We start from the raw sequence: 115,343 nt of genomic DNA on the forward strand, positions 1-115,343 counted from the left end.
GCCAGGGCGCCCGTGAGCACGAAGGTCTTGCCGGCCAAAGGCAGTTCTTCCGGTTTTCTCGGCGTGATGTCAGGCCAGTGCACCCCCGCCTCGCGCAGACGGCGGATCACCTCGCGATTGTGTTTCTGGGCAAAGAACTGGCGGATGCTGGCCGCCACCGCCGGCCCCACGTCGGGCACCGCCATCAGGTCTTCCTCGCTGGCCGCCATGAGCGCTTCCAGGCTGCCGAAATGCTCGGCCAGGGTCTGGGCGGTGACCTCGCCCACGTCGTGGATGCCGAGGGCGTAGAGGAATCGCGGCAACGTGGTGGCCTTGCTCTTCTCGAGCTGGGCCAGGAGGTTGTCGGCCGACTTGGGGCCCATGCGCTCGAGGGCCACGAGCTGTTCCTTCGTCAGCTGGTAGAGATCGGCGGGGTCCTTGACCAGCCCCTTGTCCACCAGTTGATCGATGAGCTTGGTGCCCAGGCCTTCGATGTCCATGGCCCGGCGCGAGGCGAAGTGCTCCAGCGCCCGCTTGCGCTGGGCCGGGCAGTACAGGCCGCCGGTGCAGTAGGTCACGGCCTCCCCCGGGGGGCGATAGGTGGGCGAGCCGCACACCGGGCACTTGTCGGGCAGATGGAACTTGCGCAGCCGGCCCCGGCGGCGGGACTTGACTACGCTGACAATCTGCGGAATCACGTCGCCGGCGCGGCGCACCACCACGTAGTCGCCGATCCGCACGTCGAGGCGATCGATCTCGTCCTGGTTGAACAGCGAGGCGGAAGTCACCGTCACCCCGCCGATGCGCACCGGCTCGAGCTTGGCCACCGGCGTGAGGGCGCCGGTACGCCCCACCTGCACCTCGATGTCGACCACCTTCGTGATCTCTTCGTGGGCCGGAAACTTGTGGGCCAGCGCCCAGCGCGGGGCGCGCGCCACGTAGCCCAGGCGCTCCTGCCAGTCGAGCCGATCCACCTTGTAGACCACACCGTCGATCTCGTAGGGCAGACTTTCGCGCTTTTCCAGCATGGCCCGGTGATAGGCCAGACAGCCGTCGATGCCCTCGACCACCTTGCCTTCGCGGTTGATGGGCACGCCCCACTCGCGCAGGCGCTGCAATATCCGGCTGTGCCGATCCGGGAGTTCCCCCCCTTCCACCTTGCCGAGGCCGTAGGCGAAGAAGGTCAGGGGCCGGCTGGCCGTCACGCGCGGGTCGAGTTGGCGCAGGGAGCCGGCGGCGGCGTTGCGGGGATTGGCAAAGGTCTTCTCGCCCTTGCGCCGCTGCTCGGCGTTGAGTTTCTCGAAGCCTGCCTTGGTCATGATCACCTCGCCGCGCACCTCCAGCACCGGCGGCCAGCCCTCGCCCCGCAGATGCAGGGGAATGGCCTTGATGGTACGCACGTTGGCGGTCACGTCCTCGCCGCGATAACCGTCACCGCGGGTGGCGCCCTGCACCAGACGGCCGTCCCGGTACAGCAGGCTGATGGCCAGGCCGTCGAGTTTCGGCTCCACGGCATAGTCGATCACCGCCACGCCCAGCAGCTCCCGGGCGCGGCGATCGAACTCGATCGCTTCTTCGTCGGAAAAGGCGTTGTTGAGCGAGAGCATGGGCACCTCGTGGCGCACCTCGCCAAACGCCTTGAGCGGTTCGGCCCCGACCCGCTGGGTGGGGGAATCGGGGGTGATCAGTTCGGGATAGCGGGCCTCGAGTTCCTGCAGCTCGCGCAGCAGGCGGTCGTATTCGGCGTCGCTGATTTCGGGCTGGTCGAGCACATAGTAGAGATAGTTGTGGTGCTCGATCTCCTTGCGCAGCGCTTCCACGCGCTGTTTGACCTCGGCCGGTACGCTCATGAACCCGGGCTCCGGTGCTGGCGCAGGTTGGCCATTTTCTGACGGAAGCGGAAACTTTCGATGCTTTCCTTCAGGTGGCCGATGGTCTGCAGGGTGAGCACCGAACGGGATTCGTCGCACAGCTCGCCATCGAGCCGTTCGGCCAGGGCCCGGCCGAGCTGCAGCACCCTGTCGAAGGCGGCCCGCCCTTCCAGCGGCCCCGGCAGTTGCATGAACAGGGACAGGCCCGGCGTTTCCAGCTCGGCCATGTGCTCGATGTCGAAGCGCCCCGGCTCCACCGTGTTGGCCACGCTGCACAGGGGCCGGCTCTGTGCCGCCCCCTCGGGCCGATAGTGGAAGATGTTCATCTCGCCGAACACGAAACCGGTCTCGCGCAGGGCATTGAGAATGTCGAGGCCGTGAAAGCGCTGCGGGGCGCGGGCCATGACGTTGAGGGCGATGATCAGCACTTCGCCGTCGAGGGGATCGGCGTCGGGAATGGCGCTGATGGGGCCGATCCCGTCCACGTCCGGCTCGTCGGCATCGGCGGCGCGCAGGCCGAGCGATTCCGTGTCCTCGAGCGGGGCCGAGAGGTGCTCCATCTCGTCCGGGGCCGACGGCTCACGGCGCCGGGCCAGCCAGTCCTTGATGCGCGACAGGATCATGGGTATGCGATTCTCGCTCCGGTAATGCAGAACCAGCCCGCCGATCAGCAGCAGGCCCAGCACCAGCAGGATGACACGCAGCTCGTCCATGCCGTCTCGCCTCCCGGTCGGTATTTATGCATGGTCGAATATCCAATCCGTCTCAGATACATCCTTGATGCCGGAGAGGTGTTTCGTGACCGTCGACCGCAGGAATGCGATCGTCGAGCCTACAGGGATGTATACACGGTGTGTCACGCAACGCCTCTCCGGCATCAAGGGCTTTGTGCCTACCCGAACAGGCTGCCATTCAGCATGGCTCCCAGCGCAATAGATCAGACCGCCGCCATCTCCACGGCTTCGTCGATGTCCACCGCCACCATGCGGGAGACGCCCGGTTCGTGCATGGTGACGCCGATCAGGTGTTCGGCGATCTCCATGGTGATCTTGTTGTGGGTGATGAAGATGAACTGGGTGCGATCCGACATTTCCTTCACCATGTCACAGAAGCGACCCACGTTGGCATCGTCCAGCGGCGCGTCCACCTCGTCGAGCATGCAGAAGGGCGCCGGATTCAGCTCGAAGATGGCAAACACCAGGGCCACGGCGGTCAGCGCCTTCTCGCCGCCCGAAAGCAGGTGGATGGTGCTGTTGCGCTTGCCCGGCGGGCGGGCCATCACGGTCACGCCGGTGTCCAGCAACTCGTCGCCGGTCAGCTCCAGGTAGGCGTGGCCGCCGCCGAACAGGCGGGGGAAGAGGCGCTTGAGCCCGGCGTTGACCTTGTCGTAGGTCTCCTTGAAACGGGTCCGGGTCTCGCGGTCGATCTTGGCGATGGCCGCCTCCAGGGTGGCCAGGGCCTCGGTGAGATCGGCGTGCTGGGCGTCGAGATATTCCTTGCGTTCCGACTGCTGCTCGTATTCCTCGATGGCGGCCAGGTTGATGGGGCCGAGACGGGCGATACGGCCTTCCAGTTCCGTCACGCGCCGCTGCCAGTCGTTCTCGTTGGCCGCTTCCGGCATCTCCTCGAGCAGGGTCTTGAGTTCGTAATCGGATTCGCGGATCTGCTCTTCGAGGGTCTGGCGGCGGACCTTGAGTTCCTGCTGCTGGAGGCGGATGTGCTCCAGTTTCTCGCGCACCTCCTGCACATCCTGCTCGGCCCGGGCGCGCGATTCGTCGAGCTGGCGCATGTCGTGCTCGATGGTCTGCAGGCCCTGGCGGGCCTCGGCCAGTTCGGCCTCCACCTGCACCCGCTGCGCGAGCAGGGTTTCGAGTTCCTGTTCCATTTCGGCCAGCGGGGCTTCGCTGTCGGCCAGCGCCTTTTCCAGTTCCTGGCGGCGCCGATCTTCCTGTTCGAGGCGGGATTCGAGGCGTTGCAGGGCCTGACGGGTGGACTGCAGTTCAGTCTCGAGGGTCTGGGCCTGGAGAGCGATCTCCTGGGCACGGGTGCGCGCTTCCTGGGCCCGCCCCCGGGCCACGTCCAGGGCCTCCCGCAGGCTGTCGCGGCGGGCGCCGAGGGCCTGCCGCTGCTGTTCCAGATCGCCCATGCGGCTCACCGCCTCCTCGAGGGTGCGGCGGGCGGCCTGCAGGGCGTCGTTGTCGGCTTCCATCTGGCCGCGCAGCTCGTGCAGCTCGCGCTCGAGCTTCTCGTGCCGGGCACGGGCCTGCTCGAGCTGGCTCTGACGGTGCTGCAGGCGCGACTGGGCCTCGGCATGGGCGCGGTTGGCCTGGTTGTAGGCCGCCTGCACGCTGTCGCGCTCCATCTCCAGCTCCTGCAGGCGGGTGCGCTCGCTTTCCAGCTGTTCCTGGGCCTGCATGGCCTGGTGCGAGAGACTTTCGATCTCGGCCGAAAGGGTCTTGAGTTCCTGCTCGCGCAGGAGGATCCCGGCCCGGGCATCGCTGTCCCGCACCACCCGCAGCCAGTTGGGGCCGAGCCAGATCCCGTCGCGGGTCACCACCGATTCATCGGCGGCCAGTTGCGGCCGCAGGGCCAGGGCCGCCGGCAGGCTGTCGGCCACGTAAATGCCGCCGATCAGGCTGGCGAGGGGCCAGGGCGCGCGCACCTTGTCGGTCAGGCGCGGGGCCTTGTCGTGGCCGGAGGCCGCCTGCACCGTGGCGTGGGTGTCGAAGAGGCTCAGCAGCCCTTCGTCGAACTCGCCCAGCACGCCGGCCAGGGGCTCCACGCCCTCCACGCACACGGCCTCCAGGTGATGGCCCAGCACGCATTCGGCCGCCTGCTCCCAGCCGCTTTCCACCTCGAGTTCCTCGGCCAGGCGCGGGGCATCCTGCAGGTGCTCCCGGCTGAGCCACTGGCTCACGGCGCCCTGCTCCTTGCCCAGGGCGGCCTGCTGGAGGGCCTCCAGCGAGGCACTGCGACCGCGCAGATCCTGCAGGCGGCTGCGCAATTCGTCGAGCTGCTGGCTGCGCTGGTGAGTCGCTTCGCGCAGTTCGCGGATCCGGGCCTGATGGGTCTCCAGGGCCTGCTGGGCCTGGGCCACCTGCTGTTCGGTGTCGGCCAGCCGTTGCGTGAGTTCGCCGATTTCCCGCTCGAGATGCTCGGGAGAGGATTCGGCCAGCTCCTGCTGCAGCTTCTCGCCCCGCTGCTGGAGCTGTTCCAGGCGCTGTTCCAGGTGCTGGATGCGGGTGCGTTCCACCTCCGCCTGGCGGGCCGGCTCGGATGCCTGCTGGTTGAAGGCGTCCCACTCGGTCTGCCAGGCGGCCATGGCCGCCTCGGCCTCGGCCAGCGCCTCGCCGGCGGCGGTCTCCAGTTGCCGGCTGTTCTCCAGCTCGGGCTGCAGGGCCTTGAGCCGGGTCTCCAGCTCCTCGATGCGCTGCAGATCGGCTTGCAGATGGCGGCGGGTTTCGGCGCCGTCCTTCTCGAGCTGTTCCAGATCGGTGCGCTGCTGGGCGCGCCGCTCGCGAGCGTGCTGGATGGACTGCTCGAGGCGGGCGATGTCGGCACCCACGCTGTAATAGCGGCTCTGCACCGCATTGTGCCGGTCATGGGCCTCGGCCTGGGCCGCGCGCTGTTTCTCGATGTCGGTTTCCAGCGCGCGGACCCGCGCCATGGCCTCTTCCAGCGCCGTTTCCTGCTCCCGCAGAGCGCTGTCCTCCTGGCGCGCCTGGGCGTCCAGCTCGCGCCAGCGCAGGGCCTGGAGCTGGGCCCGTACCAGCCGCTCTTCGGCCTTGAGCGTCTTGTAGCGCTCGGCGGTGGCGGCCTGGCGCTTGAGGCGGGCGAGCTGCTTGTCCAGCTCGTCACGCAGATCGTTGAGCCGTTCCAGGTTCTCGCGGGTGTGGCGCATGCGGTTCTCGGTCTCGCGCCGCCGCTCCTTGTACTTGGAGATGCCGGCCGCTTCCTCGAGGAAGGTGCGCAATTCCTCGGGCTTGGCCTCGATGATCCGGGAGATGGTGCCCTGCTCGATGATGGAGTAGCTGCGCGGGCCGAGGCCGGTGCCGAGGAAAATGTCGGTGATGTCGCGCCGCCGGCAGCGGGTGCCGTTGAGGTGATAGACCGACTGGCCGTCCCGGCTCACCGTGCGCTTGATGGAAATCTCGTTGTAGTTGGCGTACTGCCCGCCCAGGGAACCGTCGCTGTTGTCGAACACCAGTTCGATGCTGGCCTGGCCCACCGGCTTGCGCGCCGAGGAGCCGTTGAAGATCACGTCGGCCATGGAGTCGCCGCGCAGGTGCTTGGCCGAGGACTCCCCCATCACCCAGCGCACCGCGTCGATGATGTTGGACTTGCCGCAGCCGTTCGGCCCCACGATACCGATCAGATTGCCCGGCATGGGGATGGTGGTGGGATCGACGAAGGACTTGAATCCGGCGAGTTTGAGCTTGGTCAGTCGCATCCGGGCAAGATACAGGATCCGGGGCGCCAGCCACAAGATTGACAAGTATGCGGGGACGAGGGCCGGATGGCGAGGGACGAGGAAAGACGGGGCTTTCCACTGCATCGCCCTTTCGCATCCCGTGAACGGCATCACAAATCCTCCTCCCGCGCGCCTCGCCCCCAACCCTCGCCACCGTGCCTGAAGTCGGCTATCATCCGCGCCATGCCGACCCAGCCCACCAAGGAACTCGAAACCTTCGACAACCCGATGCCGGAGCGGGACTACACCATCCGCATCGAGGTGCCGGAGTTCACCTGCCTGTGCCCCAAGACCGGGCAACCCGATTTCGCCACCCTGCACATCGAATACGTGCCCGACCGCAAGTGCGTGGAACTCAAGTCGCTGAAGCTCTACGTCTGGTCCTACCGCGACGAGGGGGCCTTCCACGAGAAGGTCACCAACACCATCCTCGACGATCTGGTGGCGGCCACCGCCCCCCGCTTCATGCGCCTGACGGCGAAGTTCAACGTGCGCGGCGGGATCTACACCACCGTGGTGGCCGAACACCGCCAGAGCGGCTGGCAGCCCCCCGAGCCCGTCACCCTGCCATAGATTCAGCACCCAAACCGGTCGGTGCCATCCTCCTCGTCCCCCGTCCCGCATTCCCCGCCCCTGTTCCTGGGCATCGACGTGGGCACCTCGGGGGTGCGCCTGATGCTGCGCGCCGCCGACGATGCGTTGATCGCCAGCGTGCACGAGCCCCTGCCGCCGGGGCGCCGCCGGGGACCGGCCTCGGAACAGGATCCGGAACACTGGTGGCGGGCGCTGGTGACGGCCTTCCGCCGCCTGCCGCCCGCGCCACGGGCCCGGATCGCCGCGCTGGCCATCGACGGCACTTCGGGCACGGTACTGCTGACCGATGCCGCGGGCCGTCCCCTGCATCCGGCCCTGATGTACGACGATGCCCGCGCGCAGGAGGAGGCCGAAGCCCTGCGCGCCGTGGCGCCCGCCGACAGCCCGGCCCGCGGCCCCGCCACGGGGCTGGCGCGTCTGCTGTGGCTGGCGAAGCAACCCTTCGCCCGGCACGCCCGTCATGCCCTGCATCAGGCCGACTGGCTGCTCGGCCGCCTTGCCGGCCGCTTCGGTGACACGGATCCCAACAACGTCCTCAAGACCGGCTACGACCCGCTCGCCCGGCGCTGGCCCGCCTGGCTGGAGAAAACCGATCTGCCGCCGGAATGGCTGCCCCGGGTACACCCGGCCGGCACCCCCCTGGCCCGGATCGCGCCGGTGATGGCGGCGGAACTGGGCCTGCCCGAATCCACCCTGCTGGTGGCCGGCACCACCGACAGCACCGCAGCCTTCCTGGCCACCGGCGCCCGCGAGCCCGGCGAGGCGGTCACCTGCCTGGGCTCCACCCTGGTGCTCAAGGTCCTCTGCGCACGGCCGGTGGCGGCACCCGAATACGGGATCTACAGCCAGCCGCTGGGCGAGCGCTGGCTGGCCGGGGGCGCCTCCAACTGCGGCGGCGCGGTGCTGCGCCGCTTCTTCAGCGACGCCCGCCTGCGCGAACTGGAACCGCGCCTGTGCCCGGAACGGCCCACCGGATTGCAGTACACTCCCCTGGCGGGGATCGGCGAACGCTTTCCGGTCAACGATCCCACCCTGGCGCCGGTGCTCGAGCCCCGGCCCGACGACGACGCCGTCTTCCTTCAGGGCCTGCTGGAGAGCCTGGCGGAAGTGGAACGGGAGGGCTACCGGCGGCTGGCCGCCTGCGGCGCGCCCTGGCCGGCGTCGATCCGCACCACCGGCGGCGGGGCCGGCAACCGGGCCTGGACGGCTATCCGCGCCGCGCGCCTTGGCGTGCCACTGCTGCCCGCCGAACAGACCGAGGCGGCCTGGGGCGCAGCGTGGCTCGCCCGCGAGGGATGGCAACGCAAAGGAGAACGAGAGGCATGAACAACCCTACCCCCAGCAACAACCCCGTCACCGGCGCCGGTTACTTCCTGCGCGGCCTGACACTCATCGGCCAGCCCCGCATCCGGCGCTTCGTGATCCTGCCGCTTGGCATCAACATCCTGATCTTCGCTGGCCTCATCTGGCTGGCCTGGGGCCAGTTCGGGCAGTTCATGGACTGGCTGATGCCCAGCCTGCCCGAGTGGCTGGCCTGGCTCTCCTGGCTGCTGTGGCTGGTGTTCGGCCTGATGGCCTTCATCGTGATCTTCTTCGCCTTCAGCCTCCTGGCCAACCTGGTGGGCGCGCCCTTCAACGGCTACCTGGCCGCGGCGGTGGAACGCCACCTCAGCGGCGAAAACCCGCCCGGCTCCGCTCGCCCCTTCCTGCAGGAATTCACCCTGGCGCTGCTCGGCGAGCTGCGCAAGATCGGCTATTTCCTGCTCTTCGCCATCCCCCTGCTGATCCTCAACTTCATCCCGGTCCTGAACCTGGCGGCGCCCGTCCTCTGGGCCCTGTTCGGCGCCTGGATGCTGAGCCTGGAATACCTCGACTACCCTCTCGGCAACCACGGCCTCACCTTCCCCGAAATCCGCCAGCGGCTGCGTCGCCAGCGCTTCCTCAGCCTCGGCTTCGGCGCCGCCGTGATGCTCGCCACCCTGATCCCGGTCTTCAACTTCCTGATCATGCCGGTCGCCGTGGCCGGCGCCACCGCCCTGCGCGTGGAGCGCATGCCGCTGGATGGTTGAACCCTTGCCAATGCATTGCTGCCAATAACGCAGAGGGTGCAGAGACGCAGAGTTCGCAGAGGATGGCCAGGCGAGAATCGGACTGACGCCCGGAGTGATGGGTTACCGAAACAAATCCTCTCGGCGTTCTCTGCGTCTCTGCGCCCTCTGCGTTACTTCCACCTACCCCACGAAAGAGGCAATTCGCCGCACCCCTTCCTCGAGCCGTTCCAGCGAGGTGGTGTAAGCGAAGCGCAGGTGACGTTCGGGGTGGTTGTGGCCGAAATCGAGGCCGGGGGTGACGGCCACGCCGGTTTCCTCGAGCAGGGCTTCGGCGAAGGCCAGGCTGTCGTCGGTGAAGCGGCGGCAGTCGGCGTAGAGGTAGAAGGCGCCCTGGGGCGTGACGGGAATGGTGAAGCCCAGTTCCCGCAGGGCCGGCAGCAGATAGTCGCGGCGAGCGCGGAAGGCCTCGCGGCGCGCCTCGAGCACCGGGCGGGTGGTGGGGCCCAGCGCGGCCAGGGCGGCGTACTGGCCGGGCGTGGGCGCGGCCAGGAAGAGATTCTGGGCCAGCTTGTCGAGGTCATCCACGTCCTCGGCGGGCGCCACCAGCCAGCCCACGCGCCAGCCGGTGAGGCCGAAATACTTGGAGAAGCTGTTGATGACGATCACTTCGTCGGAGACGGCCAGGGCCGTCTGCGCCGGGGCGCCGTAGACCAACCCGTGGTAGATCTCGTCCACGATCAGCACCCCGCCCCGCTCGCGCACCACGGCATGGATGGCCGCCAGCTCGTCCGCCGGCAGCAGCGTGCCGGTGGGATTGGCCGGCGAGGCGACCAGCACCGCGCGGGTCTCCGGCGACCAGTGTTCGGCCACCTGGCGGGCGGTGAGCTGGTAACCGCTCTCCGGGCCCACCGGCACCGCCTGGCTGCGCCCTTCCAGAAACCGCACGAAATTGCGGTTGCAGGGGTAGCCGGGATCGGCCATCAGCACCGACTGGCCGGGATCGAGCAGGACGCCGAGGATCAGCAGCAGGGCGCCGGAGGCGCCGGGCGTCACCACCACCCTCCCGGGATCGATTTCCAGACCGTATTCGTGCCGGTAGTGATTGGCGATGGCCTGGCGCAGGGCCGGCATGCCGGTGGCCGGCGTGTAGTGCATGCGTCCGCCGGAAATGGCCACCTGGACCGCCTGGATCACCGGCTCGGGGGTGGGAAAATCGGGTTCGCCGATTTCCATGTGCACGATGTCCCGGCCGGCGGCCTCCAGTTCCCGGGCCCGGGCCAGCAGGGCCATCACCCGAAAGGGCTCGATCCCGGCGATGCGCGCGGCCCGGCGGCTCATGACGCGGCGGCGTGCAGGCGATGCAGATCGTCCACGGACAGATACCCCTTGTCGCCCAGGGCGGTTTCCGGGCCGGCCAGGATCCGGGCCGGCTGATCGGGCTCGCCGAACTGATCGAGCACCAGCAGGGCATCACCGAAATCGTGATGCCGGGTATAGTCGTTGATGGTCACCACGGTGGGCAGGCCGGCACCCACCGACGCCCGGATGCCGTTGCCCGAATCCTCGAAGGCCAGCGCGGCCGCAGGTTCCAGGTTCATCTGTTCCAGCGCCCAGACGAAGATGTCCGGCGCCGGTTTCTTGGCCGGCACGATGTCGCCGGCGGCGATCACCTCGAACCAGTCCAGGGCTTCCTCACCGAGCGTATGGGCAAGCAGGGCCTCCACGTTGGCCGGGGTGGTGGTGGTGGCGATGGCCAGGCGCAGGCCGGCCTCCCGGGCCTCGCGCAGCAGGCGCTCGACACCGGGCCGCAGCGGGATCTGCCCTTCGGCCAGCAGGCGGGTGTAGTGGTCGGTCTTGGCCCGGTGCAGGTTGGCGATGAAATCGTCCAGATCCGCCGGCCGGGCGAACGCCGTGTGGAATTCGTCCAGAAAATGGCGGATCCGCTCCTTGCCGCCGGTCACCGCCAGCAGTTTCTCGTACAAATCCGCATCCCACTCCCAGTCGAGGCCGGCGTCGCGGAAGGCCCGGTTGAAGGCCACCCGGTGGCCGTCCCGCTCCGTATCGGCCAGCGTGCCGTCCACGTCGAACAACAGGGCCTGCAAGGTATTCTCTGCCATGGGCATCATCTCCAGTACAGCATCAACAAAGTCCGCTAGGATACCGCAGCACGGTCTCCGGTTCCCGGTTCAGACGGTGATCCGGCCGATTCGTTCCCCCCGGCCGATTTGCCTTGTCCCCGCGATTCTGGTATTAAAGCGCGTTATTTTGATCAAGGACCGTATTGATGCCCGCAAAGAAAAAATCCGCCGCCAAGAAGAAGGCGGCCAAGAAGGCCCCAGCAAAGAAGAAGCCGGCCGCCAAGAAGACTTCGGCCAAGAAGGCCACGGCCGCCAAAAAGAAACCGGCGGCCAAAAAAGCGGTGAAGAAGACCGCCACCAAGAAGAGCACGAGCAAGAAAACCGTGGCCAGAAAGGCCCCGGCCAAAAAAGCCGCTACCAAAAAGACGGCGGCGAAGAAAACCGCCGCCAAGAAGCCGAGCGCCCGCAAGAGCACGGCGCGCAAGTCGGCCCTGCACGGCGTGAGCCTCTTCACCCCCTACAAGGAAAAGCGGGGCGAGGAGTACATGAGCGATGCCATGCTCGAGCACTTCCGCAAGATCCTGCTCGACTGGAAACGGGAGCTGATGGAGGAAGTGGATCGCACCGTGCATCACATGCAGGACGAGGCCGCCAACTTCCCCGATCCCAACGATCGCGCCACCCAGGAATCGGAATTCACCATGGAACTGCGCACCCGGGACCGGGAGCGCAAGCTGATCAAGAAGATCGACGAAGCCCTGAACAAGATCGATACCGGCGAGTACGGCTACTGCGAGCAGTGCGGCGTGGAAATCGGCATCCGGCGCCTGGAGGCCAGGCCCACCGCCACCCTGTGCATCGACTGCAAGAGCCTGGACGAAATCCGCGAAAAGACTCGCGCCTGACAGGCCGTTTCAGGCGGGTTTCAGGGCCCGCTCCCCACGGCGCCGGTCCACCTGGATCCGCAGGCGGTTGCTCTCGGCGAAGTCCATGATGAAATCATAGGCCGCGGGGTTGCTGTCCCTGAGCCCCCGGGCCACCACCAGGCACTTCTCGCCGTCGATGATGCAGGGCTGAACGCTGTCGGCATAGCGCAGGCGATGATCCTCGCCGAAACTGGCCAGGGTGGAGGAAATGCGCTCGATCCAGTCGCTCGGCCGCAACCGGCCCCCGTCCTCGCGGGTGCCATGGATGACCACACGCCCCTCTTCTGTCATGATGGACTCCCGGTTCGCTACCGGTGAAAGGCCGGCTCCTGTTCCTATCCTTCGGCCCATCGCCTGCAAGCTTTAGCAGGCTGTTGAAAAACGCCGTTTTTCGACAGCCTGTGTGCGATGCATGGAGGCATCGCCATTTTCAATGACACCAAGTCATTGAAAATGTGAGGGAACGGGAAACCGCGTTTTCCGTTGCCGAGTTGAAAAAGCCCATGGATGGGCTTTTTCAACAGCCTGTTGGAAGGCTGTTAGCCCGCAATCGCCATGAACGTCATCGATGCCATCACCCAGCGTCATTCGGTACGCGCCTATCTCGACCGGCCCGTGCCCGCGGAGCGCATCCGGGCCATACTCGATGCGGCCCGCCACGCCCCCTCCGGCGTCAACACCCAGCCCTGGAACGTGGCCGTGGTCACGGGCGAGACCAAACGCCGTCTCGGCGAGGCCCTCATCGCCGCGCGCGAGGCCGGCCAGGCCGAGAATCCCGACTACCCCTACTATCCCGACGCCTGGCGCGAACCCTGGGCCGCCCGCCGCAAGGCCTGCGGCCTGGCCCTGTACCGGGCCCTCGGCATCGGCCGTGGCGATGCCGAGGGGCGCAAGGCGGCCTGGTATCGCAACTACCGCTTTTTCGATGCCCCCGTGGGGCTGATCTTTCACATGGATCGGGGTTTTCGCACCGGCAGCTTCCTGGACATGGGCATGTTCATGGAAAACGTGATGCTGGCGGCGCTCGAACACGATCTCGGCACCTGTCCCCAGGCCTCGCTGGCCGAATACCCGGACATCGTGCGCGACGTCCTGGGCCTGCCTGCCGAGCAGATGATCGTCTGCGGCATGGCCCTCGGCCATCCGGATCCGGACGCCCCCGTGAATCGCTACCGCCTCGAACGCGAACCCGTGGACGCCTTCACCACCTGGCATGACTGACGCGCAACCGCCTGCCGGCTACCGGGGCCGTTTCGCCCCCTCGCCCACCGGGCCCCTGCATTTCGGCTCGCTGATCGCCGCCCTGGGCAGCTACCTGCAGGCCCGCCGCCAGGGCGGGGAATGGTGGCTGCGCATTGAGGACATCGATCCGCCCCGCGAGGCGCCCGGCGCCCGCGACGCCATCCTGGCCAGTCTGGAGGCCCACGGCCTGCACTGGGACGGCCCGGTGCAGTACCAGTCTCAGCGGCTCGAGCGCTACGCACAACGCCTGGAACGGCTGGCCGCGGAAGGCCGTCTCTACGCCTGCGAATGCAGCCGCAAACGGATCGCCGAGCACGGCGAGCGCCGGGGCGGCGCCCTGCACTATCCCGGCTGGTGCCGGGAGCGGCATCTGCCCTTCGCCCCCGGCCGCGCCCGGCGCCTGGACACCCGCGGGCTGGTGATCGCCTTCGAGGATGCCATCCAGGGCCCGCAACGCATGATCCCGGCCGAGGAAGGCGGCGATTTCGTCCTGCAACGGGCCGACGGGCTCTATTCCTACCAGCTGGCGGTGGCGGTGGACGACGCCGAACAGGGCATGACGGAAGTGGTGCGCGGCAGCGATCTGCTCGCCTCCACGCCCCGGCAAATCGCCGTCCAGCGGCTGCTGGGGCTGCCGATCCCCGCCTATGCCCACCTGCCGGTGGCGGTGGATGCCGGCGGGCGCAAGCTCAGTAAGCAGAACCGGGCGCCGGCCCTCGACGACCGCCGCGCGGGGGAAAACCTGTGGCGGGCGCTGCGCTTCCTCGGCCAGGCCCCACCGACCGAACTGCGCCGGGCCCCGCCGGCCACGGTCCTCGACTGGGGGCGGGAACACTGGTCCCTCAAGAAGGTCCCCCGCACGGCCGCTATGGAAGTGTCAGCGGATGCCCCGCCGCGAGGGGAATGATAGGATGCGCCCCATGGAAACCGGAACGCGCCCCTATCTCGAGGCCTTTCGCGGCAGTTTCACCGGCATGCTGCGCTGGCCGCAGCTCGATGCCCTGTGGCAGACGCTGCGTCAGCAGGAAGACAAGCAATGGTACATCTACGCCGTGGGCGAGCCGCCGCCGGAGCGCCCCGCCAGCCGGGAACAGCTGGAGACCTTCCTCCGGGAAATCGATGCGCTGTTGCGCAAGGAACATGACGAGGACTACTGTGGCATCGTCTATGCCGACAATCCGGCCGATCCGGCCTTCATCAAGATCTACGATCCCAACAATCTCGGCGTGGTCTGCGGCTTCAGCGAGAACCCGCCCCTGCCGGGCTGGATTCTCTCCCTGGCCCCGCCGGTGGATCTGCCCGCCGCCCTGCCCCCGCCCGGCAACCGCCGGCGCTGGTGGCAGCGCCTGTTCGGGGGACGCTGAAGCGCCATGACGGACACCGGCATGAAGAAGGAATCGACCCCGGCCACCCAATCGGTCGTCGACAACTACGAAAAATACCTGCTGCACGGCCGCGGCGCCATCATCCAGAAGCTGCGCCAGCTGGAGAAGGCGCGCAGCCTCCTCACCGCCCACTTCGGCGGGGGGCGCCACTCGCTGCTGACCCAGGTCGTGGAAGTGATGCCCGACAAGGAAGTGGTGGTGCTCGACTATGGCGCCGACGAGAAGCTCAACCGCAAGATCCTCGAAGCCGACCGCATCGTGTTCAAGGCCCAGCACGAGGGCATCACCGCCCAGTTCACGGTGGACCGCCTCCAGCGCGCCCGTCGCCACGGCAAGACGGCCTTTGCCTGCCCCCTGCCCGACTCCCTGCTGTGGGTGGAGCGCCGCGAGTTCTACCGGGTCCGGGTACCGCTGGGCGATCCGGTGTATTGCGAAATCCCCCGGGGTGACGACGAACCGCTGCGCCTGCGGATCATCGACATCAGCGTGGCTGGCGTGGGCCTGCACGATCCCGAATGCCGGCTCGAGGCGGCGATCGAACAACCCCTGCCGGGCTGCCGGCTGCTGCTCGGCGAACACGGCACCGCCCTGGTCTCGCTCGTGGTGCGCAATTTCATTCCCGACAACCCCGACGACGAGAACGGCGGCCGGCGTGTCGGCTGCCAGATCGAAAACCTCGCCATGGACATGAACACCATCATCCAGCGCTACATCCACGCCGTGGAAGCGCTGCGCCGCCGGGTGGACGACTGATCCCATCGCCCCGCCACCGGCAAGCGGTTGGGAAACCGGTTTTGCCGCCGTGGAGGAAGTGCTTGCGGTCGACAGAGGCATGGGGAAAAATAACTTCGCTGGCCACTCGCCACTACCCATGTCTCGCACGGGATATTAAACGTCTCGAAATTGTGCTGACACAAACGGCACCGGTGTGGGGCGAAGGTAGGCCGGCTCAAGCGCAGCGGAGCCGGCAAAAATCGTGTCATCCCGACATGGCGGCTCCGCGACGCTTGAGCCGCCCTACGGACGGGAAGTAAAACCATTTTGAGGTGATTACTAAACCAGGAGTCCACCATGTCCGAGGAAAAAGTCTACCCCGTCCCCCCCGAGTTCGCGAAACAGGCCCACATCGACGAAGCGCAATACTTCGAGATGTATCAGCGCTCACTCGACGATCCGGAAGGCTTCTGGGCCGAACAGGCCAAGGCCTTCGTCACCTGGTTCAAGCCCTGGGACAAGGTACTCGACTGGAGTTACGCCAAGGACGATCTCCACATCAGGTGGTTCGAAGGCGGCAAGCTGAACGTGGCCTACAACTGCATCGACCGCCATCTCGAGACCCGCGGCGATCAGGTGGCCATCATCTGGGAAGGTGACGATCCGGCCGACGACCAGAAAATCACCTACCGCGAACTGCACGAGCACGTCTCGAAGCTGGCCAACGTGCTCAAGAGCCGGGGCGTGAAGAAGGGCGACCGGGTCTGCATCTACATGCCCATGATCCCCGAGGCGGCCTACGCCATGCTGGCCTGCGCGCGGATCGGCGCGGTGCACTCGGTGGTGTTCGGCGGCTTCTCGGCCGAATCGCTGAAGGATCGCATCCTCGACTCGGACTGCCATGTGGTGATCACCGCCGACGAGGGCGTGCGCGGCGGCAGGAAGATCCCCCTCAAGAAGAGCACCGACGAGGCGGTGAGCCACTGCCCCAACGTGCACACGGTGCTCACCGTCCGGCGCACCGGCGGTGACATCGACTGGCATCCCGAACGGGACGTGTGGTACCACGAAGCCATGGCCGAAGCCTCGGCCGACTGCCCGCCGGAAGAGATGGACGCCGAGGATCCCCTGTTCATCCTCTACACCTCCGGCTCCACCGGCAAGCCCAAGGGCGTGCTGCACACCACCGGCGGCTACCTGCTCTACGTGGCCATCACCACCAAGTACACCTTCGACATCCACGAAGGCGACATCTACTGGTGTACCGCCGACGTGGGCTGGATCACCGGTCACAGCTACCTGGTCTACGGCCCGCTGGCCATCGGCAGCACCACCCTGGCCTTCGAAGGCGTGCCCACCTGGCCCGATGCCTCCCGCTTCTGGCAGGTGGTGGACAAGCACCAGGTCAACATCTTCTATACCGCCCCCACCGCCATCCGCGCCCTGATGCGCGAGGGCGATGAACCGGTGAAAAAGACCTCCCGCCAGAGCCTGCGGGTGCTCGGTACCGTGGGCGAGCCCATCAACCCCGAGGCCTGGGAGTGGTACTATCACGTGGTTGGCGAAGGGCGCTGCCCCATCGTCGACACCTGGTGGCAGACCGAAACCGGCGGTCACCTGATCACGCCCCTGCCCGGCGCGACTCCGCTCAAGCCCGGCTCCGCCACCCGTCCCTTCTTCGGCATCGAACCGGCCATCATGGACGGCGACGGCAAGCCCCTCGAAGGCGAGGCCGAAGGCGCCCTGGTCATGTGCCGGCCCTGGCCCAGCCAGATGCGCACCGTCTATGGCGACCACCAGCGTTTCGTCGACACCTACTTCTCGGCCTATCCCGGCTACTATTTCACCGGCGACGGCGCCCGGCGCGACAAGGACGGCTACTACTGGATCACCGGCCGCATGGACGACGTGCTCAACGTCTCCGGCCACCGCATGGGCACCGCGGAAGTGGAAAGCGCCCTGGTGTTGCACGACGCCGTGGCCGAGGCCGCCGTGGTCGGCTTCCCCCACGACATCAAGGGCCAGGGGATCTATGCCTACGTCACCCTGGTCAAGGGCGTGGAACCGAGCGATGCACTGCGCAAGGAACTGATCGACCTGGTGGCGAAGGAAATCGGCCCCATCGCCAAGCCCGACGTCATCCAGTGGGCCCCCGGCCTGCCCAAGACCCGCTCAGGCAAGATCATGCGCCGCATCCTGCGCAAGATCGCCGCCAACGAACTCGACAACCTCGGTGACACCTCGACCCTGGCCGATCCGGAAGTGGTGGAGGATCTGATCCGCAACCGGGCCAACAAGTAGGGACCAGGTACGAGGGACGAGTGGCGAGGGAACCGCCACATCATCCCCGTCGCGAGAAGTTCGGGCAAGGGAATGCCTGCGGCCGCAGCGAACCGGATGGCGCACAGCGGAATCCGGGCTACAAACCGCTGCGTTGGATATCCGCTGTCATTAGACAAGTCGGTAGGTCGGGCTTCAGCCCGACAACGGACGTGCCATATTCCGGTTGGCTAAATCGAAGTTCCAAATATCAGACCATAGTGCATTGTGGGCACTGAGCCCAGCGGGCCAGGGGGGCGGTATTGGAGCATGATGACCTGCATGACCGGTCTGGTATTTGGAACTTCGATTTAGTCGGGCTGAAGCCCGACCTACTCCTGATCTGATATTGAAAATCTCTGCGCCCTTTGCGCCTTCGCGCCTTTGCGTTGAATCCACGGCCCCTACATGCTCAGGTATTTCAACCGCTGGTTGATCCGATCCTGCCAGCCGGTGCCGTCGGTGAGGTCGTAGATCCGGCGCAGGATTTCCCGTTCGCCGGGGTAGTAGGTATGGGTGATGTAGAACTCGTGGGCCTTGGCGTTCTTGTCGAACTGCAGTTTGCCGGCGATGCGGAAGGAGCCCACGTATTGCAGGGCGCCGGGCTTGACGGTGATCACGGTCATGTAGGGGCTGATGTTCTTGGCCGAGAGCCGGAAGTTGTGGAACTCGGACAGGCCCTTGCGGGCGGTGAAACCGGCCAGGTAGTACTTGCCGGGCTTGAGGTTCACGGCCACGAAGTCGCCATTGGGATAAACCTGCACCTTGGGCGGCACCACGAAGGGCGGCAGGTAGAACTTGCCGTATTCGTGCAGCACCACCTTGGTGATCATCACGTCGGCCCGGATGCTGCCGAAGATCATGCCGTTGGCCGGATCCTCGATGTCCAGGGGCGGGGCCGGAACCTGGGCACAGCCCGGCAGCAGAAGGCTGCCGGCCAGCAGCAGGTGAGCCAGGGTCTTGCGCATGGTGCTTCTCTCCGGTGAATGCTCACCGGGGAGGGATTCAGGAATCATGCCAGCACGGGCGCTGCCGGTTCTCCGCTTGCCCCCCGCCCCACGAGGGACGCAGGCCATTGATTTTCCACAAGATACCCGACCCGCTGCGAGACACCCGGCGGGCCGGGCGGCAAGGGCTTGCCGCCGGCGCGGCTCAGTTGCTGCCGATGCTCTGACCGGTGACGGTGATGGCCTGCCCGCTGATGTTCACGGCCTTGCCGCTGATCACCAGATCGCCGCCGCGGCTGATCTCGATGGCGGCGCCGGCCTGGCCGATGTGGAGGGTGCCCCCGCCCTCTCCCCTGACGGTGATGGCCTTGGCCGCCGACAGCTCGATGGCACCGCTCACGGCGTTCACTTCCAGATCCTCGTTGCGGATGGTCATGGAAAGGGTTTCGCCCACGTCGAGGATCATGTCGTCGCCGGCCTCGATGCTCGCGTCTTCCTCCTCGGCCTGGAAGCGCAGGTTGTCACCGGCCTTGAGCAGCAGATCGGTGGCGGCCTGGAGTTCGATTTCGGCCTGCTTGGTCATGAGCTGCTGGCGGTTTTCCACCGTCACGAGGTGATCGGCGCCCACCTGCACCTGCTGGCTGTCACCGCATTCGAGGATCATGCTCCTGGCGGCATAGGCTTCCATCTCGCCTTCTTCCGTGGCCAGACGCACGCGGTGGCCTTCGGCGTTGGCGTCCAGGGTGAGAATGTTCTTGCGATCGCGGGTGTGCAGTTCGATCTTCTCCTGGCCCTTGCGATCGTCCATCAGCAGTTCGTTGCCGCCCCAGGTGCGCAGCCGGTTCTCGCTGGCATTGGCCGAGGTCACGGGCGAGACGGCCTCGGCGGTGGGAATGGCACCCATGATGAAGGGCCGATCGATGTCGCCGTTGACGCAGCCCACCACCACCTCGGTGCCGGCATGCAGCGGAAAGTGCATGCCCCAGTCCCTGCCGCCGTAGGGCTGCATCATGCGCACCGGGTGGCTCGCTTCGCCTGCCGGGGTCTCGGACAGATCGAAGGGCAGGCGGATGCGGTAACGGCCCAGTTCGTCCAGGTAGGCGTATTCGCCGCCGGTGGATTCGATGCGCGCGGTGATCACGCCCTGGATCCGCCGTGGCGAACGGGGCGGAAGGCGAAACGGCACGCCGGCGCGGATCAGCAGGGCCTTGTTGCGGTAGGTCATGCCTTCCGGCGCCGTGCCCATGGCGAAGGCATGCCGCTGTTCACCCCGGTGATCCACGTCCACCACCAGGTAATCGCCGTTGAGCGCGGCGTCGGGATGGCCGTCGAGGGTGAAACGGTAACCGGGCGCGAGCCCGCGGCAGTCGGTCTCGAGGATGACGGTCTCCCGCTGCCAGTCCTCGGCCTCCTGGGCCACGCGGCAGATCCGCTCCCCTTCCTGCGTGGTCTTGAAGTTGGCACCATAGGTGTAGCAGTCGCCATGGCCGGGGATGGGGGTGGCGTTGGCGGCCCGGCTCTGCAGGTTCGCCTCCGGGGTGCGGTAGTTCACGTCCCGGTAGTGATGGCCGTCGGTGCGCAGCCGGGCCTGGTGACGCAGGGCGAAGGCGCTCTCGACCTCCCGCACTTCGCCGGTCTGGGCCTGGAACACGAGGCGGCCGGTCCCGGGCAGCAGCGGCAGGCTGGCCACGCTGTCGTGGAACACGATCTGCACCGATTCTTCCTGCTGTTGGTGACGGAAGAAAATCCCGTTGCGGGTCATCAGCCGCTGCAGGAAGTCCCAGTCGCTCTCCTCGTACTGCACCACGTATTCCAGCGTGGGATAGTCTTCGCTCAGGTCGAAGGCGAAGTCGTCGGTGCTGAAACCGGCGCCGGTCAGCACCGCCTCGATGATCTCCGGCACGCGGCGGCCGAGAAAGACCCGATCGTGCTGGTGGAGTTCGAGCAGCGCCAGGGGCGCGATGAGGATCAGTTCGTATTCCTGCCGCTCGGGATCGGTGCCCACGTTGGTGTAGTCCCGCACCTGGCCATGCACGTACACCGGTTCGGCGTCCCAGCGCACCAAGAGCCGGGCGCGGGCGCCGATGATGTCGGCGGGCGCGATATCGGCCTCGGTGCCGACCCGGATGCGGAAACGGTAGTTGCGACCCAGGGCGTGATCCTCGGCGCTGAAGGAATAGACGGAAAAGGTGCCATCCGGCACGCCGCCCACGTCGAGAAAGAACTGGCTCTCGGCGGCGGCGGTCACGTCCAGTTTCACGGCGTTGGCGATGTTCTTGAGCACGTCCATGCGGGTTTCCTCGTGGTCGTTTGCGATCAGGCGGTCGCTTCCTGTGCCGCCGTCTCGTCGAGACGGTCAGCGAAGACGAAGGACAACTGGCCTTCCTCGTCGATTTCCAGGCTGAGCACGTCGGGCAGATCGCCCTCGTGCAGGTACTGCAACAGGCTGCGGGACATCTCCGGCAGCAGTTGCTGATCCACCAGGGCATTGATGTGCCGGGCCCCGGTGTCGGGATGCAGCCCCTGGCGGGCCAGGTGGGCCAGCACGTCCGGCTGGCAGCGGAAGGTGATGTCGTGCACCGCGCCGAGGCGCCGGCCCACGGCTTCCAGGCGCAGGGCCGCGACGATCTGCAGCGCATCCTCGGCCAGGGGCAGGTAGGGCACCACCTGCATGCGCCCGAGCAGCGCCGGGGCGAAATGGCGGCGCAGATCCGCGTGGATGGCCTCGCGCAGTTCGCCGATGCCGGGCGGCTGCCAGTCGATCTCCGCCCCGTCTTCGGGCTCGGGCGGGGTGGTGAGCCGCAGGATGGTTTCGGTGCCGAGATTGGAGGTCATGAGGATCAGGGTGTTCTTGAAATCGATTTCCCGCCCTTCCCCGTCGCGCATGAAGCCGCGGTCGAACACCTGATAGAAAAGGTTCATCACGTCCGGATGGGCTTTCTCCACTTCGTCGAGCAGCACGATGGACCAGGGACGCTGGCGCACCGCCTCGGTGAGGATGCCGCCTTCGCCATAGCCCACGTAGCCCGGCGGCGAGCCCTTGAGCTGGGACACCGTGTGGGCTTCCTGGTACTCGCTCATGTTGATGGTAATGAGATAGCGTTCGTCGCCCAGCAGTTCGTCGGCCAGGGCCCGGGCGGTTTCGGTCTTGCCCACGCCACTGGGGCCGGCGAGCAGGAACACGCCGAGCGGCGCGTCGGGGTTGCGCAGGCCGGCGCGGGCGCTGCGCACCGTGCGGGCGATGGCCGCCAGGGCCTGATCCTGGCCCACGACCCGTTCGGCCAGCCGTTCTTCGAGGTGCATGAGGGTTTCGATGTCGTCCTTGAGCATCTTGCCCACGGGCACCCCGGTCCAGTCGGCGATCACCTCGGCCACGGCGGCGGCATTGACTTCGGCCTGCACCAGCGGCCGCTCGCCCTGCACTGCCTGCAGTTCCTCGCGCAGATCGTCGGAGGCGCTGCGCAGGGCCACCACCTCGGGCGCCTCGGCTTCGTCGGCCTGCTGCAGCGAGTCCCGCTTGGCGTGGATGGCCGCGACCAGTTCGGTCTCGCGGCGCCATTGCGCCTCCAGGTCTTCGAGGCGGGCACGGGTGGCGTCGCGATCCGCTTCGAGCTGTCGGACCAGCCGGTCGTCCACGGCGATGCCGGCGCGGCGTTCGCCGTCCAGGTGGGCCAGTCGGCGCTCGAGGTATTCGAGCCGGCTCTCCGCCTGTTCCAGTTCCGCCGGGCGCGCCGCCTGGCCCATGCGGATCCGGGCGGCTGCCGTGTCCAGCAGATCGATGGCCTTGTCGGGCAACTGGCGGCCGTTGATGTAACGGCTGGACAGGCGCACCGCCGCCTCGATGGCCGCATCGGTGATCAGAATGTTGTGATGCATCTGGTAGTGGATCTTGAGGCCGTTGAGCATCACGATGGCGTTCTCCTCGGAAGGCTCTTCCACCTTGACCATCTGGAAGCGCCGTTCGAGGGCGGCGTCGCGCTCGAAGTACTGCTTGTATTCGGACCAGGTGGTGGCGGCGATGGTGCGCAGTTCGCCGCGGGCGAGGGCCGGCTTGAGCAGGTTGGCCGCATCGCTCATGCCCGCCTCGCCGCCGGCGCCGATCAGGGTGTGGGCCTCGTCGATGAACAGGATGATCGGCTGGGGCGCGTTGCGCACCTCGTCGATCACCTGCTTGAGCCGTTTTTCGAACTCGCCCTTGACCCCCGCCCCGGCCTGGAGCAGGCCGAGATCGAGGGTATGGATGTGCACCGGCCTGAGATCCTCGGGAACCGTGCCCTGGGCGATGCGCAGGGCCAGCCCTTCCACCAGGGCGGTCTTGCCCACGCCGGGGTCCCCCACCAGGATGGGGTTGTTCTTGCGCCGGCGGCTGAGGATGTCGATCATCAGGCGCACCTCTTCGTCGCGCCCCAGCACCGGATCGATCTCGCCATTGGCGGCCTTGGCCACGATGTCTTCGGTGAAGCGGGCCAGGGCGGAATCGCCACCGGGGGCCACTGCGGCCGGGCCGGCGGTGGCCGGCGCCGGCGTGGTCGCGGCCGCGCCGCGCAGGGGGCCTTCCACCGAGGTGGCGATCAGCGCCTCGGCGCCGGCATGGAGCGCCTGGGTGTCGATCCGCTCCAGTTCCGTCCAGGCCTCGCCGGGAAGCATGGGGGCCATCTCGACCAGGGCATCGAGCAGCGGCAGGGAACGCAGGCTGTCGATGCCGTAGTGCAGCGAGGCTGCCAGCCAGGCCCGCTCCAGCCATTCCAGCAACAGGGGCGAGAGCGCCGGCTTGCCCGGATTGTTGGCCCGCAGCCGGCCGAGATTGGCCAGCAGCCCCTGCCAGAAGGCATCGAGATCCACGCCGAAGTGGCGCAGAATGCGGTCCAGATCGCCGCCGCCGGTCTCCAGCAGCTTGATCAGGACGTGCTCGATGGTCACCTCGTAATGGCTGCGGGTGCCGGCGAAGGCCGCGGCCTCCTCGAAGGCCTGGGAGCAGTGTTCGTCGAGCCGTTCGAGCAGCTCGCGTATCGGTCGGTTCTTCACGTCGTCTCTCCGTTGCGGTACGGGTGTCGTTGTTCGTTCACGGCTGGTTCAGGCCACCATGGCCAGTTCGTCCTCGCCGGGATCGTCGGGGGCCGGCGGCGGCGTGACGGCGAAACTGCTGCCGGGGATGCGCAGGGCATAGCTTTCCTGCAGGGCCTCCCCGAGCCAGCTCGACCAGCCGAGCACCATCTCGTCGCGGCCCAGCCGCGCTCCGGCGTCGTGATCCGGCAGCACGTGCAGGACCACGTCGAATGCCATGCCCGGTTCCAGGTAACGCTCCAGCAGCCGGCCGAGGGCCTGGCCCCGCGGGTGACCGGGCAGCAACTCGCGGGCGCGGGCGGCCGGCAGGGGCCCCACATGGATCCCGATCTTGCTGTTGAGATCGAGTATGGCCTCGCCCAGCAGGGCGTTGTCGCCCAGGACCATGGCCGATTCCCCCTCCCCGCCCAGACAGGCCGCCGATTGGGTCTGGACCCAGCGGGGAACGAACTGCTCCACGCACACCGGGAGGCCCTCGAGGAATTCGCTCAGCATGCCTTCGAGGGTGGCCGCGCCCCGGTTGCGGTTGCCCAGTACGCCGCAGAAGGCGTATTCGTCGCCATCGTCCGGGTCCAGCACGTTGCCGGCCAGGGCATTGAGCCAGTCGAGATAGCTGCCGTCCTGCTCCAGGGTCACGTAGGGGCGGTACTTCTTCCAGGCCAGGTAGTAGAGGGCATAGAAGCGATGGCCAAGGAAGTCGATGAAATGGCGCAGCGCGGCGCTGGTTTCGTCGTCACGGGCGATGCGCTCGAGAAAGTAGCCCGGCAGGATGCCGTCCACGCCGTACAGGCCCATGAAATTGAGCTGCAGATCGAGCCGGCCGTTGTCGATGAACCGGCAGCGGCGAATGTCGGCCGCCGGGAAGCCCAGTTCGTGCGCGGGCCGCAAGCGCAGCCAGCGGTCGAGCTCGCCCCCGATACGCCCGTGGCCATGCCAGTGGTTCTCCAGCAGGCGCAGCGCCTGGAAGAACTCGAAGTCCGGGGCGTCGTCGAGGAACGACTGGATCAGAGCCGGGACCTGGCGCCGGGTAACGGTTCCCATGTCATGACCTTGTTGGTGGGATGGCACTGGACGCGGGTCTGGACGAAACTGTTGACCGTGGCGTACATGCAGAAGAAATGGTGCAGCACCTGGCCGAAGAGATGGATATCGGCCTGGGAGCGATAGTGATCCTCGTGCAGCAGCAGGCGGATCTCCATGCCCCGCAGCAGCGCGCCGCGCTGCAGCCGCTCCACCGGCACCACGTCCACCCGGCGGATGCCCTCGATCCGGCGCTGGTTCTGCTCGTCGTCGGTCCAGTCGTAGAGCTTGAGCAGGCGCTGGAGCATGTCCAGTCGGGTGATGGAGCTGTAGTTGAGCGACAGGTGGGCGATGAGATCCCACTGGTAGCGCTCGCGGGACGGCGGATGGCGCATCGGCGTGGGCCGGGTGATGTTGCTGAACGCGGCATAGGACGGAAAGTTGTCGGTCGGATTCTTGATGTCCTTCTCGCGCAGATAGCGGCGCGGCAGATCGCCGTTGGTGGCGAGGATGTCGCAGCTCAGGGTCTCGTGCTTCGGCTCGGCCGCGCCGCCGACACTGAGAGTGAGGTTGGCGTGCCCCTCGGGCCCGGGCCGGCGCTGGTAGTGGAAGTAGCGCCCCTTGCGCTTGCGATGCTGGAAGCTGTACATGGGCACGTATTCGTGCCGCTCGCCGGTTTCCGTGTCGATGCCCACGACCCGTTCGATACTGTAGACCTGCAGGGAATCGCGCAGCGGGTGACTGGCCACCACCGGATACTCGGCCCGGCGGTGGTCGAGGGAGATGGGCTCGGCATGTTCCGCGAACAGGTTCACCGCCGGCACGCAGTGCAGGCGGAAATTGTCGGGGCCGATGCGGTGATCCTGGGGGCAGAGGCCGTTGACCGTCACCTCCAGCTCGAAATGCCGCGTCTCCGGCGGCCAGTCCACGTGCTCGAGACCGTGCACCTCGACGAACAGGTACTTTTCCCGGAAGGCGAAGTAGTCCTGCAAGAGCTGGAAACCGTGAAAGCTGCGGCCGCTGGATTCGATGAGGGTGGATTCGGGGCCGAGGTGGGCCGCCTGCAGGGCCTGCCGCGCATCGAGTTCGACCGCCCGGCGGCGGGGTTCGTCGGGAAACACGACCCGGACCCGGCGTGCCTCGCCGGTAAACTGGTGGTGCAGGAACAGGGCCACGGCCGGATCCGCATGGAAATGGAGGCGCAGGCGGGCCAGATCGAGGTGGTCGATGCTGACCCCGGCATCGAGCTGGAATCGCAGCCGGAAGACGCTGCCCCCGCCGGCGGGCTCCTCGATCTGGAGCCGGCGAAGTTCGATGGGATTGAGCACGACGGGCTCCACGGTGCGGAACTGGCACTTGTGCTTGTCCGGGCCGACCGCATCGGAGGTGAGGATGGTGTGCCGGTCGATCCGCTGGGTCTTCTGCAGCTGGTTGGGCCGGGCCTGGAACTGGACGATGGTGGCCGAGGGATAGGGCCGCAGGAAATGGGGCCAGAGCTGGTTGAGCAGGGTTTCGCTGACCTCCGGAATGTCGTTCTCCAGGTGATAGCGGATCTGGGCGGTGAGAAAGGCCATGCCCTCCAGGAGGCGCTCCACGTAGGGATCCCGATCCTTGACTTCCAGGAGATTGAGCATGCCGGCCTGTTCGGGGTGGGCCCGGGCAAAGTCCTGGGCCGACTCCTGCAGGAGCCGCATTTCCGCTTCGAAGTATTCGCGCACCTAGCCGTCCCTCGTCTGTCGCCGGAGGGCCTTGACCGTGGCCTGACCCTCGCTGAGAAAAACCGTTTCGAACATCACGTTTTCGCCGCTGTGCAGGGTGCCGATCACTTCGAGGCGGAGGAAGGCCTCTCCCTTGACCAGCGGCGCGTGGTGCACTTCGACCTGCCGCAAGCGGGGTTCGTAGCGCAGAATCCCCTCGCGGATGGCGTCGACCAGTTCGGTGACGGAATACGGCAGGCCGTGAAAAATCTGGGCGATGTCCGGCAAGCCGTAGTCGGGCAGGTGCCGGATGGTGCCCTGTCGGGCATTGAGCAGCCGTCCGAGATGGTCCCGGATGCTGTTGCTGACCGTACCGAGATCGACCCGATCCGGCACTGCGGTGCCGTCGGCATAGTGGCCGGTCAGAATTTCGAACAGGGTGTGATGCATGAAAAAAAGCGGGGATCGCCTTGCGGCGATCCCCTTCAAGGTCACAGGTTACCGATCTTCGTTCCAGGAGTCGGAGAACTCGATGTTGCCTTCGGCATACGTCCAGGTCACCTTGCCGTAACGAACGGAGACTTCCTCGAGGTGAGGATAGCGCTCCTTGTCGAGGTCCTTGACGTTGTGCATCATCGGCTTGATCGAGGTGATCTTCACGTTTTCCAGCTTGTGGGTGAAGTACTCCTTCTCAGTTCCGGAGTCGTCGATCTTGTACCAGCGCAGGACCAGCTCCTTGAGGGTCTGGCCGTTGCTGCACGCCTTGTAGAGATAGGGCGACGCCGAATCGAAGGCCTTGGTGATCACCATCGGCTCGTGCTTGCGCGTGCCGGTGAGGGCGCCCGAGTCCGAATCCGTGGGGATGCGGACCTGGTGCTCGAAGCCCAGCACTTCGATGCTGCCCTGACGACCCTCGATGGTCACCGGGCCTTCGATCTCATTTCCCTGGTCGTCCTTAATCCAACAATAGGCGGGAATTGCCATTGTAGTGCCTCCTTCTTTTTCCTTAGCTAAGGCAGCAACCTTGCGGTTGCGGGTTTATGTCGACGTGTTGCCACGCCATGGTTATGCACCGGCGTCGGTTTCCCTGCTTGCCGGCTACCACAAACAGCTCAAATTGTGGATTCGGTAGGGCACCCGCCCGCGAAGGGGCGGGGTGTCGCCTATTCGCTCACGGGCATCTGGGCCACCAGCGACAGCCGCACGTCCACGCCCTCGATCTGGAAGTGGGGCATGACGAACAGCTCGACGCTGTAGAAGCCCGGATTCTCCGGGATCTCCTTGACCACCACCTGGCCGTCGCGCAGGGGGTGGGTGGCCACGAGATCCGGATCCGGATCGTTCATCTTGGTGACCAGGGTCTGGATCCAGTCGTTCAGCTCGTTCTCCAGCACCTGGCGGCTCTTGGTGGAGCCGATGTTCTCCCGCTGCAGCACTTTCAGATAGTGCGCCAGGCGGGAGACCAGGAAGATGTACGGCAGGCGCGCATTGATGCGGCTGTTGGCCGTGGCTTCCGGGGTGTTGTATTCGGCCGGCTTCTGCACCGAGTTGGCCGAGAAGAAGCAGGCGTAGTCGGAGTTCTTGTAGTAACTGAGCGGAATGAAGCCCAGATTGGCGTATTCCAGCTCGCGGGTCTCCGGAATGATGATCTCCGTGGGAATCTTGCCCTGCAGACCGCGGCCGGCGTCGTACATGTGGATGGGCAGGTTCTCCACCTTGCCTCCCGACTCCGGACCACGGATGTTGACGCACCAGCCGTTGTCCTTGAAGGATTTGGCCATGTTGGCGGCAAAGGCGAAGGCGCTGTTGCCCCACAGGTAGTTCTCGTGGGTTTCGCCATTGACGTTTTCCTCGTAATCGAAGGTGCGGACCGGAATGTTGTCCTTGCCGTAGGGCAGACGCAGGAGGAAACGCGGCAGGGTCAGGCCGATGTAGCGGGCATCTTCCGACTCGCGGAAGGCCTTCCAGCGGATGTATTCGGCCCGATCCATGTAGGTGGCCAGATCGTGGATCTTGGGAATGTCGTTGACATCCTCCTTGCCGAAGAACTTGGTACCCACCGAGGCCAGGAAGGGACAATGGGCCACCGAGGAGACGCGCGAGATCTCGCTCAGCAGGGCGATGTCCTGGGCCGAGGCGTCGAACTCGTAGTTGCCGACGATGGCGGTGATGGGCTCGCCCCCGGGGGTGTCGTACTCGTTGACGTAGATGTGCTTGTAGAGACCGGACTGGGTGGTATCCGGGGCCTCCTCGAAGTCTTCTCGCAGGTCTTCCTTGCTCACGTCGAGCAGCTCGACCTTGACGTTGGACTTGAAATCACAGCGGTCGACCAGGTACTTGAGGCCGCGCCAGGTGGATTCCACTTCCTGGAAGGCGGGATGGTGCAGCACGGCATCGAGCTGCCGGCTGATGGTCTCGTCGATCCGGTTGATGTGGCTGTCGAGCAGCGCCTTGTCGATCTTTTCGGTCTGCGCCGTCTGCTCGCTCATCACATCGAGAAAAACCTGCAGGGCGGCAGTCAGGCGCGCATTCTGATCGGCCTCGGCCATCTTCTTGAGATCGCTGAAGGCGGAGAGGTTGACCCCTTCCTTCACCGGCTGAATGTTCACCAGGTCGCACAGCTTCTCGTAGATGCTGCCGGGTTCTTCGGTCTGGACTTCGGGGGTGGCGACTTGCGCCTGTTCCTGTATAGCCATGACGTTATCCTCTTCGGTTCCGTGGGCGCATTCAGGAGGCCGGTTCGGCCTCGGCGGCCGTCTCGGCGTCCTCGCTCAGGGGGGCGATGCTCTCGAGCTCCGACTTCAGCTCCTCGAGTTCGGGCTGGTTCCGGATGATCTTCTCCAGCTCCTTGCGGAAGCGGCCGTTGTCGAGCAGGTTGGACTTGAGATCCTTGAGCAGATTGCGCATCGCCAGCAGGTTGTAGAGTTCCGGGATCTGCTTGGCCACCTGCTCGGGATGGAAGGAGTTGAATTTGGTGAAGGTCAGATCCACCGTCACCTCGCTGCCGTCGTTGCGCACCAGGTTGGGCACGCTGTAACGCACCTGTGGCGCCAGCTGTTCCATGACGTTCTCGATGTTGTTCTTGTTGATGTTGATGCGCTCGCGCTCGGCCACCCGACCCTGGCCCTTGCCGTTGCTGAAGTCGCCCATGCAGAGCAGTTTCATCGGCAATTCGAGTTTCTTGCGGGCGCCGGCGGTTTCCACGTCGAGCGTGATGTTGACCCGGGCCTTGGGCACTTCTTTCTGGAAGCTGTCAGCCATTGTCTTCTCCTTGCATGCCTGCTGCGGTTGTCGCCATGCCGGACATGGCGGTTGCGGTTAACGGCCGGCGCGGCGCGCCGCGCCAGATTCAGTTCATCGCCAGGGCCTGCTGCATGTCGATGCGGCAGACGGTCTGGTGGATGGCCTCGAGGCGGCGTTCGAGTTCGGCCCGTCGGCCCTCCTCGGCCTGCCCGATCAGGCTGCGCAGGGCGCTGCGGGCATAACGGGCCAGGGTGATGACCAGATCCACGTCCCACCAGGCCAGGTGCCGCGTCTCGGCGGTATCCCAGAGTTCCTCGATGACCGGCCAGGCGATGTCCACCCGGCCATGTTCCAGACACAGGCCGGCCATGGCCATGCGCATCAGGAAGCGCTGCCGTTCGGTGTAGGCGCCATAGCCGGAAAACAGGTTGAGCGCCTCGGGCAGCCCCTGCGTTCGGGCCGTCTCCCGGGCCGCGTCGATGAGGGTGTTCAGTTCCTCGTCGAGGCGAGCCTGCAGACCGACCCCGCCCCCTTCGCCGCTCGGGACGCACTGCTCGAGCCAGGGGCGCGCCTCGGCCGAGGCGAAGGGCGTGCCGTCCTCGAACTGCAGATCCAGCACCCCCTCGAGGCGCCCCAGCAGGAGGCCGGTCTGCCGCACCAGGGTTGCGGCCAGGTCGTCGTCGCCCAGGGCCACGGCGGCCTCGTGGGACAGCCAGGCCAGATCCAGCAGAAACTGGCCGGAGGGTTCGAACAGCATGGCCTCGCTCTGGGCCAGGGCGGCCTTCGGCTCGTTGCCGCCCAGGGCATTGCGGATCGCCGCAAGGCCCGCTGCCCGCGGGGCCGGCAGCCGGGTCCGACCGCTCTCGTGAGGAGGCAGGCGCAGCGTGCTCCAGCGCAGGGCCCGGGCCAGGGAGACGGCGCGCACGGCGTCACCGGCCTCGAGGAAGATCCGACACAGGCTCTGGCCATGGCGCAGCCGTTCGGCCTCGGTCAGCTCGGCGCCGTCGGCCGGCACCGGCGGCGGGGCGACGGCAGGCCGTTGCGTCGGCGTTTCGGCGGAGGCCGGCGGCGTCTCGTTCTTGGCCACCGCTGGCGGCGCCTTCGGCGCGGTCTGCTTCAGCCGCTCCGCCAGCCAGTCGTCGAGCAGGGTGAAGCGGGGCGGTTCGTCCTCGGACTCGCCGAGCAGGGCCGCGATGGCCTCGTTGATGTTTTCGATGGCCGCGGTGATCTGTTGCAGCGTCTCGTGGTCGGCGTCGTCGCCCTGCTCCGTCACGTAGGCACGAAGCTTGGCATGGTTGAGCCAGCGCAGGGCCGCGGCACGGGCGCCGGCCTTGGCCGGAAACAGTTCCTCGCCACACGCCTGCAACAGCCCTTCGTAGATCCACAGGCCGTCGCGGAAACCCGCTACGCCGCTGACATAGCTGAGGGCCAGCAGCAGATAGCCGGCCACGCGCAGATCCTTGCCCTCCTCCGCCAGCACCTGACGGGCCAGGCGGATGACCTCGTCGTAGTCGTTGCCGGAGAGCTTGTCGATTTCCTGCTTGATGAGCACGAAGGCGTCGCCATAGCGGGGATCCTCGCGCTCGGCGCCATCGCCAAAGGGGGTGACCAGCGCCCGGATCCATTCCGGGCGCGGATCCGCCGCCGGCGCCTCGGGTGCCGGGACGTCGGCGGCCTCGGCCACGGGGGCCTCCGCCTCCGGCGTTGCGTCCACGGCGGGTTCCTGTACGGCAGACGCGCTCATGCCGTGACCTCCCGGGAACGCCAGAGGGTGAGCGCATCGAGCAGGCTGATCTCCTCGCGGGCGATCATGCCGGCCAGGCGCGCGGTGTCGCCCGACTCCTTGTGCATTTCGTCGAGCACGTCGAACACCGTGCCATCGGCCTTGTGCGGATCCACCAGGCGCGCGAAATAGGAGGCCGGCAGGGGCCGGAAGAACAGGGTGAGGCGGGCCGGGTGGCCACTGACCGGGGCGTTCCAGAAATAGTGGCCGCGCCAGGAACGCCCGCCGAGCAGGGTTTCGCACAGTTGCAGCCAGAACAGCACATAGGGCATGGCCTCGGCCCGCCCGGGCAGGGGCAGGCGGATCCCCCAGGCAATGCGTTGCGGGGAGCGGCGCGAGACGGTCTGCAGCACGCCGACCACGGTGCGCACGAAACGGGCGCGCTGCTCGCCGTCGGTGCCGGGAAGCAGTTCGCGCCAGAACTGGCCGAGGGTGACGGCGCGCAGTCGCTGCATCTCCGCCTCGACGAGGCTGCGTCGATCCGTCAGTGGCGCCGCCCCGCCGAGGCCATCGACGGCTTCGGTGAGGCGCGCCACGTGCTGCCCCGTCCAGTCCCGGGCCAGGAGGGCCTCGGCGTCGGCGAAGAAACGCTCTGCCGCCAGGGGCAGGAGGGCCTGGTGATCCTTGAACAGGGCCTCGTCGCTGGCCGCGAACAGGGCGAAGGGATAGCTGCGGCCACTGCGATCCCGGCTCGGCATGAGCAGGCCGTAAACGGATTTCTCGTCGCCGGCGCCGGTGAAGACGAAACGGTGGGCCGGCGCGGCGGCAAAGCGCTCCTTCCAGCTCTCGCCGTGCATCCGGTTGATCAGGGTCACGCCCTCCTGCATCCAGTTGTCGAGGGAGACCACTTCACGGCTCTTGAGATTGTGCTTGATGAATTCGGCATGCAGGGGCAGCTTGCCGACGCAGCCGACCAGCGGTCCGGTGGCGGCGGCGGGCGCCACCGTCTTGCTCTCCCGATTCAGGAATCCGAACATGCCGTCACTCCCACTTCGCGATGTTGACGGGACTGGCGTGATCGCGGTCGAACAGATCCGGCATGTCGAGACCGGTCAGCAGCCCTGGTTTGAGCAGGTTGTTGTGGCGATCCGCCTTGATCCGGAAACGGACTTCCAGCGGCTGACCGTTGACCGACTCCAGTTCCCAGGTGGTCATGTACTGGGCGCCCCGTTCCCGCACCATGCGGGCCTTGCGGAACACGTGGAACAGGCCCCACACGCCCTCGGCGGCGATCTCGCCCCGGGCATTGCGCCGGTTGGAGACGGCGATCACCCGCGCGCCGCTGCGTTCGGTGTTGCCGGGCCAGCGAAACTTGCGCCACTCCTGGGGCTCGTTGCGGTAGCGGTAGATCTGGCCGTTGGTTTCCAGCAGCACCTCGCTCAGGCCGGAAGTGGGGATCGGATAGAGATAGAAGGTGAGGCTGGGCTCGTCGCTGCCCCGGCGGAACATTCCCCGGGTGATCTGGCTGGCCCGGGTCAGGGTGTAGAGGAAATCCTTGCTGAAGCCGGGCCCCACGTCGAGCCAGCGCCGTTCCCGCCAGCTGCCCCGGTACTTGCTCAGGTAGGTGGAGAGATGGGTGTTGACGAAGCTCCACAGAATGCCGTCGTTGGGACGGAAGAACTCGGCCACGTCCTCGATGGCCACGTCGGGTCCGCTGCTGGCGAAGGGGAAGCGGCCGCGGATCCGCTCGTCGAATTCACGCACCACCAGGGTGTTCCATTTCTGCCGCACGTCCTGCATGCCGGTGGCCAGCACCGCCTGCCAGGCATGGCGGATGGCGGAGATGAGCATCGGCTCGATGGCCCGCCGGGTGCGCACGTCGGTGCCGTTGAGCAGGCTGGTGGTGGTGACCCAGGTCTTGTACATCTCCAGGTTGCTGCTGCCGCCGCTGAGCATGCTGGAGGCGAACATCTCGGCTTCATGGGTCAGCTCGCTGGAGGCCCGCAGGCGTTCCAGCTCACCCTGCATGCCGGACAGGGCCAGCAGGTACTGGTTGACCAGGTCCGAGACCTGCCGCTTTTCGGCAGGCTCGACGAAACGGCGCAGATCGGCGAAGGCGGTATCCAGCTCGGGGATGGCATCGGCGGCCACCAGGTTGCTGCGCCGCACCTGCGGCTTGCCGTCCTGCCAGTCGATCTCGTGGAGAGTGATGTTGTCCCGAACCACGGCCATCAGCTCGGCGATGGGCCCGTCCGAGCGGGAGACCAGCAGCAGCTTGTTGGCGGCATCGGCCACCGAGGTGAAGGGCCGCACCTGGACCGAGGCGAGGAACTCGTACCAGGCGTTGGCGTACTCCTCGAAATACAGATGGCGGATCTGGGTTTCCAGTTCGTGCATCAGCTCGGGGTTGACACTGTCCCCGGTCTGCGCGGACTCCTCCGCGTTGAGCGCGACACTGACGCTCTCGGTGCCGAGCACCCAGTCGCCGCGGCTGGCCGAGTTGACCACGGTGCGGATCTCCCGGGAAACGTAGCGTTCCCAGCCCTTGCGAGTGAACACCACCGGCAGATCGTGGAGGCTCTGCAGATAGCTGTTGCCGCGCCCCTTGACCAGTTTCTTGAGGCTGGTGGTGCCCAGCAGCACCTTGCCCTTGTTGCGCAACTGGGCATAGAGCAGATCGGCATTGGGCGGCGTGCGCAGAAGATTGCGCGCGGTTTCCACCACGGCATCGTCGGCCTTCCAGGCCGCGGCGGCCAGCAGGTGATCGCTGGGGCGTTTCATGTCGGCGAGATAGAGCCGGATCATGCCCTCGCGGGTCGCCTGGGGGATGGCGGCGAGGCGGCGGCGGGTATCGCTGCCGTCGTTGGGCGCCATGATCGCCTCCCACGCGGCCAACAGCAGGGGCAGCGCCTTGTCGGGGTCCAGGCGTGCCGGCTGGCCGAGCATGAGATAGACCTTGAGGGTGTCGTAATACTCCTGGCGCAGCTTGGCCGACTCGTCTTCGTTGCGAACCTTGCGCCAGCGCTCGGCATAATCCCGCAGGCGCGTCTCCAGCAGTTTCGCCACCGGCTCGAGGAAGCGCTGCTCGAGGGTGCGCACCAGCACCTGCTCGAGGGGCTCGATCTGTTCGTTGGCCCGGTAGATGCCCAGGCGCAGATGCCACGGCATCTGCCGGCGGTAGGCCTTGAGGGTGGCGTACTGATCGTAGACCTCGGCCAGGGCCAGGTAGAAATCGCCGGGTTCGGCACGATCGTTGCGCGCCACCTGCAGCAGCTTTTCCACCCGTTCCACGCCTTCGTCGATCAGCAGGCTGTTGCTGGTGAAGGAGGCGCTGAGCAGCGTGATGCTGGCGATGATGGTGGCCAGCCCGCCGACGATGGCGCCGGTCTTGAGCCAGCGGGTCATCAGGTGCTTGCGGCGGTTCTTGCCGAAGGCCACCGGCTCGCGGAAGATGACCTCCTTGAGCAGGCGGTGGATGAAGTAGCTCTTGTCGGCCTTCTCGGCGGTGGCCATCTCTTCCGGCGAGACGTAGCCGAAGGCCTGGCGCAGGTTGCCCACCACCCGCTGCAGGGGCATCCCTTCCTGGGTGCCGCTGGTGAAGTACACGCCCTTGAAGTTGGGCGTCTCCTGGTAGGGATTCTCCTTGAACAGCAGGCTGATGAATTCAATCAGCTTCTCGCTGGCGGCCTGGAACTGGGCCGGGAAGTCGAAGATCTCGCTCTTGATCTCCTGCTTGCGCTGCATGGACAGCTTGTGCAGGCGCAGCTCGCACAGGCGCTCGTAGAGCGCCTCGAGCTGACGCGCCACCGCGGCCGCGGGATCCTCGCCCTCCGCCGTTTCGGCCAGGAACATGCCCCAGACCTGGTTGCGCTCGTTCTCGGTGAGATCGCCGAAGAAGGCCTCGAAACCGTTGAGCAGATCGGTCTTGGTGAACAGGATGTAGATGGGGAACATGAAGCCGAGGTTGCTGATCAGCTCCTCGATCCGCTCCCGGATCACCTTCACGTGCCATTCGAGGGACTCCTCGTCGGCGGTGAGAATGTCGGCCAGGCTGATGGCCACCATCACGCCATTGAGCGGCATGCGGCGACGGTATTTCTTGAGCAGGCCGAGGAAGGCCTGCCATTCCTCGCGGTCGTTCTCCTCGGTGGTGTAGCGGCCGGCGGTGTCGAGAATCACGGCCTCGTCGGAGAACCACCAGTCGCAGTTGCGGGTGCCGCCGAAGCCGCGAATGTCGATGTCGTCGGCATGGGAATAGGGAAAGTGCAGGCCCGAGTTGCGCAGCAGGGTGCTCTTGCCGGCCGCCGAGGGGCCGATGATCATGTACCACGGCAGGGCGTAGAGGGCGGCGCTGCCACGGTGCTTGACCCCGAGGCCGGAGGTCTTGAGGGAGGCGACGGCCTCTTCCATCTTCTCCTTGAGGGCCTGGATTTCCGCCTGGCGGCTTTCGTCGTCGCCGCCCTGGGCTTCCAGCTCCTTGCGCAGCTTCTCGCCCCGGCTGCGCGCCAGCCACCAGGTCACGAGCAGATAGAGCGAGACCAGGCCGAGGATGCCGCCGATGATCGCCAGGCGCCAGGCCACGCTGCTCAGGCCCACGTAGGGGCCGCCGTACCAGATGAGGGCCAGCAGGACGATCAGCCCGATGGCGGTGCTGCCGGCTCGGCTCAGAAGATGCCGCTTGAGGATCCCGATTAGCATGTTCATGGTTGTGCCCCCTCACGCGCCTGCGGCGTGGCCTGCGGGTTGAGCTGCTGGTTGTAGGCGATGATCTGCTCCACGCTGTCGTGCACGAAACCGTCGATGAGGACCGTGTAGGTGAGATAGGTGAAGAAGATGACCCCGGCGGTGACGGTACCGATCACCCAGTAGGGGATTTCGCGGCGGGCCTGGGCGAGCAGGCTCTCCTTGGGCACCCCGTCGGGGGCGAGCCTGGGGCTGACCACGCCGCGGTAGCCGTCGATCTGGCTGCGCAGATCCACCTGCAGGGCCATGAGCTGTTCCAGCCCGCGCAGGCGATAGACGCCCTCGAAGCCCAGTTGCAGACAGACGTAATAGAGTTCAAGCACGTCGAGATTGGCCTCGCCCCCCTGGCGCAACTGGGCCAGATGCTCGAAGAACCCCTCCCCGGCCAGGTGTTCGCCGAAGAACTCCAGTTGCAAGGGCTTGCTCATCCAGTCCAGGCGGCCTGGCCAGCGGGAGCTGAGGACCACTTCGTCGATGTAGGCGGCCATGGCGTACTTGGCCTCCTTCACCGTCTGCATGGTGATCTGGCGCTCGAAGGCCATCCGCTCCAGCTCGTCGAAACCGTTGAGCAGGGTTTGGCGGTAGTCTTCGGGCAGGGACTCGCCGTGATCCCCCTTGCGGAAGGGCGCCACCAGGGCGAACAGCGGCGTGCAGCATTCGAGCAGCGGATTGGTGCGGGGCTGGGCTTCGCTCATGGGTCAGTCCTGGACGGTCAAAAGTTCGAGCTTGGCGCTGGTGAAATCGCGGGAGAGGAACAGGGCCAGGGTGCGCTCCTCGAGCACCCGCTCCCAGAATTCGCCTCGCGGCTCGATGTGGAAGTATTCGTAGCCGCTCTTGATGGGCAGGTTGCTGGGCGGACGCTGGGTGTGGACGATGCGCAGCCCCGGCAGGGCCGAGGCGACGACCATCTCGATGTCGGCGCGGGCGGCGGCCTTGACCATGCGCTCGAAGTGGGTCACCCACAGGGGATCGTCGCTGTCGGAGAGCACGGCCAGATAGAAGCTGGCGCCGGACAGCAGGCGGCTGTCGATGTCGTCCACCGACAACAGGGCGTCGCTCTCGCGCTTGAACGCCAGCACGTCGAGATTGGTGGGCATGGCCACATCGACCAGCCCGCGCAGGAGATTTTCGAGTTCCGCGAAGACGCCGGCGAGATCGTGATGGCGATAACGGGGAATCCGGTGCACGTCGATCTCGAAGCTGAACGGGGTCAGTTCGCCGATCACCCTCGCCAGGAGCGTGTAGAGCCGCTCGGGATGGAGATCGTCGTTCTCCTGGAAGTGCTTCAGCAGCGGGAGGCCGCCACTGAGCGCCTGCAGGATCAGGAAATTGGACAGATCGCTGTGACCGAAACCGGCGGTGGAGGCGCTTTGCTGCTTGCGCCGCTCGTTGAGGGTGCGGATCTTGGCGCTGAACAGCTCGATCAGGCGCTGCAGGGAGTCTCGCAATCGTGGGGAGGCGCCGATCCGGGCCACGGGCGGGATGAAATCCGGCACCAGGGCATAGACCCCGTCGCCCTCGTTGCGCACCTCGGCCAGTTTGATCCAGGTAAAGTGTTCCCGGGATTCCTCGCCGGAGAGGAGCATGAGATTGGGCCGGCCGAGCATCACTTCCCGTTCGCGGGACGGATCGTTCTCGTCGGCGACCCGCTGGTAGTCCACCGCCCAGGAGCAGAGCTGACCATGATCCTGATAGCCGTTGATGCCGCTGGCGGAACGGTTGGCCGGCAGGCACAGATGGATCTCGATGTTGCGTTCCAGACCGCCTTCCAGCTCCATGGCCAGGGGCGGGCCGTCGGCGGCATCGTAGCTGACCAGGCGGCCGTCGGGAAAGATGACCTGGCAGCGCTTGATCCGGAAGCGGCTGTTTTCCAGTGCCTCGGCGTCGATGTCGAGATCGATGATGCCCCAGCCCATCGGCGAGAGGCTGCGCACCTGCAGGCTCTGGTAGGTTTCGTAATAGCGGTCCCAGAGCTGGAAGTGCTGCTGGCCGAGGAACATGCCCTCTGCCCAGATGACCTTGCGCAATGCGTCCATGTTCGCCCCCGTGCGCTCAGTCCCGGATGGTGATGGTGTTGCCGACCAGGCTCACGCGGAAGCTGCTCGAGAAATGGCCGGTGACGAAGCCGTTGGACAGCTCGTGCACGTCACGCCATTTCTTGTCCACCGGGTTGCGGAAGATGGCCACGACACCGACGTATTTGGCCTGATCGTGCTTGTCGATCTCCACGCTCATCTGATCGGAGGGGTTGATCACCACCTCCTTGCTGGTGAGCAGGCTGTCGCCGAGGACCTTGAGATCGTCCTTCCAGATGTCCTCGAACTTGCTGTTCTCGAAGCTGTCCTTGCCCGAGAGCTGATAGACCCGCACCACCACGGGCAGGGGTTTCTGATCCTGCCCGAGGTTGAGGTTGGCATTGGACGACAGGGACACCTTGACCACCGGTCCCCCACATGCCACGGCCAAGACACTCAAAACCCCAAGCAACAACATTCTTGCACGGGAAAACGTTTTCATTGGCTGTACCTCCTAAGCCGGTGTTTCAGACTTGCTTGCCTCGCCTTCACGGCGGCGAACGTATTGCTGCAGGAACCCCGGCGCGAGAACGCGCTGGAACCGCAGGTTGTCGTTGTCGAGCAGCTCCTGCACGCGCTGGTTGTGGCGTTTCCAGGCCCGGCCGCTGGTGAGCAGGCGCCCCCCGTGGGCCTCGCGCACGGCTTCGGCACTGGTGTACTGGAGCGTGGCCACGGCCACGCCGTCGAGCCCGCCCATCAGCGCGAGCTGGTGCTGCATCATGTCTTCGAAGAGGTGCTGCAGGGCCGGCACGCATTCGTCGCCGGCACGGAACCACTGGTGAAGCACTTCGCGGGGCGCCCGGCCCTCGAAGTGTTCGCTGGAATGGGGAAAGACCCGCACGGGAGCCAGTCCGAACTCGTCGGCAAACTGCTGCTGCCCTTCGATCAGACGGCAGAGGCCATCGAGCAGGGTCTGGACGAGCAGCCGGGTGGGACGGGAACCGGACCCGGAGCCGGAACCGGCAGAAGAAGGGGAAGGGCCTTCGGCAGAAAGATCGCTGGCGTCCGTGCCAGGCAGGCGCGTAACCACGCTGAATTTTCCTTGCTCAACCATCGCTTGCATCCTCTGCTGCCGGGCCGACTCAGGTCCACTATCCTGTCCGTGTCAGTCCGGCATGCGTGCTCGCGCACGACTTGTTTGTTCTGCTTGTTTTGGGTTGCCCGGAACCTGTCCTTGCTGACGGTTCGTTTCAGGGCGGGCACATTGTTGACAAAGCTGACGAGATTTTCAATTACGGAAAAAACGCTTTTTCGTGTCGGCGAAATCCGACAAGAGAGGATGACTTTAATACTTTTTTCTGACGCCAGACCCGCCTGGGCCTCGTCGATGAACGCAGAACTTCGTTACGTTTTTCAACCGCTTAAAAAACAAAACGCGGATCAGCACAGACGCGGGACAATCACACATGGATCGAAAAATCCCACCCCACCAAGGCAGCAACGGGTTTCAACGAATTTTTCGTTTTGCCAAACAGTTCACACTTTTTGACGTGCAGCCCGACAACGACGACGGGCGGTGACCGCATGGGTTTTCATGATGATCCATCGGCAAATCCCCATTCCCGCCAGCCCCCCAGGAGGGGGAAATAGAGACCGAGACGGATGGGGTTCGCTTCCCGTTGGGCGAACAGGCGGGCGTAGCCTTCGAGCTGGGCGCGATAGCGTTCGACTTCCCGATCGAGAAATTCGTCGAGCCCGCCGCCTTCGTGGCGGCTGGTCTTGTAGTCGATGATCCAGCGGGTGCCGTGTTCGTCGCGGAAAGTGCGATCGACGATGAACTGGCGGGGAAGGCCGTCGAGGAGGCCAGTGAGCGGGTATTCGCTGCGCGCGTCCGGGTGAGCGGATGACAGGATCCACTGGCCGCGCGGATCGGCCAGCACCTGTTCGAGGGCCGCGATCACGCGGGCCGTGGCGTCGGCCAGGTGTGCCGCGGGCACGCCGCACTGGCGCAGCCGGATCCGGATGCGCTGCGCGTGCTGCTCGGGCGCAAAGCGTTGCTGTTGCGCGTCGGCGAGACGCCCCAGGAACTCCAGATAGCGGTGCACGACCGTGCCCACATGACGGGCAGTCTCGCCGGCCCAGTCGAACTCGATGGCGGGCGTCTCGTCCGGCACCGGCGCGACCGGGCGCGCGGCGAGTCCCGGCGGTGGCGAGGGGCATTGCCAGTCGGGCGGCAGGCGCTTCAGGGAGGCAGGAAACGCCACGGGCACGGCAGCCTCGGCGATCTCCCCTGCCCCGTCATCGGCCGTTCGGCCTTCGAGACCGGCCGCGAATATCGGCCCGGCCACCGGCCAGAGCAGTTCGAGCAGGCTGTCGGCCGCGGGACGCAGTTCCCCCTTGGCATTGCGATCGGCATGGCCGGTCAGATGCAGGCGGCGCCGGGCGCGGGTGACGGCCACGTAGAGCAGGCGCTGGGCCTCGAACCGGCCCTTGGCCTTCTCCAGGTTGCGCAGGTAGGCCACCGTGGCATCGTGTTCCTCGCCAGCAGCCGGAATGGGGCCGAAGAGCAGCGCCGTCTCGCCCCCGGGGAAGGTCTGTTCCTGCCAGTAGAGCAGGCGGCGTTCATCGCGGCGGGGCGGCTTGCCGAGGCCGGGCACGATGACCGTGTCGAACTCGAGGCCCTTGGCCTTGTGAATGGTCATGAGCTGCACCCGGATCGCCTCGCCCGTGTCGGGCCGGGCATGGAGTTCCGCCACGGCCTCTTCGAGACGGGCCGGATCCGCCACCTCGCCCCCGGTATCGAGGGCGTCGAGCAGATCGAGGAAAGTGCCGGCATCCTCGTGCGCCGTCGCCGGTTCGAGACAGGCCGGTCCGCCCAGGGCGAGCCAGGTCTGTTCGACCCAGTCCCGCAACGGCAGGCGGGCACGCTGGGCCAGGGCCTGGATCAGTACCGGCGCGACCCGCTGCAGGATCCGCTGCCCGTCGGCGGACAGGGCCGCGTGCAACGACGGGTCCTGCAGGCGTTCGGGCAGGATGTCGTCGGGGCCACCGGCCAGCTCGAGCAGATCACGCTGCACCAGTCCGCACAAGGGCGAGCGCAGTACCGCCAGCCAGGCGATGCGATCGGCCGGGTGCAGCAGGGCCCGAGTGAGCGAGAGCAGATCCTGCACCACGGGGCGGCTGGCCAGGGAGTCGATTTCCACGGCCTGATAGCGGATGCCGGCCGCACGCAGCGCCGGCACGATGTGCAGCAAATGGCTGCGGCTGCGTACCAGGATGGCCACATCGGCCCTGGCATCCTCGGCCAGGGTCTGACTCACCAGTTCCACGACCGTGCGGGCTTCGGCCGCTTCCTCGCCCCGCGCGAAGGGATGGATCTGTACCGCATCGCCAGGCAGCGCATCGTGATGGGCCCGGGACGGGCTGTAGGCGACGGCGCCGGCCTGCTCGTCGTCCTCGGGCGGGAAAATCCGCGGAAAGGCGGCGTTGACCCAGTCGATGAGGCCGGCCTGGGAGCGGAAGTTGACCTCGAGCTGCAGAAACGTCGGGCGGATGCCGCCGAGGCCGTGATGCTTGACCTCGAGGAACAGCCCCACTTCCGCTTCCCGGAAGCGGTAGATGGACTGCATGGGATCGCCGACCAGGAACAGGGTGCGCCCGTCGTCCGGCATCCAGCCGGCGGTGAGCCGCCGGAGCAGCTCGAACTGGTTGATGGAGGTGTCCTGAAACTCGTCCACCAGCAGATGCCGGATGCGATAGTCGAGTTGCAGGGCCAGATCGGTGGGCGCTTCAGGCTCGCCCAGCGCGGCCACGGCCTGCATGGCGATCTCGGCAAAATCGACCTCGCCGGCCTGCTGGAAGGTCACGCTCAGGTGGGCGGCGGCATGCACCAGCAAGGCAAACAGCGCTTCGAGCACCTGCCACTGGGCGTCGGTGTAACGGGGCAGCGGCAGCGCCGGGATCCGGGCCAGGGCCTGGGCAAAACCGGCTTCCTCCCGCAGGCTGTCGAGCAGGGCGTTCATGCCCTTTTTCATCGTCTCGAAAAGCCGTTTCTCGGCCGCATCGGCACCGGCGCTCTTGGGCGGGAAGCCCTGGTTCTTGGTGGGCGACTTGCGCAGGCGGCCTTCGTTCGTCAGCAGCCAGCGAACGATGGCCTGCCACTGGGGCAGCGCCTCGATCCGGCCCGGGGGCAGATCGGTGAGATCCCGGCACACGGCCAGTTCCGCATCGTCCCCGAGCTGGCTGGCGGCAAAACGCAGCAGGCGCAGGAATTCGTCACGCAAGGGTTCGGGAAACGCCGCGCGGGCCGCTTCGAGGCCTTCTGTCACGATACGCGCCAGGGCCGCTTCGAGCCGCTCCCGGTTGCGGTGATCATCGCTGCCGGCGAGATGGCGCAGCCATTGATCGCGCCGCGCCAGCATGGCGGCGACGAGTTCCTGAACCCGCTCGTGCTGGTTGTCGAGATGGCGCAACAGGCGGGCGACGGCGTGGCCGATGGCCTCCCGGCTTTCCAGTTGCTCGAGGATCTGGCTGGCTGCCTCGCGATAGAGGGGGCCGGCCTCTTCCACCACCGCCGGCGCCGCCCCGAAACCCGAGAGGATCGGCATCTGCCGCACGAGCGCCGCGCAGAGGGAATCGAAAGTCAGAATTCGCAGCCGCGCCGGATTGTGCAGCAGCCGCCATGCCTGCCGGGCATCCTGTTCGAGCGCGGCGCCGGCCAGCTCCAGGGTGAGGCGTTCGTGATCGTTCTTCGCCGCCGTTCCCGCCCGGGCCGCCTTCAGCGCACCGAGGATCCGTTCGCGCATCTCCGCCGCGGCCTTGCGGGTGAAGGTGATGGCGACGATCTCTTCCGGCGCCGCGACCTGCGACAGCAGGGCGAGGAAGCGCTGGGTCAGCAGCCCGGTCTTGCCCGAACCGGCCGGGGCCTGGACGATGAACGAGCCGCGCACGTCGAGGGCTCGTTCCCGAATCGGCTGATCGATCGGCGCCTTAGCCATCGCCCGCTTCCGCCTCATCAAGGAACAGGGCGCCATCGGCCTCGGTGATGCGGCACAGCCCGGCCAGGGCGCAATGGCGGCAGGTCTGCGGAGCGTCCCTGGGATCCACGGCCGTGTGGCTGTCGCGGAACTCGCGAGCCAGACGGTGGATGGTCTGCGACCACTGGTTCAGCAGCGTCTGCCAGTCACCGGTGTCCGCGTAACCTTCCAGCGCCGACGGCAAGCGAGCCTCGGGCACCAGTTCCGCTTCGGCCACGACGCCCCGATAGCCCATCTCGCCCGGCCGCACCTGGGCGAACACCACCCCGGCCAGATCCGCCCGCAGCAGCGTGGCATACAGCGGCAACTGGGGATCGTCCGGCCGCTCGCCGAACCAGGCCGATGGCGAGACCTTGCCGGTCTTGTAGTCGACCACGATGTGCCGGCCGTCCGGCAAGCGGTCCACCCGATCGAGAATCACCTTGATCCGCAGGCCCTCGATATCGACTTCCCGCTTTTCTTCGGTGGCCTCCACGCGAAACTCGCTGCGCCGCTTCTCGATGTCGAGCCAGGCGAGCACCCGCGCTTCGAGGCGCTCGCTTTCGATGCGCCGAAAGGCCGCAGTAAAGATCTGCGGCAGGCGTCCGGCCATCTCCTCCACGGCCTGTTCCACCGCCAGCCGGACCTGCGCCTGCAAGGCGTTTTCCCCGAGCTGGCAGAGGGTTTCATGATCGCCGATTTTCTTCCAGACGAGCTGCAATACCCGATGCACCAGGCTGCCGCGGGTCATGGCATCGATGCCGATCCCGACTTCGCCGAGCGGCCGCGCGGCGAGACGCAGCTCGGCGAAGGCACGGAAGGGACAGGCGGCCTGCAAGCGGAACAGGCTGCTGCCGCCGCGAATGCTGCCGGGCGGGACGGGCGGAGGCGGCACATCCTCGATCCGCTGAAGTTCGCCGGCGGCCGCGATCCGCGCCGCCCAGTCGGGACCGCTCCAGATCGCCAGATCGCTCGAGGCGACTTCCGGCAGCGCGGCGATGAGCGGACTGGGCTGGCGGACGGTTTCGCCTTCGTGCACGGCATGGCTGAAAATCACCTCGCCGGCGCTTTCGCCCAGCCGTTCGGTGATCCGGCGCGCCACTTCCAGCTCGCGGGATTCGGAGGCATGGGGCAGACCGTGCCGGCGCTGCAGCGAAAGCGGCAGGAAGGGGTTGGGCCGGGGCGAAGGCGGCCAGACGTCATCGCTCATGCCCATCACCCAGAGGTGATCGAAGTGGGCGCCGATGGCCTCGTACAGGCCCATCACCTGCACCGGTGTCGGGGGCGACTGGGGCTGGAAGAGCCGGGCGGCCGCCAGGGAGCGCAACCGGGCCAGGGCCTCGCGCGCGCTCATCGGCCCGCCCACCGTCTCCAGCGCAATGAGGGTGGAGAGGGTGCGCCGCCAGGCCTCGCTGGCCTGGTATTCATGGCTGGAGAGGCTGCGGCCCTGGCACCAGCCGGCCGCCTGCAAGAGGGCCGAGAAGTGTTGCGCCCAGGTGCCGGCCTGCGCCCGTGACGGCCATTCCCGGGCCAGCCGTTCCACGGCCGTCAGCCGCTCGGCCAGTTGGGGACAATGCCAGGGCCTGTCCTCGAGCGCGGCATAATGCCGCAGGCGGGAAAGGCCGATGTGCGGCTCGCCGATCTCCCGCAACTGCCGATCCAGCCGCATCCGGCGCCCTGTCTCCGTGTCCCAGCCGGCCAGATACGGCGAACGCAGCAGGCGCATGGCCTCCTCGAAGGGCTGTCGGCCGATGGCCAGCGCCAGCAGTTGCAGCGCCGACTGCACCAGCGGCTCGTCGGCCAGCGGTTGACCGAGGGTGACGTTGTAGGGCCGGGTGCGGGCATCCCCACCCGGCGAGCGAATGCCGGGCGCGAGCACTGCATCCAGGGCCCGGCACAATGCCCTGCGGCGGGCGGCCAGATCCGGCACCACCACGCCGATCCGGGCCTGGGGATCGGTTTCGAGGCGCTGGCGCACCCAGCGGGCCAGGATCGCCGTCTCCTGCGCGGCGCTCTCCAGGGCCACGCGCCGGCGAGTGCCCTGCACCCCGGCCGGCCGCACCCAGCGCCAATGGCCGCCGGCCGTCTCCAGGGCCGCGAGCAGCCGGCGCTGGGCCGGCACCAGCTCCTCGAAGCCGACCAGATGCAAGGGCTGTGCGGTCCAGGGGTCGAGAAGCGCGGGCTGCTCGCTCAATGTTTCGGGCAGGCGGCAGGCCGGCAGCCAGCCGTTCTCCTCACACCGGAAATCGAACTCGATCTGCCAGTCGCGAAAGGCGCGGACATCCTCGTTCCATTGCGTCTCGTCACCCGGCAGGCGCAGATCCCAGGCGTGCAACAGGGCATAGGCCTCGGCCGCCAGCCGGGCCGTGGGCGCCGGGCGCAACAGGCGGGCGCCCACCGGGCTGTCGGCCACCACCTGTTCCCAGAGATGGCGCTCCTGTTCCGCCGAAAGCAGCAGGCGCGGTGGGGAGCCGTCGGCAAGCTGGACCGTCTCCCAGGCCGACACGAGCCAGTCGTTCCAGGGTTCGATGGCCGGCGTGTCCCACACCGTCTGCCCCTCTGCCTGCCTCTGCCGCGCATAGGCCTGGCGCAGTTGCTGGGCGAGGCGCCGGTTGCCGGTGAGAATGCGGTGACCCGCCCGGGCGGCGGTCAGCAGCGCCTCCAGAGGAACGGTTTCGGGAACGGCGGGAGAAGGTTCGGGCACGACGCTCGGCTTCCTGGCAAGGGGCTTCATTATAGGGCAAACCCGCGGCTGGACACGCGGCGGCCGCCGCTCCACAATCGGGCCATGCGCAGCGGTATCGCCCATCTCCCCCTGCATGGCGGCAAGGCGCCCCGCTGGCTGTTCGAGCGCATGACGAAGCTGGCCCGGGAGATCGCCTGTCACGTGGTGGCCGAACATGGCCCGCAGGAGATGCTCCTGCGCCTGGCCGATCCCTACTGGTTCCAGGCCTTCGGTTGCGTACTGGGGTTCGACTGGCACTCCAGCGGCGTCACCACCACCGCCTGCGGGGCGCTCAAGGAAGGCCTCAAGGGGCTGGAGCACGACCTCGGCCTGTTCGCCGCCGGCGGCAAGGGCGCCGCCTCACGCAAGACGCCGGCCCAGATCACCGCCGCCTGCGAACGCCTGGGCCACGATCCGACCCCCCTGGTGGAGGCCAGCCGCCTGTCGGCCAAGGTCGACAACACCGCCCTGCAGGACGGCTACCAGCTCTATCACCACAGCTTCTTCTTCACCCGCGACGGCCAGTGGTCCGTGGTGCAGCAGGGCATGAACGACGCCAGCGGCATGGCCCGCCGCTATCACTGGATCAGCGCGGGGCTGGAGAGCTTCGTGGTGGAACCCCATGCCGCCATCTGCTGCGACAGGCGACAAGCCACCCTCAACCTGATCGACCGCGAAAGCGACGCGGCCCGAACGGCGATCACCGAAATCACCCGCGAACCGGATCGGGACGTGGCCAGGGCCATCCAGCACCTGCCTACCCTGAACATGCCCCTCCATCACCTCCTTGATGCGGCGGACATCCGCCCCGGGCAACTGCAGAAGGTGCTCAGCCACACCTACGCGCATCCGCCGGAAGACTTTCAGGCCCTGCTCGCCACGCCGGGCCTCGGCCCCAAGTCGCTACGCGCCCTGGCCCTGGTGGCCGAACTCGTCTACGGCCGCCGCGCCGCCACCCGCGACCCGGCCGCCTACGCCTTCGCCCATGGCGGCAAGGACGGCACCCCCTACCCCGTCCACCGCGAACGCTACGACCGGACCATCGAGACCTTCCGCACCGCACTCGAACAGGCCCGCCTCGGCCACAGCGAAAAGCGCGATGCCCTGCGGCGGCTGGGGCAGTGGGCATCGGGACTGGGGGCGCTGCAACAAAGGTAGCAAATGTCTCAGAATTGTTTTGACACGATTTTTTAGCAGGCTGTTGAAAAACGCCGTTTTTCGACAGTCTGTGTGCGATGCATGGAGGCATCGCCATTTTCAATGGCGTCAAGCCATTGAAAATGTGAGGGAACGGGAAACCGCGTTTTCCGTTCCCGGGTTGAAAAAGCCCATGGATGGGCTTTTTCAACAGCCTGTCAGGAGCGGCGCAAGCCGCGAAAACCCGACTCATCGCGGCCCGCGCCGCTCCTGCGCATTTGCCGGTCCGGAATCCTTCCCAATCAGATCGTCGAGGCGTTGGCAAAGCCGGGGATCGCACAGGGCGGCGATCACCAGGCATTCGAGACCGAAAGGCAGATAGCCGGCGTAACCGAGGATGGGCATCTCGAACAGGTGGAAGCGATCCACGAAGGGAATGCTGTAGATCCATTTGGGATCGCTGTTCACGTTCCACAGCTCCCACAGAAAGCCGCACAGCAACGCGGCCAGGGCCGGCAACGCAAGGCAGCGGCCGCTTCCGTGCGCCAGTTCGGTGAATACCGTCGGCACTCCCTCGAGCATTTGCAACCCCAGGATCAGCAGCAGTGGGGCGACCCAGACCAGGGGAAACAGCACGTCGGGCCAAAGGCCGAGTCCGGCCAGGCTGACGGCGGCGATCGTCAGCAGCAGCGCGCCGCGAACCCGGCGATGGCCGGGCATTCCGCGCCAGGAGAGACAGCGACTGCCCAGGCCGGGCCAGGTCCACAGCCAGGCCAGGGTGCCGATCACGGCCGGCAGCACCGTGGAGAAGGCCAGGCTCGCGTGCAGGAAATAGGACAGGGGTTCACGGGTCACCTCACCGACGTAGTGCCAGTTCTGCACGAAGCGATTGAGGTATTCGAAATACCACCAGAACGCGGCGCTGAGAGGAAACAGCGCAAGATAGGCGCGCGGATGCCGGATGAGCAGGCAGCGGCCCGTGCGCCGGAAGGCCAGCGCGTTGACCAGCACGATCCAGCTCAGCCACAGGGGCGTGAAGGTCCACGAACGCAGGGGCCCGAGAAATGCCGGGCGTGTCCAGGCCAGCAGCCAGAACAGGCCAAGGCTCACGAGGGCAAGCCAGCCCCACCATGGCAAGGGCCGCGCCACCGGCGCTGACCCGCGTTGTACCGGCCACAGCATCCGGACGAGCACCGCCAGCAGGCTCAGAATCACCAGCGCCAATCCAATGAACACGCTCCAGGAAAAGGGCGCATGGGCGACGAAGTCGGTGCGTGGCGGAAAGGCAAGATACGGCGTAATGGTCTGCCCGGCCAGGGCCAGGCCGGCGAGCGGCAGGCCCAGCAACAGAAGGCTCGCCACCACGACTGGCCGAAAACGTTTCATGCCCCTACCAGGGCATCTCGACGCCGTCGTAGCGATAGAAACGCCCCTGATCCTGCGGCGTGAAGCGGTTCACCACGGCACGCATGCCGGCCACGCTCTCGGCCGGCGTGAGCGGCGCCTCTTCGCCACCCATGCGGGTACGCACCCAGCCCGGGTGCAGGAGCAGCAGCCCGACGCCATTCCGTTGCAGCTCCAGCGCCAGTCCCCGGCTGGCGGCATTGAGTGCGGCCTTGCTGGAGCGGTAGGCATAATCATTGGGTGCGTTGATGTCGGCAAGGCTGCCCATGTGACTGGAGATGTTCACCACCAGGGGCTTGTCGCCCCGCTCGAGGCTGCCGAGCAACGCTTCAGTGACCCGGAAGGCGCCGAGGGTGTTGACCTCGAAGGTCGTCAGCCAGTCGTCATAGTCGATCTGGCCGAGCCGATCCCGGCCCCAGCGTTCGAAATAGACCCCGGCATTGTTGATGAGAAGTTCGAGAGGGTGTTCCGACAGTTCCCGCGCCAGATCACGGATCGCATCCGGTTCGGTCACGTCCAGCCGGTGCAGCGAGATGCCGGGATGCACGTCGGCCAGCGCCTGCAGGGCCTCGGCGGCCTCCGGGTGGCGACACGTGGCGTAGACGCGCCAGTCCGCCTCGGCATACTGCCGGACCCACTCGAAACCCAGACCGCGGTTGCTGCCGGTCACCAGAACGCTGCGCATGGTGTTCCCCTTTCCTCTCTGCCTATACTGGGAATGTAGGCCCGCGAACCTCCAGGCACAAGGCTCCATGTCCCGCAAAGGCAGCGCATTTATCGGCACCTCCGGCTGGTCCTATCCCCACTGGAAGGGCCCCTTCTATCCCGCGGATCTGCCGAACGCTCGCCTGCTGGACTACTACTGCCGGCACTTTCGCACGGTCGAGATCAACAACGCCTTCTACCACCTGCCCAGTGAGACAGCCGTGGACCAGTGGCGCGAGACCACCCCGAGGGATTTCCTCTTCGCCGCCAAGGCCAGCCGCTACCTCACCCACATGAAGAAACTGAAGGATCCGGAAGCAGGCCTGGCCACCTTCTTCGACCGCATGACCCGCCTCGGCAAGAAACTCGGCCCCATCCTCTACCAGCTCCCGCCCCGCTGGCGCTGCAACCCCGAACGGCTTGCCGGCTTCCTCAATGTCCTGCCCGCCGGCCACCGCCACGCCTTCGAATTCCGCGACGAGAGCTGGATCAACGACGACATCCTAGACCTGCTGCGCAAGCACCAGGCCGCCTTCTGCATCTACGAACTGGCCGGCTACCGCTCTCCCCTGCACGTGACCGCCGATTTCGTCTACATCCGCCTGCACGGCCCGGATGGGGCCTACCAGGGCAAATACGACGGCCGCACCCTCGCCGCCTGGGCGCGCCGGATCCGAACGTGGCTGGACGAGGGAAAGGACGTGTACTGCTACTTCGACAACGACGAGGCGGGGTATGCGGTGGAAAACGCGCAGGATTTGCAGGTGAAGGTCGGTGCGTAGGCACATGGCCGAGCGTCGGTGGGCAGGAGCGGCGCCCGATTGTCGCGGCGCGTGCCGCGACGACGGAATCAGCCATCCCCGCGCACGCGAGACGGTGTGGCCGGGTCGGCTTCGTCCCCTTCTGCTGCCTGCAGGATCCGTTGCCAGGCAAAAAGCCAAGGGATCCGCTCCTGCTCCAGCCGCACGCCGGGGCCGAATTGGCCCTGGCGCAAATCCCGGTACAGGGCGGCCTCGGCCGGATCCAGGCGCGGCAGATCCGCTGCCTGGGCCGGGCGGGCCTCGTGGCGCCACAGGGACTCGTGCTCGCGCAACGTCGTTTCGTCCATCAGCAGGGAACGGGTATGGGGCAAGTCATGACGCAGGCGATCGAGGATGGCCAGGCCGTGGGTGTCGATGTCGCCCCAGTAGTGAACGGGAATCGCCGCCAGCCAGGGAATGGCCGCGAACACGTCCACCGCATAGCCCTGGCCCATGAACACCACCGTGGCGGGCAAATCCGTGAAGGCCAGGCCGGTCTGCAGGTTTTCGACGATGAAGGCCTGCTGCACCGGAAGCGCCAGGGCGGCCACCTCTTCGATGGGCGCTTCGAGATTGCCGATTCCCCCGAGATGGCGGCGCAACGCAGGATCGAGCACGCGCAGCCGCAGACGACCGGGCAAAGGGCGCAAGCCGGCGAGCTGATACAAATCTCGTTGCCCCGGCCCGGCGCCACGCAACAGGCCGAGCCACTCCGCAAGGAGGCGGCGGTGACGCTCCAGCCACTTGCCATCCACCCCCGGCACGGGCAACTGGCGGAGATAGAGGCCGGAAGCGGGATGCCTGCAGCCACTCGAGCAGCCCGATGAGGCCAGCGAAGTCCGCTTCTTCCCATTCGGCCAGCAGCGGCCAGTTGCGCGTGGCCAACTCGCACAGCGCAGGCCAGGGCTCGCCGATCGTGGCCAGCCGGGCGCGGGCCAGGGTCCGGCTTTCCCCGAGCATCGCGCAGGCGGCCTCCGCATCGCCGAAACGGATCCGTGCCGGCAGGCGCTGGGTGCCGAGGCGGCGCCAGCGGCGTTCCACCCATTCGATCTCGCCGGGTCCGCGCCAGTCCTGCCAGGCTTGTATCCAGCGGCGCACGGCATCGCTCTGGATCAGGGCCTCGTCTTCCGAGGGCATCCCCAGGGGCAGGGAGAGCGGCCACGCACCGCCGCCGCGCAGCCAGTCACCACGCTGACGCTCGAAACGCCGCTGCAGACGCGTGCGCAGTTCGTCCGGATCAAGCAGAAAGCTCTTGGCCATGCCGGGGGAGATCGAGCCGCTGGTAGGTTGCGTCGTACTCGATGGCCAGGGTGGCCGAATGCCTGCGATCGGTGATGTCCACGAAACAGGCGCCGCCGATGAAGGGCTCCAGGGTCATCACCGCCTTGAGCGGCGTGGCCACGATCATCTGGAAACCGAATTTCTCGAATACGCCCATGGCCTGCTCGGTGAATTCGTTGTCGGCCTTGCCGAAGGCTTCGTCGAGCACCACGGCGGCATAACGCGGCAACTCGCCCTCGCTGCCACCGAGCTGATAGCGCAGCGCGACAGCCAGGCAGGTGGTGGCCAGCTTCTCCCGCTGACCACCCGACTTGCCGGCACCGGAACGGTAGAGTTCCACTTCCCTGCCCTCCAAATCCTGCTCGACGCCAATGAACTCCACGTGCTGACGCACGTCCAGCACCAGATCGCGCCAACGCCGGTCTTCGGGGGTGTTGCCGGCAAGCCGGCCGACCAGTTCCTTGAGTTGCAGAAAGCGCCGTTCGGCAGCCTGGCGATCGTCCTGCCAGGCATGGCTGAGCACGGCTGACACCTGCTGATTGAACTCGCGCACGTCGGGCAACTGCCGATCCCGCACTTCGATGCGCAAGCGCGTGCCGGTATTGAACTCGGCCTCGGCCAGGCCGGCATTGACGGTTTCCATGCGCACGTGGATGTCCTTGCGTGCCTGCGACAGCCACTTGTTGAGCGCCGCCAGGTTTTCGCTGCTCTGCTCGCGCAGCATGTCGAAGAAACGCTTTTCGTGTCGCGGCAGGCCGTCGTGTTCCAGGCGCTGCAACAGGGCCAGGAAATCGGACATGGCTTCCAGGGTGGCGTCCATGTCGGCGCTGGCTTCGGGCCATTCGCGCCTGAACCCGACCAGGATCGCCTCGATCTTCCGCTGGCAGGCGGCGCGTTCCTCGCGGCGCGCTTCCAGTTCCTTCTGAATGGCGCGTTCGATCCGCGTGCGCTGCCGGTCCAGTCGGGAGAGCGTCACCGATTCCTCCAGCGCCTCGAAACGGCGGGCCAGTTCCTCGCGCACCGCCTGCTCCGGCTCGGGCAGGGCGGCCAGGTTCTGTTCAGCCGTGGTGATCTCCTGGCGGTGACGATCCCGCTGCTTTTCACTCTCCCGCTGCTGCGAACCCAGTTCGATGAGCCGGTCGTCGATCGCCTTCAACTGCTGCTCCTGCACGGCGATGCGCTCGCCCAGTTCGCGCAGATCGCGGTTGCCTTCACGCAGGGTGGCTCGCTGTTTTTCAATGGCCGTCACTCGTTCGAGCGCCGCGCCCACGTCGATCTCGGACCATTCGAGATTGGCCAGCCGCTGACAGGCGAAGACCTGCCGTTCTTCCTGCTCCCGTTCCGCTTCCAAGGCCTTGAGCCGCTGGTCGCCCTCGGCGAGGGCGGCGCCCAGTTCGCCGGCACGCTGGCGAAACAGGGCCAGTTTCTCGCGGTTGTCGAAGCCAAGCACCCAGCGGCGGGGATCGTCGATGCGGTGTCGATCGTCCTTTTCGTGCCGGCTGCGGCCGTGGCGCACCTGGCCGGCCCGGGTCAGGGCCCGTTCGCTGGCGCGGAAATCCCGCAGGTTGTCCACGCAGGCGTAGTCGAAGCGCCGATGCAGTTCGGCCTCCAGCCATGGCTGGAACACGGTCGGCTTCACCTCCAGCTTGTGCACCAGCGACTGCGGCCCCGGCGCCACGCCGCCGGCCCGGGCCTCGCCGACGCGGTAATAGACCAGCCGCCCCCCCAGTGCCTCGCGTTCCACGAATTCGGTGAGGGCGGCATAGCGCTGCGCATCCACCAGCAGCGAGAGGGCGAAACCGTGCAACACGCGCTCGATGGCGCCGCGCCAGTCGGACGCCTCCTCGCGCACCTGCAACAGTTCGCCAACGAAGGGCAACTCGCTCTCGGCACAATCCAGCCCCTCGGCGATCCGGCGGCGCAGCGTGAGCATGTGAGAAGGGATGTTGGACGGCTGGCGCTCCATGGCCGCGATTTCGGCCCGCACCTCGGCGAACTCGGCCTCCCGGGCCTTCAGCTCGTCGCGCAGGGCATCCCGCTGTGCCTGCAGCCCCTGCTTGCGCTCCGCCCACGCCTCGATGCGCGCGCGGGCCTCGCTGATCTGTTCGCCGAAGCGTTCGGGCCCGTCGGCCAGGGTCCAGCCCAGCTCCCGGCAGGCTTCCTCGGCACCGCGGCGCCGGGCCAGGCGCGCGTCGCGCTGGCGTTCGGCCTCGCGCTGCTGGGCTTCGAGCTGCTCGATGCGATCCCCTCCCTGCTCCCGATGCCGGGCCTGCAGTTCGCGCAGAACGGCCTGTGCCTGCTCGCGCATTTCTTCCTGCCGGCGGATTTCGCCTTCGAGGCCGAGGATTCTTGCCTCTGCCCTGGCCACGGCCTCGTTCAGCAGGCCGATGCGCAGACGCTCCACGTGGGCGTCGATCCCCTGCAACAGCCGCTCGCCCTCGGCGATGAGCTGCTCAAGCGCCTGCAACCGTTCGTGCGCCTCCCGGGCCGGTCGCAGCATCTCCACCTGGCGGCGGGCGGTGACCACTTCCTGATGGGCGGAATCCAGCTCGCCGAACTCGGCCACCAGGCGTTCGGCCGCGTCGAAGGTGTCGGGCCGGTCGAGCATGAACTCGCGCAGAAAGGCGTTCAGATCACCGAGGTTTTTCGCCGACTGGGTCTTGTGTAGCAGTTTCAGGGCCTGTTCCGACTCGATCTGCAACAGGCGGCGAAAGCGTTCGCCGTAAGGGCGGAAGGTATCGCCGAAATGGTCCACGTCGGTCAGGCGTCGCTTGAAAGCGCGCACGTCGAGATCGAACTCGCCCAGCTCGGCGGCAAGGTCGAAATCGCGCTCGGCGATCAGAAAATGCTTGCGCACGTCGGCGGTGGCCGTGGCGGCACCCTTGAGCCAGTAGAGATGCACCAGGCTGACGCGCCGACCCTCACCGTTGGCGAAGGTCAGCACCAACGCCGACCAGGTGGTGCCGCGGCGCAGAAAATGGGTGGCGATCTCGCCGGAGGCGGTATCGGTGCGATCGCCCTAGGCGCCGCGCACGTAGGACACCAGGTTGCGATCCCGCCGGTGGCGCTCGCCTTCGCGGGCCGCGGCGTTGTAGCTCAGCCACTGGGGTGGCGTGAGCAGCGTGGCGATGGCATCGAGCAGGGTGGACTTGCCGGAGCCGGAACGGCCCACGAACAGAAATCCCCGCTCGGCGATGGCGATGTCGTGCAGACCGTGGAAGGTGCCCCAGTTGTACACCTGCAGGCGGCACATGCGGAACTGCCCACGGCGCGCCGCGGCCTGCGGATCCGTAAACAGATCAGTTTGACTGCGCATCGTCCGCCTCGCCGGCATCACCGGGGATCAGGCGCGCATAGATCCGCGACAGTTCGGCCACCTGTTCGGCCGAAAACAGCAGCCTGAGGGTGGGCGAAATCTCGAAGCGCCCTTCGCTGTTGCGGATCGCGGCGATCAGGTTGTTCTTCTTGGCCTTTTCGATGGCCGCCTTGGCCCGCCGCTCGAAACCGGCCTGATCGGTATTCAGTTCGCGCTCGTACAGACGCATCTGCTCCAGCATTTCGTCATGGGACACCACCGCCCGTTCCCCGCGCAGCTCGGCATCGGCCAGTTGCCCGTGCAGATACAGCAGCAACACCGATTCGAGGAAGGTCAACGGCGCGCGGCGCAGCAAAATGGGGGTATCCAGCTCGCCGGTATCGGCCTGGCGCACGAAGGCCACCTGGGCGTCGGGATCGATCACCAGTTCGAGAAACAGATCGTGCAGCCGGGAGGCGACCACCTCGCGATGGCGCAGCAGCACCGGCCAGAGCCGGCGGTGGCGCCGGCCGTCCAGCGAGGGCCCGGAAAGCAGCTGCACCAGCACCCGCCGGGCCTCCAGCGGCAGCCGCCCCGTATCGGTGGGATACAGCGGCTCGCTCGTCTCCGGCTCCGGCACCTCGGCAGCGGGAATCTCATCCGGTTCGGACATGGCTTTCCTTCACGAAATACAGGCGGGGAATACGCGCGCAACGGCGCTGGCCGTCACGCCCCGTCCAGCATACCCGATCCGTCTCCTCGCCGGCATACCCGTCCCGCGAGGCCAGCGCCAGCAGCCCCACCACCGAGCCCAGTCCCTGCTCGGCCGGACAGGCCTCCAGCACCTCGGCCACGGACACCTGGGGCCGCGTTTCCAGCAGGGCGGCGACCTGTGCACGCAGGGCGCGGAAATCGATCTCCGACTGGGCCACCAGCTCGCTGACCGATTCGAGCGAAAGGGTCATCGCTTCCGCCTCGACCATGCCGCCGGCCGACCGCTCGCGCTCCGGATCGTGCAACTGCCACTGGGCCACCGAATGGAGGCGGGCGCTGGTGAGATAGAGGGAGAAGTCCAGCTCGCGGATGGGCGAGACGTGCTCGCGGGCCTCGCGGGCGCGGCGCTGGGCCACCCGCAACAGGCGGTGCAGGCGCCGCTGCTCCCGCCACGCCTGGCTCTGCACGAACTGCTTGAGGCCGCGGGCGAACTGCTGCAGTACGTCATGCACCTCGGCACCGTTGTCGAGCAGGGAACGGGTCAGCTGCAACAGGAAGCGGCGCTCGCCGACATCCAGTTCCCGGGCAAACTCCCGCGACAGCACCCGCTCCAGCGCCTCCTCGAAGGCCAGGCTCTGTTCCGGATCGGTCAGCAGGCGCCAGAAGGCGCGAAAGGTGCGCCCCGCCTCGCTTTTGGCCACCACGTCCACGCCGGCGAAAACCTTGTCCAGCACCTCGCCCCGGCTGCCCTCGTGTTCGACGATCCGCTCGCGCAGCTCCCGGTTGATGCGGGCGAACTCGTCCCGCACGCGGCGAAAGTCGCCCAGCAGCTCCCGCGCCAGCGCCGTGACCTCGCGCACCCGTTCCCGGGCCCGCTCGGCCGGCAGCGGTTCCAGCCGGCCGGCCCGCACCGCCTCGATCTCCGCATCGAGCCGTTCCCGCTCCCGCAACAGGATTTCCAGACGGGCCCGGGGATCGGTTTCGGTCTGCTCCGCCAACTGCCGGAGCTGATCAATCACCAGCGACAGCCGCGACTCCGTGGCCACCACTCGCTGCTCCTCAAGCCCCTGCACGAAACGCAACGCCCGCACCGCCGCCGCACTCAGCTCGTACTCCTCCTCCACCGCTCCCGGCGGAAAACTGCGCACCAGATACCCGGCCCGCAGCCAGGCGGCAAGATAGTTCTCGGGCGTCTGCGGCAGCACCTCGCCACCGGCGCGCAACTCCTCGATGGCCCGCCGCACCCGCTCCAGCAAAATCGACCCCGGCAATCGCCGCTCCTGCCCACCCAGAAACGCCCCGAGCAAGCCCAGCGCCACCGGCGCCTGATCCAGCGCCAGCAGCGCCCAGGCCGACTCCCGGCGCAGGCGGCGATTGGCAATGACCTGTCGGACGGCTTTCATGAAACGAGGCTCCAGGGCCCTACTCTAGCACCGTTACTGCTGAAGAGCGCCCTGATAAATTGAGTTGTATAGATACATGTTTTATACCATAATTATACCAAATGGATTTTGAATACGACCCAGACAAGAGCCGACACAATTTGCGCAAGCACGGTATCGATTTCGAAACCGCCCAGCATCTGTGGGACGACCCTGATCTACTGGAAATCCCCGCCCGGACGGTTGACGAACCACGCTTTCTGGTCATCGCCAGGATCGGCGAAAAACACTGGTCGGCAGTCGTTACCTACCGCGAGAATCGCATCCGGCTGATCTCCGTAAGGCGATCCCGCAAAGAAGAGATAGCACTTTATGAAAACGAAATCGACGAAAGCAGCTGAATTCGATCAAGCCTTCGAAGAAAACAAAGACATCACGGACCTGCTCGACCTGGAGAAGGCTCGCCGCCCCTATTACGCAACGCGCAGAGTCAACGTGGACTTTCCCGACTGGATGATCCGGGCACTGGATCGTGAATCCCGACGCCTGGGAATCACCCGCCAGGCACTGATCAAACTCTGGATCGCCAACCAACTGGACCACAAACGGGTCTCATAAGACACGGGAGTTACCCCTCGAATAGTCTGGACACACATTGGGCACAAAAATAGGCAAGCACATTCCGGGAGGGTTGACGTTGCCAGGCAGCCTCCTCTTGTCTTGTATGCACGTTTGGCGCACACTTTGTATATTACGGAGATATTCCCATGGCCAACGCAGAAACCGTCAAACAAGCGCGCATGCACATCCGCCTCGATGCCCTGTCCAAACAGAAGCTGGAACGGGCAGCCGCCTATACCCACAAGAGCCTGTCGGAGTTCGTGCTCGGCCAGGCCCTGACCGCGGCCGACCAAGTCATCCACGAGCACGAAACCCTCACCCTGAAGCAGGCCGATTGGGAGGTGTTCCTGGACGCCTTGGAGAATCCTCCTCAGTCCAGCGCCAGGCTCAAGCAAGCGTTTGCCGAACATAAAAAGCACGTCCAGCGGTAAGGAACTCTCTGCTTGGATCTCATCATCACGCCACTCGGAAAGCAGCACGACAGGAAATCCTTCGACTGCGGCGAACCCTCCCTGAATCAATACCTGAATCCGTGAGTTCAATATCGCACGGATCCGCTCTGACTCGGCGATTTCCGGCTTATTTCGTACAATACATGGAACTTGTCCATCTCACTTGCGGGGTGAGTCGTGCGCCGTTTCATCATTGAACAAACGACTGCAAATCTGACCTCTCACGCGGGGCTTGCGCTGGTCGGCATGGCGCTGAACCGGCACAGCGGCCTGGCCGACCAGGTTGACCGGCAGGTTCCTCTGCGACATGGCATTTCGCATGGTGACGTGCTGCGGACCTATATCGGCCTGCTGAGCCTCGGCAAGAGTGACTTCGAGGCGGTCGAAAATGTCCGGGAGGATGAATTCTTCGCCGAGGCGCTGGGGGGGTCGACGGTGCCCTCGGCGGTGACCTTGCGCCAGCGCCTTGACGCGCGGGCGGTGGATTTTCTCGGGGTAGTGGAACAGGCCTCGGTGGATTTTCTGCGCAATGTCGCGGCCCAGCCGACGGCACTGGACACGGGCACGTGCCGCTGGATGCCGACGTGACGCCGTTCGACAACTCCGGCACCCGCAAGGAAGGGGTCTCCCGAACCTATCATGGCCATGATGGCTATGCCCCGATGGCCGCCTATCTGGGGCGGGAAGGGTATTGCCTGGAGTTCGAGCTGCGCGAGGGGAAGCAGCATTGCCAGCAGGACACGCCCGCGTTCCTCGCCCGGGTGCTCAGGCGGGCACGGTGGGTCAGCGAAGCCCCGCTCCTGCTGCGCCTCGACGGCGGCAACGATGCGCTGGAGAACATCGACGTCGTGCTTGCGCACAACGAAGACGACGCGGTGGGGGTGGACTTCCTCATCAAGTGGAACCCCCGCCGGGAAGACCCCGCCTACTGGCTGGATTATGCTGAAAAACACGCCCGTTTCACGCATCCGCGCCCCGGCAATCGGGTGGCGGTCTTCGAGCATTGGGTAACGCGACGCCGCCAGGGCTACGAATATCGGCTGCGCCGGGTGCTCCGGATCACCGAACGCACCATCGACAAGAAGGGCCAGGCGCTGCTGGTGCCCGAGATCACCCTCGAGGGCTGGTGGACGAGCCTCGACCTGGCGCCGGAGGCCGTCATTGCCCTGTACGCCGACCATGGCACCTCGGAGCAGTTTCACAGCGAGTTCAAGACCGACCTGGACATCGAACGCCTGCCTTCCAGCAAGTTCGCCACCAATGCGCTGGTTCTGGCTTGCGCCGTTCTGGCCTACAATATCCTGCGCTGGCTCGGACAAACCGGATTGACCCGGCCCGGCGGTCCGGTACGGCACCGGGCAAAGCGCCGCCGGATCCGTACCGTGATGCAGGAAATCATGTATCTGGCAGCCCGTTTCATTGAAACCGGGCGCCGCCTGAAGCTCGGCTTTGGTCGCCGGTGCCGGGCGGTGGGGATTTTTTCCGACCTGTACCATCGTCTTGCCTATGGATAGCCCCGCGGTCCGGGACCACGACGAAACCGATGACGGGCAACAAGGCTCGCGTCGCGGCATTGCGCCCGATGGGCACGCTGGCAGCGTCGGACAGCCATTGCACGCATGACCAACGGCATCTCTGCTCTCGATACCGTCGATTCAATCAGCATTTGTTGTTCGCCAGCCGGTATTTGAATGTAGGGTCTTCCCCAATTCGTGTGGGTAGCTTAGGGTACTTCTCATGAGAGATCGAGACCTGTACGCCCGGATTCTGGGTATTGAGAGCCCTTGGCAGGTGCAGGATGTGGAATTGCACCTGAGCGAGGGGGAGGTGACCGTTTACGTGGGGATTGAACCGGATGCGAAGCTTGTCTGCCCGCATTGCGGCAAATCCGCCCCTCGTTACAACAAGCGGACCCGAAAATGGCGTCATCTGGATACCTGTCAATACCGGACGGTCCTGTGTGCGGAGGTTCCCCGTGTATCCTGCCCCGAGCACGGTGTCTGCCTTATCCAGGTTCCCTGGGCCGAGTCCGGCAGCCGCTACACGGCCCTGTTCGAGGCCTTGGTCATTGACTGGCTGAAAGAGGCTGCCCCCAGCGCGGTAAGCCGGCAGCTGGGTCTGAGCTGGAATGCGATTGACGGCATCATGCAACGGGCGGTGGAGCGAGGGCTCGGGCGGCGTGATGCGGAAAAGTGCCATGCCCATTTGTGCGTGGACGAGACCACTTTTCGCAAACGGCATGACTACGTCACGGTCGTGACCGACCGGGAGACGGGCGAAGTCATTCACGTGGGTGACGACCGCAAGAAAGAGACGCTGGAGGCGTTTTACGCGGGGCTGGATGAAACCCGGAAGACGGCGATTGAGAGCGTCTCCATGGACATGTGGCCGGCCTACATCCAGGCCACGCTGGCCGCGATTCCCGGTGCGGCGGAGAAGATTGCCTTCGACAAATTTCATGTCGCCAAGGCCCTGGGCGAGGCGGTGGACAAGGTGCGCCGCCAGGAGCACAAGGCGCTGCTTCGCGAGGGTAATGCCATTCTCACGGGCAGCAAGCACGCCTGGCTGGCCAACCCCGAGAACATGAGTCGCAAGCAGTGGCGAGATTTTTCCACCTTGCGAAACGCGAACCTCAAAACGGCTCGGGCCTGGGCCATCAAGGAGCAGGGCATGAGCCTGTGGCATTACGTGCATCGGACCTGGGCCGAGAAAGGCTGGAAGCGCTGGTATGACTGGGCCATTCGCAGCCGCCTGGAGCCGGTGAAGAAAGTTGCCAGAATGGTCAAGACGCACCTGTGGGGGATTCTGAATGCCATTATCCTCAAGGCCTCCAACGGGCTGGCAGAGAGCACGAACAGTCGCATCAAACTCATCAAGGTTCGTAGCCGGGGCTTCCGCAACAAGGCGCGATTCCGGGCTGCCATCTACTTCCACCTGGGCGGGTTGGATCTCTATCCTGAGGCCGCCAAGGCGTTACGGACCCACACGAATTGATGAAGAGCCTGAATGTAATGCCCCCAACAGGGTAACTTTCATATCGGAAGGCACGGATTCAGGTTCTATCCATTGCGGTTCTCCCTATCGGCAGCACAAAACGAGCGGCAGGAATGAACAGATTTTCTTCTGTGTGTTATCTGTCGCATTATTTGCATCGAACCGATGCTGGCGTAACCTGATCCTCACAATCATCCGCCGCAGGCCAGCTCCGCGCCAGTCTGACAAAATTCTACCGCAACCGACCGCACTTATTAAAATGAATTCACGACAACCATTTCTTGATCGAATCAGCGTAGCACAAATCGTTTCTGCAGAAGTTATCAGGAATGTTGCTGATGATTCGACCCTGAACAATCAACATCTCGCGCACTCACATGAACGCATGCTTCTTGCGCGATCAGTCGATAATTCCGGTAGGCAGGCCTCCCCTGCTGCGCCTCTCGCCATGCAGGGCAAGTCGACACCCGTACTGGTCAAGTAATCTTGGTCATTCATATAGGACGGATATGACACCCTCCGCATTCCTCAGCCACTGCCAGGGGCACGTAGCTGGTCGGTAACGAACCAGATGAAAACTGGCGAGTTGATGGAAACAGGCGGCCTTCATGCGTCATTGGTATCTTAGGTACAACACCTCACACCACCTATCCAAGGCTGATTTTACCCGATTTTCCAGCTGACACCTGTATTTCCCACCTGGTTTCCTCCGATCCCGCTTTCACCGGCAAACGGCCTCAGGGGCGGAAATTTGCTCATTTTTTGCAGGTTTCACCACTACGGTGCTCATCCCCGACTGGCACACCAGGCGCTCAAGGGCAGAGTACGATCCTCGAGCCGCTCCAGATACCCCAGCCTGCAATGGAAACTGGGTGCATCGGTGCCATGACGCCGGCGCCATTCATGGCGTGCGAGAGTGGCCAGTGTTCCCACCTGACGACGGATCCCGGAAAACCCCGGTGTTCGATACAGGCTGTGCAGGGCTTCTTGCAGAAATTCGGAAGAACCCAAGCGGCACGCCTGAATAATCCGGGTTCGCCAGGCCTCAAGACATTGCCGTGTCATGCGCCAGGTCCAGACCAGGCCGCCGCCATGTTCACTCTTGCGCGTAACACGAACCAGTTCGTATTCATCCCCGATTCGCAGCCGGTGACGGCGATCGGTGATGGCGTGCAGTGTTTCCCGTTCGTGGACCAGGCCATTACCGTTCGTCACGAGTAGCCACCAGAGCAAATCGTCATGCTCGGGTCGGGTCAGGAAAAACAACCGGGAATTGGCGTTTCCTTTCCTCTTGGCGTATGCACGCTGGTTGGCGTTGCGGTCCACGTGATAAAGATCGGCGAACTTGTCGGCAAGATGCGCGGCGCGCGTTATCGGCACTCGTCCGGACGTGTGCCAGACATGGCCGCGGATGGCAGCATTGAGGAGGCGCTGCATCAGGACCGTTTTGTGGGTATGAACTGGTGGATCATACATGGGGTGTGTCTCCAGACAGTGAGCTTGTCACGTATAGCGAACGCCGTCGAAAAGCTTCGTGATGCAGCGGGTGGGTATCCAGGGCAGCAACAGATGCGCGCTTGCGCGCATCGGAGCGAGGCAAGCCGGAGAGGCTTGCAAGTCTTTGATGTAAAAGCTTCATTTGAATCGGCCGGTAGCCGATTCAAATGAAACTACTGGAGATTCCAGAAGGGACGCCAGAAATGGCGACCCGGTACCTATACGAGACAGGACACTGGTGCATGTACGTTGCACGACGGACATGACCGGGGGCCTGGCTCACCACCACCTGTGGGGGGCCTCACCAGCCCCCGACACCACCGTCACTGCCCCGAACGGGGCACGGCCGGACCACCAATCCGGTCAGGCCGGGACCACCAATCCCGGCTGAGCACGCGCTGTAGCCGTATGCCCGTAATTGGGCTCGTACGGCCGCGACGGGCGCTCCGGGCTGCAATGCCCGGTTCGACCCAATCCACACTGAAATGGTGAGATTGGGCGACGCGGAAACGGGCCGGAGGGGGATATGCAACTGCATTGAAACCGAAGGAACCCTGTCGCAGATGAAGGCGGTGGAAATCCCCACCGGGGGGTGCTCGAGAGGATACAACCCGGTCCCGACTGGTGGGCTTCACGCATGGCGGGAAACCGTCATGATGTCGCAAGGGGAAACCTGGAGCGACTGGTACCAACCGGGGGAACCTGGGTGGATCGATGCATAGCTCAAGCCAGTAACGGCATCCCCGGAGGATGCTGTCGGGTAAGCGAACGAAGCCAGTGCCGGTCCTGAAGTGGCCGGTTGACTGAAGCTGGAAGTGTTCATGACGGTAAGGGAGGCGCTTTGGAATCTCTGCCCCCTGAAAACCAATTGGCGAGGTGGAAAACACCACGTCATGAACATGAGGCGCTGGCTAGATAGGGTTTCCTGAAAAACCCTAACCGACTGATCTGAATAGAGAAACCACGAATTTTCCGCTAAAATGTGCAAGGAAAACCACCGAATCCTGCCAAAACCCTTGCACCTGGAAGGAGCGCCATGTACCGCAAGCCCCCCTGCCAACCAGCTCGCGTTCGAAAACTTTGACCTGCCGTTTGGCGGCAAACTGAACGGAGAAAACCGGTGGGTCCGCCTGGCGGAGCTGGTGCCGTGGGAAGAGGTCGAGGCCGTTTATGCGAAACAATTTTCGGAAAAGGCGGGCGCACCGGCCAAGCCGGCCCGCGTGGCGTTTGGGGCGCTGCTCATCAAGGAGCGACTGGGCCTTGGAGACGAAGAGACGGTGGAGCAGATCCGGGAGAACCCGTACCTGCAATACTTTCTGGGTTTTCACGGTTTCAGAGACGAGCCGCCGTTCGACCCCTCCATGTTCGTGTACTTCCGCAAACGCTTTTCCCTGGAAGACTTGAACCGGCTCAACGAAATCATCGCGAGCGGCGGCCTGAGCCTGGAGGAAACCACTGCGGATGATGAGGATGGGGGCGACGACACAGGCAGTTCGTCAGGCGAAGACGATTTGCAAGGCAGGTCTTCGTCATCCCACCCGGGCAACCGCGGCAAGCTGCTGCTGGATGCCACCTGCGCCCCGGCGGACATCCGCTATCCGACCGACATTGACCTGCTCAACGAAGCGCGGAAGAAGACCGAAGCAATCATTGATACGCTGTTTGAGCCACTGAAGGGGAGCCGACGCAAGCCGCGCACCTACCGGCGCAAGGCACGCCGTGCGTATGTGGCCTTCATCAAATCCGGCCGGCGCACTGGACGCGCGCGGCGCAAGGCATTGAGGCGGCAACTGGGGTATGTGAAGCGGAATCTGTCGATTATTGACGCGCTGAGCGAAGAGGTATCGCTGACGCTGCTGAGCCCCCATCAGTATCGAAACCTGCTGGTGATACGGGAGCTGTATCGTCAGCAGCAATGGATGTACGACCATGGCAGCCGGCGGATTGCCGACCGCATCGTCAGCATCAGCCAGCCGCACATCCGGCCGATCGTGCGCGGCAAGGCAGCCTCGCCGACCGAATTCGGGAGCAAGCTGTCGGTGAGTCAGGTGGACGGATTCGCCTTTCTCGACCGTCTGGACTGGAACGCCTACAACGAATCAGGAGACCTGGTTGCGCAGGTGGAAGCCTACCGCAGGCGGTTTGGTCATTACCCGGCATCGGTGCACTGTGACAAGGTATATCGAACCCGGGCCAACCGGGCGTATTGCAAGGAGCGGGGCATCCGTCTGAGCGGGCCACCGCTGGGTCGACCACCCAAACCGTCGGAGGCCAATGAAGCCGAATTGCGCGAACAGGCCCGGCAACGGCACGAGGACGAAGTGGCCCGCATCCCGATTGAGGGGAAATTTGGACAGGCCAAGCGGCGCTTTGGTCTGGGCCGCATCATGGCCAAGCTGCCTCGCACCAGCGAGGCGAGCATTGCCATCATCTTCATCGTGATGAATCTGGAGAAACGCCTGCGGCAGATTTTTTTGGCTTGGATTTCGTTGCTCTGTACCCATCGAATTGGCGCACAGGGCCGAGGAGGGGCAGGTGTGGCGTGCCTGGCACGCTGACCACCATCGTTATCCCGCTGCGTGGGCGTAGTCGGGCAACGTCGGTTACAGCGGGCTGGCAGCGGGATGGCAATTTTTCAGGAAACCCTAGGTACTGAAGGATCAAAAACTTGTAAGCCCTTCAAATACCTAGAGAAATTTGGCGGAGAGGGAGGGATGTGATTATCGACGATATAAGCCGTTGAAAATAAATCAGATTTTCACCCTAGGCCCCTTAGTTGTAACACCACATAGTAACACCTGCAGTGTCTACGATTTTAGCGAATTCACACTGGTAATCAAGAACCTGTTAGGAGTGTTAGGAGCTGTTAGGAGCAAGTAAATATCCCCCGGCAAAGCCGGGGCTTTAGTTTTGTGAGCCGCTCAAAGCGGCAAATATCTGAGCCGCCTAAAGTGTATTAGTTCAGACCCGATCTGACACCTCACAGTTGAAAAAGTGAGGGTTACCGGTTTTGATGGGGGTGCGAACCCAACCCAATCAAAACACGACGGAGGTAACCCTCATGTTGCATAGTAGCGAACGAATCATCAAACACAAACTCGGCTTGCTGAATCTGGCCGAGGAATTGGGAAACGTCTCTCGAGCCTGCAAGATCATGGGGCTGTCCCGAGATACCTTCTACCGGTATCAGAAAGCGGTCGAGGAAGGCGGAATCGATGCCCTGCTGGAGCCGGACCGTCGGCGCCCGAACCCCAAGAACCGGGTGGCGCCGGAGGTCGAAGAGGCGGTGGTGGCGTATGCCATTGATTTTCCGGCCCATGGCCAGGTCCGAGTCAGCAACGAACTGCGCAAACGGGGGATCTTCGTCTCCCCCACCGGCGTGCGCAGCATCTGGCTGCGCCACGAGCTGGCCAACTTCCGGAGCCGCCTGAAGGCCCTGGAGGCGAAGATGGCCGCCGAAGAAGGGCTGATTCTGACGGAAGCCCAGGTCCAGGCGTTGGAGAAGAAGAAACTCGACGAGGAGAACCACGGCGAGATCGAAACTGCCCATCCCGGCTACCTGGGCTCACAGGATACCTTCTACGTGGGCACCCTCAAGGGGGTAGGCCGTATCTACCAGCAGACCTACGTGGACACCTACGCCAAGGTGGCCCACTGCAAGCTGTACACAACCAAGACGCCGATTACGGCCGCCGACCTGCTGAATGACCGGGTACTGCCCTTCTACGAAGCCCAGGGCCTGCCTGTCCTGCGGGTCCTCACTGACCGGGGTACCGAATACTGCGGCAGGCCCGACACCCATGACTATGAGCTGTTCCTGGCGGTCAATGATATCGACCACACGAAAACCCGGGCCAAATCTCCGCAGACCAACGGGATCTGCGAGCGGTTCCACAAGACCATTCTCCAGGAGTTCTATCAGGTGACCTTCCGGAAGAAACTCTATGAGAATCTGGCATCGCTCCAGGCCGACCTGGATGAATGGCTGGAGTACTACAATACGGAACGAACCCACCAGGGCAAGATGTGTTGTGGGCGTACCCCCATGGCAACGCTGGAGGACGGCAAGAAAATCTGGCAGGAGAAGTTCGTAGGCTGAGCTTGACCTGACAGTCGCCCCCGGAAAAACCGGTAACTGTCAGATCAAGTCTGAACTACTACACCTAAAGGCGGCTGTTAGCGCAACAATTCCATCTGGTCCAGTCGCTTATCTTCCTCTTCCTGATGTCTGATATAGGCTCGTATCACTTCTTCATCATGCCCTACAGTGGATACAAAATATCCACGCGCCCAGAAATGTTGACCAATAAAGTTTCGTCTTCGTTCTCCGTAAACTCGCGCTATATGGATCACACTCTTACCCTTGATGAATCCAACTACCTGCGAAACAGCATATTTCGGCGGAATGCTGATCAGCATGTACACATGATCCATCATCAGATGCCCTTCCTCTATTCAGCTCTCCTTCTGCTTCGCCAACTGGTGAAACACCTCCCCCAAGTGCGGCCTTAGCTGGCCATACAACACCTTCCTTCGACACTTCGGGATAAACACCACATGGTACTTACACTCCTACCGCGTGTGACTTAAACTCTTGTAGCCCATCGGATTTCTCCTCTGTCGTGTGCTTGGCGGCTCACGACTGGGAGTTTTTCCGATGGACTCCCGGATCTGTCAAACTTCTACTGTCTCCCCGGCAGAGCCGGGGGTTTACTGTCATAAATAATACGCTTCGGCCACCGCCAGGTCCACGTAACCAGACAGTTGCAAAAATTCGGCACCATTTCCCGCCGAAACGGCCTATATGCAGAACGAAACGCGGTTTGCGTCGCGGTTTCCGGATTCCACCAGAGGTGAAATCCAGAAACGGTCCGATACGTAGCCCGGATGGAGCGTGACCGGAATCCGGGAACGGTGTCCCCCCGGATTCCGGCCCTGTGGGCCTGCATCCGGGCTACACAATGCCCACCTGCCGTGGCCGAAATTTATGCAATGATCAGGGTAACGCTTGCAAATCGCTGTCACCCGATGCCAGCTCTCGCCTGTCAGGCGCGCCACTGCCGAAAAGGTCATCTCCCGTGCCAGCGTCAGCACCAGCGCCTCGAACAGCAGCGTAAACCCTTTCAGGCGTCCTGCCCAATCCAGCTCCACCAGACGAACCGAACCGTCTGGCAGCTTCACCCGGGGTGTGCGCACCAGCAGAAAACTCTCGTGCTGGAAAAAATTCAGGTGCCGATCACGCTTTTCCACCGTGTCATGAACCGGATGGAACCCTTCGACTCCCTCAATGGAAAACCGGCTTCCGGGAGAAAAATCGATACGAATCGTCACGTCTGGGCCGACGTGTCCAGGTCCACTGAAGAGACATGCCATGGTGAATGAATGCCCAATGCCGCTTCGAACAGCTTCGATTCCATACCCGGTATAACCCTCCTATGAACGTGGATTCTGTTCGTGAACAGGGTAGACTACCCACTCGATTTTCAAAAGAGACTAAAATATTAGTCTCCCACGAACCCAATGGTGCGGGATGGATAGCGAATCCGGTACTCCTCGCACAGCTCCCGTAACAGTGATGCCGGAGTGATGGATTCACGCATCACCATCAACCGTCTCACCGGTGGGCGAAAATCTCCCACCACCAAACGGTCCATCCCGGCCAACGTCCGTATGACTTCTTCGGGCAATGAAACATCCTCACCCCCATTGTAACTGATGATGTGATGGAACAGTTCGATCCGCTGGCTGTTGTCGAGAGGATGGAAGGCCACCTTAAAATCCACACGGCGGATCAGGGCCTCATCGAGCGCTTCGCGGAAGTTTGTTCCGAGGATCAAGATGCCGGGATAGGCTTCGATCTGCACCAACAGCTCATTGACCTGGGAAACCTCCCAAGCATGATGTGCCACATCCCGGGAACGGATGAAAGAATCTGCCTCATCGATGAGCAATACCGCCTCCTCTGCGGCACTGCGTGCGAACCAAGCAGCGATTCGCTTCTCGGTATCGCCGACATATTTACTCAGCAGGTCCGACGCCCGAACCTCCAACAGATCTTTTCCAGCATGTTTGGCAACCTGATAAGCCAGCTCCGTCTTACCGGCGCCCGGTGGCCCTTCAAACAACAATCGAAGTGACTGCGTCTCTTTCAGAGCCTTGAACAGTTGTTCCACATCCTCTGAGAGATTCAGGTAACGCATATTAAAAGGCGGTAGACCTGACTCACAAGTCTGGCGCAGGGGAGGCTCCCCTACCGCAGACAAATAGCCATCTAAAATGGTGCGCATACCTTCTTCTACCCGATCAGCCAATACTGTTTCGGCCGCCTGTCGGACCAATGCTACAGGCAAGCGCCGCTCAGCAAGCTGCGCAATAAACCCATCACTCACCTGCAACTGAGCACAAATCTTGCGCACCTGTTCCTTTCTTACCTCGAGCGGTGGAATAGAAATCCTCAGGATCAAGCTGAAGCGTCTCAGATAAGCCGGGTCCCAGTCGTCCGTTGTATTGGTAATCCAGATTGTGGACACTCCAGCACCATCCATCAGCGCCGTGATTCTTGCCTTGCTGGTATAGCCTCCCCCCCCAATTCCCATATGTATCACCGGAGAACCGAAAATACTCTCTGACTCGTCGAAGAGGATCAGGGTTTTATCCTGATTCATCCGAAAAAAGGCCTGCTTGAGGCGGTAGTCGGAGAGGCGAAAGGGATCAGAAAGATGGTCACCGTCCGAATCCTCCACTGCCACGGTCACCAGTTGCTTACCCAACGCCTTCGCCATAGCGAAGGCACAGCTGGTTTTGCCTGTTCCCGGCTCCCCCACCAGTAACAGGTGGCGCGCATCACCCTTCGCCGCTCCGTCCATCAGGATGTGTTGCGCCAATTCAATTTCGTTCTGCATATGCGCATAATCATTCAGAGTGATGCTGTCGTCGAAATCGATCCGAGGGCTCAGATGACGGACAAAACCTTCACGATCCCTGATGTCACGACTCAGCAACCGGCGTATATGCTTGCTGAGAACGACCCCCTCTTCATCGAGTACGGAATAAAATCCTCCACCACGGAGGAGTACCAGACCAGACTCCTCCAGCTGATGAATAGCCTCTTCGACAGCGCTCAATTCCTGTTCAGTTAACACCGCCATTACTTCCAGGTGATCAGACACCATCGGATTCAAAACACATTCATCGAGCAAACGCCGGGTCGGTTCATTAGCCATAGCAACACACAGGTAACGAGAAATCGTCTTGTGTACCGGCGTATGCATGCCAAGCGCTTCCAGCAAGACATCCAGCGATTTGAACAGCGTTGAATCCTGTTCAACCAGCCGGGCCAGCTGTGCCTCATGCGCTTCCAACAGACGTGTCAACCACTCATCGAGCTTTTTCGGTGCTTTGGGAAAGCTCGCCCCTTTGGACAATCCCAAAAACTGACCGGCAGATCCGGACAACTCTTCAACAAGATTATTTCGGGTTTCCTGCCCAGCGAGGTAGAGCAATGCGCGCAGGCGGTACACATAAAGCATGCACTGCCGCAGATCGGATGTTTGGACACCCACGACCTCCTGGTTGCCGCTTCCGCCAGCGATTTCCTCCTCCCGGACCGTCGAAACCGCCTCCTCGGCAACTTTTTTTCCGCGATCAGCCCCCCACGCCACCAGCATCGTTATTCCCCGTTTCAACCGTTTAATGCCCATTACGCCTCCTCTCGACTACGGATTTACCTGCCACTGTCGCAACAAGCAGTTTCCGTGCAAATGTCAAATAATCGGTAGCCTCCTTCATGCCTGTACACCCCCAAACTGGGGATCCGACACAGAGATGTATTACCGTAGTGTTGCCAAATTATTTGGCGACAACCACTGACAATGAGTCAACAGTCGAGAAGAGCAAGATACTCACGCCCGCCAGCGCAAAAGCCGAAGCCACCCGGCTTTCGCATGAGCTACTCACCGGGCATGCTGGCATCCTTGCCCGGCTATTCGAGTGCTCGTCCCTGAGCACTACCGGAAACGGGCTCATGGATAGCCGCAGGCCACGCTGACTCACCCCGTGGGGTGAGCCACTCCGGGCGCCGCGGTCAGCCTGGCGAGCCGAAACCCCCTGTTGTTGTTCCGGTTGTCCGGGGTGTTCCTGTTGCGGCATGCGGAACGCAACCTGCCTGGTTTGTTGTTCCATGAGCCGCCGCGCAACACCCGGGGGCCGATGGCCCGTTCCCACGGGAAAACACGGTCGATTCGAAGATAGCCTGCCGCAACCCGTCGGTATCGGCCTGCCGGGCATGGCCGATCCAGCTCTGCACGCTGGGGTTGAAGTCCGACCACTGCATCTTTCCCTCGGCGTAGGCCCTGGCGAATCGCCGCAGACGCCTATGGAAACGGTGGCCGTTGTCGTCACGAAGCCGGCACCGCCAGGGAAAGACCCGATATCCCAGCAGATCCAGGCCGCAACGCGTGGGTATCACGCGAATCTTATCCGGATGCAGGCGCAACCGAAGCCCGAGTAATCGCTCTTCCACCGCTTCGGCAATCTCCCACAATCGGGTTTTGTTGTCGGCAAGAAAGACCATGTCGTCCACATAGCGCAGATAGCATTTCACACTCAGTTGCTCTTTCACCCAGTGATCGAAATCATCCAGGTAAAGGTTGGCAAAGAACTGACTGGTGAGGTTGCCGATGGGGATGCCCCGAGCGCGTTCCACAGGAGTAAGCAAGTCATCGCCGGGAAACCAGTCCGGTGGCTCGTCTGATGCTGGTGAACCGTCGATGATGCGATCGAGCAGATCCAGAACCCGTGCATCCTTGATGCGCTGGCGCAGCTGCGTCTTCAGAATGGCATGATCCATGTTGGGGAAATAGCGGCGGATGTCCAGTTTCATGGCATAGGCATGACGGCGCGCCCATTGCTGATAGCGCGACACCGCGGCATGCGTGCCCTTGCCTACACGGCAGGCATAGCTATCGTGGATGAAACGGCGCTCCAGGGGCGGTGCGATGACATTCATGCATGGTGAACCACCCGGTCACGAAACGGCGCAGCGGCGATGGTACGTGGCTTGCGCTCGTAAAGGCTGAACAGGCGGTAGGCGCCCGGCCAGTACCTCCCGCTTTCCAGCTCGTGCTGCAGTTGCAGGAGATTGGTTTCCAGGCACATGGCGAATTCAGCCACGGCCGGGCTGCGTTTCTTTCCACGGCGCGCCTTCTTCCAGGCAGCATGGAGATTCTCGAAAGAAACCAGCCGCGCCCAGAGATTGCCTATGCGCTTCATGCAGACTCCCGTTTCTGCCGGGCTACCTTGCGCCAGCCCCCCACCTGGCGACCCAGCTCTTCCAGCAGGCGGGCACCGTGCTCATAACGACGCATGGGGATCACCCGCAGCTCGTGACTGAGCCGCCACAAGTGGCGTAACACCGCCAGTTTTCGGTTTGCCTGGTCAAGCCAGGTGCCCTTGTCATGCCGACTGAAACTGGCCTCCACCAACGCCTCGAGCACTTCCAGCGCCAGGCTCTCGATGCGCTCGCCCAGGGTGAATCGCCGCACCCGGGGAAACTGGTCCAGCAACGGAATCAGCCACAACAACCATTCATGGCAGGCTTGTACTGCTGCCGGAATCTCCGATGAGCTTCGCTTCATCGCCTCATCTCTCACCTCAGCCGATGGCTACGCCAACGCCCCCACTTTCCGGCCCGGCTTCGCCGGGCCGGAAAAGGAAAAGGGTAAAAGGAAAAAGGTCAAAGGGATATCCTGGCGAGCCGAAACCCCCCGATGTCGGACCGGAGGCCCGGGGCGGCCCTGGTGCGGCATGCGGAACGCAACAAGCCTGGTTTGAGGTTCCATGAGCCGCCGCGCAACACCCGGGAGGCGCCATTGTTACGCTCTCCACTGGCATCCCGGCGCTCTTTGCCTCCATAATCATAGTCATATTCACTGGCACACCATTCCCAGACATTCCCGTGCATGTCATGCAAACTCCAGGGGTTTGGGGGGAACAGGTCCACTTCCGTGGTGCGTCGGCAGTACACCCCCCGCTTCCCGCGGCCGTAGGTGTAGTCGCCGTCATAATTGGCCTGGTCAGTGCTGATGGTCTCTCCCGTCCAGAACGGTGTCCCGGTCCCGGCCCGGCAGGCGTATTCCCATTCCGCTTCCGTCGGCAGGCGGATCTTCCATCCCGTCTCGCCGCTCAACCATTCGCAGTAGTCCACCGCGTCCCAGTAACTCACGTTCACCACCGGGTGGTCCTCATGGATGTCCCAGCCTGGCGCGTCCGGCAAATCGCGCCCAGTAGCCTCGCAGAACTTCCGGTACATGCCCCAGGTCACCGGGGTCTTCAGCAGGTCGAAGGCCGATACCTTCACCCAGTGCTGGCGTTCATCGTCATCCCTTTCCTCCTCGTCCTCCGGCGAGCCCATGAGAAACCTGCCGCCCGGAATCGCCGCCCAGTCTGCCGGGCCCATGCCATAGCGCTCCTTCCATTCCGCTGGCCAATCGCCTTCGGCTCGAGACTGCTTGCCGGAGCGCTGGCGGGCCTGGGACCGACCGGCGCCGAACGGGGCGCGCTCTCCTCGCCAGGCGAATACGCTCTCGGGCCGGTCTGCCGCCTTCAGCTCCAGCGCCCATTCCATGTGCTCCCTGTACCCCTTGTCCAGACCCCGAGGCCATTTGAGCCGCGCGTTGTTGCCCAGCCGCTGCAAGCCCCCCGGCGGGTGTTCGCCCGTCACCAGGTAGTAACCCAGCGCCCCAAGGGCGTACAGGTCCTGCCGCGCATGCGGCTCCCCTCCTCCACCGTATTGCTCCGGCGGTGCATAGCCTTCAGTAAACATCATCTGGCTGCCGGTCCGGGTCAGTTGACCCAGATCACGCACCAGGCCAAAGTCGATCAGAACCGGTTGCTGGTCTTTCTCCCGGATCATCACGTTCCCCGGCTTGATGTCCCGGTGGATGAACCCTTCACCGTGCAGGTAGCCCACCGCGTCCAGCAGGCCGCGCATCAGCTCCCACGCCGTCTCCGGCGGCAGCGGGCCGATCTGACCCAGCCAGCAGTCCAGCGGCTGCCCCGCAATGCGGGTCATCACCAGGTATTCGGTGCCGTTCTCTTCAAATCGGTCAAATACCCCCACCAGGTGCGGGTGACGAAGGTCGGCCAGGTGAATGGCCTCCCGCCGAAACCGCTCTCGCAGCTTTTCCGCTTCCAGGCGATCGCCGCCCGCGGTAACCGCAGTCTGCCCCGGTATACGAAAGAACAATCGGTTGTCAAGCGGAAACAGTTCCTTCACCACCACCGCCTTGTCAAAGGCGCGGCTCCACGCCTCATAGGTCATGGCAAAACCGCCTCGCGCCAGGTAACGCTCTATACGATAACGGCCGCCTTGCAGTTCCGTGCCTTCCGGCAAGGCCATCGGGTCCGGGCCCGCCCCCGTCAGAACGGACAGCGGTTCGTTGCATGCCGCGCATTCTTGCGCTTCCGCGGAATTCTCGTGGTTACAGACGGGACAGGGAATCATGGGGCGCTCCTCAATCGTCATTTTTCACATTCATTGGTAACCGCCTCGATGGCGGTGGCCAGCGCATCGTAGCGTTCACGCTGGCGATCGAAACGCAAGCGAAAATAGGCCTCTGCCTTGGGGTGGCCATGCAGGTCTGCCTCCAGTTCCCTGATCAGTTGCCGCCAACGTTCGCCATAGAGCCGTTCACCGACTGTGCGCACGGCGTCGGTGTAATCGGCCAGCGCTCCCGATGCCTCTTCGCGCTCCAGAAGGCACCGGACAACAGGCAACTCATCCTGCAACTGTGTGATGGCCTCTTGCAGTATTTCAACGCGCTCCAGCCAGCGTTGCCGCACCGCCGGTTTCAGATCGCGAAGAAAAGCGGACGGTTCCGCTCCGCTGTCTACTGCCGGTGCTGCAGGCAAGGGCCAGACCGCCTCCAGTTCTTCCAATGCCGACAGACAGGCGCGGCGGTGCGCCTCGATGGCCTGGCGCAAGCTGCGCCCCCCCCAGGGGCACAGTTGCTCTTGCAGCCAGTCGCGCAACGCCCGGCTCTGGGCCTCGGCCTCGCGGCGATGACGTTGGCGCAGGCCGGGTTGCGCCTGCGCGGCCTGCTGGCGGATTTTGCGATAGGCGTTCATCCGACTCTGCCACTGACCCTCAAAGCCGGCTGCCAGCCACTGGCGCAAGCGTTCCTTGCACTGTTGCTTGTGCCAATCCTGTTCGGACAGCCAGGCATCCAGGGACGTATCGGCGACGGTTTGCAGGTCGAAATCGTCCTTGCGCGAGGCCTTCAACACCACGCGCGCCCGCTGCGGCCCGTAGAGGTGTTCGTGGTAGAGGAAGCATTCCCCACGCATCAGCCGGGCCAGTTCGTCGCTCTGGGCCGGTTCGAGCAGCATTGCTTCAGCCAGGCAGTCGCGGTCATCGCCTGACACAGTGCGGTGCACCACCTTGACACCGGTATTCTTGAGCACCTCTGGTGCCACGGCAGCGGGTGTCTGGTCAGCGATGATAATGCCCATGCCCAGAGCTCGCACTTCGGCCAGCATCTTGACCATGAAAGCCGCCGCCTCGGCACGCGGGTCGACGCTGTTCTCGCCACCGGCTACCGTACCATGGGTGCCGACGATATTGTGTGCCTCCTCGATGACCAGCACATGACGCAGTCCACCGCCCGCATCGGGGTTAATTCGCAGATAACGATTGATGGCTTGAAGCAGGAACAGGGTAACCAGGTTGGCGTGTTCCTGGGAGAGCTTGTCCAGCTCGATGAGCGTGGGGTGCGCCAGCAATTCTTCCACCGGCGGCAGGGCAACGGCGCTGTCGAAGACCCGCCCCACGGTGCGCTGGGTAAGGCTGGCGAGGCGTACCCTTGCCGCAGTGCGCAGGTCGAGGGCTATGCGGTCGGAGTACTGAAAATCATCCAGCACCCTGTCCAGCGCACTCAGCAGATCGCGCATGGCAGGGAACGGCGCCCGCTTGGTCTTGTCCCTCTTGCCCCATCCCTGATCGAGATAGGCCTGCTGAAGGGTCTGCAAGAGGATTTCGGTGAGCGGCGAGAAAAGCGGCAGGGCCCCTTTAAAACAGGCTTCGAGCATGCCCAGGTGTTCGTCCAGGCGTACCCGCTCGCGGTCAAACTCGAAGGGGTTAAGCTTGAGCGGGCTGAGTTCATCGTCACCACAGGTGTAGACGCGCAAGCGCTGATGCAGATCAGGGTGCGCGATGAGCCCTCGGTATTCGCGCTTGCTGGGCTCGATGATGAGAAAGGGGATGTTCTGTTCCGTCAGCTGGCAAAGGATCTCCACCAGAGTGGTGGTCTTTCCGCTGCCTGTGACCCCGGCTACGAACAGGTGTTTGTTGAGTTGCGACAGGGGAATATGCGCAGATACTGGTCGGTCCGGTTCACACCCCAAGGAAATGACCGGCTCCTGCCAGCCTGCATCTGGCGATTCGGTCTCCAGCCACAGGGTCTTGAGATGGCCATTCTGCGGCACGGGCAGGCGCATCAGTTCGAGGGCGGCCGCGGCCGGGATGATGTTACGCAACTGGGAGAGGCGCTTCCACCGCATTACATCAGCTTCTTGAACACCCCGCACCAGACAGGGCAATCTCATCTGTTGGCCACTCGAGAATGTGGGGGAATAGTGTTGTTCCTTCTTGTTGAAAAAAAGATGGAACCCGCCTCGCAACGCCTTACGCACATGCTGCGAATGTTTTACAACCTCGAGCACCCCATCAGGCGCAAGTTGCAGGGCGATACGACTGGCGGTGCGGTGACATTCATCCATGCGACGCGCCATCACGCGCAGGTTGAAGCGGTAGACCTGACCCTGGTGAAGGTCGTCGAGCAGGGTGTCAAACGCCTTGCGCAGCCGTTCCGCGCCAAGGGAACGGCGCTCGCGCTGGGCTTCTTCTCGCGTTTGCAGGCGTCGCGATGCCGAGCCAAGGCCGCCACGCGGCGAGGACTTGCCCGCAAGCACGCGGATCTCGTTGTGCAGGTCGATGGCCAGGCTGTTGCCTTGCCCATCGGGCTGCTCCCAGTCCATGCGTACTAGGGCAATATCCACCAACACCGGTTCGTACAAGGAGTCGAAAAAGGCGTCCCAACGCTGAGCCTGCCATGCACGCGTCAAGCCATCGCCCCAGCGGGCCACCCAGTAGGCCGGCTCCAGGCCCTTGCCTTCTGCCGCATCCACGCACTCAATGCGGTCCCGCAGACGCAACTGGCATAGCGCGGCAAAGGTGCTTTCATCCGGGAGCATGGTCGCCCCATCCACCGGCTCCGGCGCTGCTTCCCCACCCCACCACTGACGCAACAGAGTCAGGGCGGCTTTAATGTCCGCCTCGTGCTTCGACAGATCCAGCATGGGTACGCCTTCACGGTCATGGCCAGGCGTGATCAGCAGGTAGAGCCGCAAACGCTCAGGTCCCTTGCGCGATGGGTCATAGTCGTAACGCAGCGTGACCGAAACCCGCTCCGCCCCCAGCAGCTGGGCGAGATAGGCGGTAAATCCCCAGACCGCCGTGCTGCTCTCTTCCCAAGCGTCGGGGCGTTGACGGTGGCGCAGCATGCGCAGGTCGGGCAGAGGTGGCAAGCGATAGGCCTTCATTTCCATACGCACTCCTCACTGCCTGGCACCTGGAAACATCTCCGGTCCATCCCACCACTGTTCCACCAGCCGAGCAGAGGTTTCACCAAGGCCGATACGCTTCGCTGCCTCGTAAGGGGTGCAGCCGGCCAGGCGCGGGTCGTGCAACATTTGCCACAGTTTTTCGATAGCCATGCGGGCCAGTTGTTCGGGAGAGATGGCGTTCATATGTATCTTTACCTCCATTAGTTGTCATCATGAAAGGCGCGAAATTACCATCCTTGAAGATTCCTGAACATCTTATTGAGGATCGATGAGTGTTCTATGTACCAAAGGCTCTGTTTCATCCGACACACGCATAAAATCCAACAGTGAGTTCAGGCCTTTTGCGTTTCCTTCCAGGAACTGGAGCCCAAGGCAAAACGAATTTGCTCACTCCTGTCAAGCAATATCGTTTTTTGATCAGAAAAATCACGATTCAGATTCGGCTGTTCGAATGGTGACATATATAATGTGAGTTCGCGACATGAGCAAAGGTGGTCAACATCCTTGATCCCCCACCTGTACCATCAGCAACTGTTCCTGTCCGGCCGTTGTTCCAGCACCCTGGTCGCCAGGGTCTGGTAAGCCACCCGATTCACCTCAAGGTATTCGGTGCCGTTCTCTTCGAACTCTTCCAGGCAGCCCACAACCCTCGGATGCCGCAGCTTGCGCAGCCGATCGCTTGCTGGCGGATGTGCTAGCGCAATAGAAGAGCTGCTGGATCCCGGCCCGATCACCACCGTGATCCCGTCGTCCGAGTGCCAGTACAGGCAGTTGTCGGTGGGAAAAACTCCTTGGATGGCCACCAACTCATTCAGGTATGGTCGTAGGCTTAGTCGATGATGCAAAATCGCCCGGGCCCGACGGTCCTCGATGGGATCGAGGCCGCCGGACAGTACCGTACCCATGTACAACATGCACCGTAGCAGTTTTCCCTCCCAGCCAGCGAGCAGTTGCGGGCAGGACATTGCATTGGTGCGCTTCTCGCCATTACCCAATTCATCATCGGCAGGTGAAGCCCAGCATGTATCAGGGTACACCGTTGCCCTCTGCCTCGCTGTTTGGGCCCAGACGCGCCATCAGGATGAAGCATTCCTGGCACAGTTCAGGCACCCCACCCCGCGACAGCTCGATCTTAGCCTGGAACAGTCGTTGCAACAGGGCCTTTGATTCGTCGTCCCCGCCGTAGTCTTCGAGCAGCGCCCGCCAATCGGCCAGCTTTTGCTGGGATGCCGGAGACAGCACCTCTCCCTGGGCGTGCCGTTGCAACCAGTCCATTTGCAGGTGGTCGTAGGCAAGGTTGATCAGCCCACGAAACACTTCTCGCAAGGCATGGTTCACACGCTGCTGTTCCGCCTGCGCGTAGTGCGCCAGTCCCTGGCGCAGCCGGTCTGCGTCGATCGACTGCACTTGTGCCTGAAGATCGTCCTTGACCCCCTGGCGGTAACGCAGGTAACGCCCGGCACGAATCGCGGAGACGAAGAAAGGATGGCCCTCGGCCAAGTGTTCGCAGACCTGCTGATACCCCACGGTATTGTGCGCCAGGTTGAGGTGCCGAAAAGGCGCGGACCAGCGCACACGATCTATTATAGGGCGGGCCTGTTCCAGGGCCAGATCGGCGATGATGACGAGCAGATCGGCATCTCTACGGTCATTTTCCTGAACAGGTGTTTCAACCAGGGAGCCATGGAGAATCAGAGCCTGCACGGTATTGCCGAGCATCCGTTCCAAGTGACGACTGAAGGCCGCAAGTTGGTCATCGGTTGGTGTTTGCATGTGGTTTACTCCAGATATTCAGAAACTGCTGCCACCAAACAAGGGTGAAGCACCACCCAGCGTGACGGGTTGAGTCGATGGTGCGGCGCTACCCAGAGTGACGGGCGATACCGGCATGGTACCGCCCAAGGTTACGGGTGACGCCGCCATGGCGCCACCCAGAGTGACAGGCGATGCCGGTATGGTGCCGCCGGGGGTTTCGAACGTGTGCCCCAATGAAACCATCGAGGTCTCACCAAAAGTGCTGTGCGAGGGTCCTTCACCAAAGGTGCTGGCCAATGGCTTTTCACCAAAGGTGGTTGCCCGCGGCGCCTGCATGGCCTCGAGGCTTGGGGGCGACGGAGGAGGCGGAATCACCAGGGCCTCGGGCGCTTCGCTGGAAAATGCCGCAGATTCCGTTGCCCGATAATCCATTCTGTTATCGAAAAAGGAACCGGACACTGGGATGGCGTAGAAACTTGCGCTACTGTCCAGCCTGCTGGTTTCCACGTCGAAAGGAGGACTCATGCCGCCTCGGTCACTAGTGGACTCGGCCGGCGAAACCGAGGGTGCAAAATCCATACGGGCCGCCTTCGCAACAGGCTGCTCACCTGCTCCCGGGCAAGATGTGTTGTTCGAAGATGAAGCCACCTTGCCAAAAACCAACCCGGCCAGGCCACCCACCACACTGCCACCCAGGCCGGCCGACACGAATCCCAGTGTGGCGCCCAACAGACCGAGTACCGTTGCGACGGTTCCGCCGCCCGAGCCAGGGTTGTCACCATGCCGCAAAGAGGCGACTGCCGTATAGAGGCGATTGACCAGTTCGGCCAGCCCCTCGGCCGCAGCCTGCGCCGCCTCCCCCTGCCGATAGAGGTTGTCTGCCAAATCGGCACTATGTACGCTGGCTAATCGGTCATTGAAATGCGCTACCTGCTCGTTGGCCTTCTTAAGGTCCGCATCCAGTTCTCGTGCAAGGTTCATGCAGCGCGCAAGAACCTGCTGCAAGGCGCGGCGACCCGTGTGTTCGGCTTCTTCGGCCAGGCGTCGTTCCCTTTCCAGGCGGTTAACCGCCTGGTTCGCCCCTTCAATCTCCTGTTCGGCACGCTGTCGACAAGGATTGTCATCTTCCGCACAGAAGGCCAGTGCCGAACGCGCCGATTCCAGTCGTGCTCGTGCCGTGGTCAATTCATCGGCCACCTGTGCAATTTGTTCTTTCGCAGTGGTCACAGCATCATCGTGATGACGCAATTCATCGATCAGCTGTTCAACCAATTGTTGGTGTTCAATCAGACTTTGACAGGGCATCTTCTATACATTCTCTTGGTTACTACTAAATAGAAGTTCCAAATACCGGACCACTTGGGCAAGAGCGCCTGATTCCAACACCGCCCTCTGGGACAGAGAGTCGTTTCGTGACACGCCGTGAATACCTCCCTGTAGGCTCGACGGCCGCATCCCTGCGGCCGACGGTCACGAAACGACTCTCTGTCCCAGAGGGCTCAGTGCACACAATGAACCTTGGTCTGGTATTTGGAACGTTCATTTAGTATTCTTGTTATGGCGCGGAAAGGAGTGAAAAGTGGTTGCCTTATCGCTTTGATTCTTCTTCCTCTACTTATCTGGCAAGATGGCAACCAAAATCCTTATTTCCTCAGACAAACCAATCCTTGACCAAATCAGATTAAGTTATCAACCTCTCTTTATTCTGACAAATGCCAGGGCAGGCATGATCTGTTCACAATAAGCAACGATTTTTATGCATTTTTCGGCATCATAAAATCGGTCTTCATATGCGGGCTATTCGGTACTGTCATGCCTGATAAGCGAAGTTTTTTCTGATATTCTTATATTTCGACAGATTTCAGGCTACAAACCCTACGCCTGTTGCCTTCTCGTCTTGAAAAAAATGACCGTCACAAGCCAAGAACAACCTGATGGCGTTCTTGCCACCCTGCTTAAAGTTGCATGTTGAAGCATACACGCACTTGTAGAAGAGAAAAGAATCGGTGGCTAAATGACCAGCGTCGGGATTAATCTGACATGATCAGACGGTTATGTCAATTTTCCGGCCCTTCCTTTCCAGATGTCGTACAACGCTGAAAATGTGTTTCCGCAGTACCTGCGCCCAGTCTATTCTGAAAGTCGAGAAACAAACGGGTCTGGGGCTCATTCGCGAACTTGCGCACTCTCTTTAGGCGCATTCTCCATGGGTATGACGGCGCATGAGAGCCACAGGCCATCTGCTTGACCAAAGTATTGACCAATATACGAAAGGGCACTTCGACCGCAGCCAAATTGCTACCATGTAGACACAAGGCCGGCGCCTCATCCTTGGTCACAACCCAAATAACAAAGGCCTCTTCAGACAGGCGCTCTAAGGCTGCCAATACCACATCGAAAGTATCTTCATCCAAATAGATTTCATCAAGTTCGACAGAATTGCCAGCCGTCTTGATCCAAACCTGCAGGTCACGACTAGCCAACAGGGCAAACCCCTGCATTAGCTCACAGCGAAATGTCGACCAGTCTTCCCTATAGATTGCCTGAGAATGCTCTGATCTTGGTTTTTCACCGTTATCCGATGACGAACAGGCAGTGACTATCATAGCCATCAGGGCAAATACAAAGCCAGACTTAAGATTTCCTCTTCTGTTCACGTTACTTCTCTTCTCCCTGTTCCAAGCGAGGCACGCAGCATCCAGGCCAGCGTTACCAGAAAAAACATCAAAATCGATGACGCATTGCCCAGGCGAGCGTTCAGATGATCGCGCAGATATATACTTCTCAATAGGTAATGGCATTTCGCAGGGTACGAGTGAATACCTCGACGAAACTATCAACAGGCACACTCCCGTGACTATGCTTGTAGTACTGGTTTACATGGTCTGTAGACGGACCGATGCCCATACCAATAAGATAAAAACGAGGCAAGGCATTCAGGCGACTGATGACCCTACGGAGATCATCCTCGTTGGAATGCTCCCCCTCCGGATGCCCGTCACTGATCACCAGCAGAATGTGACGCCTGGCAGGAATATGCAAAAGACGACTTGCAGCCTCCTCAAGGCAGGGACCGTCATCATTGTAAACATAACAGTTATTCCCATGAGGGCGATTTCCTGCAACTTCCATAGGCATCTCCCTTATTGCCTTGCGATGTGCCTCGCCATATCGTTCACCAACTGTAATGAACGGGATAAGTCGATTCTGGAAACCATGGACCTCGAAAGGCAACGGCACCCGTGCCAGGCTCTCGGCGGTAAGCAGGGCAACCTGGGTCGCCGGTATTATACGCCCGAAGCACATACTTCCTGACAGGTCTACCAACAGGCTCACAGCGGCGTCAGGTCGGCTTTGCCGAACTGCCCGCATCCACACGCGATTCCTTTCCACAGGTCGCGATTCTGCCAGGAGCGCGCGACGCATGTCGATCCGTATACCACTCGAATATCCGCTTCCCAAGCGGAGGCGTTTACGAGTACGCAGGATGGCGCGTAACTCGGTAACCAAATGGTCAACGATTGGCATTACCTCCTGGCACAGTGCATTATCCAGTGGAGCCCCACCCTCATCACAGGCATCAAGAACGGATGCACTAGTGTACCGTGCATCTGAGCTTTTCGCATGAGCCCTAGACTCTACAGCATCCAACAGTCTCTGGCTCAATGCAAAACGCCCTTGCGTTCCAAGAAATGCACCCGCATACCAGGCTGCAATGGACTTGCTGCCCACAAGACGCGCCAACAAGGTCAACAATTGCTCACCATCCTCGGCGCGACTGACCTCTGACAATCGTCGAGTGATCATCTGTAGCGTTGATTCATGACGCTCCCGTTGAGGAAGCCAAAGTCGCACGGCAACGGGGAGAATTTCACGCATGAATACATCAAGCGCCTGTGATGCCGATACTCTGGAGGCCATCTCACGCAGGCTTACCTGTTCGTTGGACAAATCCGGTGTCAGGCGTGGAATCACCATGCGTCGGTAACGAACCATCTGGCTTGCTGCATCCTGAAATACATCATCAACAAGTGTAGCGGGTACGGTGTCAATGTAGCGCCAGCGTGCCTCACGGGTCTCGTCGAGAGCCTGACGAACAGTTTCATTCAAGCCATCGATAATCCTCGGCTGGCCATACACCGGGTGATCAAACAAGGCCGCCCAGGCAAAGGCGGTGAAATCAGGCGTCTCGGGCGACACCCGTGGTTCCCGCATGGCTTCATGGTTCACGACCAACCACCGAGCCACACCAGGATAGGAACGGATCATCCAGTACTCCACACGCGGGTCCTCGACCGAATTCAGAAGCGGATAGAGGGCAAACGATGGCAAGGCGGTTTCATTCTCTGGGGAAAAGAGCAGATAGCGCGAGATCCGCAAATGACCCACCTCATGCGCAATAAGTCCCGCAGTACGATAGGGATCACCATGTTCCATGTCCACGGCAGGCACCGTGATGGTCGACGTTGCGGGGTTACAACCCCAGGCATCCCCCTTGACAATCCGAATCCCGGCCACGCGTGACAGGATGCGCGCAAAACGCAGAAGTTGTCGCGCCGGTTCGGCAGTGGATCTATAGTCACGGGTTACGCTCACGTTCTATCTCCATTGACGAGAAATTGATCGAGACCTGTCGCTTCAGCCAGTTGCTTCAGGTACAGTTCTTCTTTATTTCCACGCAGATAGTAGCGACTCAGCAGGTTTTCGACCGCTATCTGTGGTGCCCTGCCCAGCGCCAGGGCTCGGTCCAGATAGCGCAAGGCTGCCAGCAGGCGACGACGCGAACCTTCCAGGCCGTTGTCCTGCTCTGCTACTGCACTCTGATGGAAGGCGGCGAGTGCCGTCAGGAATGTATCGACTTCCGGGATTGATGCCACATGGTTGAATACCGGTGTAATCCGTTCAGCATCCCAAGCAATCCCCTGGGTCACTACGCGTGGCGTCTCACCCATGACCCAACAGCGGAGCATGGCAAGCAGATCTACCTCATCTGGCCCATCTACTCGCAAGTAACACAACCATCGGTCAAGGAAGGCAGGGCTCAGTGCCGCACGACCGGCATATTCCTCAGGGTTCATGGTGGCAAACAGGTGGAAGCCTTCCGCCGACTCAAGCGCTGAACCGTCATGTTCGGTGAGCACCAGGGAGGATGGCATCTCGAGCACCGAATTGAGCCGCTCGACCACTTGCGGTTCAGCCAGGTTGACTTCATCCAGGATCACCCACCAACCTCTGCGCATGGCCAAGGGTACCAGCCCATCACGCCAGCGCCAGGGACGTGTTGGCCATCCTTCGGCGGCCTTCAACAATTGCCGTTCCTCGGACGTGAAATCACGCCCGTGTTCGATCACCCGTTCAACCAAACGTCGCCCGCGATCGGTGAGGCAATCGGTATACGGCTCGAGGGTCTCGGGACCGGGCAGATCGGTGGCCCCATCATCCGGTTGGAAACGACCAACAAGTTCGGCCGTATCGGTTTGCCCGTTCAAATTGATACGTACCACTGGTTGGCCGAGCAGGGCAGCCAGATAAAGAATGCTGCTTGTCTTTGAAGTGCCGGTACCCCCTTCGAGCAGCACCGGCTCACCAAGGAGAAGACTCTCGGCCAATGTCTCAAGAATATGCGCGCTGCCGCGATCGATGACATAGTGGCGGAACATCGACAGCGGCGGAACCAGTTGTACATCAGGATGCGCTTTCAGCGGCAGCTCGATTTCGCCAACCAACAGCCTCTCAGCTTCTCGCAGAAGGAAGGCGCGACCAGCAGGTTGCAAGTATACGGTCTCTACATTATTCTCCGATACGCACACCAATTCACCCTCGCCACTTTCACCATGGTCAGTCTCTTCAGCAACGGGAACTTGTTCAAGCTTCACTTTATCCGCCTCAGGAAGATACACCCAAATATCCTTGTCATGTTCGTGCCATAGCTTCTGCGCGACAAACTCTTGCCCAGTCAACATTTTCAACGTACTGGACAGCTCTTCAATCAATATGACCGATGCACCGCCAAAATAGATTCGTCCGGTTCGATCAGAATCATGATAATCATCTACAGAACATCTACCAAACCCCATCTCTTCAACGTGATCAAATACTTGTTCCCAACGATCCTTTTTATCCAGAAACCACATGTGCAAAGTTAAATGGTAAGGGCTTGCATCCTTCATTTGATCCAACAGTGTTCCTTGGCGCGCCGCCCGTATAGGTGCATACAAAGTGACGGTGTGCAGGTGAACTGACTCACCGCGCAGGCCCTCTTCTTCCAGGTGCAATGCCACCTGCCATGCTTGCCCATCATCCGATATCAGGGCATGGATTACAGCCTGGAAGCGAGAACGGACTTCCTTTTCGATCCCAATGAACAGTGCACTCTTCGGGCATTGAATCGTGAATCCACGCTGGAAGACTTCAGCATCCATTCCTGCATCTTCAACATATACCGAGTAAAGACCAAGTTCACTCAGATCATCTTCCAACTCCTTTATCTCAGCCGCGAATGGATCATCTGTCTTAATGCACACAGAGAAACGCGCCGGAGATATCGTCCCATAGGGCACCCTACTACCTTGCAACACAGCTCTAACAGGCAAGGACACAGTCACCCGAAGTGGCCCAGGAAGGCAGCTGTCCACATCGCTCTCCACTATCAGAGGGTAGTCTCCCTCGTCCACCCCCCATCTTGCCAAATGCTCACTCACCGTTGTTAGAATATCTTGACGCGCCCCATTCGCAGCCAACATATCCAGCGCAGTCACGTCGATATTCAAGGTGCTAGATTCCTCCGTTTTTACTACAGAACTCGACAATCTGGTATTGTGAAATCCGCACTCTCTGAGAGAATCCCCCAACTCCCGCAACAGCACCGGGTCATCACCGTTCAGCTCCAGGATAACGCCGCGCGCATAGGAATCCCTCTCATCGGCTGACGGATCATCCAGCACTACAACAGCCTCATAGTCTCCCTGCCCGAATAACTCCTTGACATCCGACCAATCACATTGGGTAATCGCCAGCTGGTACCCGGCATGGCATGCCAGCCATGCAAGTACCTGTATAAAAGGGTTGCCCGCGTTCTGGCAATACAGTCTCCGCCCTCCACCCACGGGGCAGTTGTCATGCTGCCAGGCATTGACACCAGATAGAGATAACGCTCGCGCAATATTCTTGAAAGCCTTCTCGTCAGTCCCTACGAGCTGTATGCCAATATCGATCGATCCTACAAGCAAGGATAGTTCTACATCGAATTTATCCGACGCCATATGCTTGACTGGCGGCCTGATTGGATCAAGCTGCTCAAGAAGATCACGACGTTGAATCGCTGATAGTTTATCGGAAAAACAAACACTATATTCCTCATTGCCCGCAACCTCCTCCTGTACACTTACCGTATGCCCATAACTTTGCAAATGATCGACCAAAGAGCCATGCAACCACCCATACTCCGAGTTACACTTGATTAGTATATTCATACACTTACCTGTATAGTTGATAACGGAACATTCATTTAATGACAAACTACCGACCGATACCTCAGGCTAAACCGGCTCTCTTTCAGTTGCCAAATACTTTCCTCGCTTCAATTTTACCGCCAGGAAGCTACCGCCCTTCAGTACAGTCTGCACGTTTTGACAAACATGGTTACTTATAATCTGTCTGATACTTGCCACAACCTTCCACCAATATGTTGTACGGCCAGCTGGATATCTTGTGCGTAACCGTGCGGTACTCTCCGATCCACACGCATACGGACATCCTGGGGATGACTTTCCCTGAGAAACGCGATCACTCGTCCTTTGTCTGAATAGGAAATGGCTTGCGAGATTCCTTGTGGCGTGACCAAGTATTCCACATTACCGTCCGCGTCATAACGCAACTCGACCAACACAGTCTCCTTGGCGTCCGGCGCAGACATATCACTCTGGTTCTTCGTCTTGGTACTCTCCATGAACATCAACGACTCTTGATGAACCAACGGAAGAACGCAGACCAGAATAACCATGATGATGCCCAGAATGAGAAACCCAAAGTCTGCACTAACCATGGAATAGGTTTTCATCACGCACCTCCAGTACTTACTTGATCAAACGCTCCGCCATCTCCAGGTTTTGCAATGCCTCCTGTCGCATCATGGCGATCTGTTCGGCACTCGAGACATAACCTTCTGCCTTTTTGCTACGATTGACTGATTTCTCGAGCACATGACGGGCCAGCACTTTCTGCTTAACGGGATTTGCTGAGAAATCCTCTCTTTCAATAGACAATACCGACAGCAGTACAAAAATTGATACCTGCAACCACAATTTGATCGTTGACGCAAGAACTTCCAGCTTTTCATTGACACTCATCACATACCCCCCAAGAATATAATCAGTGGTTAAACTTTGCATCCATCTCGGAGATCAGAGCGCTCCAGTCATTTCCCTCATCGTCGGATAAAGACTGTTCCACCTCCCAAGCTCCGTACAACATTGCCTCTTCCTCGCGATCGAGTTCTTCATCTTCCTTGGAATAACCACCATCGAAGATGCCTATCTCACGAAGCACCTTGTCAGTCTGACGCGTTACCGTGGCAAAACGTGTCTTGAGGTTCAGTTCCTTGAGGCGTTGCAGTCGATCCACCAGGCGGATCTTCATCATCTCCAGCACCATAAGCTGCGAGACCAGGACATCCTGGGTGCTACGGAGCTTGTTCAGGCGATGAAGGAAATCATTACCTCTCCTTGTGGTCTTATGCAGTTTGGACATCGTGTTTCTTATCAAAACCTTCGCATACTTAGCATCCTCGGCTCGCAATACACCGCTATCCAGCACACTCTGAATCCCAATAGCGGTGGCATGCACCGCCTGTTCAACCTGGCGACGGGTTTCCGGGCTCACTGAAGCCTGCTTTCCCTTGGCCGTATCCTTTCCGTATGCGGAAACCAGACGATCCGCCACTCCGAGAAGATCCTTGTTCAGGTCATACAACCGACCAATCCGCTCCAGCTCCTCGCTGGTCTGCGTCACCCGAGAATTCACATACTTCGCCATCGCAGCGTTCTTCTCCGCGCCAGCCTTCGCCTTTTTAAAACGATGCAACTCCTGCTTGGACTGGCTGCGAAGATCATGAATACGCTGTTGCGTCATCTGGTTGTTCACATAGTCGCGGATCGCCACTGCCTTATTGTTGAACTGCTCTTCCAGATCAAGCACCAGGGTCGTCTCCGCCAAGACCAACTGACTCATGGCGAGCGCACCCATTACCAGCATCCTCTTGAAAATCTTTTTCATGTGACTGCTCCTGTATCGTTTCCCCTGCGCCATACACCTTTACCGCTTGCCTGCCAATTCAACTCCAACTCGCAATTCCTGGACACGACGCTGCAGATGCTGCTTGACCCGTATGTAACGCTGTTTCATATGAGATAGCTGCCTCTTCCAACGCTCGTGGGTCCAGGCCCTTATCTGCCCCTCGCTGCCGGGGTCGTCACCCAGGCGCGTCACCACCATGATCAACATCGAATACTCGACCGGCTCCTCATCCATCACGACGTGCGCCAATCGGATTCCGCGATAAGCGCCCCCAGCCCATTCCCCAAGCTGCTGCCGCAACCTCGCCGATAGCCTTTTATGGAAGGCGATCTGCTGCTCAATTAGTACGTCACTGTTCTCCAGCCATTGGTAGCCCCATGCCAGATGAAGCACTTCCCGGCTCCGATCGACATACCACCGCATTACGATCCCACTGCTCGTATTTCCAAGCTTCCCGGATGTTGCTTCGAACGGTGGTCGCCCTAGCGTCTGCTCGAACCGTGCCAAGTCGCCTATCCAACGCCAGTAGGCCTCCATGAAGTCACCCAACACGCCCGGCTGCAGGTCAGCGAAAAGCCTGACTTCCAATGTATGAATATCATGTCGTGTAACGGGCAGATACAACGATTGCTCTGTCGCTCCCCCCCTGCCAGATGCCAACAGGAGACCCATCACCCAAACCACCATCATCCGCATCCCGTATCCCCTTCAGTCGTTCAGCACTTTGAACGCCGCACCCCAGATAAACCCCAAAATCACGACCAGCCCCCAATCCGCGAGCCGATCCGGGGCCATGGGCAGAGCTGTCGCCTCAAGTACCTGCAAAACCCGTTCGTGTAATGCGCGATAGATCGACGGCCACTGTTCCGCCAGCACCCGCTGCACCAATTCCACACCGAGCGTGCACAACACCGCCGCCAGTCCATGTGATAACCCGTGTACAATCACAACCTACCCTCCTTCTTGAAACACCAGTAGAACGACAACACCCTCGGGATATAACGGCGCGTCTCCTTGTAAAGTTTCCCTGCCCTCACTCGGTGCGGACCGGCGTTATAGGCCCAGAGCGCCATGCGCACGTCATCGAAGCGCTTGATCATCTCCTTGAGATAACGTGTTCCGCCCGCGATGTTCTTCCAGGGATCCCAAGGGTCTCGCACATTCAGTTCACGTGCCGTATCGGGCATAAGCTGCATCAGCCCGTTGGCGCCCGCTGGTGAACGGGCCCAGCGATCAAAATTGCTCTCCACCTGGATCACCGCCGATATCAAGGCCGCATCGAGTCCATACCGACGTTCCGCCCAGAGAATGGCCGTGGCATAACGGCTCAGACCTTGCCAGTTCACCTGATCACAGGCGCTCTGGGAGATACCCGTCTGAGGCATTGTCATCACACCCGTGATCAACAGAGTCAGCAGCCTTCGATGCCAGTTCAGCATGGCTTACTTCCCCAGCAAATCCTCAACCACCCGGGTAATACGCCCCTTGTCCCGTCCCGGGTTGTAGGGACGCTGCACGCCGGTATCCATGGTCTGCGCCACGGCCAGCACCATCTCCGTTTCGGGCATGAGTACCACGTCATCGTCGATACGATCACGGATTTTCCCCGCTGTCTCGAGAAAGGCATAACGCTGCCCTACTTCCAACTGAACCAGTGCCAACGCCGTCAATACCGCGATCTCGAACCGTCCGTCCCGGCTCCGATAGGCATTCAACAGCTGCTTCCACCCCAACTGACGCTCGGCTGCGCCACTATTGTCGTTCAGCAGGGCTTCAATCCGTTTCTGGACCGCAGCCATCTCGCTGGTATTGGACTGTCCCACCGCGACATAGCCACTCGCTACATCCGGCCGGACAATCTCATCACCTCCCAGGGCCATACAGCCACTCAGTATAAGAACACCGATCATGATCTGGCCCGTTTTGATGTATTGCTTCATGCGTTTCTCCTTTTCATGACAACCTCGCTTCTCTTTATTCCGTTTCAATGCCAAAATCTTCAAAGGTAACTGCTCCGATGGATGGGGATGCGTTTAGCTCCGCGCTCCACGGTCAGCACCTCCAGCAACAAACGTCGCCCTTCGCGCCGATATCGGTAATGAACGGCATCCACTTCCTCGAATCGTACACCTTGCTTATTCAGCAACAGAGCCAAGGTCCCGATGAACTTCTGCTCATAGGCTTCCGGCACAAGAATGAGAAACCGATAGACCCCGTTGCCAACCGCCGCCTCGGTCTTCCGCAAATAATCCTGACGCTGACCTGCCGGCAAATCGCTCGTCACGTCCCGCGTTCGCCGTGCGTATTGCGCCAAATGCACAGACGATGAAAATCGGCCACCTACGATGCGCCCAACCACCCGGTTGCGTTGCCGATCGAAAACGGCCAATACCCCGCCCTGATGCTCGGCGTGTGCCAGATAGCTCCCGAACGGCATTGCGATATCACCTAACAGTGCTGGCATGTTGGCCTGCCGCAATGCCTTTGCTCCGATTGCACGTGCCTGGGACGCAGAGATCATTGTCAGCTTGGGTGATGGCTTCTTATTTGGTGGATTTTGTTCCGACGCTTTCATTGGTGAAGGCTCCACGATACGTGGCATCAATGTCATCTGTTTGGCCCTTTGACTGGCGCTCGCAGACTCGCCCCTCTCATTCTCTCGGGGCACCACCTCTTGCGATGCCGTCTTATCGGCCAACTGCTGTTTCACCTGCTCGGGCAACAACTCGATCATCACCCACCACAGCAAGGCTGCAACAAGGACCGTGCCAACCCCCTTCATCCAGCGGCCTTGTTCACGGCGCATGGCATTCCCTCCCGATTGGGATGGCTGGTTTCTCGTGTCGGAACCGATGTAATGATTTTGCTCTTGCGCTGTTTTTTCCCGAACAGTATCTTTTTCAGCAGACCGGCCGGCAACACCAACAGCAATCCCCATTCCGTGGTGTAGAGCATCCGCGAAGCCCCTTTGAGAAACTCGCCCAGAACCTCCATCAGATTGTCAACGCCCTTGATCTGATAGAACTGCTGCAGGGCTTCACGCAAGCCATCAACCGTGCCCAACATGCCCAGCAAGGGTGCGACAAAGATGACAATATCGAGACCCTTGGCGAACCGGTCGCCCCGAAAATCCCGTGCCATCACGGCGCGCCCGAGCAGGAACAAAAAATAGGCCGTCAAAGGCAGCAGCCCCAGAATCACAGGCCCCACCTGCCGGTACCAATAGGCCACGGCACCCAGCGCCACATCGCGCTGCAGGTACAGTTGGTAGAACATCAACGTAACAATGGCAAACAAAATCAGGTTAAGCACCCACCCCGATGTGTGTTGTCTGAGCATGGTCACTTTTCCTCGATATCGAAACGGCGATTGCGGAACAGGTGCTCTACCGAGAGCCCCTGATCCAGACGACGGTTGACTTCGCGCATGAACACTCGATAGCCAAAGCGTGGCCAGTCGTACTGGCTTTTCATGCGGAATCCGTTGGTATTCGCCAGTTGCATGACCATGCGCGGATCCGAGACCACTCGAACGTCCTTTTGCATCAGATAGGTCTCACTACGCGCCAGCCGGTACAAGGCATCGGCGAAGACCTTCGGTTCTGCTTCGGCCAACCAGGCATGGAGGAGCTGGGCCTTCGCTTCCTTGTGCTCCTTCCAGAAGCGGGCGGTACCAAGTCCTCCTGCATTGGCCAAGCCAGATACAAGCACCAAGCCTGTTACGATCGACACGATCTGCTTCATTTGTTGCCTCCGTGAGCTATGTACAAGTCAGTTGGTTGCGTATTTCATGAGAAGCTGGCGAATCACCTGATCGTTCTCTCGCGTCAACGTCATGATCTCCTCACTCGTTGGCACCGGTTGGCGGGATACCGGCTCGACCGAATCAGCGACTGCCGTCGAGGATTCACCTTCTGCCGTGTCACTCAGCACTTCATCGACAGTCGGCACTGGTATCCCATCGACCGTTTCACGGACAATCGTCTGTTGTGTCAAAGCTGGCTTACCCCCTGTACTGGCCTGCGCCGCCTGCGATTGGTGCTCTTCATCCGCCTGACCCAGACTCGCATCCGCCGCCAGCCCCTCCGAGGTACCGCCCTGCCCGGCATGCCCCGTGCCCACGAGCTGGTCACCCCGGGCCGAATCCACTTTCTTCTTCGGTTCAGTCCTGTGCTGCAAATGGTGTGATACCTTCTCCTGCACCTGCCCTCCCGGCTTGAACGCCCCGCCCAACAGGGCCAGACCAGCAGCGATAATCAACAAGATCAACAGGCTTCTCATGATGTTCTCCTCGGATAGATTTGCCTTGCAGTGACATTATTTACCGCATAGTCACCATTTTTTGTTCCTGGTTAGATACTCGTCAGAACCCTTGATAAATACCGCCTTGTGGAGCTGTTGGCGCGCTTTACGGGCTGCCATTTGTGGATGAACGGTTTCGCAGCGTGTGAAGTGTCGCCATAGGGGTTACAGCACCAGTACTGAATGCTGCGAATCTTGTTGTCGTACTGCGCGTAATATTTTTGGTAGCTACAGTTGGCCATAAGTGTCTCGTAGCGATAGCTTGTCGATTTCTCTCACGTCACTCATTTACCGCAACATTGCCATTTCCCATCGCCTGGACACTCGATTTGCAGAACATGTAGAGAAAAGCATGAGCACAGGACCTGCAATCAAGCATTGAACGGCAAAGCGGAGAGCTGCTCTGCTCAAGGAAATCTACAAAGATCCGGCATCCTATTTGCCATCGACTTCAGATCGGGCCGCCCCGTTTCGAGGTGGCTTACCGACCAACCCGCACTGACGGTAGCGCAATGGGCAGAACAGCAGCCGGAATCCGCCATACGCGTGATGCGGGACATATGGTTCTTCTCAACTGAGTGGCCAGGATTCGTTTCTGTCGCGTGCCATGAAACCTCACCCACCATTGAATTACCGTACTATTGCCAATTTTTGCTCTCTCCAAGAAGAGGGTGGAGCAAGCGACTCATCGTCACAGCGCTCTGAAGTTCGTTACGGATGTGGTCTACGGATCTTGGACACCCCGAGGAGTGCTAAACTCCCACAACAATTGAGGTGTTCAAAGACATGGCGAGAAAGTCCTATACGACGGAGTTCAAACGTGAAACCGCGGCTATGGTGCTGGATCAAGGCTGTGGCATCCGACAAACCTGTGAATCCAAAGGGCCCCCTCTCAAGCTCTCTTAGCAGGCTGTTGAAAAAGCCCCCAATTTCGCCACAATGTCCCTGATTCTGTTGTTTTGGAGCATTCCTTGATGCGCGGACCCAACACACATCAAGAAACGCTGTTCAGCGCAGTCATTCCAGAGGAGTGCGCCCCGGCGGACATTCGTTATCCGACCGACATTGACCTGCTCAACGAAGCGCGGAAGAAGACCGAAGCAATCATTGATACGCTGTTCGAGCCCCTGAGGGGCACCCGTCGCAAGCCGCGGACCTACCGTCGCCAAGCGCGTCGTGCATATGTGGCCTTCATCAAATCGGGGCGCCGCAATGGACGCGCACGGCGCAAGGCGCTGCGGCGTCAACTGGGCTATCTGAAGCGGAATCTGTCGATTATTGACACGCTGAGCGAAGAGGTATCGCTGACGCTGCTGAGCGCCCATCAGTATCGAAACCTGCTGGTGATACGGGAGCTGTATCGTCAGCAGCAATGGATGTACGACCATGGCAGCCGGCGGATTGCCGGCCGCATCGTCAGTATCAGCCAGCCGCACATTCGGCCGATCGTGCGCGGCAAGGCAGCCTCGCCGACCGAATTCGGAAGCAAGCTGTCGGTGAGTCAGGTGGACGGATTCGCCTTTCTCGACCGCCTGGACTGGAACGCCTACAACGAATCAGGAGTCCTGGTTGCGCAGGTGGAAGCCTACCGCAGGCGGTTTGGTCATTACCCTGTTAGCAACAAATAGAACTGTCCGGTTTTGTAGCACATAAACTGTCCGCTCTTGGACTGATTCTAAGTGGCTGAAGAAGCGGGGAGGCGGACGTTATCCCCGTTCTCCTGTTCAGGTGAAATCAGTGTCCCGTCCGGGGTATAGCTGGCCAGTTTTCTGGGGCCGTGGAAGACGGCCAGGGAGCCGTTGGGGTAGCGGTGGACCCGAACCTTGGCCTTGGCATAGTGAGGCCGACACGGGGTCAAGTCCCAATTCTGCTGTAAATTCTTCTCTGCAGGATCGGCGTTGTATCGGTTTCAGTGGTCGATGCTGACCACCTTTTCCTCCTCCTGGTTGGCAGGCTTCCGGGCCTCCCACCATTCGTGAAAGTCACTCATGTCCAGATAGCGTCGGCCTTGCCATTCTTCGTGGATCTCCGCCACCAGGGCGCCGATGAGGCGATGGGCGGATTCCTCGTTGGGGAAGATCCGGATCACCCGCTCGCGCCGGCGTATTTCCTGGATCAGCCGCTCCTGCATGTTGGTCGACTTCAGCCGCCGGCGGTACTTCTCCGGCAATGCCAGCACCGCCAGCGCATCCTCCAGTCCCTCCTCCAGGCAGGTCACCGCCCTGGGGGCCTTCTGCTCCATCTCCTCCATCAGGGCGTGGGCCTTCTCTCGTGCCTCGGCCGCCGTCTCCGACCGGAATATCCGCTTCAGGCCTTCGGCCAGCGCTTCCTTGTGCCGCGAGGGCGTGTGTGAGAGCACGTTGCGTCCGAAGTGCACCTGGCACCTCTGCCAGACCGCCCCCTGAAAACAGCGCCGCACCGCCCCCACCAGCCCCTTGTGCTCGTCCGAGATCACGAAGGCCACGCCATGCAGCCCTCGGCCCTTCAGCCAGTCGAACATGTCCCGCCAGAAGCCCTCCGACTCGCTGTCACCCATCCTGAGCCCCAGTACCTCCCGGTACCCTTCGGCATTGATGCCCGAAACCAGCAGTCCGGCCTTGGACACAATCCGGTCGTCCTCCCGGGCCTTGACGTACAACGCGTCAATCAGCAGAAACGGGAAACGCCCCAAGGGGCGCTCGTTGAACGCCCGTACCCGGGCATCCAGCGCCGCGCACAGCCGCGAAACCATCGATTTCGAGAACGACGCCCCGCACAGCTCTTCGGTGATTTTCGACACCTTCCGGGTCGAGACCCCGTTGACCACCATCTCCATCAGCGCCAGGACCAGCGCCTGCTCCGAGCGCTGGTAGCGTTGGAATATCTCCGTCGAGAATGACCCGTCACGGAACTGCGGCACCCGCAGTGTCAACGGCCCCACGCGGCTGTAGAGTTGACGGGTACGATACCCGTTCCGGTACCCCGTCCGAGCCTCACAGCGCTCGTACCGGCCCGCTCCAAGCTGCTCCTCGGCCTGCGCTTCCAGCACCTGGTTCAGCACGCTCTCCACCAGCTCGCCCAGTCCCTCCTTGCCGCCGCCCAGCAGGTTGGACAACAGGGCCTCATTCACCTTAATCTCATACTCGGCCATCGTGGTCTCTCCTCTTCGTTCAGGTTGATGTCTGCAACACCAATCCTACGAAAGGTGGCCACGATGGCCTACCCGAATTTAGAGCAGTATATGGGCACTACCGATATGCATGCGCTCAGGCGGTTGGCCGGCACCGGGCGGGCGGCCTCAGGCCGGCGGTCGGACTCGATGCCGCCTTCCCGGGTCCAGCGCTGATAGGTGCGGGCGCTGATCCCCAGCAGCGCACAGGCCTTTTCCTGCCGGGCGCCCTGGGCCATGGCGTGTTCGACCAGCTCGAGGGCGCGGCGGCGATCCGGGGTGCTGATCATGCGTCCTCGCCTTCCCCCCAAATCGCCTCGGCTTTTTTTGACAACACCAGCAGGGCGGCGGTCTCGGCCAAGGCCTTTTCCTTCTTCTTCAATTCCCGCTCCAAGGCCTTGAGCCGCTCCCGGTCGGCCTTGCGCTCGGCCCGGAGGCGCTCGGCCTGCTGCCGGTCCCAGTCGTTGGCCTGCTCGCAGGCCCGGCGCCAGGCCTGCACCTGTTCCGGGTACAGGCCCCGTTCGCGGCACCAGGCGGACAATTCCGCTTCGTTCAGGGCGGCCGTCTCCACCACGGCGGCGAACTTGTCCGCCGCGCTCCAGCCTTCGGGGCTCTGGTCGCCATCGGGCAGCAGGCGGCCCTCGGCTCGGGCGGCTTTGCGCCAGTTGTACAGGGTGGCCTCAGAGATGCCTTCTTCCTCGGCCAGCTCAGCAATACTTCGGTTGTGCGGCGGCAGCATCTTCCTCAGTACCGCATCTTTGCGTTCGGGTGAATAGCGCATGGTTGCTCCTCGTTCCGCCCCCTCAAGGTCTCTTAGAGTCCCACATCGGGGAGGCGACTTCTATCCTGACAGAGGGGGACTGGCAGGACCGGAAAACGAGAGAATCGCAGCTTGAAAATTGCGACAACTATCTTGACAAACACCGGGTCGGGCTTTATCCCGACATGTCGGCCTGAAGGCCGACCTACAAGGGCACGACTGGATTTCACTTTTGGAGCGTTCCAGAAGACAGCCCGGAATGTCCCATCCACAAGACGATTGCCGGAAAAGAAGCGTTTCGTGCTTCAATTTATGCAACTGTCAGGATAAATAACGCGAAAATATCCAAATCAGAGAGATCTCATACGATGTTAAACTCACTGATTCAGATATCTACTATGGCAGGTTTCCCAACTCTTATTTTTGATTTATAAGATTGCAAAAATTTCTCTAATATTAAAATTGCCAATAGCTGAGCTGGGCGTCTCTTAATTGTATTTTTGATCGAAGTCTTAATACGTGAGCGCGATTGTCTACGGAGAAATCCATGCCTCATCAGCTCACCTTCATGTAATAAATCCTCTAGAGAACTTTGCGGGAGGCATTCCATGCTACTACGCATATAATCAGTAAAATTTTCCGGTGTTTTTGAATTTGTGATAGCAGAACTAAAGCCAAAACGATCTAAAATGATTCGAAATGGTGCTTTATCACTTTTCATGTTTCTGTGTAGTGAATTGCAATATGTAACAAGGCTTCTGTCACATAATGGGGACACTGGTAATATCCTATTACGCAAACAATCGATAGCTTGGGCTCCAGAGTCTTCAACCGCTGACGGGGATATTACGCCGGTTATAGCCCTGGGCACCTTAAAATACGAAGATCTAGATAGGACCGGTATAGTAGGTGACAATAGCAAACTATTCTCTCCTAAATCAGAGATATGCTTGCTTTCCTGCAGATATCTCTCCTTTAGCGTCATTTCACTCCATTGGGGATAAAAGAGTTCATCGCCGCCGTATCCTGTAAAAAGCACTCGATTTTTCTCATCGGGTATTCTTTTTATAGAGGCCATGAACATTTTCCTATAGCCATCGATCCATGGGATAATATCGGTATTATTCCAATCTTTATCAGCAAAATCGAATAGAGAATATTCTTCAGCCAAGACAGGATGGTCATTGACTGATAGCCGCCTAATATATTCCATACGACGGACAACTTGAGCCTCACGTGTCTTACCAGTAACAATAATTCCGGATGTATTAAGAATACTATTGTTTTTATTTAGCAACCGGGACGCGATTGCGCATACGACTCCCGAGTCTAGTCCACCGCTTAGATTGGCTGAAATGGATAGATGATGGTTTTCAGTCCATGGAGTGATATACTTTTCTATCAATCGTTCGATTTCCAAATCAGCCTTATCAGGTTTGAGATAATCTGATGTTTTCGCTTTTTGTGCTCTATTCTTATTAAAGAAGTTTGTGCGTACCCCTTTTTTTTCAAGTTCAAAAATAGCGAAATAGCCAGCAGGAAGCCTTTGTATTTCTTCGACTAAAGTCTGGCTCGAATATGGGCTGGCAAATATATCGAGAAATATTGCCGTCCTAGGCAAATTTAGAGTAATATTTTTGGTGCGTTCCAAAATATCTATGGGATCCCATGTGATGGCGATACATTTTCCAGTAGTGCTAAAATAAATAGGGACGCAACCGTGGGAGGAACATCCTAATATAACACGCTGCTTCGCATAGTCAATGTGTAATGAAACCCAGTCATATGCATGGTCTGCTAATACTGAATAATCAATGCGGTCAGTAACGTTCCTATAGATGGCCGCCGGATCAACAATTACAAATAGTTCAAGCCCCCCCTCTACTTCTCGCTTGATTAGGCTGAGGGCGCCATGATCAATTATTTCAATCCTTGGTGTCGCCGCCTCCGATAGGAGGCGGCCTTCCAAAAAAAATTTAATCACGATCTTTTATGATTTCCGTCCTGGTCTCCATATGTTTTACATACTATCGGAACTATATTTTCCTTTCCTGTGACCATGACAGGTAATTCAGTCTTATTCAGGAACTCAATTAAATCATAAAGAGAGTCCAAAGATTTTTGCTTGCTATGCTGATCTGTTATGCAATACATAATATCCTCTCCCGTGTGATATGAACTATATTAACCTTGCAGTTGCATAAATTTGGCTCCATTTCCCACCAAACCAGCCTATATGCAGGACGGAACGCACATTCCACGATCTCGCTGTTGGTAACATTTGGTGTCGCAACAACACCAACGGAGACCGTTCACATGAAGTGTAGCAAAGCTGCCGTTCACTGCAAGACCCACGAGCTATGCTTTATTCTGGTGTACGGCGGGATTGAAGAAGGCGGCGTACCCTGCTGAAATCGGTTTTGCAGAACTGATGAACAGCAGAGGAGGTACGCCACCATGAGCAAAGATAACGTAGTTGCCTTTCAGTCGCCAGAGGGGTTTGAGGACCCACTAACGGAGCTACTGCGTACCGGCGCCAAGCGATTGATTCAGCAGGCGATCGAGGCGGACCTGGCCGAGTTGAGCTATGCTCGAAACTGGTGTACGGAGAGATTGAAGAAGGCGGCGTACCCTGCTGAAATTCGGTTTGTCGAGAACTGAAACAGCAGAGGAGGTACGCCACCATGAGCAAAGATAACGTAGTTGCCTTTCAGTCGCCAGAGGGGTTTGAGGACCCGCTAACGGAGCTACTGCGCACCGGCGCCAAGCGATTGATTCAGCAGGCGATTGAGGCAGAGCTGGCCGAGTTGCTGGCGCAGTATGAAGGACAGGTGGACGAACAGGGCCGGCGGGCGGTGGTACGCAACGGATACCTGCCGGAGCGGGAGATTCTCACTGGCGTGGGACCAGTGGCGGTGAAGGTGCCGAAGGTGCGCAGCCGGACGGATGAGCCGGTGGTGTTCCGCTCCTCGCTGGTGCCGCCCTATGTGCGCAAGGCCCGGCGGGTTGAAGCGGCCCTGCCGTGGCTGTACCTGAAGGGCATTGCCACGGGGCAGATGCAGGAGGCGCTGGAAGTGCTGGTCGGCGCCGAGGCCAAGGGCCTGTCGGCCTCGGTCATCAGCCGGCTGAAGAAGGAATGGGAGGCGGAATACGCAGAGTGGTGCCGCCGTGACCTGAGCCGGGAACGTTGGGTTTACTGGTGGGTGGACGGCATTTACAGCGGTCTGCGCGCCGAGCGCCAGAAGCTGTGCGCACTGGTGGTCATCGGGGTGAACGAACGGGGCGAGAAGCACTTTCTGGCCATCGAGGATGGCGTACGGGAATCGACCCAGAGCTGGCGGGAAGTCCTGCTGGAGCTGAAGAAGCGGGGGCTGCGCCTCCCGCCCCGGCTGGCAACCGGCGACGGTGCCTTGGGGTTCTGGTCGGCGCTGGACGAAGTGTACTCCGAGACCCGGCATCAGCGCTGCTGGGTGCACAAAACTGCGAACGTGCTGAACTACCTGCCCAAGGCGGTGCAATCCAAGGCCAGGCAGGCCCTTCAGGAAATCTGGATGGCGGAAGACCGGGCATCGGCGCAGAAGGCCTTCGACCACTTCATGCGGACATACCAGGCGAAATACCCGAAGGCGGTCGCCTGCCTTGAGAAGGACCGGGAGGCCCTGCTGGCCTTCTACGATTTCCCGGCAGAGCACTGGGTACACATCCGGACGACGAACCCGATCGAGTCGACCTTTGCCACGATACGATACCGGACAGACCGGGCCAAGGGATGCGTGAGCCGGAACACCATGCTGGCCATGATTTACAAGCTGGGGATGAGCGCCGAGAAACGCTGGCGCCGGATCCGTGGATTCAACTACCTGGCCAAGGTCATTGAGGGAGTGAAGTTCAGAGACGGAATTGAGGTAAACGATGACGAAACCGAAACCAACAGGGACGCCGCCTGATCAGGCCGTACACCAGATTTGACTATAGCTCCACAAATAATGCACCCAGCTGAATACACCCTTAATTTATTATTTTTACATCTATCCCGAGTTTTTCCGGATGGTAAGTTTTATTTGACAGGAAGCCGTGCTAGAGGAACTGCAACAAGCCTAGACCAGTCAACTGATATCGACGTTAGAATCATTTTGCCCGAAGAAAGGTTGTATGAACTGGGATTTGTGAAAATGCCGCTTTCGGGTCGGTTCGTTGTAACTGGAGCAGCGTTTCATAAGCTGGTTAGCTCTCTTGGCATTAAATTGGAAACGACCGGTATCAGAGTGAGTTGCGTACTGAAAGGTTTTACTGTAGATATGGCTTTCTTTTCTTCCTCGGCAGAAGAAGGTGAGTTAGACAAGGTGCTTTCCAATAAAAAGCTTGACCCCATAATACTACAACAAGTCATATATTGGAAACGACGCCTAAAAGCCTACGGTGCTTACGGAGATGATGTATGTGGATTCACTGGATTTTTTCTCGAGCTTATAGCTATTTTTGGCGGTGACCTCGATAAATTCTTTCAAGATATTCTCCTCCAAGATAATCTACAGGATTTCCTAGATCCCTGGCAAATCCTCCAGAGAGCGATCCCTTTCGAGAACGCAGATAAGCAAGCATTACTCTGCACCATTCACTTCGATCCGATTCATATTTCGACCGTGCGGGGGCTTCAACAATCGCTTAGTCACGGAATGACAAAACGTCATCGTTGGCATCGTGTTTTCCGGCGACTAAAGGCAATCATACAACTCAACGACCTCGATTATGCTGTAGTGCGAGGTAATCGTTGGTGGACGGAAACCATCAGTGAAATACCTATTCATAATAATATTACTGGGAAGAAAAAGCGCGAAATTACTATTCCAGATTATCCACACTTATCCTTTTTCGAGGATGCGCCTTCGCCCGACCAATCTTCAGTAACTGACTTGCCAATTGATTTACTACCAGAGATTATGCAAGGCTTTTCGGTACCATGAGCAGGCATATACTTTACATAGATATCAATGACTATTGTCCGATTGGTTGTGCTCATTGCATGTACGCAAGTTTACATGGAAATAAAAAGCGGTTTCTTTCGCTCAATAGCGAGTCGCGCGTAAACCTTTCTCGGCTAATCAATGATGCAGCATTGGAGAGATTGGCGATTAGCGGGCTAGGAGAGCCGCTATTTACACCAGAGGGTATCATGGAGGTCTTAGGTCTTCTCGATCCACAATGCACGGCGTCTATAGAGATAATTACTAGTGCAAAGCTTCCATATACCCGCTTCGTCACAGTTCTTGATAAGATATCTGAAATTCTTGCGCATTACGGACGAAGCGCACAAATCCGAATTAGTGTGGATACTTTCCATGATGAAGCGATCGATTTAGATCCGATACCAATGATATTAAAAGTCGGGTTGAAAAATCATTGGGATAATATTAGCTTTTCCTTCCGTGGACTTATCTCGGAACGTATGTGGCTTTTCGGAAAGATTTGCCGCTATGCTGACTCTCTTGGCTATGCGGCCCGCGTCAAACAAAAGTCTATAATGCGAGCGGAAATTGAAATTGGGAAAAATAATTTCCCTTGCCTTTTTCAGGACCATGTAACTAGTAACCATGGCGCACACCTTGGCCTTTCGAATTACTTGTCTATTCTAGAAGAAGATCGGAACGGCCCTTTTATATTTGGAAATCCAGCATCACCTGGAGGTTTGGATGTCGCCATCAAGCCAGACGGAAGTTTAAAATTTTATGGGTGCGAGTTTTTTAATGCTGGAACGATTTATTCAAAAATTCTTTCTTGGAAAACCCTTGAGGAGTGGCGTGATGAGGATCCATTGCTACGGGTTCTACACAATGTTCCTTTAAGGCGAGTCATTAAAACATTACCATTCGAGGTAGATGATATTGGGATCAATAGCCCTTATTGGTTATTCACTGGGTTATTTGAACAGGATCTTTTCCCTATCGCTCGTCGCGCGATATTGTCGAAGTTCGGCCATCAAACTTGAATAGTCATCCTCAAATTGTTTAATTTTATTATCTATTTGCTCCAGAATCGACTCTAGATTGTTATTCACAGGATTTTTGTAAATATCAATGTAAGCTGATCTTATAGAATCCACAAAGAGGCGATTCTTTTCCCAAAGAGCGGTTAGTAAGACATTGTCTTCCCTCCGGTATCCCCCATAGGTCTTGAACGCTTCCGTAAGGCCTGCCATCTTTTCATATAAAGAATATATAAATTCACTAAGCATGGTGGATTTTTCGTCGAGCGGAACCATGTAGCTAGCATTAGATTTGATGAGTCTGTTGTCCTTAGAAAGGTTTTCAAAAAACCAAGTTCCCTCAAAGGGCTGAAGTGTATTAAACATGTATAGATGACAAAAACGGAATTTCTCTGCCACCTTTAAAAGAAAATGGATATTCTCTTGTAGGTCTCGTTCGGATTGGTCGTGGTGGATACCAATAAACCCAAGCTCAGAAAAAATTCTGTTTTCCTCCAAGGCTTCCAAAGCACGCCAAACCCTATTCATATCCAGGTTCTTTCCAAGAAAGTCAAGCTGCTTTTGTGTGCCAGATTCTACCCCTAGAAATACCTTCTTTAGCCCAGCTCGAGCATAGGACGCACAGATCTGGTGGTCTAGGCTATCAGCTCGAGTCTGGATAATTATATTAACCTTTGGGGCAATGCGTTCGATACACCGTGCGAGTTCTAGCGCGGAAGTGCGAGCTTTCTGACCAGGACCAATAAACTCGTCATCAACGAACCATATATCCGCCTGTGGAAACCTTTTAACAAGCATGCCTAGTTCAGCTGCTACATCTTCACTTTTTCTTGCCCTCCAAGGCTTGCCGCGCGCTGAGCGTGTAAATGGAACAATCCCGCAATATTTACATTTAGCATAACATCCCCGACTGCGTAGCATCGGTATTACGCCTGATAGTGTAATATATTCGCTGACATCTTGACGTTCTGGCCAAGGCAGGCTGTCGATATCAGGCTTTTGTGCTGGCTTCGTGTCAACAATCGTGGAATCCTCGGTTCTGAAACTAATTCCTTCCACAAACCCAAGATTTCCACCTTCGATCACTGTTTTACACAGCTTACGGAACGGTTCTTCTCCTTCTCCCACAACTACCGCATCAATGTAATTGCAAGCCGAGAGTACCTCGTGACGCCTATTACTAGCACAATTTCCCCCAAGAACAATCAGCGCTTCTGGAAAAATGCTTTTAACCGTAGCACAGATAGGCAGAGTTTCACGAAGTGATGAATCGAAGGGGGTGCTGAAGCCGATCACTTTAGGCTTGAAAGTGCTAATCGTTTTAAGTAGTTCACACAACTGACCGCGCAAGAGAAAATCGAAAATTCGGTTTTTAATTCCATGATGGGTCAAGTAAGACGAAATATATTCTAAACCAAGCGGTTCGATTAAGCTTGTCTCAAGCTCACCTATTTCTGAATTGGATGCAAAAGAAACCGTTTTAGCCCAAACGCGGACAAGCAACGCGTTCATGGTGTCTTACCTATTGCAAAATGCTGAAAGCCAAAGCTCAACCTTTCCTCTAAGGATAGAGAATCCTCCATATTATGAAGACGCCTTGCGCTTAGTCTCATATAATCATCTATATTTAGGTCAGGAAACTTTTTAGCCAAGAATCGCCCAAGTTTTGGGCATCTAGCGATTTCCTCTGTAGTTCCAAAAATACCTCTTGCATCCAAAACATTTAAAATAATATCCGCTTGACGAAAAAGGGATCTGAGATTGTAATCTTGGTGGATTTTTCGAGTCTTTTTATATATGGGATAAAATCGACTATTTGGCCCATAGTTTGGAGCTTCACAATGGATAAGATAACAGCTTAAGTCCCTACATTTTTTTATGAATTCCAATTGTTTGCAAACATTGAAATGCTCAATTACTCCACTAGAAAATACTATATCAAACTTTCCTAGTGAATTGATGCTGAAGATGTCTTCTTGGACAATTGTCCATATTCGTCCTGAGACTTCCATAAGGAATTTCGCATAAGAGTTTGCAATGGATGAATAGTCAATGCCTATATATTGATAGTTAGGCCCTAAAAAAATAGGAAGTAATGATCCTCCGCTTCCTAGTTCTATGACTCGGCAGTTGGTTCTTCCTGCCAATGCGCGTTTCATTGTCTGAGCGATTCCTCGCTGTACATACCACTTCTGGGGCATAATACGGCGAATGTCGCGTATATCTCGAACCTTCTGTTTTGCACAGATAAGTTCTCTTTCGAGGTATTCCATTGTCAGTAAGTGAAATAAAGAGTAAAGACCTTGAATTCAGAGAGGTTTCGTCCGGAGAGATGAGATTCGAGATAAAAGCTGACCCAGTCAATCTACCACTCATACCGCCTCCACCATCCATACTCCTGAATCTGCTCCACCATCCATTTGATCCTACCATCAGATACAGTGCGCCACTCAATTTCGCCGCCTCGCTTGTAGTAACGCAACCCTACCCCCTTTTCAACGAGCGCCTTACGCAGTTTTTCGCGGGACTGCTCGCCTTTCTCCTGAAGGATTTCCACAAGAATACCAAGGATGCGATGGGTGTTGAAGCGCACCTTGCCATCTTTCAGATTCCATTTCTGGTTCTTTTTGTGAATACCTTCGCTGCCTCTAAGCAGAAAGTTGTTTCCTCGAAACACTCTGCCATCCCCGGGATCTGCCAGACGGAAGGTTGTACCCATGAGCCATCGATCAACCATGCGAAGGCAATACTTTTCATGTTCCTTCTGGGTTATTTCCTTGCCATTGGCTTTCTTTTCATTCTTCCGGTACAACTGTTCTTCGACGAGCGATTCCATCGTGATGCCGCACTCCGCCATGAGCACCCTCGTCGGGGCGTTCTGTTTGTCTCGAAGGTCTCCTGACACCAGATATTCGCGTTGTCTTGTGGCCAGCGCTTCGACCAGCCTGGCTTTCATGGTGAACAGCTGCCTGGATCGCGAATCCAGCACCCTCGTAATCTGGTTGAGTGCATTGAGCAACTGCTCGATCAATGCGCGATCCAGCATTTCTGCCTGATCACTCTCGGTATTCTCTTCAAAAATGTCCTTGTGCCGGCGGCGTAAGACCTTGAATGTCAAGGGAGACAGGAGTTGGTCGATATGCAGGGTTTCTGGCAGCATGCCTTGCTTTCCTTCGGGGGAATCAACTTCCTTGATGGCCTGCCTCAGCTTGTTGGCGCGTTCTTTGATTTTTTCCTTTAGCGCCCCCAGTTCCAGCACTGTATTCACAACCCCGGATGAATCCTCCCCCTTTTCTTCATCCTGTGTGTACAACTCTGTCAGATCACCAATCTCTCGCTCGATCCCTCGCAGTTCGTCGTTGAAGGCGCTGATGATCGCGCGCGCCATGTCGAAATAAACCGTGGCCATTCCCCATGAATCCAGCTTTTCGAGCAGGTCTTCTATGCGCTCGTAGCGATCCGACAACTGGTTGTCCTTTAACGCGGTATCTTTCAATGCGCAAATGTAATGGACGAGCGTTCTCCTTGCCGCATAGTCTTCCTGAAGCCTTTGGAGAACCTTGGCCGCAGCACTGTTTTCCAGCGCCTTTGCTTGTTCGAACTTCTCCTCTACCGCTTTTTCCCAATGTGCCTTGTAGCGTTTCGCCTGTTCGTCCCAATACAGGTTGAAGTCAACCGCCCCCCGGACCTCCCAAGGCTTGACTTTGAAATAGCGCGCCTGCGGCATCAATTCCCCCAACCATGCCCTGCGGAACCCTTTCCAGAAATCGTCCCCAAAAGACCGGGGCAGTGCATGCCATAAGCCACAGGCGGCCTGCGCGACATCCATGTCACACGCGAAGGTCTCGGCAAAGCGCTTTGGCTGTTTGGATGAACGATACTTGAACTCATCCCCCTCGGCATAGGCTGTCAGCACCTCCATCACCTTGCGTGCCGTCTCCTGGCCATAGCGTTGAACGAGGCGAGCGGTCAAATACATGCTGTAGAGCGGATATTCGGCGAAGCGTTCTACTTCTTCCTCGACAACGCCTTCGTCTTGTGCCAGCACCTCGATGTAATGATTGGCGATTTTCTTGCGCTGCCGATGCATTTTCTCCTGATCATCGAGCACTTCCAAATAGTCACGCATGCATGCGACCAAGTCGCGCCGATAGGTTTTTGCATCGTGAGCAAAGCGCCCCCACATCTTGTCACTATCACGCAGAGTCCGACACACCTTTTCATAGGGCGCATTTTCAGCAACGAGCGACATATCTTGTTCCAAGGAAACCAGCACAACCTCATTCTTTTTCTTGCTCCCGGCCTGCTTTTCCCGTTCCTTTTCGGCCTGTACTCGAAATTCATCCAGAAAGTACCAAGGGGGAGACACCATGGCACCTGCGGGTTTTTTCCACTTTCTCGCCCAACGTTCCAAAACGTATTCGGCCAGCAAGATCGTATCTATCGCCTGCTCATGCTGAATGAAGAAATTGGAGTATGCTTCATATAGCCGTTCACACTTATCCTTTTCCGTCGGTGACAAACGGTATTGAAACGCCTCGATCTTATCCTTTTCATCAAAAACGAGTTCCTCTTCTACGGCATCAGGTGTCCAATCCCGCAGCGCACCATCGGCATCTTCAAGCGTACCATGCCAATCCAGTTCGCCTTCATCGAGTCCACGCGCCTCTATGCTCTCGCTTCTCCACTGCGGCTTGATCAGGCTGATACCTACATCGAGTATCGTCGACATGGGCAACGCCTGGATTTGGGACTCGAGTGCCGCGTACCTGCGCTCGATGTGCCGCATACGCCTTCTTTCCCGATCGCGCGACCGACCTCTGCCTCTGCCTTTACCACGTTTGCTCATTGTCTATGCCCTCCGACGTTCTCTTCCTGTCAAACTTCGGTAATTCCTTATACCGACCAATTATTCATCCTCTCCAAGACTGAGTGCGTATCACTTCAAGATTCGGTCTCCCCATCTCCTTCATTCTTTAGCCAAGTGTTCCGGTTACGACTCCAGAGATTGCTGAGGTTATTCATGACGGCGTCGTATCCTTCGTTGACCACGCGCTCGGCCAAAGGTTTTCCGCGCGTATCGATCAGTTCCGACAGATTCAGGCCTTTCCGTAGAGACCGATCGATCAAATAGCATACGATGGCAGAGCGTGTTAATCCGGCCGCCTGGCAGGCCAGCACGCATTCCCGCTGACGTTTCCGATCACCACTAATGAATTCGTTCCATCCCCAATCGGCAAAAATACGCTCAAGCTCCTGTTGATCTTCACCTGTTACTTTTTTTTTCGGCTCAGGCGGCAACAGAGAATGCCGGGATGCCTTTTCAAAGTCTTCGTCCTTCACTGGACGTTCTGCCCGCGTCAGCAGCGTCAAACGCCGAATATAGGCCTGCAACTGCCGAACATTCCCTGGGAAACAGCCCAAGGCCACCATCTCCATCAGACGCTCCCGTTGGACTGGTGGAAGAAACTGCTCGACGGTCATGGAGGGGTCGATTTCAATCGGCTTGCCTCGTGCCGCGAGATCGCTGGCAGCAGCCTTGTACTGCTTGAGATTTGTCGCCACAAGATAATCGATCAGCTCGCGTATATCGTCCACATGCCTTTCGGCCAAGGACTTGACCACGAATGTCAGGCCATCCATACGATAGAGAAAATCATTGCGGAAACCATCGAGCGGCTTGTTGGTTGCAAACACCAACCGCACATCCTCCACCTTGCGTTCCGAGTCCTCGCCCATCACCTGGATTTTGCCTTCCTGCAGAAAGCGCAACATTCCGGCTTGCGCTGCTGGTGTCAGGTCGGCTACTTCATCGATGAAGAGGGTCCCTTTTTCAGCCTTTTGGATATAGCCCTTGAAGTCCATTTTCGCTCCATTGAAGGCGCCTTCCTTATAGCCGAACAACTCAGATGTCAGCACATCCGGACTGATGGCACTCATCAGAACAGGTTGAAAACGCGACCAGAGTTCTTCGTTGAACTGGTCACTCCTGCCCCCTTGTCGCAGTTCATCCTGAATGTCATACCAACGCTCGAATGCGTGAATCCGACGGGCTATCAGTTCTTTACCGGTTCCCGTCTCCCCTTTGATGACCAAGGGCAACCGGCGTTCACGGTCGAGGTCGAACAGAGCCAGGAATTCATCCAGCTCTTCGCGGAAATGTCTCCCCACCACCACGCCATACTCGTCCCCTAGCATATCGAGGTAACGCCGCCGATTGATGGCATAGTCATAGAACCCCTGTAGCGAGCGCTCGTCAGCATTGCTGCGGTTACTGTCATCGGTGGTCTTGGCCATGGGGAACACATAATTGCTAAAACCCTTGTTCCGCGTCATTGCCACCAAGTCCTGATCCTTGTTGCCGGTCACCAACAAGACACCCGGCATCGGGCTCCACCCCAGAGTCGGCAGGGCACGCAGGATCATTTCTCCCCGCCTAAGATCCGATCCTTCTTCAAGCACATCGAGAATGATTCCGTCGACGCGATCCAATTCCGGCACCAACTGCCCACCTTCTTCAGTACCGCCTTGCATGCGACAAAACATGGCGTCCGCCACATCGAAATCGGTGTAATACACCACCACAGTATAATCATTACCCAGCGGTATCACTCCATTAAGGGTAAGTGTCTTTTCACAAAGTCTCTTCACCAACTGTTCATTTCTGCACTCCTTGTCATCAACAACCAGCAGAGTGAATACCCCTTCTCCCTCAACCCGTTCAGCAACTTCTCCCAAGAACAAGGGAAAAAAAAGCCAATTATCCACCATACCCTCCTTCATTCCGATACAGAAAATCTGAAACTCGCCAGTGTCCAGTCATCCGGTCTTGCCACCGAAAAATCCGGATTGCCCAGGGCGTTCAATCGATCGGATATCCAACCGGCTTGCGGATCACCCTCCAGTGAATGCGCAGGCTCGTAAACCGCCTTGATACCCTGTTCACACATCGCCTTGGCCACATCCTGAATGACTCGCATGCCTAAGTGACCTTCAGGGGATCGGCTGGGGTATTCAGGCGGAACTGTCAACAATTGCGGCGCGTTGTCGAGCACGCCCACAAAGAACCAGCCATCCTTTTTCCACAGGATCCCGAGACGCCGTGGAGATGGACCCTGCCAATCAGGAAAACGCTGATGATAGAAGCCTACCTTTTCAACTGTTTTTCGAACGCGTTCCTTTAGCTTGCCCTCTGGAATTTTACTGCTGCAAGCCACTACCAATATGTCATGCGCATTATTCCAAAGGTTTGTAAACACGGCCTCAAATGCGGTAGGAGACATCGAAATCTTCCGGTGGTCCGACACTGAGGACAGGAAAATTATCTTCGATTTGAACCACCTTCTCCCCTTCAACCGTTCCAGCTCCTCGGAGTAGTCGATCATCCATTTGATGAATTCCATCTGCTTGCGCGCATCAAATTGCCCCAGTACTTCCTGCCCGAAATGTGACTGCCCGTCCTTTCCGAGAGTATGCAACCGGTGCGCCAAGAGTCGGTGTAGCCATTTCAGCCGATCTGATTGCTCGACCTCGTCAAGCGATTCGAGACATGCCCCCATCTTGTCGATCATTCGAGACAGCTCGTGCTTCACCGCACGGCCGAAATATATCCCTCCCTCACGTGCGGTCTTACGCACCGCTTCGACTACATGCGGAAGATCAAACCGCACGAGGTATTCCACTTCCTGGCAAAACAGCGCCTGAAGACGTCGTCGTGTCTCTGCCGTCCCCCCTTTCATGGAATAGTACAAGCTGCCAAGCAGCGACCATGCTTCGGCGACCACCCGTGATTCTTCTCGAATTGGCATCTCCTGGTGTTCTGGGCAACAGCCCAACAGGCGCTGACCACCCCGCTCGTATCCAAAACGAAAGACCATTAGGGGCAAACCACTGTCTGCATACCCCTCTGATAGAATCCGCGCGCAGTCGCCGTTCAACTGTTCTTCAAACCGTTGCTTTTGCGCCGCCGCATTCTGCTCCCACGCGTCGGACTCCAGCCACGACATCATGTTGAGGAAGGTGCGGGAGAGCAACTGCGTAAGATCCTTGAAATAGAGCTTTGCCAACTCCTTTTCCCGCTCGAGCTGCACACTCTGATATTTGTCGTTCAGGAGCGAATGGATAGCCCGAACCCTCTGTGCCACCGTATGGACATAGGCATGTTCCCACTCCGAAGGCGGGCGGAACAGTGGTTCGTGCGCTTCCGGCGGGTTTTCCCATGGAGTCAATGCAAGGTATGTTGTGGCAACCCCTTCCATTCCCAGCCTCATAATGAGGCGATTGCCTTCGTGGTCAAAATAGCAATCATCTGTTGTCATGTTTTCCAACGTTTTCACCCGCCATCCCAAGCGCCCTGGCAAAACTCGGTTGAGCTCTTCGACCGGTTCATGCTCTGTGGTAGCACACTCAACACATTCACGTGCGATGGCCCCCAGCAGATCCGACGCCAGAGTATTTCCCGTAACCAGACAGTAATTGACGAAATTCACCATGGGGACAGGATTGGCTCGGATCTCCTGCAATAACTCATCAGCGCTATTTTTTGCAATCAAAGGATAGATCAACCATCCAAGCAGATGACCAAAAAAACGACCACCACGGCCATCGAGAGACTCGCATCTCTCGAACAAGGGCATGGCCAGAAACAGCACCCGCTCCCCCTCCAACGCCTCAGGCACCCCAAGGCAGACCGTCAAGAGATTCACAATCCGTTCAACGAGCGATTGCTTAACTGGGAGGCTGTCCTCAGCAGACCATGCTATCGATCTCTCCTGAGTGGCGCGTTCATCACCGGAGATCTTTCCGGTCTTCAGCATACACTCGTTAAGCAAAATATCAGGCAAACCCTTTTTTCCTTCTCCCAGCGCGCCGGTGAGTCGAAATAACCAACCGCCACCGGAAAAGTCATCCCCTGTGTCCCGCAGCCCCTTTTCGACAATGGGCAGGATCCCTCCCGTTATGGGCCAAGCCAGGAAGTTGGCGAGCTGTTCCATGGCCCAGGCGCGTCGATCATCGCTCATAGCGGATGAGAGTTCCGCTACGGGATCATCCCCGGTTTCTCCGATGGCCTGTATCGCGTTTGCATAGGCATGCCACTCGTCTGGTCCTATACCCAGACCCTCATGGTAGTCCTCTAGCGAAGCCAACAATTTTTGAAATTCATCACGATGCGTCTTACTCTCAATCAATTCGCGCAGATTGGAAAGAAGATAATGATCCTGTTTCAGGATATTGACATAAGCCGTTGGATCACCAAACCGGCGTCGATTAAAAAATGGCTTGCCAACATACCTTAACTCGCTGTATTGACGAACCAGATTTTTAGGTCTATCACCGAGCAAACCGTGATAATTGAGTACAGCCCTAGAGACGAGCTGTACAACATTAAAGGACGGATAGAGCAATCGATCCGACTTTTCTCTGTGTAATGCCTTACCGTTTTTCTTATGCATCACTCGGAAGCCAATGGATGACTACGCGAAGAATAGAAATATATTATTGCCAAGATAACAGCAAACCCTGCTGCAGGTAACAACGCAACCCACCAGGCAACAGACCACTCGCGCAGGCCCTCGTACACCATACGCCCCAGCGAAGGCGTGGGGGGCTGAGCACCCAGCCCAAAAAACGACAGCCCGACTTCAACCGCTACCAGTTCAGGAATAGCATAAATCAGATTGAAGAATACCGGCGGCAATACAAAAGTCATGAAAGACCTCACCATCACCCGCCGCGTCGAGAAACCAAAGGCGTGCCCTGCCAATACAAAGGGCGCACGCCGCAGTTGCGCCACCACCTCTCTGACCGTACGCGCAGGTCCTGCCCAGGCCAACAACCCAATCACGAGGTAGATAGTCTCCAGATCTGCCGGAATCACGGCAAACAACGCCACCACCCACAGGAAAAACGGAATGCTCGTCAGCAAAGCGATCAACCACGAAACCAGGTGGTCAATCCACCGATTGGCATAGTAGCCTGCCACCCCTCCAAGCACCAGAGACAATCCACCTGCCACCAACAAGGCATAAAGGACCACCTTGAAGGACAGCCCTATCGCATAGAGCGTTCGTGCGAGCAGATCGCGCCCCAAACCGTCAGTTCCCAATGGAAAAGCCATACTCGGGGGATGATAGCGGTGGGTCGTGTCGACAGCGAAGGGATCGAGCAGCTGGCCAGCCCCCAGTGCCAACACCGACAAAATCGCAATATACAACAACAACCAAAGTGCATGACGCACACTGGGAAGATATTCAATTCCGTACACGAGGATCCAACCAGGCCAGCAACATCCGTTGCATCCAGTACAACAGAACAAAAAACGTGCCGTTAGCCAGTATCACGGCCTGTATGACAGGATAGTCCTTCTGCTGTACAGCCGATACCAGCAATGTCCCCAACCCAGGAAAAGAAAAAACCACCTCCGTCACCAAAGTGGCCACCAGAATAACACTGAACTGATGCAACCATGCCGCCAACCAAGGCAATGCCGCCGGCCTGAGCAAGGAGCGATGAAAACGCTTAACGACACCATAACCCCACGCCCGTTCTGCCAGTGCATGCAAAGTATTAGACTGCTCCTGCAGGCGCTGTTCCAACAGGGTCGTTAGCAGAGCCATCGGATAAAGCGCCACGATGATGGCCGGAATCAGGACATCATACCAATGCGATAGTGAGGTCCCAAGCCGGGCGAAGGCCCATGCCGGAAACAGGCTCCCCAGTATTACAAGAACCATCATGGCCGAAAAGAAGGCAGGCATGAGAACTCCTGCAAGCGCAAAATAGCGCAACCTGCGCCAGTCAGGCCGCAGCCACATTATCAGATTGATACCGTAACTGCCCACCAGGCTGATCACTGCACTCACGCCACCCAAGGTCAGGGTCAACATGCCACGACTTATCAACATGTCGTCAACGGGCCGCTGATTGATCAAGGAGTGCCCCATATCTCCTTCGAAAAGCCCTTGCAAGAACCACCACCATTGATGAAACAGTGGTTTGTTCAATCCCCAGTCAGCCCGCAAGGCTGCCACGTTGCGTTCAGAGGCGTAAGCTCCCAATACCGTTCTGGCCGCATCTCCCGGCAAATAGGTGAACAGAAAGAAACAAACCAGAGTCAGCGCAACCAGCAACGAAAGAGAAAACAGTGAGGCATGAAACAGCCGCCTCATCATGGAATACGCCGAATCTGCCAGATCAGCGGTACGTTATACCCATTGAGCCTTACGTCATTCAGTTCCTTGGGATAGATCAGGGTATTGGCCGTCTGGTACAGAAACGCAGCTGGCGCATCCTCAACCACACGACGCTCGAGTTTTTCGATCAGGGCATGGCGTTCCGCTGATGAGGTAACCACTTGCAAACGCGCAAGATCCTGGTCAAAGATTTCACTCTTGTAACGCCAGAAATTGGGCACCGGGATTCTGCGTGAATGGAACAGGCTCCCCAAAATCTGATCGGGTGAAGCAAAAACAAACTCGAAGAACATCGAAAACATTTCGGTATCACCCTTGATGATCCTCTGGATGGCTCCTCCAAAATCGACCTTCTCGAGTTTCACCGGTATGCCCGCCTCTGCCAATTGCGACTGGATCAAGGCACCGACACGCTCACTACCGGCCTGATCGTGGACCAGCAGGCTCAAGGTCTGGGGATGTTCAGCGTATCCACCGGTTTCCAGCAACTGCCGCGCCTTTTCCGGGTTGTACATCCGTTTCCACCGCATAGGCGTATAATCGGGCAATCCGTGTGGTACCGGTCCCGGATTCATCCAGGCATCTCCGCCCAAACCTGCATGTATCAAGGCACGACGATCGATGGCATGCACGATGGCCTGCCTGAGAAAAACCGGCACGCGCTCGGTATTGAAACCAATCAAATGGACATTAAAGGTTCTGAAGGCCGACACAGTGAACCGGGCTGCCCACGGCTGTTTGAGATCTCTGGTGCCGTCTACATCAATTTTCGTCATTGCTTCGACCTGTGCGGGTGTCAGCTTGACCAGATCTGCCCGCCCCGATCTCAGCTCACTTAGTCGTAGCTGCTCATTGCCCATGGTTACAAAACGAACCTTTTTGATGTCACCGGCCACCGGGCGCCAATAGCGCGGGTTCCTGACCAAAATCACTTCTGTATCGCTGCGGCTCTCCAGTCGATAGGGGCCGGTTCCGACCACCTGATTGACACCAAAGGAAGGCTGCTGCGCCGATTCCCTGGCTACCACCGGAAACCAAGGTGAAGCAATGCGATACACAAAAGTACGTTCTGGATGAATCAACCTGAATCGTATGGTGTGGTCATCCACCACCTCGATGCCCGATACCTTTGACTGCTTCCCGGTCCGGTAGGCCGCTGCCCCTTCGACGATATCCACCAGTGCAAAGGCCTGAGCCGCATCCTTGCGCATCAGGCGCTCGAAGCTGAAGCGGACATCCTCTGCCAGCATCTGGCGCGTGTTTCCTGCTCCAAACAGAGGCGATTCATGAAACCAGACCTTCCGCCGCAGGTGGAAGGTCCAAACATCGCCCTTCTCATTTGCCTCCCAGCGCTCAGCCAGCAGCGGCACCAGGCGATTCTTCTCATCGAGTCCCACCAGACCTTCAAGTACCTGCCCAAGCACCTGTACGGTATAGGTATCGATCATCTTGATGGGATCGAGGGTGACCATCTCTCGAGGCATGGCCACTACAAGTGGCCGCTCTTGGGCACTGCCTGTGACTGCCTCGCTGGCGTTATCCTGCGAGTCGGAACAAGCAACCAGCAGCAGCCCAAGAAGAGAAAGCACAAACCATCGTTTCATCTGTTTCATGCCGCCCCCGCGTATAAATTCAATACCGCATGCGTCAAACTGCAAGCCACAAGCCTTACGTCACTTCGCCATACCGTCTATCTGTCGAACGGCAGGACAACATCCGACGAATCAGGCAGCCCATCGATGGTGAACCTTCTTCAATACCCGCTTCAAGCCTGGCATTGCCATCGTCCAGAATCTGTCCATGATCTGCCTGAAGCGGCGACTTTGCAGAGCGTGCGCCTGCAAGCGCGAAAAATCAAAATCGAAATCCCGTACATTGGCTACCGCCGCTTCTTCATATCGGGACGTATCCATCGTATCTTCTGCACCCAGATACAAACCCTCTGGCGTCACCCGTGCCGTGTGCCAGAAGGCCAACGGAAAGAACGAAAAGCGAAAATACAGGGTCACCCCATTTCTCCACCGATAGCGCAGAAAATACATTCCCGTCGCATCGACCTCCAAGCTTTCAGGCGCAAACCAGCATGATGCCACAAACGCCTGCATCCACTCCGGTTCGGCAAATCCGATATCCACATACACCTCGAATGGTTGTCCCGGGCTCAATCGGTTGGTCCACACAAGA

At 60.7% G+C, this 115,343-nt stretch carries 90 protein-coding genes and 6 pseudogenes (2 of these 96 cut by a window edge); 23 read left to right on the top strand and 73 right to left on the bottom strand.

Going from position 1 to position 115,343, the window contains the following annotated elements:
• From ligA to smc, 3 genes are all read right to left on the bottom strand, one after another.
• Positions 1-1,829, bottom strand: the 5' portion of a protein-coding gene (gene ligA / locus ACZ5BH_RS00295; RefSeq protein ID WP_464889941.1) for an NAD-dependent DNA ligase LigA. The gene continues 199 nt to the left of window position 1, outside the view; only the first 1,829 of its 2,028 coding nucleotides appear in the window; the start codon lies at positions 1,827-1,829; its stop codon lies off the left edge, out of view.
• Positions 1,826-2,563 (bottom strand): cell division protein ZipA, encoded by a 738-nt coding sequence (gene zipA / locus ACZ5BH_RS00300; protein WP_464889942.1) that lies wholly within the window; start codon positions 2,561-2,563, stop codon positions 1,826-1,828. The genes ligA and zipA overlap by 4 nt, the downstream gene beginning before the upstream one ends.
• 224 nt (positions 2,564-2,787) lie before the next feature.
• Positions 2,788-6,300 (bottom strand): chromosome segregation protein SMC, encoded by a 3,513-nt coding sequence (gene smc / locus ACZ5BH_RS00305; protein ID WP_464889943.1) that lies wholly within the window; start codon positions 6,298-6,300, stop codon positions 2,788-2,790.
• Between the two features lie 204 nt (positions 6,301-6,504).
• On the opposite strand from smc, the gene queF reads away from it, so the two are divergent.
• The 3 genes from queF (at position 6,505) to cysZ (ending at position 8,984) form a co-directional block, all read left to right on the top strand.
• On the top strand, positions 6,505-6,894 hold the full coding sequence (queF, locus tag ACZ5BH_RS00310) for a preQ(1) synthase (RefSeq protein ID WP_464889944.1): 390 nt from the start codon (positions 6,505-6,507) through the stop codon (positions 6,892-6,894).
• A gap of 102 nt (positions 6,895-6,996) precedes the next feature.
• On the top strand, positions 6,997-8,241 hold the full coding sequence (locus ACZ5BH_RS00315) for an FGGY-family carbohydrate kinase (protein WP_464891228.1): 1,245 nt from the start codon (positions 6,997-6,999) through the stop codon (positions 8,239-8,241).
• Entirely contained in the window at positions 8,238-8,984 is a 747-nt protein-coding gene (cysZ, locus tag ACZ5BH_RS00320; protein WP_464889945.1) for a sulfate transporter CysZ, read from the top strand. The genes ACZ5BH_RS00315 and cysZ overlap by 4 nt, the downstream gene beginning before the upstream one ends.
• Before the next feature lie 162 nt (positions 8,985-9,146).
• Here cysZ and ACZ5BH_RS00325 read toward each other — a convergent pair whose 3' ends face one another.
• Together ACZ5BH_RS00325 and ACZ5BH_RS00330 are read right to left on the bottom strand one after the other, a co-directional pair.
• Positions 9,147-10,304: a pyridoxal phosphate-dependent aminotransferase gene (locus tag ACZ5BH_RS00325; protein WP_464889946.1), complete on the bottom strand. Its 1,158-nt coding sequence runs from the start codon at positions 10,302-10,304 to the stop codon at positions 9,147-9,149.
• Positions 10,301-11,083, bottom strand: coding sequence for an HAD family hydrolase (locus ACZ5BH_RS00330; RefSeq protein ID WP_464889947.1), 783 nt, complete (start codon positions 11,081-11,083; stop codon positions 10,301-10,303). The genes ACZ5BH_RS00325 and ACZ5BH_RS00330 overlap by 4 nt, the downstream gene beginning before the upstream one ends.
• A gap of 167 nt (positions 11,084-11,250) precedes the next feature.
• Here ACZ5BH_RS00330 and dksA point away from each other — a divergent pair, with 167 nt between their 5' ends.
• Positions 11,251-11,949, top strand: coding sequence for an RNA polymerase-binding protein DksA (dksA, locus tag ACZ5BH_RS00335; protein WP_464889948.1), 699 nt, complete (start codon positions 11,251-11,253; stop codon positions 11,947-11,949).
• 9 nt (positions 11,950-11,958) lie between these two features.
• Here dksA and ACZ5BH_RS00340 read toward each other — a convergent pair whose 3' ends face one another.
• On the bottom strand, positions 11,959-12,261 hold the full coding sequence (locus tag ACZ5BH_RS00340; protein WP_464889949.1) for a DUF3579 domain-containing protein: 303 nt from the start codon (positions 12,259-12,261) through the stop codon (positions 11,959-11,961).
• A 264-nt stretch (positions 12,262-12,525) separates the two neighbouring features.
• Here ACZ5BH_RS00340 and ACZ5BH_RS00345 point away from each other — a divergent pair, with 264 nt between their 5' ends.
• The 5 genes from ACZ5BH_RS00345 (at position 12,526) to acs (ending at position 17,612) form a co-directional block, all read left to right on the top strand.
• On the top strand, positions 12,526-13,191 hold the full coding sequence (locus tag ACZ5BH_RS00345; protein ID WP_464889950.1) for a nitroreductase: 666 nt from the start codon (positions 12,526-12,528) through the stop codon (positions 13,189-13,191).
• Entirely contained in the window at positions 13,184-14,119 is a 936-nt protein-coding gene (gluQRS, locus tag ACZ5BH_RS00350) for a tRNA glutamyl-Q(34) synthetase GluQRS (protein WP_464889951.1), read from the top strand. Before ACZ5BH_RS00345 ends, gluQRS begins: the two co-directional genes overlap by 8 nt.
• Positions 14,120-14,123: 4 nt before the next feature.
• Entirely contained in the window at positions 14,124-14,576 is a 453-nt protein-coding gene (locus tag ACZ5BH_RS00355) for a hypothetical protein (protein ID WP_464889952.1), read from the top strand.
• A gap of 6 nt (positions 14,577-14,582) precedes the next feature.
• The gene (locus ACZ5BH_RS00360; protein WP_464889953.1) at positions 14,583-15,350 is read left to right on the top strand and encodes a flagellar brake protein; all 768 of its coding nucleotides are present in this window, start codon (positions 14,583-14,585) and stop codon (positions 15,348-15,350) included.
• A 318-nt stretch (positions 15,351-15,668) separates the two neighbouring features.
• Positions 15,669-17,612 (top strand): acetate--CoA ligase, encoded by a 1,944-nt coding sequence (gene acs / locus ACZ5BH_RS00365; RefSeq protein WP_464889954.1) that lies wholly within the window; start codon positions 15,669-15,671, stop codon positions 17,610-17,612.
• Positions 17,613-18,034: 422 nt separating this feature from the next.
• Here the strand turns inward: acs and ACZ5BH_RS00370 are convergent, their stop codons facing one another.
• The 18 genes from ACZ5BH_RS00370 to ACZ5BH_RS00455 form a co-directional block, all read right to left on the bottom strand.
• Positions 18,035-18,598, bottom strand: a complete 564-nt coding sequence (locus ACZ5BH_RS00370) for a hypothetical protein (RefSeq protein WP_464889955.1) — start codon at positions 18,596-18,598, stop codon at positions 18,035-18,037.
• 184 nt (positions 18,599-18,782) lie between these two features.
• On the bottom strand, positions 18,783-20,867 hold the full coding sequence (locus ACZ5BH_RS00375) for a type VI secretion system Vgr family protein (protein WP_464889956.1): 2,085 nt from the start codon (positions 20,865-20,867) through the stop codon (positions 18,783-18,785).
• Positions 20,868-20,893: 26 nt separating this feature from the next.
• Positions 20,894-23,602: a type VI secretion system ATPase TssH gene (tssH, locus tag ACZ5BH_RS00380; protein ID WP_464889957.1), complete on the bottom strand. Its 2,709-nt coding sequence runs from the start codon at positions 23,600-23,602 to the stop codon at positions 20,894-20,896.
• A gap of 48 nt (positions 23,603-23,650) precedes the next feature.
• Positions 23,651-24,682, bottom strand: a complete 1,032-nt coding sequence (gene tssG, locus ACZ5BH_RS00385) for a type VI secretion system baseplate subunit TssG (protein ID WP_464889958.1) — start codon at positions 24,680-24,682, stop codon at positions 23,651-23,653.
• Entirely contained in the window at positions 24,646-26,379 is a 1,734-nt protein-coding gene (gene tssF, locus ACZ5BH_RS00390; RefSeq protein ID WP_464889959.1) for a type VI secretion system baseplate subunit TssF, read from the bottom strand. The genes tssG and tssF overlap by 37 nt, the downstream gene beginning before the upstream one ends.
• Entirely contained in the window at positions 26,380-26,808 is a 429-nt protein-coding gene (gene tssE / locus ACZ5BH_RS00395) for a type VI secretion system baseplate subunit TssE (protein ID WP_464889960.1), read from the bottom strand.
• 48 nt (positions 26,809-26,856) lie between these two features.
• Positions 26,857-27,282, bottom strand: coding sequence for an Hcp family type VI secretion system effector (locus ACZ5BH_RS00400; protein WP_464889961.1), 426 nt, complete (start codon positions 27,280-27,282; stop codon positions 26,857-26,859).
• A gap of 239 nt (positions 27,283-27,521) precedes the next feature.
• The gene (gene tssC / locus ACZ5BH_RS00405; protein WP_464889962.1) at positions 27,522-29,054 is read right to left on the bottom strand and encodes a type VI secretion system contractile sheath large subunit; all 1,533 of its coding nucleotides are present in this window, start codon (positions 29,052-29,054) and stop codon (positions 27,522-27,524) included.
• 31 nt (positions 29,055-29,085) lie between these two features.
• Positions 29,086-29,619 (bottom strand): type VI secretion system contractile sheath small subunit, encoded by a 534-nt coding sequence (gene tssB / locus ACZ5BH_RS00410; protein ID WP_464889963.1) that lies wholly within the window; start codon positions 29,617-29,619, stop codon positions 29,086-29,088.
• Positions 29,620-29,707: 88 nt separating this feature from the next.
• Positions 29,708-31,345, bottom strand: coding sequence for a type VI secretion system protein TssA (gene tssA, locus ACZ5BH_RS00415; protein WP_464889964.1), 1,638 nt, complete (start codon positions 31,343-31,345; stop codon positions 29,708-29,710).
• Complete coding sequence (tagF, locus tag ACZ5BH_RS00420; RefSeq protein WP_464889965.1) at positions 31,342-32,361, bottom strand: type VI secretion system-associated protein TagF; 1,020 nt, start codon at positions 32,359-32,361, stop codon at positions 31,342-31,344. The genes tssA and tagF overlap by 4 nt, the downstream gene beginning before the upstream one ends.
• A 4-nt stretch (positions 32,362-32,365) precedes the next feature.
• On the bottom strand, positions 32,366-36,028 hold the full coding sequence (gene tssM / locus ACZ5BH_RS00425) for a type VI secretion system membrane subunit TssM (protein WP_464889966.1): 3,663 nt from the start codon (positions 36,026-36,028) through the stop codon (positions 32,366-32,368).
• A complete protein-coding gene (gene icmH / locus ACZ5BH_RS00430) occupies positions 36,025-36,762 on the bottom strand; it encodes a type IVB secretion system protein IcmH/DotU (RefSeq protein WP_464889967.1) in 738 nt (245 codons plus the stop codon). Before icmH ends, tssM begins: the two co-directional genes overlap by 4 nt.
• Before the next feature lie 3 nt (positions 36,763-36,765).
• Positions 36,766-38,103, bottom strand: coding sequence for a type VI secretion system baseplate subunit TssK (gene tssK / locus ACZ5BH_RS00435; RefSeq protein ID WP_464889968.1), 1,338 nt, complete (start codon positions 38,101-38,103; stop codon positions 36,766-36,768).
• Between the two features lie 16 nt (positions 38,104-38,119).
• Positions 38,120-38,527, bottom strand: a complete 408-nt coding sequence (tssJ, locus tag ACZ5BH_RS00440) for a type VI secretion system lipoprotein TssJ (RefSeq protein ID WP_464891229.1) — start codon at positions 38,525-38,527, stop codon at positions 38,120-38,122.
• Between the two features lie 69 nt (positions 38,528-38,596).
• On the bottom strand, positions 38,597-39,172 hold the full coding sequence (locus ACZ5BH_RS00445; RefSeq protein ID WP_464889969.1) for a type VI secretion system-associated FHA domain protein: 576 nt from the start codon (positions 39,170-39,172) through the stop codon (positions 38,597-38,599).
• 502 nt (positions 39,173-39,674) lie between these two features.
• A complete protein-coding gene (locus ACZ5BH_RS00450) occupies positions 39,675-43,079 on the bottom strand; it encodes a UvrD-helicase domain-containing protein (protein ID WP_464889970.1) in 3,405 nt (1,134 codons plus the stop codon).
• Positions 43,072-45,801: a PD-(D/E)XK nuclease family protein gene (locus tag ACZ5BH_RS00455; protein ID WP_464889971.1), complete on the bottom strand. Its 2,730-nt coding sequence runs from the start codon at positions 45,799-45,801 to the stop codon at positions 43,072-43,074. The genes ACZ5BH_RS00450 and ACZ5BH_RS00455 overlap by 8 nt, the downstream gene beginning before the upstream one ends.
• Positions 45,802-45,885: 84 nt before the next feature.
• Between ACZ5BH_RS00455 and ACZ5BH_RS00460 the strand changes: the two genes are divergently transcribed.
• The gene (locus ACZ5BH_RS00460; protein ID WP_464889972.1) at positions 45,886-46,980 is read left to right on the top strand and encodes a DUF763 domain-containing protein; all 1,095 of its coding nucleotides are present in this window, start codon (positions 45,886-45,888) and stop codon (positions 46,978-46,980) included.
• 228 nt (positions 46,981-47,208) lie between these two features.
• On the opposite strand, the gene ACZ5BH_RS00465 is transcribed toward ACZ5BH_RS00460, so the two are convergent.
• Positions 47,209-48,345 (bottom strand): hypothetical protein, encoded by a 1,137-nt coding sequence (locus tag ACZ5BH_RS00465; protein ID WP_464889973.1) that lies wholly within the window; start codon positions 48,343-48,345, stop codon positions 47,209-47,211.
• Between the two features lie 4 nt (positions 48,346-48,349).
• Positions 48,350-49,048 carry an SDR family oxidoreductase gene (locus ACZ5BH_RS00470; protein ID WP_464889974.1) on the bottom strand — a complete coding sequence of 233 codons (699 nt, stop codon included), beginning with the start codon at positions 49,046-49,048 and terminating at the stop codon, positions 48,350-48,352.
• Between the two features lie 67 nt (positions 49,049-49,115).
• Between ACZ5BH_RS00470 and ACZ5BH_RS00475 the strand changes: the two genes are divergently transcribed.
• Complete coding sequence (locus ACZ5BH_RS00475; protein WP_464889975.1) at positions 49,116-49,850, top strand: DUF72 domain-containing protein; 735 nt, start codon at positions 49,116-49,118, stop codon at positions 49,848-49,850.
• A gap of 68 nt (positions 49,851-49,918) precedes the next feature.
• Here the strand turns inward: ACZ5BH_RS00475 and ACZ5BH_RS00480 are convergent, their stop codons facing one another.
• From ACZ5BH_RS00480 to ACZ5BH_RS00505, 6 genes and pseudogenes are all read right to left on the bottom strand, one after another.
• Positions 49,919-50,632: a Wadjet anti-phage system protein JetD domain-containing protein gene (locus ACZ5BH_RS00480; RefSeq protein WP_464891230.1), complete on the bottom strand. Its 714-nt coding sequence runs from the start codon at positions 50,630-50,632 to the stop codon at positions 49,919-49,921.
• Positions 50,633-51,128: pseudogene (locus tag ACZ5BH_RS00485) on the bottom strand (DUF3322 domain-containing protein); the annotation flags it as partial.
• Positions 51,106-54,093, bottom strand: a complete 2,988-nt coding sequence (locus tag ACZ5BH_RS00490; protein WP_464889976.1) for an ATP-binding protein — start codon at positions 54,091-54,093, stop codon at positions 51,106-51,108. The pseudogene ACZ5BH_RS00485 and the gene ACZ5BH_RS00490, both read right to left, overlap by 23 nt.
• A gap of 75 nt (positions 54,094-54,168) precedes the next feature.
• Complete coding sequence (locus ACZ5BH_RS00495; RefSeq protein WP_464889977.1) at positions 54,169-54,465, bottom strand: ATP-binding protein; 297 nt, start codon at positions 54,463-54,465, stop codon at positions 54,169-54,171.
• Positions 54,449-55,117 carry a DUF4194 domain-containing protein gene (locus ACZ5BH_RS00500; protein WP_464889978.1) on the bottom strand — a complete coding sequence of 223 codons (669 nt, stop codon included), beginning with the start codon at positions 55,115-55,117 and terminating at the stop codon, positions 54,449-54,451. Before ACZ5BH_RS00500 ends, ACZ5BH_RS00495 begins: the two co-directional genes overlap by 17 nt.
• Positions 55,101-56,561: a DUF3375 domain-containing protein gene (locus ACZ5BH_RS00505; RefSeq protein WP_464889979.1), complete on the bottom strand. Its 1,461-nt coding sequence runs from the start codon at positions 56,559-56,561 to the stop codon at positions 55,101-55,103. The genes ACZ5BH_RS00500 and ACZ5BH_RS00505 overlap by 17 nt, the downstream gene beginning before the upstream one ends.
• 101 nt (positions 56,562-56,662) lie before the next feature.
• Here ACZ5BH_RS00505 and ACZ5BH_RS00510 point away from each other — a divergent pair, with 101 nt between their 5' ends.
• From ACZ5BH_RS00510 to ACZ5BH_RS00530, 5 genes and pseudogenes are all read left to right on the top strand, one after another.
• Entirely contained in the window at positions 56,663-56,941 is a 279-nt protein-coding gene (locus ACZ5BH_RS00510) for a BrnT family toxin (protein WP_464889980.1), read from the top strand.
• 31 nt (positions 56,942-56,972) lie between these two features.
• Entirely contained in the window at positions 56,973-57,158 is a 186-nt protein-coding gene (gene brnA, locus ACZ5BH_RS00515) for a type II toxin-antitoxin system BrnA family antitoxin (protein WP_464891231.1), read from the top strand.
• A 149-nt stretch (positions 57,159-57,307) separates the two neighbouring features.
• Positions 57,308-57,592, top strand: coding sequence for a type II toxin-antitoxin system TacA family antitoxin (locus ACZ5BH_RS00520; RefSeq protein WP_464889981.1), 285 nt, complete (start codon positions 57,308-57,310; stop codon positions 57,590-57,592).
• 198 nt (positions 57,593-57,790) lie between these two features.
• Positions 57,791-59,127, top strand: a pseudogene (locus ACZ5BH_RS00525) (IS1380 family transposase).
• A gap of 223 nt (positions 59,128-59,350) precedes the next feature.
• Positions 59,351-60,607 (top strand): ISL3 family transposase, encoded by a 1,257-nt coding sequence (locus tag ACZ5BH_RS00530; RefSeq protein WP_464889982.1) that lies wholly within the window; start codon positions 59,351-59,353, stop codon positions 60,605-60,607.
• Positions 60,608-61,393: 786 nt separating this feature from the next.
• Here the strand turns inward: ACZ5BH_RS00530 and ACZ5BH_RS00535 are convergent.
• Positions 61,394-62,083: a hypothetical protein gene (locus ACZ5BH_RS00535; protein ID WP_464889983.1), complete on the bottom strand. Its 690-nt coding sequence runs from the start codon at positions 62,081-62,083 to the stop codon at positions 61,394-61,396.
• Between the two features lie 1,001 nt (positions 62,084-63,084).
• On the opposite strand from ACZ5BH_RS00535, the gene ACZ5BH_RS00540 reads away from it, so the two are divergent.
• Both ACZ5BH_RS00540 and ACZ5BH_RS00545 read left to right on the top strand, forming a co-directional pair.
• On the top strand, positions 63,085-64,662 hold the full coding sequence (locus ACZ5BH_RS00540) for an IS5 family transposase (protein WP_464889984.1): 1,578 nt from the start codon (positions 63,085-63,087) through the stop codon (positions 64,660-64,662).
• 503 nt (positions 64,663-65,165) lie between these two features.
• Entirely contained in the window at positions 65,166-66,203 is a 1,038-nt protein-coding gene (locus ACZ5BH_RS00545) for an IS481 family transposase (protein ID WP_464889278.1), read from the top strand.
• A gap of 77 nt (positions 66,204-66,280) precedes the next feature.
• On the opposite strand, the pseudogene tnpA reads toward ACZ5BH_RS00545, so the two are convergent.
• From tnpA to ACZ5BH_RS00680, 27 genes and pseudogenes are all read right to left on the bottom strand, one after another.
• Positions 66,281-66,661, bottom strand: a pseudogene (gene tnpA / locus ACZ5BH_RS00550) (IS200/IS605 family transposase).
• A gap of 438 nt (positions 66,662-67,099) precedes the next feature.
• A pseudogene (locus ACZ5BH_RS00555) lies at positions 67,100-67,521 on the bottom strand (helix-turn-helix domain-containing protein); the annotation flags it as partial.
• Between the two features lie 84 nt (positions 67,522-67,605).
• Entirely contained in the window at positions 67,606-69,804 is a 2,199-nt protein-coding gene (locus tag ACZ5BH_RS00560; protein WP_464889985.1) for an AAA family ATPase, read from the bottom strand.
• Positions 69,805-70,152: 348 nt separating this feature from the next.
• Complete coding sequence (locus ACZ5BH_RS00565; RefSeq protein WP_464891232.1) at positions 70,153-70,431, bottom strand: SUMF1/EgtB/PvdO family nonheme iron enzyme; 279 nt, start codon at positions 70,429-70,431, stop codon at positions 70,153-70,155.
• 158 nt (positions 70,432-70,589) lie between these two features.
• Positions 70,590-71,111: pseudogene (locus tag ACZ5BH_RS00570) on the bottom strand (RNA-directed DNA polymerase); the annotation flags it as partial.
• Entirely contained in the window at positions 71,108-71,374 is a 267-nt protein-coding gene (locus ACZ5BH_RS00575; RefSeq protein ID WP_464889986.1) for a hypothetical protein, read from the bottom strand. The gene ACZ5BH_RS00575 and the pseudogene ACZ5BH_RS00570, both read right to left, overlap by 4 nt.
• Positions 71,371-71,682, bottom strand: coding sequence for a diversity-generating retroelement protein Avd (gene avd / locus ACZ5BH_RS00580; RefSeq protein ID WP_464889987.1), 312 nt, complete (start codon positions 71,680-71,682; stop codon positions 71,371-71,373). The genes ACZ5BH_RS00575 and avd overlap by 4 nt, the downstream gene beginning before the upstream one ends.
• A 155-nt stretch (positions 71,683-71,837) precedes the next feature.
• On the bottom strand, positions 71,838-73,607 hold the full coding sequence (locus ACZ5BH_RS00585) for an SUMF1/EgtB/PvdO family nonheme iron enzyme (RefSeq protein ID WP_464889988.1): 1,770 nt from the start codon (positions 73,605-73,607) through the stop codon (positions 71,838-71,840).
• Positions 73,608-73,624: 17 nt separating this feature from the next.
• Positions 73,625-76,708 (bottom strand): ATP-binding protein, encoded by a 3,084-nt coding sequence (locus ACZ5BH_RS00590; protein ID WP_464889989.1) that lies wholly within the window; start codon positions 76,706-76,708, stop codon positions 73,625-73,627.
• 9 nt (positions 76,709-76,717) lie between these two features.
• Positions 76,718-76,909, bottom strand: coding sequence for a hypothetical protein (locus tag ACZ5BH_RS00595; protein WP_464889990.1), 192 nt, complete (start codon positions 76,907-76,909; stop codon positions 76,718-76,720).
• 341 nt (positions 76,910-77,250) lie between these two features.
• Positions 77,251-77,631, bottom strand: coding sequence for a hypothetical protein (locus tag ACZ5BH_RS00600; RefSeq protein ID WP_464889991.1), 381 nt, complete (start codon positions 77,629-77,631; stop codon positions 77,251-77,253).
• Positions 77,632-77,752: 121 nt separating this feature from the next.
• The gene (locus ACZ5BH_RS00605; protein ID WP_464889992.1) at positions 77,753-78,499 is read right to left on the bottom strand and encodes a hypothetical protein; all 747 of its coding nucleotides are present in this window, start codon (positions 78,497-78,499) and stop codon (positions 77,753-77,755) included.
• An 18-nt stretch (positions 78,500-78,517) separates the two neighbouring features.
• Positions 78,518-79,786, bottom strand: coding sequence for a hypothetical protein (locus tag ACZ5BH_RS00610; protein ID WP_464889993.1), 1,269 nt, complete (start codon positions 79,784-79,786; stop codon positions 78,518-78,520).
• A gap of 752 nt (positions 79,787-80,538) precedes the next feature.
• Positions 80,539-81,138 carry a hypothetical protein gene (locus tag ACZ5BH_RS00615; RefSeq protein ID WP_464889994.1) on the bottom strand — a complete coding sequence of 200 codons (600 nt, stop codon included), beginning with the start codon at positions 81,136-81,138 and terminating at the stop codon, positions 80,539-80,541.
• 127 nt (positions 81,139-81,265) lie between these two features.
• On the bottom strand, positions 81,266-83,077 hold the full coding sequence (locus ACZ5BH_RS00620; protein ID WP_464889995.1) for a cobaltochelatase CobT-related protein: 1,812 nt from the start codon (positions 83,075-83,077) through the stop codon (positions 81,266-81,268).
• Positions 83,074-85,953: an AAA family ATPase gene (locus tag ACZ5BH_RS00625; protein ID WP_464889996.1), complete on the bottom strand. Its 2,880-nt coding sequence runs from the start codon at positions 85,951-85,953 to the stop codon at positions 83,074-83,076. The genes ACZ5BH_RS00620 and ACZ5BH_RS00625 overlap by 4 nt, the downstream gene beginning before the upstream one ends.
• A gap of 173 nt (positions 85,954-86,126) precedes the next feature.
• Positions 86,127-86,540: a hypothetical protein gene (locus ACZ5BH_RS00630; RefSeq protein WP_464889997.1), complete on the bottom strand. Its 414-nt coding sequence runs from the start codon at positions 86,538-86,540 to the stop codon at positions 86,127-86,129.
• 16 nt (positions 86,541-86,556) lie between these two features.
• Positions 86,557-86,871: a hypothetical protein gene (locus tag ACZ5BH_RS00635; protein WP_464889998.1), complete on the bottom strand. Its 315-nt coding sequence runs from the start codon at positions 86,869-86,871 to the stop codon at positions 86,557-86,559.
• Positions 86,852-87,754 carry a hypothetical protein gene (locus ACZ5BH_RS00640; protein WP_464889999.1) on the bottom strand — a complete coding sequence of 301 codons (903 nt, stop codon included), beginning with the start codon at positions 87,752-87,754 and terminating at the stop codon, positions 86,852-86,854. The genes ACZ5BH_RS00635 and ACZ5BH_RS00640 overlap by 20 nt, the downstream gene beginning before the upstream one ends.
• 39 nt (positions 87,755-87,793) lie before the next feature.
• Complete coding sequence (locus ACZ5BH_RS00645) at positions 87,794-88,471, bottom strand: hypothetical protein (RefSeq protein ID WP_464890000.1); 678 nt, start codon at positions 88,469-88,471, stop codon at positions 87,794-87,796.
• A 12-nt stretch (positions 88,472-88,483) separates the two neighbouring features.
• A complete protein-coding gene (locus ACZ5BH_RS00650) occupies positions 88,484-88,723 on the bottom strand; it encodes a hypothetical protein (RefSeq protein WP_464890001.1) in 240 nt (79 codons plus the stop codon).
• A complete protein-coding gene (locus ACZ5BH_RS00655) occupies positions 88,720-89,214 on the bottom strand; it encodes a lytic transglycosylase domain-containing protein (RefSeq protein WP_464890002.1) in 495 nt (164 codons plus the stop codon). The genes ACZ5BH_RS00650 and ACZ5BH_RS00655 overlap by 4 nt, the downstream gene beginning before the upstream one ends.
• Before the next feature lie 3 nt (positions 89,215-89,217).
• Complete coding sequence (locus ACZ5BH_RS00660) at positions 89,218-89,715, bottom strand: hypothetical protein (RefSeq protein WP_464890003.1); 498 nt, start codon at positions 89,713-89,715, stop codon at positions 89,218-89,220.
• Between the two features lie 59 nt (positions 89,716-89,774).
• Complete coding sequence (locus ACZ5BH_RS00665; protein ID WP_464890004.1) at positions 89,775-90,581, bottom strand: hypothetical protein; 807 nt, start codon at positions 90,579-90,581, stop codon at positions 89,775-89,777.
• On the bottom strand, positions 90,554-91,114 hold the full coding sequence (locus ACZ5BH_RS00670; protein WP_464890005.1) for a MotA/TolQ/ExbB proton channel family protein: 561 nt from the start codon (positions 91,112-91,114) through the stop codon (positions 90,554-90,556). The genes ACZ5BH_RS00665 and ACZ5BH_RS00670 overlap by 28 nt, the downstream gene beginning before the upstream one ends.
• Before the next feature lie 2 nt (positions 91,115-91,116).
• Positions 91,117-91,518 (bottom strand): hypothetical protein, encoded by a 402-nt coding sequence (locus ACZ5BH_RS00675; RefSeq protein ID WP_464890006.1) that lies wholly within the window; start codon positions 91,516-91,518, stop codon positions 91,117-91,119.
• A gap of 27 nt (positions 91,519-91,545) precedes the next feature.
• Positions 91,546-92,055 carry a hypothetical protein gene (locus ACZ5BH_RS00680; protein WP_464890007.1) on the bottom strand — a complete coding sequence of 170 codons (510 nt, stop codon included), beginning with the start codon at positions 92,053-92,055 and terminating at the stop codon, positions 91,546-91,548.
• A 1,373-nt stretch (positions 92,056-93,428) separates the two neighbouring features.
• Between ACZ5BH_RS00680 and ACZ5BH_RS00685 the strand changes: the two are divergent.
• Positions 93,429-93,695: pseudogene (locus ACZ5BH_RS00685) on the top strand (IS5-like element ISAcma17 family transposase); the annotation flags it as partial.
• Between the two features lie 290 nt (positions 93,696-93,985).
• On the opposite strand, the gene ACZ5BH_RS00690 reads toward ACZ5BH_RS00685, so the two are convergent.
• The 4 genes from ACZ5BH_RS00690 to ACZ5BH_RS00705 form a co-directional block, all read right to left on the bottom strand.
• Entirely contained in the window at positions 93,986-95,206 is a 1,221-nt protein-coding gene (locus ACZ5BH_RS00690) for an IS256 family transposase (protein ID WP_464890008.1), read from the bottom strand.
• 68 nt (positions 95,207-95,274) lie between these two features.
• Entirely contained in the window at positions 95,275-95,514 is a 240-nt protein-coding gene (locus ACZ5BH_RS00695; RefSeq protein ID WP_464890009.1) for a helix-turn-helix domain-containing protein, read from the bottom strand.
• The gene (locus ACZ5BH_RS00700) at positions 95,511-96,005 is read right to left on the bottom strand and encodes a transposase (protein WP_464890010.1); all 495 of its coding nucleotides are present in this window, start codon (positions 96,003-96,005) and stop codon (positions 95,511-95,513) included. Before ACZ5BH_RS00700 ends, ACZ5BH_RS00695 begins: the two co-directional genes overlap by 4 nt.
• A gap of 364 nt (positions 96,006-96,369) precedes the next feature.
• On the bottom strand, positions 96,370-97,968 hold the full coding sequence (locus ACZ5BH_RS00705; RefSeq protein WP_464890011.1) for an asparagine synthase-related protein: 1,599 nt from the start codon (positions 97,966-97,968) through the stop codon (positions 96,370-96,372).
• A gap of 473 nt (positions 97,969-98,441) precedes the next feature.
• Between ACZ5BH_RS00705 and ACZ5BH_RS00710 the strand changes: the two genes are divergently transcribed.
• The 4 genes from ACZ5BH_RS00710 to ACZ5BH_RS00725 all read left to right on the top strand — a co-directional run bounded on the left by ACZ5BH_RS00710 (position 98,442) and on the right by ACZ5BH_RS00725 (position 101,970).
• Positions 98,442-98,645, top strand: coding sequence for a hypothetical protein (locus ACZ5BH_RS00710; RefSeq protein WP_464890012.1), 204 nt, complete (start codon positions 98,442-98,444; stop codon positions 98,643-98,645).
• A 23-nt stretch (positions 98,646-98,668) separates the two neighbouring features.
• A complete protein-coding gene (locus ACZ5BH_RS00715; RefSeq protein ID WP_464890013.1) occupies positions 98,669-99,931 on the top strand; it encodes an IS256 family transposase in 1,263 nt (420 codons plus the stop codon).
• Positions 99,932-100,045: 114 nt separating this feature from the next.
• Positions 100,046-100,948 carry a hypothetical protein gene (locus tag ACZ5BH_RS00720; protein ID WP_464890014.1) on the top strand — a complete coding sequence of 301 codons (903 nt, stop codon included), beginning with the start codon at positions 100,046-100,048 and terminating at the stop codon, positions 100,946-100,948.
• The gene (locus ACZ5BH_RS00725) at positions 100,945-101,970 is read left to right on the top strand and encodes a hypothetical protein (RefSeq protein WP_464890015.1); all 1,026 of its coding nucleotides are present in this window, start codon (positions 100,945-100,947) and stop codon (positions 101,968-101,970) included. The genes ACZ5BH_RS00720 and ACZ5BH_RS00725 overlap by 4 nt, the downstream gene beginning before the upstream one ends.
• Here ACZ5BH_RS00725 and ACZ5BH_RS00730 read toward each other — a convergent pair.
• From ACZ5BH_RS00730 to ACZ5BH_RS00770, 9 genes are all read right to left on the bottom strand, one after another.
• Positions 101,902-103,479 (bottom strand): B12-binding domain-containing radical SAM protein, encoded by a 1,578-nt coding sequence (locus ACZ5BH_RS00730; protein ID WP_464890016.1) that lies wholly within the window; start codon positions 103,477-103,479, stop codon positions 101,902-101,904. The two genes, ACZ5BH_RS00725 and ACZ5BH_RS00730, sit on opposite strands and share 69 nt — an antisense overlap.
• The gene (locus ACZ5BH_RS00735; protein ID WP_464890017.1) at positions 103,476-104,126 is read right to left on the bottom strand and encodes an SAM-dependent methyltransferase; all 651 of its coding nucleotides are present in this window, start codon (positions 104,124-104,126) and stop codon (positions 103,476-103,478) included. The genes ACZ5BH_RS00730 and ACZ5BH_RS00735 overlap by 4 nt, the downstream gene beginning before the upstream one ends.
• A gap of 206 nt (positions 104,127-104,332) precedes the next feature.
• A complete protein-coding gene (locus ACZ5BH_RS00740; RefSeq protein WP_464890018.1) occupies positions 104,333-106,699 on the bottom strand; it encodes a hypothetical protein in 2,367 nt (788 codons plus the stop codon).
• Positions 106,700-106,911: 212 nt separating this feature from the next.
• Positions 106,912-108,735 (bottom strand): sigma-54-dependent transcriptional regulator, encoded by a 1,824-nt coding sequence (locus tag ACZ5BH_RS00745; RefSeq protein WP_464890019.1) that lies wholly within the window; start codon positions 108,733-108,735, stop codon positions 106,912-106,914.
• Positions 108,736-108,746: 11 nt separating this feature from the next.
• Complete coding sequence (locus ACZ5BH_RS00750; protein ID WP_464890020.1) at positions 108,747-111,419, bottom strand: hypothetical protein; 2,673 nt, start codon at positions 111,417-111,419, stop codon at positions 108,747-108,749.
• On the bottom strand, positions 111,419-112,231 hold the full coding sequence (locus ACZ5BH_RS00755; protein ID WP_464890021.1) for an ABC transporter permease: 813 nt from the start codon (positions 112,229-112,231) through the stop codon (positions 111,419-111,421). Before ACZ5BH_RS00755 ends, ACZ5BH_RS00750 begins: the two co-directional genes overlap by 1 nt.
• Entirely contained in the window at positions 112,218-113,138 is a 921-nt protein-coding gene (locus ACZ5BH_RS00760) for an ABC transporter permease (RefSeq protein ID WP_464890022.1), read from the bottom strand. Before ACZ5BH_RS00760 ends, ACZ5BH_RS00755 begins: the two co-directional genes overlap by 14 nt.
• Entirely contained in the window at positions 113,135-114,772 is a 1,638-nt protein-coding gene (locus ACZ5BH_RS00765; RefSeq protein ID WP_464890023.1) for an ABC transporter substrate-binding protein, read from the bottom strand. The genes ACZ5BH_RS00760 and ACZ5BH_RS00765 overlap by 4 nt, the downstream gene beginning before the upstream one ends.
• A 111-nt stretch (positions 114,773-114,883) precedes the next feature.
• Positions 114,884-115,343: the end of a radical SAM protein gene (locus ACZ5BH_RS00770; protein WP_464890024.1), read on the bottom strand. The gene runs 674 nt beyond the window's last position; 460 of the gene's 1,134 nt are visible here — the last part of the coding sequence; its start codon lies off the right edge, out of view; its stop codon occupies positions 114,884-114,886.

The organism is Thioprofundum lithotrophicum (genome assembly GCF_055387065.1).

Bases quoted from the DNA above. Each gene is read 5' to 3' on its own strand.
- ACZ5BH_RS00690 (WP_464890008.1), bottom strand. From the start codon at position 95,206: ATGGCCGAGTATGAGATTAAGGTGAATGAGGCCCTGTTGTCCAACCTG.
- ACZ5BH_RS00630 (WP_464889997.1), bottom strand. From the start codon at position 86,540: ATGAAAACCTATTCCATGGTTAGTGCAGACTTTGGGTTTCTCATTCTG.
- ACZ5BH_RS00475 (WP_464889975.1), top strand. From the start codon at position 49,116: ATGTCCCGCAAAGGCAGCGCATTTATCGGCACCTCCGGCTGGTCCTAT.
- ACZ5BH_RS00700 (WP_464890010.1), bottom strand. From the start codon at position 96,005: ATGCGCTATTCACCCGAACGCAAAGATGCGGTACTGAGGAAGATGCTG.
- icmH (WP_464889967.1), bottom strand. From the start codon at position 36,762: ATGAGCGAAGCCCAGCCCCGCACCAATCCGCTGCTCGAATGCTGCACG.
- ACZ5BH_RS00520 (WP_464889981.1), top strand. From the start codon at position 57,308: ATGGCCAACGCAGAAACCGTCAAACAAGCGCGCATGCACATCCGCCTC.
- ACZ5BH_RS00505 (WP_464889979.1), bottom strand. From the start codon at position 56,561: ATGAAAGCCGTCCGACAGGTCATTGCCAATCGCCGCCTGCGCCGGGAG.
- dksA (WP_464889948.1), top strand. From the start codon at position 11,251: ATGCCCGCAAAGAAAAAATCCGCCGCCAAGAAGAAGGCGGCCAAGAAG.
- ACZ5BH_RS00330 (WP_464889947.1), bottom strand. From the start codon at position 11,083: ATGGCAGAGAATACCTTGCAGGCCCTGTTGTTCGACGTGGACGGCACG.
- ACZ5BH_RS00340 (WP_464889949.1), bottom strand. From the start codon at position 12,261: ATGACAGAAGAGGGGCGTGTGGTCATCCATGGCACCCGCGAGGACGGG.
- ACZ5BH_RS00345 (WP_464889950.1), top strand. From the start codon at position 12,526: ATGAACGTCATCGATGCCATCACCCAGCGTCATTCGGTACGCGCCTAT.
- tssE (WP_464889960.1), bottom strand. From the start codon at position 26,808: ATGCATCACACCCTGTTCGAAATTCTGACCGGCCACTATGCCGACGGC.
- ACZ5BH_RS00315 (WP_464891228.1), top strand. From the start codon at position 6,997: ATGCTGCGCGCCGCCGACGATGCGTTGATCGCCAGCGTGCACGAGCCC.
- acs (WP_464889954.1), top strand. From the start codon at position 15,669: ATGTCCGAGGAAAAAGTCTACCCCGTCCCCCCCGAGTTCGCGAAACAG.
- ACZ5BH_RS00695 (WP_464890009.1), bottom strand. From the start codon at position 95,514: ATGATCAGCACCCCGGATCGCCGCCGCGCCCTCGAGCTGGTCGAACAC.
- ACZ5BH_RS00465 (WP_464889973.1), bottom strand. From the start codon at position 48,345: ATGAAACGTTTTCGGCCAGTCGTGGTGGCGAGCCTTCTGTTGCTGGGC.
- ACZ5BH_RS00590 (WP_464889989.1), bottom strand. From the start codon at position 76,708: ATGGAAATGAAGGCCTATCGCTTGCCACCTCTGCCCGACCTGCGCATG.
- ACZ5BH_RS00595 (WP_464889990.1), bottom strand. From the start codon at position 76,909: ATGAACGCCATCTCTCCCGAACAACTGGCCCGCATGGCTATCGAAAAA.
- ACZ5BH_RS00370 (WP_464889955.1), bottom strand. From the start codon at position 18,598: ATGCGCAAGACCCTGGCTCACCTGCTGCTGGCCGGCAGCCTTCTGCTG.
- zipA (WP_464889942.1), bottom strand. From the start codon at position 2,563: ATGGACGAGCTGCGTGTCATCCTGCTGGTGCTGGGCCTGCTGCTGATC.
- ACZ5BH_RS00540 (WP_464889984.1), top strand. From the start codon at position 63,085: ATGTGCAAGGAAAACCACCGAATCCTGCCAAAACCCTTGCACCTGGAA.
- ACZ5BH_RS00610 (WP_464889993.1), bottom strand. From the start codon at position 79,786: ATGCCCTGTCAAAGTCTGATTGAACACCAACAATTGGTTGAACAGCTG.
- tssB (WP_464889963.1), bottom strand. From the start codon at position 29,619: ATGGCTGACAGCTTCCAGAAAGAAGTGCCCAAGGCCCGGGTCAACATC.
- ACZ5BH_RS00545 (WP_464889278.1), top strand. From the start codon at position 65,166: ATGTTGCATAGTAGCGAACGAATCATCAAACACAAACTCGGCTTGCTG.
- ACZ5BH_RS00360 (WP_464889953.1), top strand. From the start codon at position 14,583: ATGACGGACACCGGCATGAAGAAGGAATCGACCCCGGCCACCCAATCG.
- ACZ5BH_RS00675 (WP_464890006.1), bottom strand. From the start codon at position 91,518: ATGAAGCAGATCGTGTCGATCGTAACAGGCTTGGTGCTTGTATCTGGC.
- ACZ5BH_RS00655 (WP_464890002.1), bottom strand. From the start codon at position 89,214: ATGCTGAACTGGCATCGAAGGCTGCTGACTCTGTTGATCACGGGTGTG.
- queF (WP_464889944.1), top strand. From the start codon at position 6,505: ATGCCGACCCAGCCCACCAAGGAACTCGAAACCTTCGACAACCCGATG.
- ACZ5BH_RS00760 (WP_464890022.1), bottom strand. From the start codon at position 113,138: ATGATGAGGCGGCTGTTTCATGCCTCACTGTTTTCTCTTTCGTTGCTG.
- ACZ5BH_RS00560 (WP_464889985.1), bottom strand. From the start codon at position 69,804: ATGGGCATTAAACGGTTGAAACGGGGAATAACGATGCTGGTGGCGTGG.
- ACZ5BH_RS00355 (WP_464889952.1), top strand. From the start codon at position 14,124: ATGCGCCCCATGGAAACCGGAACGCGCCCCTATCTCGAGGCCTTTCGC.
- ACZ5BH_RS00710 (WP_464890012.1), top strand. From the start codon at position 98,442: ATGAGCAAAGATAACGTAGTTGCCTTTCAGTCGCCAGAGGGGTTTGAG.
- ACZ5BH_RS00510 (WP_464889980.1), top strand. From the start codon at position 56,663: ATGGATTTTGAATACGACCCAGACAAGAGCCGACACAATTTGCGCAAG.
- ACZ5BH_RS00740 (WP_464890018.1), bottom strand. From the start codon at position 106,699: ATGTCGACGATACTCGATGTAGGTATCAGCCTGATCAAGCCGCAGTGG.
- ACZ5BH_RS00680 (WP_464890007.1), bottom strand. From the start codon at position 92,055: ATGAGAAGCCTGTTGATCTTGTTGATTATCGCTGCTGGTCTGGCCCTG.
- ACZ5BH_RS00375 (WP_464889956.1), bottom strand. From the start codon at position 20,867: ATGGACGTGCTCAAGAACATCGCCAACGCCGTGAAACTGGACGTGACC.
- ACZ5BH_RS00725 (WP_464890015.1), top strand. From the start codon at position 100,945: ATGAGCAGGCATATACTTTACATAGATATCAATGACTATTGTCCGATT.
- ACZ5BH_RS00665 (WP_464890004.1), bottom strand. From the start codon at position 90,581: ATGCGCCGTGAACAAGGCCGCTGGATGAAGGGGGTTGGCACGGTCCTT.
- tssM (WP_464889966.1), bottom strand. From the start codon at position 36,028: ATGAACATGCTAATCGGGATCCTCAAGCGGCATCTTCTGAGCCGAGCC.
- ACZ5BH_RS00535 (WP_464889983.1), bottom strand. From the start codon at position 62,083: ATGTATGATCCACCAGTTCATACCCACAAAACGGTCCTGATGCAGCGC.
- ACZ5BH_RS00470 (WP_464889974.1), bottom strand. From the start codon at position 49,048: ATGCGCAGCGTTCTGGTGACCGGCAGCAACCGCGGTCTGGGTTTCGAG.
- ACZ5BH_RS00575 (WP_464889986.1), bottom strand. From the start codon at position 71,374: ATGAAGCGCATAGGCAATCTCTGGGCGCGGCTGGTTTCTTTCGAGAAT.
- ACZ5BH_RS00640 (WP_464889999.1), bottom strand. From the start codon at position 87,754: ATGAAAAAGATTTTCAAGAGGATGCTGGTAATGGGTGCGCTCGCCATG.
- ACZ5BH_RS00670 (WP_464890005.1), bottom strand. From the start codon at position 91,114: ATGCTCAGACAACACACATCGGGGTGGGTGCTTAACCTGATTTTGTTT.
- smc (WP_464889943.1), bottom strand. From the start codon at position 6,300: ATGCGACTGACCAAGCTCAAACTCGCCGGATTCAAGTCCTTCGTCGAT.
- ACZ5BH_RS00750 (WP_464890020.1), bottom strand. From the start codon at position 111,419: ATGCATAAGAAAAACGGTAAGGCATTACACAGAGAAAAGTCGGATCGA.
- ACZ5BH_RS00585 (WP_464889988.1), bottom strand. From the start codon at position 73,607: ATGATTCCCTGTCCCGTCTGTAACCACGAGAATTCCGCGGAAGCGCAA.
- ACZ5BH_RS00460 (WP_464889972.1), top strand. From the start codon at position 45,886: ATGCGCAGCGGTATCGCCCATCTCCCCCTGCATGGCGGCAAGGCGCCC.
- ACZ5BH_RS00325 (WP_464889946.1), bottom strand. From the start codon at position 10,304: ATGAGCCGCCGGGCCGCGCGCATCGCCGGGATCGAGCCCTTTCGGGTG.
- ACZ5BH_RS00765 (WP_464890023.1), bottom strand. From the start codon at position 114,772: ATGAAACAGATGAAACGATGGTTTGTGCTTTCTCTTCTTGGGCTGCTG.
- tssC (WP_464889962.1), bottom strand. From the start codon at position 29,054: ATGGCTATACAGGAACAGGCGCAAGTCGCCACCCCCGAAGTCCAGACC.
- ACZ5BH_RS00500 (WP_464889978.1), bottom strand. From the start codon at position 55,117: ATGTCCGAACCGGATGAGATTCCCGCTGCCGAGGTGCCGGAGCCGGAG.
- tagF (WP_464889965.1), bottom strand. From the start codon at position 32,361: ATGTTCGGATTCCTGAATCGGGAGAGCAAGACGGTGGCGCCCGCCGCC.
- ACZ5BH_RS00495 (WP_464889977.1), bottom strand. From the start codon at position 54,465: ATGCGCAGTCAAACTGATCTGTTTACGGATCCGCAGGCCGCGGCGCGC.
- ACZ5BH_RS00605 (WP_464889992.1), bottom strand. From the start codon at position 78,499: ATGCAAACACCAACCGATGACCAACTTGCGGCCTTCAGTCGTCACTTG.
- tssK (WP_464889968.1), bottom strand. From the start codon at position 38,103: ATGGACGCATTGCGCAAGGTCATCTGGGCAGAGGGCATGTTCCTCGGC.
- ACZ5BH_RS00730 (WP_464890016.1), bottom strand. From the start codon at position 103,479: ATGAACGCGTTGCTTGTCCGCGTTTGGGCTAAAACGGTTTCTTTTGCA.
- ACZ5BH_RS00635 (WP_464889998.1), bottom strand. From the start codon at position 86,871: ATGCAAAGTTTAACCACTGATTATATTCTTGGGGGGTATGTGATGAGT.
- ACZ5BH_RS00450 (WP_464889970.1), bottom strand. From the start codon at position 43,079: ATGGCTAAGGCGCCGATCGATCAGCCGATTCGGGAACGAGCCCTCGAC.
- gluQRS (WP_464889951.1), top strand. From the start codon at position 13,184: ATGACTGACGCGCAACCGCCTGCCGGCTACCGGGGCCGTTTCGCCCCC.
- ACZ5BH_RS00715 (WP_464890013.1), top strand. From the start codon at position 98,669: ATGAGCAAAGATAACGTAGTTGCCTTTCAGTCGCCAGAGGGGTTTGAG.
- ACZ5BH_RS00625 (WP_464889996.1), bottom strand. From the start codon at position 85,953: ATGAATATACTAATCAAGTGTAACTCGGAGTATGGGTGGTTGCATGGC.
- ACZ5BH_RS00735 (WP_464890017.1), bottom strand. From the start codon at position 104,126: ATGAAACGCGCATTGGCAGGAAGAACCAACTGCCGAGTCATAGAACTA.
- cysZ (WP_464889945.1), top strand. From the start codon at position 8,238: ATGAACAACCCTACCCCCAGCAACAACCCCGTCACCGGCGCCGGTTAC.
- ACZ5BH_RS00645 (WP_464890000.1), bottom strand. From the start codon at position 88,471: ATGCGGATGATGGTGGTTTGGGTGATGGGTCTCCTGTTGGCATCTGGC.
- tssA (WP_464889964.1), bottom strand. From the start codon at position 31,345: ATGAGCGCGTCTGCCGTACAGGAACCCGCCGTGGACGCAACGCCGGAG.
- ACZ5BH_RS00600 (WP_464889991.1), bottom strand. From the start codon at position 77,631: ATGGGTACGGTACTGTCCGGCGGCCTCGATCCCATCGAGGACCGTCGG.
- ACZ5BH_RS00660 (WP_464890003.1), bottom strand. From the start codon at position 89,715: ATGAAGCAATACATCAAAACGGGCCAGATCATGATCGGTGTTCTTATA.
- ACZ5BH_RS00530 (WP_464889982.1), top strand. From the start codon at position 59,351: ATGAGAGATCGAGACCTGTACGCCCGGATTCTGGGTATTGAGAGCCCT.
- tssG (WP_464889958.1), bottom strand. From the start codon at position 24,682: ATGGGAACCGTTACCCGGCGCCAGGTCCCGGCTCTGATCCAGTCGTTC.